The organism is Pseudomonas sp. Pdm06 (genome assembly GCF_014851795.1).
Taxonomy (GTDB): Bacteria; Pseudomonadota; Gammaproteobacteria; order Pseudomonadales; family Pseudomonadaceae; genus Aquipseudomonas; species Aquipseudomonas fluorescens_AA.
Genome location: NZ_JACVAH010000008.1, coordinates 1 through 113305 on the forward strand (window position 1 = coordinate 1; position 113305 = coordinate 113305).

Annotated in this window: 106 protein-coding genes and 1 pseudogene (1 of these 107 cut by a window edge); 50 read left to right on the forward strand and 57 right to left on the reverse strand. The window is 61.2% G+C overall.

Annotated elements, in window-relative coordinates; all coding sequences use genetic code 11:
* Both IB266_RS14355 and IB266_RS14360 read left to right on the forward strand, forming a co-directional pair.
* Positions 1 to 922: RHS repeat domain-containing protein (locus IB266_RS14355; protein WP_192261581.1), on the forward strand; the 922-nt coding region annotated here is incomplete at its 5' end.
* Positions 923 to 933: 11 nt separating this feature from the next.
* Complete coding sequence (locus IB266_RS14360; protein WP_192261582.1) at positions 934 to 1356, forward strand: hypothetical protein; 423 nt, start codon at positions 934 to 936, stop codon at positions 1354 to 1356.
* A 257-nt stretch (positions 1357 to 1613) separates the two neighbouring features.
* Here IB266_RS14360 and IB266_RS14365 read toward each other — a convergent pair whose 3' ends face one another.
* Entirely contained in the window at positions 1614 to 3401 is a 1788-nt protein-coding gene (locus tag IB266_RS14365; RefSeq protein WP_192261583.1) for a bifunctional diguanylate cyclase/phosphodiesterase, read from the reverse strand.
* Between the two features lie 118 nt (positions 3402 to 3519).
* The gene (locus IB266_RS14370) at positions 3520 to 5598 is read right to left on the reverse strand and encodes a carboxy terminal-processing peptidase (RefSeq protein WP_177431744.1); all 2079 of its coding nucleotides are present in this window, start codon (positions 5596 to 5598) and stop codon (positions 3520 to 3522) included.
* Between the two features lie 139 nt (positions 5599 to 5737).
* Between IB266_RS14370 and IB266_RS14375 the strand changes: the two genes are divergently transcribed.
* The 3 genes from IB266_RS14375 (at position 5738) to IB266_RS14385 (ending at position 8443) form a co-directional block, all read left to right on the forward strand.
* Positions 5738 to 6700 (forward strand): zinc-binding dehydrogenase, encoded by a 963-nt coding sequence (locus IB266_RS14375; protein ID WP_192261584.1) that lies wholly within the window; start codon positions 5738 to 5740, stop codon positions 6698 to 6700.
* Between the two features lie 319 nt (positions 6701 to 7019).
* Entirely contained in the window at positions 7020 to 7655 is a 636-nt protein-coding gene (locus IB266_RS14380; RefSeq protein WP_060741104.1) for a DUF1326 domain-containing protein, read from the forward strand.
* Entirely contained in the window at positions 7655 to 8443 is a 789-nt protein-coding gene (locus IB266_RS14385; RefSeq protein ID WP_192261585.1) for a DUF2182 domain-containing protein, read from the forward strand. Before IB266_RS14380 ends, IB266_RS14385 begins: the two co-directional genes overlap by 1 nt.
* 124 nt (positions 8444 to 8567) lie before the next feature.
* On the opposite strand, the gene IB266_RS14390 is transcribed toward IB266_RS14385, so the two are convergent.
* The 6 genes from IB266_RS14390 to IB266_RS14415 form a co-directional block, all read right to left on the reverse strand.
* Positions 8568 to 9221, reverse strand: coding sequence for an HAD family hydrolase (locus tag IB266_RS14390; RefSeq protein WP_060741106.1), 654 nt, complete (start codon positions 9219 to 9221; stop codon positions 8568 to 8570).
* 34 nt (positions 9222 to 9255) lie between these two features.
* Positions 9256 to 10245: an ABC transporter ATP-binding protein gene (locus IB266_RS14395; protein WP_060741107.1), complete on the reverse strand. Its 990-nt coding sequence runs from the start codon at positions 10243 to 10245 to the stop codon at positions 9256 to 9258.
* A complete protein-coding gene (locus IB266_RS14400) occupies positions 10242 to 11042 on the reverse strand; it encodes an ABC transporter permease (RefSeq protein WP_192261586.1) in 801 nt (266 codons plus the stop codon). Before IB266_RS14400 ends, IB266_RS14395 begins: the two co-directional genes overlap by 4 nt.
* Complete coding sequence (locus IB266_RS14405) at positions 11029 to 11865, reverse strand: ABC transporter permease (RefSeq protein WP_161951765.1); 837 nt, start codon at positions 11863 to 11865, stop codon at positions 11029 to 11031. The genes IB266_RS14400 and IB266_RS14405 overlap by 14 nt, the downstream gene beginning before the upstream one ends.
* Before the next feature lie 5 nt (positions 11866 to 11870).
* On the reverse strand, positions 11871 to 12677 hold the full coding sequence (locus IB266_RS14410) for an alkaline phosphatase family protein (RefSeq protein ID WP_192261587.1): 807 nt from the start codon (positions 12675 to 12677) through the stop codon (positions 11871 to 11873).
* A gap of 215 nt (positions 12678 to 12892) precedes the next feature.
* Positions 12893 to 13960, reverse strand: a complete 1068-nt coding sequence (locus tag IB266_RS14415; protein ID WP_192261588.1) for an extracellular solute-binding protein — start codon at positions 13958 to 13960, stop codon at positions 12893 to 12895.
* Positions 13961 to 14309: 349 nt separating this feature from the next.
* Here IB266_RS14415 and IB266_RS14420 point away from each other — a divergent pair, with 349 nt between their 5' ends.
* Positions 14310 to 15038: a UTRA domain-containing protein gene (locus IB266_RS14420; protein ID WP_060741112.1), complete on the forward strand. Its 729-nt coding sequence runs from the start codon at positions 14310 to 14312 to the stop codon at positions 15036 to 15038.
* A 7-nt stretch (positions 15039 to 15045) separates the two neighbouring features.
* Here IB266_RS14420 and IB266_RS14425 read toward each other — a convergent pair whose 3' ends face one another.
* The 7 genes from IB266_RS14425 to minC all read right to left on the reverse strand — a co-directional run bounded on the left by IB266_RS14425 (position 15046) and on the right by minC (position 20796).
* Positions 15046 to 15228, reverse strand: a complete 183-nt coding sequence (locus IB266_RS14425; RefSeq protein WP_060741113.1) for a hypothetical protein — start codon at positions 15226 to 15228, stop codon at positions 15046 to 15048.
* Between the two features lie 212 nt (positions 15229 to 15440).
* Positions 15441 to 16730, reverse strand: a complete 1290-nt coding sequence (locus tag IB266_RS14430; RefSeq protein ID WP_014339686.1) for a M18 family aminopeptidase — start codon at positions 16728 to 16730, stop codon at positions 15441 to 15443.
* A gap of 101 nt (positions 16731 to 16831) precedes the next feature.
* Entirely contained in the window at positions 16832 to 17935 is a 1104-nt protein-coding gene (locus IB266_RS14435; RefSeq protein ID WP_192261589.1) for a hypothetical protein, read from the reverse strand.
* Between the two features lie 37 nt (positions 17936 to 17972).
* The gene (locus IB266_RS14440; RefSeq protein ID WP_018612476.1) at positions 17973 to 18608 is read right to left on the reverse strand and encodes an RluA family pseudouridine synthase; all 636 of its coding nucleotides are present in this window, start codon (positions 18606 to 18608) and stop codon (positions 17973 to 17975) included.
* 182 nt (positions 18609 to 18790) lie between these two features.
* On the reverse strand, positions 18791 to 19045 hold the full coding sequence (minE, locus tag IB266_RS14445; RefSeq protein ID WP_003179111.1) for a cell division topological specificity factor MinE: 255 nt from the start codon (positions 19043 to 19045) through the stop codon (positions 18791 to 18793).
* Positions 19045 to 19857 carry a septum site-determining protein MinD gene (gene minD / locus IB266_RS14450; protein ID WP_003179114.1) on the reverse strand — a complete coding sequence of 271 codons (813 nt, stop codon included), beginning with the start codon at positions 19855 to 19857 and terminating at the stop codon, positions 19045 to 19047. The genes minE and minD overlap by 1 nt, the downstream gene beginning before the upstream one ends.
* 201 nt (positions 19858 to 20058) lie before the next feature.
* Positions 20059 to 20796: a septum site-determining protein MinC gene (gene minC, locus IB266_RS14455; RefSeq protein WP_192261590.1), complete on the reverse strand. Its 738-nt coding sequence runs from the start codon at positions 20794 to 20796 to the stop codon at positions 20059 to 20061.
* Positions 20797 to 20914: 118 nt separating this feature from the next.
* On the opposite strand from minC, the gene IB266_RS14460 reads away from it, so the two are divergent.
* Positions 20915 to 21847, forward strand: coding sequence for a lipid A biosynthesis lauroyl acyltransferase (locus IB266_RS14460; RefSeq protein WP_060741116.1), 933 nt, complete (start codon positions 20915 to 20917; stop codon positions 21845 to 21847).
* 35 nt (positions 21848 to 21882) lie between these two features.
* Positions 21883 to 23037, forward strand: a complete 1155-nt coding sequence (locus IB266_RS14465; RefSeq protein WP_192261591.1) for a patatin-like phospholipase family protein — start codon at positions 21883 to 21885, stop codon at positions 23035 to 23037.
* Positions 23038 to 23216: 179 nt separating this feature from the next.
* Here the strand turns inward: IB266_RS14465 and IB266_RS14470 are convergent, their stop codons facing one another.
* From IB266_RS14470 to puuE, 6 genes are all read right to left on the reverse strand, one after another.
* Positions 23217 to 24002 (reverse strand): outer membrane protein OmpK, encoded by a 786-nt coding sequence (locus IB266_RS14470; protein WP_192261592.1) that lies wholly within the window; start codon positions 24000 to 24002, stop codon positions 23217 to 23219.
* Positions 24003 to 24503: 501 nt separating this feature from the next.
* Positions 24504 to 25805, reverse strand: coding sequence for a urate hydroxylase PuuD (locus tag IB266_RS14475; protein ID WP_192261593.1), 1302 nt, complete (start codon positions 25803 to 25805; stop codon positions 24504 to 24506).
* A gap of 51 nt (positions 25806 to 25856) precedes the next feature.
* Positions 25857 to 26360, reverse strand: a complete 504-nt coding sequence (locus IB266_RS14480) for an ureidoglycolate lyase (RefSeq protein ID WP_192261594.1) — start codon at positions 26358 to 26360, stop codon at positions 25857 to 25859.
* A gap of 147 nt (positions 26361 to 26507) precedes the next feature.
* Positions 26508 to 27503, reverse strand: a complete 996-nt coding sequence (gene alc, locus IB266_RS14485; protein WP_092171116.1) for an allantoicase — start codon at positions 27501 to 27503, stop codon at positions 26508 to 26510.
* A 55-nt stretch (positions 27504 to 27558) separates the two neighbouring features.
* Positions 27559 to 28074, reverse strand: coding sequence for a 2-oxo-4-hydroxy-4-carboxy-5-ureidoimidazoline decarboxylase (uraD, locus tag IB266_RS14490; RefSeq protein WP_192261595.1), 516 nt, complete (start codon positions 28072 to 28074; stop codon positions 27559 to 27561).
* Positions 28071 to 29012, reverse strand: coding sequence for an allantoinase PuuE (gene puuE, locus IB266_RS14495; RefSeq protein WP_060741122.1), 942 nt, complete (start codon positions 29010 to 29012; stop codon positions 28071 to 28073). Before puuE ends, uraD begins: the two co-directional genes overlap by 4 nt.
* A gap of 413 nt (positions 29013 to 29425) precedes the next feature.
* Between puuE and uraH the strand changes: the two genes are divergently transcribed.
* Positions 29426 to 29779 (forward strand): hydroxyisourate hydrolase, encoded by a 354-nt coding sequence (gene uraH, locus IB266_RS14500; protein WP_060741123.1) that lies wholly within the window; start codon positions 29426 to 29428, stop codon positions 29777 to 29779.
* 94 nt (positions 29780 to 29873) lie between these two features.
* Here uraH and IB266_RS14505 read toward each other — a convergent pair whose 3' ends face one another.
* The 5 genes from IB266_RS14505 to IB266_RS14525 all read right to left on the reverse strand — a co-directional run bounded on the left by IB266_RS14505 (position 29874) and on the right by IB266_RS14525 (position 38284).
* The gene (locus IB266_RS14505; RefSeq protein WP_192261596.1) at positions 29874 to 31448 is read right to left on the reverse strand and encodes a hypothetical protein; all 1575 of its coding nucleotides are present in this window, start codon (positions 31446 to 31448) and stop codon (positions 29874 to 29876) included.
* 165 nt (positions 31449 to 31613) lie between these two features.
* A complete protein-coding gene (locus IB266_RS14510; RefSeq protein ID WP_192261597.1) occupies positions 31614 to 35339 on the reverse strand; it encodes a calcium-binding protein in 3726 nt (1241 codons plus the stop codon).
* A gap of 131 nt (positions 35340 to 35470) precedes the next feature.
* Positions 35471 to 36100, reverse strand: coding sequence for a LysE family translocator (locus tag IB266_RS14515; RefSeq protein ID WP_060741126.1), 630 nt, complete (start codon positions 36098 to 36100; stop codon positions 35471 to 35473).
* Positions 36101 to 36163: 63 nt separating this feature from the next.
* Complete coding sequence (locus IB266_RS14520; RefSeq protein WP_192261598.1) at positions 36164 to 37513, reverse strand: NCS2 family permease; 1350 nt, start codon at positions 37511 to 37513, stop codon at positions 36164 to 36166.
* Between the two features lie 333 nt (positions 37514 to 37846).
* Positions 37847 to 38284, reverse strand: a complete 438-nt coding sequence (locus IB266_RS14525; protein WP_060741128.1) for a MarR family winged helix-turn-helix transcriptional regulator — start codon at positions 38282 to 38284, stop codon at positions 37847 to 37849.
* 82 nt (positions 38285 to 38366) lie between these two features.
* Here IB266_RS14525 and IB266_RS14530 point away from each other — a divergent pair, with 82 nt between their 5' ends.
* Positions 38367 to 39533: a PLP-dependent aminotransferase family protein gene (locus tag IB266_RS14530; RefSeq protein ID WP_192261599.1), complete on the forward strand. Its 1167-nt coding sequence runs from the start codon at positions 38367 to 38369 to the stop codon at positions 39531 to 39533.
* A 155-nt stretch (positions 39534 to 39688) separates the two neighbouring features.
* Here IB266_RS14530 and IB266_RS14535 read toward each other — a convergent pair whose 3' ends face one another.
* From IB266_RS14535 to IB266_RS14555, 5 genes are all read right to left on the reverse strand, one after another.
* Positions 39689 to 40060, reverse strand: a complete 372-nt coding sequence (locus IB266_RS14535; protein ID WP_192261729.1) for a glutathione S-transferase N-terminal domain-containing protein — start codon at positions 40058 to 40060, stop codon at positions 39689 to 39691.
* 104 nt (positions 40061 to 40164) lie between these two features.
* Positions 40165 to 40710 (reverse strand): GTP cyclohydrolase I FolE, encoded by a 546-nt coding sequence (folE, locus tag IB266_RS14540; protein ID WP_003204506.1) that lies wholly within the window; start codon positions 40708 to 40710, stop codon positions 40165 to 40167.
* A 77-nt stretch (positions 40711 to 40787) separates the two neighbouring features.
* Entirely contained in the window at positions 40788 to 41345 is a 558-nt protein-coding gene (locus IB266_RS14545; protein WP_003204497.1) for a Smr/MutS family protein, read from the reverse strand.
* 73 nt (positions 41346 to 41418) lie between these two features.
* On the reverse strand, positions 41419 to 41739 hold the full coding sequence (locus tag IB266_RS14550; RefSeq protein ID WP_060741130.1) for a hypothetical protein: 321 nt from the start codon (positions 41737 to 41739) through the stop codon (positions 41419 to 41421).
* Between the two features lie 130 nt (positions 41740 to 41869).
* Positions 41870 to 42460 carry a cysteine hydrolase family protein gene (locus tag IB266_RS14555; protein ID WP_192261600.1) on the reverse strand — a complete coding sequence of 197 codons (591 nt, stop codon included), beginning with the start codon at positions 42458 to 42460 and terminating at the stop codon, positions 41870 to 41872.
* 254 nt (positions 42461 to 42714) lie between these two features.
* On the opposite strand from IB266_RS14555, the gene prmB reads away from it, so the two are divergent.
* Positions 42715 to 43623, forward strand: coding sequence for a 50S ribosomal protein L3 N(5)-glutamine methyltransferase (gene prmB, locus IB266_RS14560; protein WP_192261601.1), 909 nt, complete (start codon positions 42715 to 42717; stop codon positions 43621 to 43623).
* A 140-nt stretch (positions 43624 to 43763) separates the two neighbouring features.
* On the opposite strand, the gene IB266_RS14565 is transcribed toward prmB, so the two are convergent.
* Together IB266_RS14565 and IB266_RS14570 are read right to left on the reverse strand one after the other, a co-directional pair.
* A complete protein-coding gene (locus tag IB266_RS14565; RefSeq protein WP_060741133.1) occupies positions 43764 to 44552 on the reverse strand; it encodes a hypothetical protein in 789 nt (262 codons plus the stop codon).
* A gap of 106 nt (positions 44553 to 44658) precedes the next feature.
* A complete protein-coding gene (locus tag IB266_RS14570; protein WP_060741134.1) occupies positions 44659 to 45624 on the reverse strand; it encodes an alpha/beta hydrolase in 966 nt (321 codons plus the stop codon).
* 143 nt (positions 45625 to 45767) lie between these two features.
* On the opposite strand from IB266_RS14570, the gene aroC reads away from it, so the two are divergent.
* Genes aroC through IB266_RS14585 form a run of 3 tightly spaced genes read left to right on the forward strand, consistent with a single transcriptional unit; the run spans position 45768 to position 48619 of the window.
* Positions 45768 to 46859, forward strand: a complete 1092-nt coding sequence (gene aroC / locus IB266_RS14575) for a chorismate synthase (protein WP_060741135.1) — start codon at positions 45768 to 45770, stop codon at positions 46857 to 46859.
* Between the two features lie 34 nt (positions 46860 to 46893).
* The gene (locus IB266_RS14580) at positions 46894 to 48039 is read left to right on the forward strand and encodes an MFS transporter (protein ID WP_192261602.1); all 1146 of its coding nucleotides are present in this window, start codon (positions 46894 to 46896) and stop codon (positions 48037 to 48039) included.
* Between the two features lie 34 nt (positions 48040 to 48073).
* Positions 48074 to 48619: a 1,2-dihydroxy-3-keto-5-methylthiopentene dioxygenase gene (locus tag IB266_RS14585; protein WP_192261603.1), complete on the forward strand. Its 546-nt coding sequence runs from the start codon at positions 48074 to 48076 to the stop codon at positions 48617 to 48619.
* A gap of 157 nt (positions 48620 to 48776) precedes the next feature.
* On the opposite strand, the gene IB266_RS14590 is transcribed toward IB266_RS14585, so the two are convergent.
* On the reverse strand, positions 48777 to 49055 hold the full coding sequence (locus tag IB266_RS14590; RefSeq protein WP_003204481.1) for a DUF3509 domain-containing protein: 279 nt from the start codon (positions 49053 to 49055) through the stop codon (positions 48777 to 48779).
* Positions 49056 to 49411: 356 nt separating this feature from the next.
* On the opposite strand from IB266_RS14590, the gene IB266_RS14595 reads away from it, so the two are divergent.
* The 4 genes from IB266_RS14595 (at position 49412) to IB266_RS14610 (ending at position 52817) form a co-directional block, all read left to right on the forward strand.
* Positions 49412 to 51238 carry a long-chain-acyl-CoA synthetase gene (locus IB266_RS14595; RefSeq protein ID WP_192261604.1) on the forward strand — a complete coding sequence of 609 codons (1827 nt, stop codon included), beginning with the start codon at positions 49412 to 49414 and terminating at the stop codon, positions 51236 to 51238.
* A gap of 94 nt (positions 51239 to 51332) precedes the next feature.
* Positions 51333 to 51854 (forward strand): ankyrin repeat domain-containing protein, encoded by a 522-nt coding sequence (locus tag IB266_RS14600; protein WP_092201755.1) that lies wholly within the window; start codon positions 51333 to 51335, stop codon positions 51852 to 51854.
* A gap of 169 nt (positions 51855 to 52023) precedes the next feature.
* Entirely contained in the window at positions 52024 to 52554 is a 531-nt protein-coding gene (locus tag IB266_RS14605) for a hypothetical protein (protein ID WP_192261605.1), read from the forward strand.
* A gap of 71 nt (positions 52555 to 52625) precedes the next feature.
* Entirely contained in the window at positions 52626 to 52817 is a 192-nt protein-coding gene (locus tag IB266_RS14610; RefSeq protein ID WP_003204476.1) for a PLDc N-terminal domain-containing protein, read from the forward strand.
* A 59-nt stretch (positions 52818 to 52876) separates the two neighbouring features.
* Here the strand turns inward: IB266_RS14610 and IB266_RS14615 are convergent, their stop codons facing one another.
* The 9 genes from IB266_RS14615 to gcl all read right to left on the reverse strand — a co-directional run bounded on the left by IB266_RS14615 (position 52877) and on the right by gcl (position 63912).
* The gene (locus tag IB266_RS14615; protein WP_192261606.1) at positions 52877 to 54079 is read right to left on the reverse strand and encodes an MFS transporter; all 1203 of its coding nucleotides are present in this window, start codon (positions 54077 to 54079) and stop codon (positions 52877 to 52879) included.
* A 308-nt stretch (positions 54080 to 54387) separates the two neighbouring features.
* A complete protein-coding gene (locus IB266_RS14620; RefSeq protein WP_192261607.1) occupies positions 54388 to 55386 on the reverse strand; it encodes a sulfate ABC transporter substrate-binding protein in 999 nt (332 codons plus the stop codon).
* Between the two features lie 96 nt (positions 55387 to 55482).
* Complete coding sequence (locus IB266_RS14625; protein WP_192261608.1) at positions 55483 to 56307, reverse strand: ion transporter; 825 nt, start codon at positions 56305 to 56307, stop codon at positions 55483 to 55485.
* Positions 56308 to 56327: 20 nt separating this feature from the next.
* Complete coding sequence (locus tag IB266_RS14630) at positions 56328 to 57227, reverse strand: urea transporter (protein ID WP_192261609.1); 900 nt, start codon at positions 57225 to 57227, stop codon at positions 56328 to 56330.
* Between the two features lie 115 nt (positions 57228 to 57342).
* Positions 57343 to 58758 carry a pyruvate kinase gene (gene pyk, locus IB266_RS14635; protein WP_192261610.1) on the reverse strand — a complete coding sequence of 472 codons (1416 nt, stop codon included), beginning with the start codon at positions 58756 to 58758 and terminating at the stop codon, positions 57343 to 57345.
* Positions 58748 to 60028, reverse strand: coding sequence for a glycerate kinase (locus IB266_RS14640; RefSeq protein ID WP_192261611.1), 1281 nt, complete (start codon positions 60026 to 60028; stop codon positions 58748 to 58750). Before IB266_RS14640 ends, pyk begins: the two co-directional genes overlap by 11 nt.
* Positions 60029 to 60171: 143 nt before the next feature.
* Positions 60172 to 61062: a 2-hydroxy-3-oxopropionate reductase gene (locus IB266_RS14645; protein ID WP_192261612.1), complete on the reverse strand. Its 891-nt coding sequence runs from the start codon at positions 61060 to 61062 to the stop codon at positions 60172 to 60174.
* Between the two features lie 155 nt (positions 61063 to 61217).
* Complete coding sequence (gene hyi, locus IB266_RS14650) at positions 61218 to 62000, reverse strand: hydroxypyruvate isomerase (RefSeq protein WP_192261613.1); 783 nt, start codon at positions 61998 to 62000, stop codon at positions 61218 to 61220.
* A gap of 136 nt (positions 62001 to 62136) precedes the next feature.
* A complete protein-coding gene (gene gcl, locus IB266_RS14655; protein ID WP_060741149.1) occupies positions 62137 to 63912 on the reverse strand; it encodes a glyoxylate carboligase in 1776 nt (591 codons plus the stop codon).
* Positions 63913 to 64179: 267 nt separating this feature from the next.
* Here gcl and IB266_RS14660 point away from each other — a divergent pair, with 267 nt between their 5' ends.
* Positions 64180 to 64620 (forward strand): GlcG/HbpS family heme-binding protein, encoded by a 441-nt coding sequence (locus IB266_RS14660; protein WP_192261614.1) that lies wholly within the window; start codon positions 64180 to 64182, stop codon positions 64618 to 64620.
* A gap of 212 nt (positions 64621 to 64832) precedes the next feature.
* A pseudogene (locus IB266_RS14665) lies at positions 64833 to 65288 on the forward strand (REP-associated tyrosine transposase); the annotation flags it as partial.
* A 132-nt stretch (positions 65289 to 65420) separates the two neighbouring features.
* Here the strand turns inward: IB266_RS14665 and IB266_RS14670 are convergent.
* The gene (locus tag IB266_RS14670) at positions 65421 to 66026 is read right to left on the reverse strand and encodes a TetR/AcrR family transcriptional regulator (RefSeq protein WP_014339596.1); all 606 of its coding nucleotides are present in this window, start codon (positions 66024 to 66026) and stop codon (positions 65421 to 65423) included.
* Between the two features lie 132 nt (positions 66027 to 66158).
* Here IB266_RS14670 and IB266_RS14675 point away from each other — a divergent pair, with 132 nt between their 5' ends.
* A complete protein-coding gene (locus IB266_RS14675; protein ID WP_192261615.1) occupies positions 66159 to 67073 on the forward strand; it encodes a DUF808 domain-containing protein in 915 nt (304 codons plus the stop codon).
* Between the two features lie 132 nt (positions 67074 to 67205).
* Here IB266_RS14675 and IB266_RS14680 read toward each other — a convergent pair whose 3' ends face one another.
* Both IB266_RS14680 and IB266_RS14685 read right to left on the reverse strand, forming a co-directional pair.
* Positions 67206 to 67994 (reverse strand): VacJ family lipoprotein, encoded by a 789-nt coding sequence (locus IB266_RS14680; protein ID WP_192261616.1) that lies wholly within the window; start codon positions 67992 to 67994, stop codon positions 67206 to 67208.
* On the reverse strand, positions 67987 to 69285 hold the full coding sequence (locus IB266_RS14685; protein ID WP_060741153.1) for a serine/threonine protein kinase: 1299 nt from the start codon (positions 69283 to 69285) through the stop codon (positions 67987 to 67989). The genes IB266_RS14680 and IB266_RS14685 overlap by 8 nt, the downstream gene beginning before the upstream one ends.
* Before the next feature lie 424 nt (positions 69286 to 69709).
* On the opposite strand from IB266_RS14685, the gene IB266_RS14690 reads away from it, so the two are divergent.
* From IB266_RS14690 to IB266_RS14700, 3 genes are all read left to right on the forward strand, one after another.
* Positions 69710 to 70564 (forward strand): glycine betaine ABC transporter substrate-binding protein, encoded by an 855-nt coding sequence (locus IB266_RS14690; protein WP_072406463.1) that lies wholly within the window; start codon positions 69710 to 69712, stop codon positions 70562 to 70564.
* Positions 70565 to 70893: 329 nt separating this feature from the next.
* Positions 70894 to 71205, forward strand: a complete 312-nt coding sequence (locus IB266_RS14695; RefSeq protein ID WP_072406462.1) for a DUF485 domain-containing protein — start codon at positions 70894 to 70896, stop codon at positions 71203 to 71205.
* Positions 71202 to 72860, forward strand: a complete 1659-nt coding sequence (locus IB266_RS14700) for a cation acetate symporter (protein WP_192261617.1) — start codon at positions 71202 to 71204, stop codon at positions 72858 to 72860. Before IB266_RS14695 ends, IB266_RS14700 begins: the two co-directional genes overlap by 4 nt.
* A gap of 265 nt (positions 72861 to 73125) precedes the next feature.
* Here the strand turns inward: IB266_RS14700 and gltA are convergent, their stop codons facing one another.
* Complete coding sequence (gene gltA, locus IB266_RS14705; RefSeq protein WP_003204440.1) at positions 73126 to 74415, reverse strand: citrate synthase; 1290 nt, start codon at positions 74413 to 74415, stop codon at positions 73126 to 73128.
* 365 nt (positions 74416 to 74780) lie between these two features.
* Between gltA and sdhC the strand changes: the two genes are divergently transcribed.
* The 11 genes from sdhC (at position 74781) to IB266_RS14760 (ending at position 88931) form a co-directional block, all read left to right on the forward strand.
* The gene (gene sdhC / locus IB266_RS14710; RefSeq protein WP_003179220.1) at positions 74781 to 75155 is read left to right on the forward strand and encodes a succinate dehydrogenase, cytochrome b556 subunit; all 375 of its coding nucleotides are present in this window, start codon (positions 74781 to 74783) and stop codon (positions 75153 to 75155) included.
* Positions 75149 to 75517, forward strand: a complete 369-nt coding sequence (gene sdhD, locus IB266_RS14715) for a succinate dehydrogenase, hydrophobic membrane anchor protein (protein WP_003204438.1) — start codon at positions 75149 to 75151, stop codon at positions 75515 to 75517. The genes sdhC and sdhD overlap by 7 nt, the downstream gene beginning before the upstream one ends.
* Before the next feature lie 3 nt (positions 75518 to 75520).
* Positions 75521 to 77293, forward strand: coding sequence for a succinate dehydrogenase flavoprotein subunit (sdhA, locus tag IB266_RS14720; RefSeq protein WP_060741157.1), 1773 nt, complete (start codon positions 75521 to 75523; stop codon positions 77291 to 77293).
* Positions 77294 to 77304: 11 nt separating this feature from the next.
* Positions 77305 to 78009, forward strand: a complete 705-nt coding sequence (locus IB266_RS14725) for a succinate dehydrogenase iron-sulfur subunit (protein ID WP_053123967.1) — start codon at positions 77305 to 77307, stop codon at positions 78007 to 78009.
* A 262-nt stretch (positions 78010 to 78271) separates the two neighbouring features.
* The gene (locus IB266_RS14730) at positions 78272 to 81103 is read left to right on the forward strand and encodes a 2-oxoglutarate dehydrogenase E1 component (protein ID WP_192261618.1); all 2832 of its coding nucleotides are present in this window, start codon (positions 78272 to 78274) and stop codon (positions 81101 to 81103) included.
* A gap of 43 nt (positions 81104 to 81146) precedes the next feature.
* Positions 81147 to 82367, forward strand: coding sequence for a 2-oxoglutarate dehydrogenase complex dihydrolipoyllysine-residue succinyltransferase (odhB, locus tag IB266_RS14735; RefSeq protein ID WP_060741159.1), 1221 nt, complete (start codon positions 81147 to 81149; stop codon positions 82365 to 82367).
* 111 nt (positions 82368 to 82478) lie between these two features.
* Positions 82479 to 83915 (forward strand): dihydrolipoyl dehydrogenase, encoded by a 1437-nt coding sequence (gene lpdA, locus IB266_RS14740; RefSeq protein WP_060741160.1) that lies wholly within the window; start codon positions 82479 to 82481, stop codon positions 83913 to 83915.
* A 196-nt stretch (positions 83916 to 84111) separates the two neighbouring features.
* On the forward strand, positions 84112 to 85278 hold the full coding sequence (gene sucC / locus IB266_RS14745) for an ADP-forming succinate--CoA ligase subunit beta (RefSeq protein ID WP_003179235.1): 1167 nt from the start codon (positions 84112 to 84114) through the stop codon (positions 85276 to 85278).
* A complete protein-coding gene (gene sucD, locus IB266_RS14750; protein WP_014339581.1) occupies positions 85278 to 86162 on the forward strand; it encodes a succinate--CoA ligase subunit alpha in 885 nt (294 codons plus the stop codon). The genes sucC and sucD overlap by 1 nt, the downstream gene beginning before the upstream one ends.
* A gap of 443 nt (positions 86163 to 86605) precedes the next feature.
* Complete coding sequence (gene brnQ / locus IB266_RS14755) at positions 86606 to 87919, forward strand: branched-chain amino acid transport system II carrier protein (RefSeq protein ID WP_060741161.1); 1314 nt, start codon at positions 86606 to 86608, stop codon at positions 87917 to 87919.
* Positions 87920 to 88193: 274 nt separating this feature from the next.
* On the forward strand, positions 88194 to 88931 hold the full coding sequence (locus IB266_RS14760) for a DUF599 domain-containing protein (protein ID WP_060741162.1): 738 nt from the start codon (positions 88194 to 88196) through the stop codon (positions 88929 to 88931).
* Between the two features lie 70 nt (positions 88932 to 89001).
* Here the strand turns inward: IB266_RS14760 and IB266_RS14765 are convergent, their stop codons facing one another.
* A complete protein-coding gene (locus IB266_RS14765; RefSeq protein ID WP_060741163.1) occupies positions 89002 to 89253 on the reverse strand; it encodes a hypothetical protein in 252 nt (83 codons plus the stop codon).
* A 158-nt stretch (positions 89254 to 89411) separates the two neighbouring features.
* Here IB266_RS14765 and IB266_RS14770 point away from each other — a divergent pair, with 158 nt between their 5' ends.
* The 4 genes from IB266_RS14770 to IB266_RS14785 all read left to right on the forward strand — a co-directional run bounded on the left by IB266_RS14770 (position 89412) and on the right by IB266_RS14785 (position 93137).
* A complete protein-coding gene (locus IB266_RS14770) occupies positions 89412 to 89888 on the forward strand; it encodes a PaaI family thioesterase (RefSeq protein WP_192261619.1) in 477 nt (158 codons plus the stop codon).
* The gene (locus IB266_RS14775; protein ID WP_192261620.1) at positions 89885 to 90346 is read left to right on the forward strand and encodes a PaaI family thioesterase; all 462 of its coding nucleotides are present in this window, start codon (positions 89885 to 89887) and stop codon (positions 90344 to 90346) included. Before IB266_RS14770 ends, IB266_RS14775 begins: the two co-directional genes overlap by 4 nt.
* Before the next feature lie 87 nt (positions 90347 to 90433).
* On the forward strand, positions 90434 to 92338 hold the full coding sequence (gene htpG / locus IB266_RS14780) for a molecular chaperone HtpG (RefSeq protein WP_060743152.1): 1905 nt from the start codon (positions 90434 to 90436) through the stop codon (positions 92336 to 92338).
* Between the two features lie 70 nt (positions 92339 to 92408).
* The gene (locus IB266_RS14785) at positions 92409 to 93137 is read left to right on the forward strand and encodes a dienelactone hydrolase family protein (RefSeq protein WP_192261621.1); all 729 of its coding nucleotides are present in this window, start codon (positions 92409 to 92411) and stop codon (positions 93135 to 93137) included.
* 131 nt (positions 93138 to 93268) lie between these two features.
* Here IB266_RS14785 and IB266_RS14790 read toward each other — a convergent pair whose 3' ends face one another.
* Entirely contained in the window at positions 93269 to 94129 is an 861-nt protein-coding gene (locus IB266_RS14790) for a pirin family protein (protein WP_192261622.1), read from the reverse strand.
* Between the two features lie 126 nt (positions 94130 to 94255).
* Here IB266_RS14790 and IB266_RS14795 point away from each other — a divergent pair, with 126 nt between their 5' ends.
* Positions 94256 to 95272 (forward strand): amidohydrolase family protein, encoded by a 1017-nt coding sequence (locus IB266_RS14795; protein ID WP_192261623.1) that lies wholly within the window; start codon positions 94256 to 94258, stop codon positions 95270 to 95272.
* A 136-nt stretch (positions 95273 to 95408) separates the two neighbouring features.
* Positions 95409 to 95873, forward strand: coding sequence for a DUF3859 domain-containing protein (locus tag IB266_RS14800; protein WP_018610122.1), 465 nt, complete (start codon positions 95409 to 95411; stop codon positions 95871 to 95873).
* Positions 95874 to 96054: 181 nt separating this feature from the next.
* Here the strand turns inward: IB266_RS14800 and fabB are convergent, their stop codons facing one another.
* From fabB to IB266_RS14825, 5 genes are all read right to left on the reverse strand, one after another.
* Complete coding sequence (gene fabB / locus IB266_RS14805; RefSeq protein ID WP_060741170.1) at positions 96055 to 97275, reverse strand: beta-ketoacyl-ACP synthase I; 1221 nt, start codon at positions 97273 to 97275, stop codon at positions 96055 to 96057.
* An 11-nt stretch (positions 97276 to 97286) separates the two neighbouring features.
* Positions 97287 to 97802 (reverse strand): 3-hydroxyacyl-[acyl-carrier-protein] dehydratase FabA, encoded by a 516-nt coding sequence (fabA, locus tag IB266_RS14810; protein WP_003204400.1) that lies wholly within the window; start codon positions 97800 to 97802, stop codon positions 97287 to 97289.
* Between the two features lie 248 nt (positions 97803 to 98050).
* Positions 98051 to 99952: an ATP-binding protein gene (locus IB266_RS14815; RefSeq protein WP_192261624.1), complete on the reverse strand. Its 1902-nt coding sequence runs from the start codon at positions 99950 to 99952 to the stop codon at positions 98051 to 98053.
* On the reverse strand, positions 99949 to 100881 hold the full coding sequence (locus tag IB266_RS14820) for an ABC transporter substrate-binding protein (RefSeq protein WP_192261625.1): 933 nt from the start codon (positions 100879 to 100881) through the stop codon (positions 99949 to 99951). The genes IB266_RS14815 and IB266_RS14820 overlap by 4 nt, the downstream gene beginning before the upstream one ends.
* A complete protein-coding gene (locus tag IB266_RS14825) occupies positions 100882 to 103005 on the reverse strand; it encodes a TonB-dependent receptor plug domain-containing protein (RefSeq protein ID WP_060741173.1) in 2124 nt (707 codons plus the stop codon).
* 199 nt (positions 103006 to 103204) lie between these two features.
* Here IB266_RS14825 and IB266_RS14830 point away from each other — a divergent pair, with 199 nt between their 5' ends.
* The 8 genes from IB266_RS14830 to IB266_RS14865 all read left to right on the forward strand — a co-directional run bounded on the left by IB266_RS14830 (position 103205) and on the right by IB266_RS14865 (position 109520).
* Positions 103205 to 104230, forward strand: a complete 1026-nt coding sequence (locus IB266_RS14830) for an NAD(P)H-dependent glycerol-3-phosphate dehydrogenase (RefSeq protein ID WP_060741174.1) — start codon at positions 103205 to 103207, stop codon at positions 104228 to 104230.
* A gap of 30 nt (positions 104231 to 104260) precedes the next feature.
* The gene (locus IB266_RS14835) at positions 104261 to 104608 is read left to right on the forward strand and encodes a DUF4389 domain-containing protein (protein WP_060741175.1); all 348 of its coding nucleotides are present in this window, start codon (positions 104261 to 104263) and stop codon (positions 104606 to 104608) included.
* Positions 104605 to 105057 (forward strand): phosphohistidine phosphatase SixA, encoded by a 453-nt coding sequence (gene sixA, locus IB266_RS14840; RefSeq protein WP_192261626.1) that lies wholly within the window; start codon positions 104605 to 104607, stop codon positions 105055 to 105057. The genes IB266_RS14835 and sixA overlap by 4 nt, the downstream gene beginning before the upstream one ends.
* A 52-nt stretch (positions 105058 to 105109) precedes the next feature.
* Positions 105110 to 105553 (forward strand): hotdog fold thioesterase, encoded by a 444-nt coding sequence (locus IB266_RS14845; RefSeq protein WP_060741177.1) that lies wholly within the window; start codon positions 105110 to 105112, stop codon positions 105551 to 105553.
* 275 nt (positions 105554 to 105828) lie between these two features.
* Entirely contained in the window at positions 105829 to 106623 is a 795-nt protein-coding gene (locus tag IB266_RS14850) for an alpha/beta fold hydrolase (RefSeq protein ID WP_013694026.1), read from the forward strand.
* Positions 106620 to 107471 carry an alpha/beta hydrolase gene (locus IB266_RS14855; RefSeq protein WP_192261627.1) on the forward strand — a complete coding sequence of 284 codons (852 nt, stop codon included), beginning with the start codon at positions 106620 to 106622 and terminating at the stop codon, positions 107469 to 107471. Before IB266_RS14850 ends, IB266_RS14855 begins: the two co-directional genes overlap by 4 nt.
* A 129-nt stretch (positions 107472 to 107600) precedes the next feature.
* Entirely contained in the window at positions 107601 to 108419 is an 819-nt protein-coding gene (locus IB266_RS14860; RefSeq protein WP_192261628.1) for a DUF4892 domain-containing protein, read from the forward strand.
* Positions 108420 to 108482: 63 nt separating this feature from the next.
* Positions 108483 to 109520 (forward strand): AI-2E family transporter, encoded by a 1038-nt coding sequence (locus IB266_RS14865; RefSeq protein ID WP_192261629.1) that lies wholly within the window; start codon positions 108483 to 108485, stop codon positions 109518 to 109520.
* 96 nt (positions 109521 to 109616) lie between these two features.
* Here the strand turns inward: IB266_RS14865 and xopAW are convergent, their stop codons facing one another.
* The 3 genes from xopAW to IB266_RS14880 all read right to left on the reverse strand — a co-directional run bounded on the left by xopAW (position 109617) and on the right by IB266_RS14880 (position 112493).
* Complete coding sequence (xopAW, locus tag IB266_RS14870) at positions 109617 to 110459, reverse strand: XopAW family type III secretion system calcium-binding effector (RefSeq protein ID WP_192261630.1); 843 nt, start codon at positions 110457 to 110459, stop codon at positions 109617 to 109619.
* A 235-nt stretch (positions 110460 to 110694) separates the two neighbouring features.
* Positions 110695 to 111738: a sensor histidine kinase gene (locus tag IB266_RS14875; protein ID WP_192261631.1), complete on the reverse strand. Its 1044-nt coding sequence runs from the start codon at positions 111736 to 111738 to the stop codon at positions 110695 to 110697.
* Entirely contained in the window at positions 111738 to 112493 is a 756-nt protein-coding gene (locus tag IB266_RS14880) for a response regulator (RefSeq protein WP_192261632.1), read from the reverse strand. The genes IB266_RS14875 and IB266_RS14880 overlap by 1 nt, the downstream gene beginning before the upstream one ends.
* A 292-nt stretch (positions 112494 to 112785) precedes the next feature.
* Between IB266_RS14880 and pyrF the strand changes: the two genes are divergently transcribed.
* Positions 112786 to 113305: the 5' portion of an orotidine-5'-phosphate decarboxylase gene (gene pyrF / locus IB266_RS14885; RefSeq protein ID WP_060741184.1), read on the forward strand. 179 nt of this gene lie beyond the right edge of the window; 520 of the gene's 699 nt are visible here — the first part of the coding sequence; it begins with the start codon at positions 112786 to 112788; its stop codon lies off the right edge, out of view.

Below are 113305 nucleotides of genomic sequence, written 5' to 3' on the forward strand. Positions count from 1 at the left end.
CCGCAGCTACGTCTACGAACCGGGCACCTTCCGCCCACTGGCCCTGCTCGACGGCGAAGGCCCCGACGCCCGCCCGTTCTACTACCACCTCGACCACCTGGGCACGCCCCAGGAACTGACCAACCCCGCCGGCCAGATCGTCTGGTCGGCGCGCTACAACGGCTACGGCAAACTCACCGAACTCACCCACGGCAGCGGCGAACAACTGGAACAACCGCTGCGCTTCCAGGGCCAATACTTCGACCCGGAAAGCGGCCTGCACTACAACCGGCACCGCTACTACAATCCCGAGACCGGCCGCTATTTGACGCCTGATCCGAGCAAGTTGGCGGGTGGGCTCAATGGGTATCGCTACACGGTGAACCCGACGGGGTGGGTGGATCCGTTGGGGTTGGTGGATTGTCCGGGGCAGGGTGGGTGTCGGCTGGCGGTTGGGGGGCAGGATCCGGCGGGCAAGGTCCAGGTAGATGAGGGTGAGCCGCGGTTGCCAAAGCCAACCGCTGCTGAGTTGGCTGAAAAAGAGGTCAGGCGTTTAGACAGGGAACAAGGCATGCACATGGTTGGTAAGCATAGCCCTGCGGTCCCAGATCAAGTGTGGAAGCAGCGAGCAATTGATGGTACAGACCCCGTTACTGGGAGGACCCCTTCACATAGGAAAGGGAATCCAAGTTCGAGGTTTTACAGTTGGGAATTACAGTTAAAAGCTTATGAGTTAGCAATTTCAAAGAAAAATAGCGGTCATGTATTGCTAACGGATAAAAGCGGAAGCAAATATCTACGGGCAGACTTTCCGGGGGCGGGAGAGGGATATATTCCAAACTCTAGGGATCCAAATGATCCAAAGCTGGTAAAGATGAATCGTATAGAAATGAAGTTTGATCGAGATACTGAAACCCCATTTACACTGTATCCAATTAAATAGGAGGCATAAAATTGATTGATCCTAGCACTGGGCAGCCTTACGTACCAACACCTGCATATTTTTTAGGTTGTTTCGATATATACGACCGAGAGGAAACTCTAGGTGAAGAGCTTGAGAAATTTGACCCCAATAACCCCGTAGATCGAGAGGTGTTAATTTTAAATTACTCGCTAACAAAGCGCTGGAAAATTACGTACAGACAAAAATTCCTCCTTTACAAAAGCTTAGGAGATGCCCTGCGAGATAGTAGTTATGATTTTCAGGCCCTATTGGAACATGACTCTCAGACCTGTTCATCGCTCCCTAACGGATGGGATACGATGAACAATCCTAGAATTTTCTTTGAAGATATATATAAATTCGCAACTGAAGTATGGGCAGACGACCTCCGCAAAGCTGAAGCTGAAGACAGATCTACTTGGGACTACGTGTAGGTACTCTTTGATGGGGGTTAGGCCAGAGGCAAGTAATTGAGTTTGCTACTGCTTAATCAACCACCACCAAACCGCTTTTGTGGCGAGGGAGCTTGCTCCCGCTGGGCTGCGAAGCGGCCCCAAAACAGCCAGCTCGATCAACCAGACACACCGAGGCGTTGTTCAGAAGGGGGCTGCTACGCAGCCCAGCGGGAGCAAGCTCCCTCGCCACAGGGGGGGCGCCAGGGCGTTCGGGCCGTGGTGAATGGAGAATCCGCTCACACCGACAACCCCACCTCCACCACAGCCTCCCGCTCAGCCAAACCATCTACTAAATACACACTCCCCCCCAAAATCTCCTTGGCGTGGTGCTTGGCCTGGGAAGCCAGTTCCGCCAGCTGGCTGGCATCCAGTTTCTCGCAGGCCTCGGCGCGCAGATGCACCACCCCAATCGACAGTGACAACAACGCGAACTCCTGGCGAACCCCTTGCCGATTCAGGGCGGTAAAGCACCCCGCCTCCAGATGTTCAGGCCGGTAGAAGCGTCGGCAATGGGTCTGGAAGTCGCTCAGCAATTGGTCCAGGCGTTTGCGCCAGTCTTCCGGGCCGAGGACCAGCAGGAAGTCGTCGCCGCCGATGTGGCCGACGAAGTCGCGGCTGGGGTCGATGCGTTCGTTCAGGCATTGGGCCAGGCACAGCAGGACTTCGTCGCCGCGGCCGTAGCCGTAGATGTCGTTGAAGGGTTTGAAACTGTCGATGTCCACGTAACAGATCACCGATTCCTGCCGTTGTTGCAGCAGGCGCGTGAGGCATTGCTGGATCGGGACGTTGCCCGGCAGCAGGGTCAGTGGGTTGGCGTAGCGGGCCTGTTGAATTTTCAGTTCGGTGATGAGCTTGAGCACGTCGATCACCCGGCCCAGGCCCAGGTAGCTGCCGTTGAGGGTGATGATGAAGTCTTCTTCGATGCGTTGTCGGGCGCGGCTGGTGATCAGGCGGCTGACTTGTTGCAGCGATTGGTTCAACTCCACTGCGAGAAAGTCATCGCTCATCAGTCGGCTGATGGGCTTGCGGGCGAACAGGTCGGTGGCGAAGGGTTTGAGCAAGGCGTCGGAGAGTGAATGGCGATGGACGATGCCGCAGGGCTGGTTCTGATTGTCCAGTACCGCCAGGGAGTTGAGGTTGGCCTGGCGCCGAAACGCTTCCAGCACGGTGGCGGTCGGTGTGTTGTGGGCCATCGCCGGTTGTTCGTTGAGCAGCGCACTGAGGTCGTTGATCTCATCGCTCAGCGCCGCCACGCCGCTGTCCTGCCTGGGCATCAGCGCCCTGGCATCGCGTGACGGTTGTTCCTGGGGGCGGGCCAGCAGATACCCCTGGACCAGGTCGACACCCATTTCGATCAGCACCGCCAGTTCTTCCGACAGTTCGATTCCCTCGGCAATCACCTGGGCGCGGGAAGCCCGGGCGATTTTCAGGATCGAGCCCACGAACTCGCGCTTGAGGGCGTCCTGATGGATGCCGTCGATGAAATGCCGGTCGATCTTCACATAGTCGGGTCGCAATTCTGACCACAATCGCAGGCTCGAATAACCGGCACCGAGGTCGTCCAGGGCAATCGAGAAACCCATGGCCCGGTAGTGATGCAGGGCGGTTTGCAGGAGCTGGAAGTCATCGATAGGGGTCTGTTCGGTCAGTTCGATCACCACCTGGCTGGGTGCGATGCCGAAGTCTTGCAGCAATTGCAGGGTGCGCCCCGTCTGGTGCGCGGATTCCAGCAGGGACTCGGGCGAGACGTTGAGAAATAGCTTGCCCGGTAGTTTTTGCTCGTTGAAGCGTTGGCAGGCGCTGCGGCGGCAGGCCAGCTCCAGCTCGCTGAGGCGTCCGGCCTGGCGCGCCACGGAGAGCAGCGCGATGGGCGAGTGCAGTGGGCTGTTGGAAGGGCCGCGGGTCAAGGCTTCATAGCCCACGATGCGCCGTTCGGAAAGGCAGATGATCGGTTGGAACAGACTGTGCAAACCGCTTTGAGCCAGGATCGAACTCAAGGCACTCAGCTGCTCTGTCGTGGTCATGGCAATCTCTGGCGATAAAAAAAGGACCGGGTGCGGGGCACCCAGTCCTGTATTTCACGACAGACTGATGTCAGTTTGATGACACTCCGACGAGCATCACCATTAAATGGCCATCATCTTAGTGCTTGGCGATCGCCGTATTGAGTTTCAGGTAATCCAGCAGGATCCGCCCGGTCTCGCTCAGGTAGGCATCGTCTTCCGGCTTGGTTTTCTCCGGCTCGGTGATCAGGTCTTCGTCTTCTTTCTTCAGCTCTTTGAGGGGTTCTTCGCCCTTGGCCTTGCGACGCAGGTTTTCCATGGCCAGTTGCTTGGCCTCGATGTCGGCATGCTGCGCACGACGGTCGGTTTCGTTGAGGGTGACGGTTTTCTCCATCATCAACTTCTGCGCCAGGGCCAGTTTGTCGCGGATGAACACGAACTCCGCATCCTGGGCCGAGCGCGCGTCGTGGTCGGACTTGAGTTGGGCCAGGAACGGCTTGAACGGGTCCACGGCCGGTTTGATCGCCGGCCGGATGGTGTCCCACGGCATGGCTTCGGGCAGGGCGCTTTCACCGATTTCCTTGGTGTCGATGATCGACGGGTAATCGATGTCAGGCAGTACGCCCTGGTGCTGGGTGCTCTGGCCGGACACCCGGTAGAACTTCGCCAGGGTCAGCTTCAGCTCGCCGTGGTTGAGCGGCTGGATGGTCTGCACGGTGCCTTTGCCGAAGGTCTGGCCGCCGATGATCAGTGCCCGGTGATAGTCCTGCATTGCGCCGGCGAAAATTTCCGAGGCCGATGCCGACAAGCGGTTGACCAGCAAGGCCATCGGCCCCTTGTAGAACGCGCCCGGGTTTTCGTCTTCCAGCACATCCACTCGGCCATCGGCGTTACGCACGAGCACGGTCGGGCCCTTGTCGATGAACAGGCTGGTCAGCTCGGTGGCTTCCTGCAGGGAGCCGCCGCCGTTGTTGCGCAAGTCGATGACCACGCCGTCGACCTTTTCCTTCTGCAGTTCGGTCAGCAGCTTCTTGACGTCACGAGTGGTGCTCTTGTAGTCCGGATCCCCAGCGCGGAAGGCCTTGAAGTCCAGGTAGAAAGCCGGGATCTCAATGATGCCGAGCTTGTAGTCCTTGCCGTCCTGCTTGAGGTTGAGGACCGATTTCTTCGCCGCCTGTTCTTCCAGTTTCACCGCTTCACGGGTGATGGCCACGATTTTGCTGGTCTGGTCGTTCGGCGCGTTGCTGGCCGGGATGACTTCCAGGCGCACCACCGAGCCTTTCGGGCCGCGGATCAGCTTGACCACTTCGTCGAGGCGCCAGCCGACCACGTCGACCATTTCCTTGTTGCCTTGGGCGACACCGATGATCTTGTCCGCCGGGCTGACCTGTTTGGTTTTGTCTGCGGGCCCCGCCGGGACCAGGCGCACGATCTTCACCTGGTCGTTGTCGCTTTGCAGCACGGCACCGATGCCTTCCAGGGACAGGCTCATGTTGATGTCGAAGTTTTCCGCGTTATCCGGCGACAGATAGTTGGTGTGCGGGTCGTAGGACATGGCAAAGGTGTTGATGTACGCCTGGAAAATGTCCTCGGCGCGGGTCTGGTCCAGGCGCGCCAATTGGTTCTTGTAGCGCTTGGTCAGGGTTTCCTGGATCTGCTTGGGATCCTTGCCGGCGATCTTCATGCGCAGCACTTCGTCCTTGACGCGCTTGCGCCACAGGTCATCGAGTTCGGCTGTGCTTTTGAGCCAAGGGGCGTCCTTGCGGTCGACCTGCAAGGTTTCCTTGGTATTGAAATCGATTTTGTCGACGCCCTTGTTCAGCTCGGCAAGGGCGTAGTCCAGACGCGCCTTCACGCGGTCCAGGTAGCGCTTGTAGATGGTGAACCCGGCGTTCAGGTCGCCGCTCTTGAGGAAATCGTCGAACTGGGTTTTCCACTTGTCGAATTCGGCGATGTCGCTGGCCAGGAAATAACTGCGGGACGGATCGAGCAGCTTCAAATAGCTGTCATAGATGATGACCGAGCGCGCGTCATCGAGCGGCGGCTTGCTGTAGTGATGGCGCTTGAGCAATTCGACGACATTAAGGCTGGCAATCACTTCGTCGCGATCGGGCTGAAGCTTGTCCCAGCTGTTGGCCGCGAACGTATCGTTCGACAACGGTAACAGGCCGAGGCCAATGACGAGCGCGAGGGCGGTGCTGGGGAACAGGTGCTTCATGCTGATTCGACGCAGGGACAATTGATAACGCATATTAGGCCGTCTTTGAAGTCGCCGGTTCCATGTGGCCCGGGCGCATAATGCAAGAAAGCCCGGCGTTGAAGCAGCGGGCCCAGTCGAGACTCACTATGGAGGCACCGTGAAAGCATTGCAAGGCGTTGAAGGCCAAGTGGTATGGGCAGATGAGCCGAGCCCGACGTGTGATGTGGGGCAAGTTCGCATCCGTGTGGCGGCCGCCGGCCTGAATCGGGCCGATTTGTTGCAAAAAGCCGGGCTTTACCCGCCGCCACCCGGTGCCAGCCAGATATTGGGGCTGGAGTGTTCCGGGGTGATCAGCGAGGTCGGGCCGGGCTCGTCCTGGCAGGTGGGCGACCGGGTTTGTGCGCTGCTGGCCGGCGGTGGAATGGCCGAGGAAGTGGTGGTCGATGGCCGCCATGTGCTGCCGGTGCCCGAAGGCTTGTCCTTGGCTGAAGCGGCCGCTCTGCCTGAGGTCTACAGCACCGCGTGGCTGAATCTGTTCCAGCTGGCGGCGCTCAAGCCGGGCGAGAAAGTGCTGCTGCACGCCGGGGCAAGCGGCGTCGGTTCGGCTGCGATCCAGCTGTGCAAGGCGTTCGGCAACCCGTGCTGGGTCAGTGTCGGTTCGACCGAACGGCTGTCTTATTGCGAGGCCTTGGGCGCCCAGGGCGGCGTGGTACGCACCGATGGCCTGGAGGGTTTGAACGACCTCGGTCCCTTCGACGTGATCCTCGATCCGGTGGGTGGCAGCTACGCCAAGCTCAACGTGAAACTTTTGTCAGTTGACGGCCGTTGGGTGTTGATCGGCCTGATGGGCGGGCGCTCGACCGAGCTCGATCTGGCCCAGGTGCTGGGCAAGCGTATCCAACTGTTGGGCTCGACCCTGCGCAGCCGTGACGATCAGTTCAAGGCTGACCTGATCAGTGAGCTGGGACAACAGGTGTGGCCGCTGTTTGCCGACAAGCGCCTGAGCCCGCAGTTGGCCCGGACCTTCGCGATCAAGGACGCCGAAGCGGCGTTCGCGGAGCTGGCGACCAATCAGGTGTCGGGCAAGTTGGTGTTGCTGATCGATGAGAGCCTGAGCTGATTTTGCGCAGACTTGTGGGAGCGAGCTTGCTCGCGATAGCGGTGTGACAGTCAACAAAGTTGTTGAGTGTGCGACCGTCATCGCGAGCAAGCTCGCTCCCACAGGTGTCTTTATGTGCAGGAGCATTTGCATGCTTGCACCGACATGACGGGCACCTTCATCCTAATTGACAGTGGCTTGCACCGTTGACCGGCGACCACGGGCAAGCGGACCTTTGGTCGGCAGCCCGTACCCGATGCGCGCCCCCTGCTAGCGTTAATTAAGGAGGGATGGGGATAACCGCAGCTTTCATTTCACCCGCCAGGTGAAGAGGTTGATCATGGCCATCGCCGAATGGCGCATGCAGGGCGTCGAATTCGTAGCCTGCAACTGTAATTGGGGCTGCCCTTGTCAATTCGATGCGCCACCGACCCGGGGCCACTGCCAGGCGGTGGCGTCGATGCGAGTGGAGCACGGGTATTTCAATCAGGTGGCGCTGGGCGGCTTGTGCTGGGCGGCCACCTTCGCTTGGCCGGGTGCCATTCATGAGGGCAACGGCAGTTGTCAGGTGTTCATCGATGAACGCGCCGACGAGGCGCAACGCCAGGCCCTGCTGACCATCCTCTCTGGCTTGGAGAGCGATCCCGGGGCCAACGTGTTTCAGGTGTTCAGCAGCACCATGAGTGAAGCGTTCGAACCGCTGTTCGTGCCCATCACCCTATCCATCGATGTCGATCAGCGCTTGGCGCACCTGGACATTCCAGGCGTGCTGCAGGCCAGCGGCGAGCCGATCCGTAGCCCGATCGACGGCTCACCTCATCGAGTCCGCCTGTCCCTGCCCAACGGCTTCGAGTTCCTTGAGGCCGAAGTCGCCAGCGGCAGCTACCAGACGCATTCAGCCCTCAAGCTACAATCCCAGGGCAGTCATAGCCATCTCGCCCACGTGCACTTCACCGGCCATGGCATAGAGCCGTAATGGCAGGGCCTCGGGCGGTGACGCCGAGCAAGCGACTGACAGGCGAGCAGTTGCTGTTCCTGCTCTGCCTGCTCGCGCTGACCGTCCTGGCCTGGCTGATGCTGCTGCGCATGGCCCGCGATATGAGTGCCCCGGGGGGCATGGCCGATGCGGCAATGGCCGGTATGGTCATGCCCTGGAGTCTGAGCGATGCGCTGCTGATGTTCGTCATGTGGGTGGTGATGATGATCGGCATGATGCTGCCCAGCGCCGTGCCCATGCTGCTGATCTACCAGCAGATGCTGCGCAAGCGCATGCCGGCACCGCAGCGACACCTGGCCCTGCTGCTGTTTTGCAGCGCCTATGGCCTGGTCTGGGCCGGCTTCGCCCTGGGCGCCACGGCGCTGCAATGGGCGCTAGAGCGGCTTGCCCTGCTCAGTCCGGGGATGCGCAGCAGCAGTACCGCCCTGGGCGCTGGCCTGCTGCTGGTCGCAGGCGTCTATCAGTGGCTGCCAAGCAAGGCGGTCTGCCTTGAGCATTGTCGCGGGCCGCTGCATTTTCTTCTCGGCTACTGGCGCCCCGACGTGCTCGGCGGCTGGCGCATGGGCCTGGCCCATGGCGCTTACTGCCTGGGCTGCTGCTGGGCCCTGATGGGCCTGCTGTTCGTGGTCGGCGTGATGAATCTGCTCTGGGTGGCAGTGATCGGTGTCTTCATCCTGCTGGAGAAAAACCTGCCGCAGGGACTCTGGCTCAGTCGTCTCTGCGGATTGTTGTTGCTCGGCTGGAGCCTGTGGCTGCTGCTGGGCTAGGGGCTGAACTTGTGGGCACTGAGCCCGTGGGAGCTGAGCTTGCTCGCGATTGCGGTATGTCAGCTAAATCAATGTCTGCTGATCCACCGCTATCGCGAGCAAACTCGCTCCCACACCGGGCTGCTTACTTCCAGCTATGGATTGGCCACCCGGCCGATTCGGCATGGGCCTTCAACACCGGGTCCGGGTTCACCACGTGCGGGTGATCGACCTTGAGCAACAACGGCAGGTCGTTGCGCGAGTCGGAATAGAAACTCGCGCCTTCCAGGTTCTCCTCCTCGGCATCCAGCCAGTCCAGCAACCGCGCGATCTTGCCTTCGCGGTAGGTCAGGGTGCCCACGGTCTTGCCGCTGTACACGCCATGGGCCACTTCAAGCTCGATCGCCAGGATCTCATCGATACCCAGGCGTTCGGCAATCGGCTTGACCAGATGTGTGCCGGAGGCCGAGATCACCAGGATCCGGTCGCCGGCCTTGCGGTGTTCGGCGATGGTCTTGGTGGCGTCGCTGAAGATGATCGGTTCGATGAAGTCTTCCACCCACGGCGCCACCAGGTGCTCGATTTCTTCCGGTGTGCGGCCGATCATCGGTTCCAGGCTGAAGTCCATGTACTCTTCCATGCTCAGCTTGCCGTGGCTGTAGGCGTCCATCAGTTCGTTGTTGCGCCGCATGAACGACTCGGGATCGACCCAGCCCAGGCGACCCATCTGTTCGCTCCAGAGGGTGGCGCAGTCGCCGTGGATCAGGGTTTCGTCCAGATCAAAAATTGCCAGGGCCATCAGCGTGTTTCCCTTTTCAAAATCAACAAAGCCATCAGGCTACCTCACACAGCGCCGATGGATCGATGGAAAGTGCCAATCGTGCGCCATCGGGGTGCAAATCGGCGGCCGAGCGGTTGAGCACATCCACCACCAATTCCACGCCACGGGCCTCGACCCGGTAGCGGATGACGTTGCCCAGCAGGCTGTGGCTGCGGATCAGCGCATCGGCCTGGCCACTGCGGCTCAGCTCGATGGCCTCCGGGCGGATGGCGATGCGACCGTTCACCGGTCGCTGCAGCAGTTTGCTCGCGCTGTCGGCGTCCAGCAGGTTGTAGTTGCCGATGAAGCCGGCGGCAAAGACATCGACTGGCGCAGTGTAAAGGGTTTCGGCATCGCCGCTTTGTACGATCTTTCCCTGGTTCATCAGGAAAATCCGGTCAGACATGGTCAGGGCTTCTTCCTGGTCGTGTGTGACGAAGATCGTGGTCAGGCCCAGTTCACGCTGGATCTGTCGGATCTGTTCACGCAAGTGCTTGCGAATCCGCGCATCCAGGGCTGACAGCGGCTCGTCCAGCAACAACAGGCGCGGCCGCGTGACCAGGGAGCGGGCGAGGGCGACACGCTGGCATTGGCCGCCGGAGAGTTGATGGGGATAGCGGGCGGCAAAATCGTGCAGCTCCACCAGGCGCAGGATCTCCAGCACGCGCTGGCGACTGTCCGAGGCGTCGACCTTTTGCATGCGCAGGCCGAAGGCGACGTTTTGCTCCACGGTCATGTTCGGGAACAAGGCGTAGCTCTGGAAGACCATGCCGATGCCGCGTTTCTGAGGACTCAGCGGGACGATGTCCTGTCCGTCGAGGATGATCTGGCCGGCATCCACTGCGGTCAGGCCGGCAATGCAGCGCAACAGCGTGGACTTGCCGCAACCGGAAGGGCCGAGCAGGGTGACGAATTCGCCCTTGGCGATCTCGCAGTTGATGTCGCTGAACACCGGGGTGCCGGCATAGCTTTTTTGCAGGTGTTGGACGCTGACGTAGCTCATTGGCTTTTGTCCTTGTTCAAGATATTGGCCGCCCAGGTCAGGACCAGTACGAAGAAGAAATAGGAGATCACCAGCGCACTGGTGAAGTGGCCGCTGCTGTTGCGCATGTTGTTCAGGTAGACCTGCAGGGTTTCATAGCGGGTGCCGACGAGGATGTTGGCAAACACGAATTCGCCGAACAGGAACGAGAAGGACAGCAGCAGCGCCACCATCAGGCCTTTGCGCAAGTTCGGCAGCACCACCAGGAACGCGGCCTGGAAGGTGCTGGCGCCAAGCAGTTGGGCGGCGTCCATCAGGTCGCGCAGGTTGATGGCTTGCAGGTTGTTGGTGATCGCCCGGTACATGAACGGCAGGGCGACGGTGAAGTAGCAACCGATCAGGATCCACGGCGTACCGACCATCGCCAGCGGCCCGGAGCCATAGAGTTGCAACAGCCCCACCGACGACACCACGGGCGGCACCGCGAACGGCAGGAGGATGAGGATGTTCATCAGTGCGTCGAGTTTGGGGAAGTGGTAGTGCACCACGAACAGCAGCGGCAGGATCAACACCACCGAGAGCACCAGCGCACCGACACAGACCAGCAACGATTGACCGAAGGCGTGGAGAAAGCGCGGATCGCTCCACAACTGCACATACCATTTGAAGGTGAAGCCGCTGGGTAGCACGGTGGCCGACCAACTGCTGGCGATGGAGTAGACCAGCGTGCCGGCCAGGGGCAGCAGCAGGATGGCGAACAGCAGGTACACCACCGCCCGATGATAGAGCCCGACGGAGCTCGGTTCAGCGCGAGACATGGTAGCTCCTCTTGAGCAGCAACTGATGGACGATGGTCACCACGGTCATCAACGCCACCAGCACCACGGCCAGGGCACTGGCCAGGTTCGGGTCGAGGGAAATGTCGCCGGAGACCATGGCGGCGATTCGGATCGGCAGCACGTTGAAGTTACCGGTGGTCAGCGCGTAGACCGTGGCATAGGCGCCGAGGGCGTTGGCCAGCAGGATCACGAAGGTGCCCAGCAGTGCCGGGGTCAGCACCGGCAAGCCGATGTGCCGCCAGAACTGCCAGCCGCTGGCGCCGAGCAACTCGGCGGATTCGCGCCAGTCTTCGCGCAGGGCGTCGAAGGCCGGGTAGAGCAGCAGCACGCCGAGGGGAATCTGGAAGTAGGTGTAGAGAATGATCAGCCCGGTTTTCGAATACAGGTTGAAATCCTCGATGATCCCCGCTTGCTTGAGCATGATCGTGATGCTGCCGTTGAACCCCAGCAAAATGATGAAGGCGAAGGCCAGGGGCACGCCGGCGAAGTTGCTGGTCATGTTGGCGAAGGCATTGACGAAGTTGCGCAGCCGCGAATCCACACGGCGCAATGAGTAGCTGCCGAGCACGGCGATGACGATGCCGAACACACTGGACCAGAAGCTGATCTCCAGGCTGTGCTGGATGGCTTGCAGGTAGAACTTGGAACTGAAAATTTTGCTGAAGTTGGCCAGGCCCCAGCCGAACTCTTCCGATTCCAGGCTGTTGACCAGCACCCAGAGCAGCGGGGCGATCTGGAACACGATGAAGAAAATCGCGAAGGGCACCAGGCACAACGCTGCCAGCCATTTGCCGCGCGTCATGGCGTTCACTTGAGTAACTCCTGGCAATAGGGTTTGTCGTGGTCGACGCCGAGCAATTGGCAAATCGTGCCGCACAGCTCGGTCTGCCTCGGTGCGGCAGCGGGATCGAAACTGAAGCTGTCACCCAGGACGAACAGCGGCACTTCCCGTTCTTCGGCCAGCAGGCCGTTGTGGGAGCGGTCGTTGTTCATGCCGTGGTCGGAGGTCACCAGCACCTGGTAACCGGCGTCGAGCCAGGCTTGCAGGTAGACCGCCAGGTTGATGTCGGCCGAGCGGGCACTGTTGCGGTATTGCGGGGTATCGAGGCCGTGCTTGTGGCCGGCGTCGTCGATATTCATCGGGTGCACCAGCAGGAAGTTCGGCAAGTAGCGTTGGCGCAGGTGTTCGGCGTCGGCGAACAGGTGGGAATCGGGGTAGTGGTCGTTCCAGTAGAAATGCCCGTATTGAATCGGCAGGTCGGGATTGTCGGTGTGACGGTCGCGACCGGCCACGAAGGGCGAAGCGTTGTAGAGCTCGCTGACCCAGTGGTACGCCGCAGCCGCTGTGCTCAGGCCGGCCTGGGTGGCGTAGTGGAAAATGCTGCGCTGGTTCGACAGGCGCGTGACGTTGTTGTGCACGATCCCGCTGTCGATGGGCACGACGCCGGTGAGGATGCATTCGTAGAGTGGGCGGGACAGGGCGGGCAACTCACATTCCAGTTTGTAGAGGGCCGCGCGTCCTGCGCCGACGTAAGCCTGCAAATGCCCCATGGCATGCCGGGCGACCTCATGGTTGAGACCGTCGAGCACCACCAGGATGACGTTGTGCTTCATGGATACCAGGACTCCGGATGGACACCAGAAAACTCGGACTCATCTCGGTCCAGTGTGGGAGCAGGCCTGTGGGAGCAAAGCTTGCTCGCGATGCTGGCGACACGGTGCAACTGTGAGACCGTGTCATCGTTTATCGCGAGCAAGCTTTGCTCCCACAAGGGCCTGCTCCCACAATTGGATTGCCAGTGGATATCCGAGCGGGTCTGACTACCGCCTCACTTCATCTCGACGATGACTTGTTCATTCCACGCCTGCGGCAGTGCCTTGGAAGTCTTCTCCCACGCATCCGCATCCTTGATCGGGGTCACGCCTTTGTACTGCTCGTTCGGCAGCAGTTTGGCCTGGACCTCTTCCGGCAGTTTCAGGTGCTCGGCGCGGATCGGACGGGCGTTGCCTTTGGCCAGGTTGATCTGGCCGGCGTCGCTGAAGATGTACTCGCGGGCCAGCTTGGCGGCGTTCGGGTGCTTGGCGTATTTGTTGATGATGGTGGTGTAGCCGGAGATGACCGAGCCGTCGGACGGAATCAGCACGACGTAGTCATCCGGGTTGGCCATCTTGGCCTTGTAGCTCAGGCCGTTGAAATCCCAGACCACACCGACTTCGACTTCACCTTTTTCCATCGTGGCGATGGTCGGGTTGGCCATGGACAGGCGCCCTTGCTTGGCGATTTCGGCAAACATCAACAGGGCCGGCTGAACGTTCTTCTCGTCGCCGCCGTTGGCCAGGGCCGCCGCCAGCACGCCGTTGGCGGCCTGGGCCGCGGTGCTCACGTCACCGATGGAGACTTTGTATTTGCCGGTCTTCAGGTCAGCCCATTTGGTCGGCACTTCGGAACCGTGCAGCAGCTTCTTGTTGACGATGAAGGCGATGGTGCCGGTGTAGGCCAATGCCCAGTTGCCGTCTTTGTCCTTGGCCCAGGCGGGCACTTGTTCCCAGGTGCTTGGCTTGTAGGGCTGGACCACGCCCTGCTTGACCGCGATCGGGCCGAACGCCGCCCCGACGTCGCCGATGTCGGCACTGGCGTTGTCTTTTTCGGCGGCGAACTTGGCGATTTCCTGGGCCGAGCTCATGTCGGTGTCGATATGTTTCAAGCCGTAGACCTTGGCCAGGTCGTCCCAGGTGCCTTTCCAGTTTGCCCAGTCATCGGGCATGCCGACACTGTTGACGGCGCCTTCCGCTTTCGCAGCGGCTTCCAACGTTTTCAGATCGGTGTCAGCGGCCATGGCGGCGGTGCACATGGCAATGGTCGAGCCTAACAGTGATGCCAGGAAAAGCTGTTTCATCCGAAGCTCCTATGGGCGTTTTCAACGCTGCGATTGCGGTTGTGTTGGTCTAGGTCAGCAATACCTGAGCCAATGTAGGCGAGCCCTGTGACATTTTGATGTCGGTGTTGGAGGCTCCAGGAAATACCCGGCTCGTGGAGGTTGGCTGCGAATTAAGCGTAGACCATGGTTAAACAGCTGATATGAAAGGACTTGGCCGTTAATTTGCACGCTGGCACAACGACCGTTCGGCGGCTCTGTCATCTGCCAGTCATGTGCAGTGCCTAGGCTTGCTGGACCCAGAAGTGGATCGATGAACCGTCGATCCTGCCCCGAAACAGTGCTGGCCTAGTCCAGATAGGTAACGTTGATGCGCATCGATGCAACCAAAGCGGTGACAGCCATCGGACAGGTCCTGCAAGAGCAACTCGACCACGGGTTGCTGGCGCCGGGCAGCAAGTTGCCGGCCGAGCGCAAGCTCAGTGAATTGTTCGGGACCACGCGGATTACCGTGCGCGAGGCGTTGTTGCAGCTCGAAGCCCAGGGGCAGATTTATCGGGAGGAGCGCCGGGGCTGGTTCGTCTCGCCGCCGCGCCTGGCCTACAACCTGATGCAGCGTAGCCATTTCCACGCCATGGTTGCGGCCCAGGGGCGTGTGCCTTCTACCCAAGTGATCTCGGCGCGCCTGCAACCGGCTTCGGCGGCCGTGTGTGCCTGGTTACAACTGCCGGCGCTGTCCAGCGTGATCCAGATCTGCCGCGTGCGCCGTATCGACGAGCGCCTGGTGCTGTACGTCGAACACTACCTGAACCCGCAGTATTTTCCGGACATCCTCGAGTTCGATCTCAACCAGTCCATCACCGAGTTGTACGCCCGTCATTACGACCTGCACTACGGCCGGGTGAAGTTCGAAATCGTGCCCACCTCTTTACAGCCGGAAGCGGCAGCGGCGTTGAGGGTTTCGGTGGGCAGCCCCGGGCTTCGCATCGCACGGGTCAACTATGACCAGCACCAGCGGCTGATCGACTGCGACCTGGAGTTCTGGCGACACGACGCGATCCATGTCGGGGTGGATGTGCCCGAGCAACCGCCCGCTTGAGGTGAACTCAGGCTGACTCGTTGAGCTTGGCCAGGATCCTGAATAACACCGTGGCGAGGATCAGCAACATGCCGATCCACATGGCAAAGACCCCGACGTTCTTGTCACGGAAGTTGAAGCCGATGGCCAGCAGGATCATGCCGGCGATGATGGGGACCAGCATGCTGTTGAACGAAGACATGGAAACCATGGAGACGGCCTTGTCAGGGGGGATAAGGCCAGTCTAGTCGGGGTTTTGCCGGGTTGTGATGATGTGTGTCACATCGCCCGCGATCCTGAGGAGAACACTGTGTGGGAGCAAAGCTTGCTCGCGATGAAGGCGACTCGATTTCTGGAAAAGTCGCATCACCTTCATCGCGGGCAAGCCTTGCTCCCACAGGGTTCATCATGCCTTCGGGGCGGTTATGGCAACTCGCGAGAGGCGTAGAACGCGCTCAGCACCTTCACCAGATGCGCCAGGTCATGGCTGCCGCACAGTTCGCGGATCGAATGCATGGCGAAGGTCGGCAAACCGATGTCCACGGTGCGCACGCCCAGCTGGCTGGCGGTGATCGGGCCGATGGTCGAGCCGCAGCCCATGTCGCTGCGTACCACGAAGCTCTGCACCGGCACTTCTTCGGCCATGCACAGGTGACGGAAGAACCCGGCGGTTTCGCTGTTGGTGGCGTAGCGCTGGTTACTGTTGACCTTGATCACCGGACCGGCGTTGAGCTTGGGGCCGTGGTTGGCGTCGTGCTTGTCGGCATAGTTGGGATGCACGCCGTGGGCGTTGTCCGCCGACACCAGCAGGGATTTCTGAATGGTGCGAACGAACTCTTCACCTTCAGGCAGCAGGCGACGCAGGGTTTGTTCCAGCATCGGGCCGTCGGCGCCACAGGCCGAGCACGAGCCAACCTCTTCGTGATCGTTGCACACCAGTACGCACGTTTCTTCGGTGTCGGCGTTCAGCAAGGCTTGCAGGCCGGCGTAGCACGACAGCAGGTTGTCCAGGCGCGCGCCAGCAATGAAGTCGCCGTGCAGGCCAATGACCGCGGCGCTTTGGGTGTCGTAGAAACTCAACTCGTAATCGAGCACCACGTCGGCATTCAGGCCGTGTTCGCGGGCCAGTTGATCGGTGAGCACGGCACGGAAGTCGACGCGCTCGTCACCGGCGAACTGGGCGAGGATCGGCGGCAGTTCGTTCTGCGGGTTGATGGCCCAGCCCTGGTTGGCTTCGCGATTGAGGTGGATGGCCAGGTTCGGAATCGTGGCGATCGGCGCCTTGAAGTCGATCAACTGGCTTTCGACCTTGCCATCGCGGCGGAAGGTCACGCGCCCGGCCAGGGACAGGTCGCGGTCGAACCACGGCGCCAGCAGCGCGCCGCCATAGACTTCCACGCCCAACTGCCAGAACCCGTGGCGTTGCAGCTCCGGCTGTGGCTTGACCCGCAGGCAAGGGCTGTCGGTGTGGGCGCCGACCAGGCGAATGCCGTCGTGCAGCGGTGAGTTGCGGCCGAGCTTGAAGGCGATGATCGAGGAGTCGTTGCGCGTGACGTAGTAGCGACCGTTGGCCTCGGTGGCCCAGGTCTCGCGTTCGTCAAGACGCTGATAGCCGGCCGCCTCCAGGCGCTTGGCCAGGCTGGCGGTGGCATGGAACGGGGTAGGGGAGGCCTTGAGGAAGTCGATCAGGCCTTGGTTCAACTCTGCGCGCATAAGTCACTCCAGACAGCGATGGGCGGGAGTTTACCCCATCGACAGCCTGCGTTGCAGGCCCAATCCCCCGTCGGGGGGTGTTCCGCGGGCCCCGCCATCGATCAGCCCGAGGCCGTGATCCGCTTGCGCAAGTGCGCCATGATCAGGGACTTGTCTTGTGCCTTGGACGGTTCTGGCAGGTGCCGCGGCCAGTGCTCCAGTTGGCCGAACCACTGTTGCTGGCGCTTCGGGTCCAGGCGAAGGATCTCCCGCGATGCCGAATCCCACCAATGGTGCCGGCAGAGGTTGTAGTAAGGATGCTCCGGTGCCGCGCTGCCATACAGCAGGTCGCGACCGATCCTGTGCAAGGGGCCGCTATGATTGCGCAACTGCCATTTGATCTTCAGCCGCCGCCAGGCAGACGGGAAAGGCCGGGTGCGCGGAACGTCATGGCAACGCTCCACCAACTGCGTGTTGAACGCCTCGCCGTGCTGGGCAAAGAAGTGCGCTTGCATGGTGTGGAAGAAGCGCTTCTCGGCGAAGTAGTGATAAACGTGCTTGTTGGTTTCGTTAATGGTCTGGTTGCGCAAGGCGAATGAAATCGCGATCTGTTCGATGGTGTGGATGTCGAAGCCACCTTCGGTCCATTCATCGATCAGCCCGACGGCCTGGGCCAGCAGCGCGCCGTCTTTGTCCGTCACACCGCATAACCCGCTGTTGTAGAGCTTGAAACTGTTGTCCGAGGTAATGCCGTGGGCGCGCAGGTGCGTGCCCAGCTTGAGGTAATCCACGCGCTTACAGACGTAGCTCCAGTGGTATTCGAAGCTGTCCATCAGGTACTGCCCTGGCTGGATTTGCTTGAACAGCAGGTCGGGATCGGACAGGAACAGCGTGTCGGTGTCGACGAACAGGGTCTTTTCCGCCAGCGTCAGGCCGGCCGCGATGGCACAGGCCTTGCGACGGTGAATGTAACCGTTGTTGCCTTGCCACTCGGCCAGCAACTGCGGGCTCAGTGCGAGGGTTTCGACCGGCCAGCCGCGATAATCCTCAGGCCGGTCGGTCAGGATCCTGATGCTGGGCAGGGTCGCTGGATTGCCGTGGGCCAGGGCGGTGAGGATGCTGAACTTGGCTTCGTGGCGATAAGCGTCCTTGTCGCCGTAGATCAGGTAGAGCAATTGGTGGCGGACTTTTTTGACGGGTGTTTCCTGAAAATCAATAACCTGCATGCCAAGCCTTTATCGGATGAAACCATTTTTCACGGATCTAGAACGGTGCCGGGCACTCGAAGCGCAGACGCTCGCCGCTTTGCGGATGGGTGAAGCTCAGCATGCTGGCGTGCAGGCACAGGCGTGGCCAGGCGGCGAGGGCCTGCGGATGGGCGTAGAGCCCGTCGCCCAGCAGCGGGTGACCGATGGACAGCATGTGTACGCGCAATTGGTGCGAGCGCCCAGTGATCGGTGTCAGCTCGACCCGGCACCAGTCGCCGCAACGTTCCAGTACGCGCCAGAAGGTCAGGGCGTGTTTGCCTTGTTCATGGTCCACCACGTGCCGGGGTTTGGTTGGCGGGTCGTAGCGCAAGGGCAGGTCGATGCTGCCACTGTCCAGCTCCGGTTGGCCCCAGCACAACGCCGTGTAGGCTTTTTCGGTTTCGCGATCATGAAATTGCCGGGACAGTTCGCGATGGGTGTCCGGGTCACGGGCCAAGAGGATGATGCCGGAGGTTTCCCAGTCCAGTCGGTGCACGATTCGCGCTTCCGGATAGCCGTTTTCCTGCAAGCGGGTGATCAGGCAATCTTTGTTGTCGTCGGCCCGGCCGGGCACGGAAAGCAACAGGGTCGGCTTGTCGACCACCAGGACAGCGGCGTCCTGATGAATGATGCGGATGTTGGACAGGGGCATTGAAAACAGTCTCGTTACAAACGCCAACGGCGGCTGGGCCCCGACCCTTGGGGGAGCGGGCTTGCTCGCGAAAGCGGTGTTTCAGGCACATTGATACTGAATGTGCCACCGTCTTCGCGAGCAAGCCCGCTCCCACAAAAGGGCTGTGGGGACCCGAGCCGCCGTGGCTCCCGCCGGGGCGATCAGCGATCCGGCAGGGTGATATTGAGTTCCAGGATCGAGCAGCTGCCCTGGCTTTCCAGCGCCACATGCACGTCATCGCTACCGATGTTGACGTATTTGCGGATCACTTCCACCAGTTCCTTCTGCAAGGCTGGCAGGTAGTCAGGGGTGCTGCGTTGGCCGCGTTCGTGCGCCACGATGATCTGTAGACGCTCTTTCGCGACCGAGGCGGTACTGGGCTTTTTGTTGGCACGAAAGAAGTCAAAAAGGTTCATTACCTACCTCCAAACAGGCGCTCGAAGAAACCTTTCTTCGTTACATCGAGGAAACGATGCTCCACGGTCTTGCCCAACAGGCGATCGACGGCATCGCTGTATGCCTGGCCGGCATCGCTCTGGTCGTCGAGAATCACCGGCACGCCGGAGTTGGAAGCCTTGAGTACCGCTTGGGATTCCGGAATGACCCCCAGCAGGGTGACCGCGAGGATTTCCTTGACGTCTTCGACGCCGAGCATTTCGCCGTCGCTGACCCGTTGTGGGTTGTAGCGGGTCAGCAGCAGGTGTTCCTTGATCGGCTCTTCGCCCTTCTCGGCGCGGCGGGATTTGCTCGCCAGCAGGCCCAGCATGCGGTCGGAGTCACGGACCGACGACACTTCCGGGTTGGTCACGACAATCGCTTCGTCGGCGAAGTACATGGCCAGGTGGGCACCTTTCTCGATACCGGCCGGGGAGTCGCAGACCACGAACTCGAAGTCTTCCTTGAGTTGCATCAGGACCTTTTCCACGCCTTCCTGGGTCAGCGCGTCTTTGTCGCGGGTCTGGCTGGCGGCCAGCACGTAGAGGTTTTCAAGGCGCTTGTCCTTGATCAGGGCCTGTTGCAGGTTCGCTTCGCCGTTGACCACGTTGACGAAGTCGTAGACCACGCGGCGCTCGCAACCCATGATCAGGTCCAGGTTGCGCAAGCCGACGTCGAAGTCGACGATGACTGTCTTGTGGCCGCGCAGAGCGAGGCCGGTACCGATAGCGGCGCTGGTGGTGGTCTTACCCACACCACCCTTGCCGGATGTAACCACGAGAATCTTGGCCAAGGTGTTTCACCCCTAAGGAAAAAGGGACTTTGTCAGCCCCTGAAAAACATCTCTGGAAAACCGTTGCAATTGGACAGGCTTGGCTGGAATCGGCTGTCGGGCGGGGTCTACCTCCGGTAAACACTGCCAGATCCTTTTTCCTACGTCGTTTAAGCCGTTTTCGCTCGTTTTAGAGATGCTTGGAAAATGCGGCAGTATCCGTTAAAGCCGAATGATGTTCAACACGTCGCCCGACAGGCTGATCTGAACGCCGGCGCCCCACAACGGGTCGCGACGCAAATCCTCGGAGACCTTGTACTGCCCGGCGATGGAAACCAGCTCAGCGCTCAATTGCTGACAGAAGATCCTGGCTTTGGTATCACCCTTGACGCCGGCCAGTGCTCGACCGCGCATCGGGCCGTATACATGGATGTTGCCATCGGCCAGAAGTTCCGCCCCCGGGCTGACCGACGACACGATGACCAGATCGCCACCCTGGGCATAAATCTGCTGCCCGCCGCGCACTGGCGAGGTGATGACCCGCGTTGGCTTGATGGTGGGCTCCGGTGGTTTTTCCGGGGCTTTCTTCGCTTCGGCCGGGCTCAGTTCCAGCACGCGTTCCCGGGCGCCGGACGGCGGCAGCACGGGAATGTCCACGGCGATTGCGGCGGCGATGTCTTCGATGCGGCTGGCGCGGATCGCCAGGGTGCGCAGACCGTGCTGGCGGCAAATGCGCATCAGGCCTGGCAGATCCACTGAGCCTTCGCCAGCCGGCAGCTTGTCCAGGGCCAGCACCAGGGGGGCATTGCTGAAGAAGTTCGGGGCCTGGGCGACTTTCGCCGCCAGTTGCCGGTCAAGGCTCTTCAGGTCGTTGCGGGCCAGTTCCAGCACCGTAATGGCGAGCATGCTGCCCTTCAGCTGGAACACGGGATCTTGGTCTAGCGGTTCGGTTTGGCTCATGGTCGGCGTACAACGGCTTGTCACTAAAAGTGCCGAGACTTATAACGAGATCGTCCGCCAGCCGCAACCCGGGTCGAACAATGTAGAATGCGCGGCCCATGTCCTAATGGAAGTTGTAATGGATCGCCCGCGTTTTCGAGCTGCATTTTTTCATCCGCGTTTCTGGCTGCTGTGGTGCGGCCTGGGGCTGTTGTGGCTGATCGTGCAATTGCCTTATCCGTTATTGCTGCGGGTCGGTCGTGCATTGGGGGCGCTGATGTACCGGGTGGCTGGCGACCGACGGCGCATTGCCCGTCGCAACCTGGAACTGTGTTTCCCGCAAAAGTCCGCTGCCGAACGCAAGCGTCTGCTCAAGGAAAACTTTGCCTCCACCGGCATCGCTTTTTTCGAAATGGCCATGAGTTGGTGGTGGTCGCGTTCGCGTTTGGCGAAACTGGCCCATGTCGAAGGGTTGGAGCATCTCAAGCAGGCTCAGCGCGAGGGCAAGGGCGTGATCCTGATGGCGCTGCATTTCACCACGCTGGAAATCGGCGCGGCCTTGCTCGGCCAGCAGCACACCATCGATGGCATGTACCGCGAGCACAAGAACCCGTTGTTCGACTACATCCAGCGCCGGGGCCGCGAGCGGCACAACCTCGATTCCCTGGCGGTGGAGCGTGACGACGTGCGGGGCATGCTCAAGCTGCTGCGGGCCGGCCGGGCGATCTGGTATGCGCCGGACCAGGACTACGGCGCCAAGCAAAGCGTGTTCGTGCCGCTGTTCGGCATCCAGGCCGCGACGGTCACCGCCACCACCAAGTTCGCCCGCCTGGGCAAGGCGCTGGTGGTGCCTTTCACCCAGGAGCGCCTGGCCGATGGCAGCGGTTATCGCCTGGTGATCCAGGCTCCGTTGACGGATTTCCCGGGGGAGACCGAGGAAGCCGATTGCATCCGCATCAATCAATGGGTCGAGCAATCGGTGCGCGATTGTCCCGAGCAGTACCTCTGGGCCCACCGGCGCTTCAAGAGCCGTCCACCGGGCGAGCCCAAGCTGTACGACAAACGCGGCTGAGTTTTTTGATATCACCTTGAGCACGGAGCATTGCGATGACCCCAGCTGAACCGGTTACAGGTTTGATTCTTTCCGGCGGCGGGGCTCGGGCGGCGTATCAAGTAGGGGTATTGGCGGCGATTGCCGAATTGTTACCCGACGGGGCGGATAACCCGTTTCCGGTGATCGTCGGCACCTCGGCCGGGGCGATCAACGCGGTCAGCCTGGCGAGCGGGGCGATGGACTTCAAGAGTGCCATCGAGCGGCTGACGGCGTTCTGGCAAGCGGTACGCAGCCACCAGGTCATGCGCAGCGACTGGCGCGGCGTGCTGGCCCAGGCGACGCGTTTCATCACCCACAGCCTGCTGGGCCTGGGGACCAAGTTGCCGGTGGCGTTGATCGACAGTTCGCCATTGCGCGAACTGCTCCAGGCCCAGTTCCACGCCTCGGGCATCGAGCAGTCCATCGCCGAACAGCAACTGCGGGCGGTGGCGGTGACGGCATTCGGTTATGAATCCGGCCAGGCCGTCACTTTCTACCAGGGACGCGGGACCATCGATGCCTGGCTGCGTCATCGACGTATCGGTGTGCCGACGCAGTTGTCGGTGGAGCACCTGCTGGCCAGTTCGGCGATTCCGCTGTTGTTCGCGCCGGTCAAGATCGGTCCGCAGTATTTTGGCGACGGCGCGGTGCGTCAATCGGCGCCCATCAGCCCGGCCTTGCACCTGGGGGCCAATCGCGTGCTGGTGATCGGCGTCAGCGGCAACCCCCGTGGCGCCGGTGGCCAGGATCCTTCCGAGCGCAGCTACACCGGCCTGCAACCGACCCTGGCGCAGATCGGCGGTCATATGCTCAACAGCACCTTCATTGACAGCCTGGAAAGCGACATCGAATTGCTTCAGCGCCTGAACGGTTTCAGCCACTTGCTGCCCGACGATGTGCCGGCCCATGCCCTCGGCGCGGCACCGGTGGAGGTGTTGGTGATTTCGCCGAGCCAGCCGATCGATGAAATCGCCGCTCGCCATCGTCAGGAACTGCCCCGTGCGTTGCGGGTTTTCCTGCGGGGGCCGGGCGCGACCAAGACCAGTGGCGCGGGGGTGCTGAGCTACCTGTTGTTCGAGGCGGGGTATTGCCGCGAGCTGATCGAGTTGGGACGCCAGGATGCGTTGGCGCAGCGCGAGGCGTTGAGTCGGTTCCTGGGGTTGTCCTGACTGATGCAAGCAGGTCCACCGCTATCGCGAGCAAGGGATTTGCGGTGGGCGCTGAATCCTGGCTTTCACGAAACCAATGTGGGAGCGAGCTTGCTCGCGATGACGGCGGCACATCCAACACCTGTTTTGCCTGACCCACCGCCATCGCGAGCAAGCTCGCTCCCACAAGGGTGACGCGATTAGAAGTGATACTTCAGCAAAAAGCTGGTGTTGCTCTGGTTGGTCTTGAACCCTTCGCTGTCTTCGATCCCGTATTTGTTCTTCCAGTAGTCATACTCCACGCCCACATACAGCTGCTTGGCGCCAAGCTTCAAGGCCTTGCCCAGGTCATATTTGATCTGCGGGTTGATGTGCAGGTTGGCGTGGTAGGTGCCCTTCGAGTTGCTGTCGTTGTCCACCACCCAGTCGATGAAACCGTCGATCAGGATGTCGGAAGAACCCACCGGTACGGTGTAGGCCCAGGCCGGGGTGATCTGCCAGACGTTGTCGCCGGCGCGCGGGCCTTCGGTCTGGCGGTTGTAGAAGTTCAGCTGGAAGTAGTCGAAGCCGGGAATCGCCAGGTCGAAGCCCGGGCCGATCAGGTAGGACTCGTTGTCGCCTTCACCGAATTCATAGGTCATGGCCAGCAGCACATCCTTGATCGGCCCCAGCTCCAGCTTCTGGTCGAAGATCTTGCCGAACGACAGGCGCGGGCTGAACTCACCGTAGTAGGTGTTCGGGCCGGACTGGCTGTCGTCCTGGCCGTTGTAGAAGATCCGGTCGAGGAAGAAGAAGTTGTCCCCGTACTTCCAGGCATCGGCGTGTTCGAAGGTCACGGTCTGCTGGATACGCGGGTTGACCTGGAAATCCTTGCCATACAGGTAGGTCAGGCTGTTGTTCTGCCATTGCAACAGGTCGTCGGCCATCGCTTGGCCTGCGACCAGCAAGGATCCTGCGAGTATCAGGCTGGTGCACGTACGTTTCATTCGGTTTGCTCCCAAAGGTAAGTGGTACCGCAATTTTTTAAGGTCAGCGCTCTGGTGTGGCGCCTTTTTCCATGGATTAAAAAACATCCGTTCGGTCAGCTTTTTGAGCGTGGCGAATGCTGATAGCAAGCGTTGAGCCAAGTCCGGAAAAAACCGGAAATGGCGTGGCCTGCGGTTTTTTGATCAGTCGGAAAAGCTGTTTTCAGGGGCGCGTCATGTCCGCCAACGCTGCAACAAGTTGGCGGTCCGGTCAGGATCGGAAGGGATTTTGTTGTAGGCCTGCTTCAAACGGCCGCGCAGGATACGGGCTTGCCTTGAAGGGCTCAAGTGCCCTGCAACAGCGCATGGGCGGCGAATTTGGGGCGTGATGGCGGGGCTTGGTCATCGGGTGCTTTCCTCTTGTTTTTATTGTTGAGGCGCAGGCAGTCGCTGACGGGGGACCGGTGGTGTACCGGTCGACCTGTCAGCGGTATGACGATTAACGGTGTTGGAGCGCGTGGCTCAGTTGGTGTGCGCGCCCTGGTTGATCCACGCGCCGATCAGGTCGCGTTCCTGCTGGGTCATCTGAGTGATGTTGCCCAGCGGCATGATCTGGCTGGTCACGGCTTGGGCCTGGATGCGCGCGGCCTGTTGCTGGATCTGCTGCGGCGTGTCGAACATCACCCCGCCCGGCGCGGCGCTGAACAACGGGCTGGTGGGCTTGGCCGAGTGGCAGACCGAGCAGCGTTCCTGGATCACGCTGTGGACCTTCTCGAACGAGGGGCCCTGGGCGTTGGCGGCCTGGGTGGGTGCCGAGGCCGGTGCGGCGGGGGCGGTCGCCGGTTTCGCGCCGCCGCCCACTGCCGTTTCCGGCAACGGTTGGTACTCGATCACGCCGGGTGCCTTGGCCACGTCCGGTGCGCTGGGCATGGGTTTGGGGCCGGTGACATAAGCCAGGCAGATCATCGCCAGGGCGCCGACCGGCAGCGTCCAGGCAAACCGGTTGCTGTCATGGCGCGTGTTGAAGTAATGCCGCACCAACACCGCCGCCACGGCGATACCGGCCAGGATCAACCAGTTGTACTGGCTGCCGTAGGTACTCGGGAAATGGTTGCTGATCATGATGAACAGCACCGGCAGGGTGAAGTAGTTGTTGTGGCGCGAACGCAACAAGCCCTTGGCCGGCAATGCCGGGTCGGGAGTGCGGTTCTCGGCGATGGCCGCGACCAGGGCACGTTGTGCCGGCATGATGATGCGGAACACATTGCCCACCATGATCGTGCCGATGACCGCCCCGACATGCAGGTAGGCACCGCGACCGCTGAACACCTTGCTGAACCCGTAGGCCGCGGCGATCAACAGCACGAACAGGATCAGGCCGAGCAAGGCAGGGCGCTTGCCCAGGGCCGAGTCGCAGAGGAAGGAATAGACGAACCAACCGACGAACAACGAGCCGATGCCCAAGGCGACGCCTTCGGGGCCGCTCAGGCCGCTGCCGGGGGCCAGCAGGTAGACGGTCGGGTTCCAATAGAACACCACGCACAGCAGGGCGATGCCCGACATCCAGGTGAAGTAGGCTTCCCATTTGAACCAGTGCAGGTTGTCCGGCATGGACGGTGGTGCGAGTTTGTATTTTTCCAGATGGTAGATGCCGCCACCGTGGATCGCCCACAGGTCACCGGCCAGGCCGCTCCTGGGGTTGACGCGGTTGAGGTTGTTTTCCAGCCAGACGAAGTAGAACGACGCGCCGATCCAGGCCACGCCAGTGATCATGTGAACCCAGCGTACGCTCAGGTTCAGCCATTCCAGCATATGTGCTTCCACAGTCTTTACCTCTCGCCCGTCACGCTTGTCTGCGCGTGATCGGACCTTCTCTTATTGGTGGGGGGCGAGGATCAAACACTCATCCTCTTTGAAAAAATGCTCATCGCAGTTATTACCTGTGCCACTGCGATCAACCACCAGGAAGTCATCCCGCTTTTCGATCGTCAGCACCGGGTGGTGCCAGACGCCGCGATGGTAATTAATGCCCTGCCTGCCGTTGGTGACGAAGGCGCGGACCAAGCCTGATACAGGTGCATCGCCAAGTGGCGCGACCACGATCAGAAAGGGGTTGCCGAGCAGCGGAATGAAGGCCTGGCTGCCCAGCGGATGGCGCTCCAGCATGCGCACGGTCAGCGGCATGTCCAGCGCGTCGGCGCGGAAGATGCTGATGATCGCCTGGTCGTCCGGCGTAGCGGTTTGCACCGTCGCCAGGCGATGGAAGCGCATGGTCGAACCGTTGTTGATCATGAAGTGATCGCTGCCGTCGGTTTCGATCACGTCACCGAACGGGGCGAAGGCTTCTTTGGTCAACGGTTCGATCTTGAGTGTGCGCATGCTGGTCTTCTTATCCAAAAAATTCTGTGTCGTTTGTTCAGCTTCTGTGGCGAGGGAGCTTGCTCCCGCTGGGTCGCGAAGCGGCCCTCAAAATGGGACTGCTGCGCAGTCCAGCGGGAGCAAGCTCCCTCGCCACAGGTGCGGTGTTTACTTCGCTACCTTGCCCAACACCCGCAGGCGACTCACGCCACCATCCGGGAACACATTGAGGCGGATGTGGGTGATCGGCCCCAGGGCCTTGATCTGCTCGGCGAAGGTGTGCTCGGCGTGCATCTCCAGCTTCTGGCTCGGCAGCAGTTCGCGCCAGAACAGCGACTGGGTTTCGATCTGGCTGTCGGTGCCGCCCTTGACGAACGCGCCCTGGATCGAGCAGCTATCGGGGTAGTTGCCCTTGAAGTGCAGGGTGTCGACGATGACTTTCTCGACCTCGCCGGCATGGCCCAGGGCGACGATGACCCAGTCATTGCCCGGGGTACGACGACGGGCGGTTTCCCAGCCGTCGCCCATGTTCACGCCACGACCCGGGTTGAGGATATTGCTCATGCGGCCGAAGTGCTCGTCGGAGCAGGCCAGGGCGCGGCCACCATTGAGGGCGGCGGCCAGGTCGATCTGTTCGTTGTCGCCCACGGCCGACCAGTCGCGGTACGGAATGCCGTAGACCCGCAAGCGGGCCACGCCGCCATCGGGGTAGATGTTGAAGCGCAGGTGGCTGAAGGCCTGGTCGTTGCTGATTTCGTGGTAGTGGTGGCTGTTGCCTTGCAGCTCCACGGCCGACAGCACTTCAGTCCACTGGGTGTTTTCGTCCGGCTCGCCTTCGGTCAGGAAGCAGGCTTCGAGGGAGGCCGACGGGGGGTAGTTGCCGGTGAAGAATGAGGTGTCGATGTCCACGCCCTTGATCGAGCCCGCCACACCCAGGCGGATCACCGCACTGTCGTAGCCTTCGAAGCGCTTGCGCCGCGATTCCCAGCCGTCCATCCACTTGCCGTTATCATCGAACACGCCCTCCTTCCACACGGCCGGGGTCGGCTGGAACAGGCGGTTGGCGTCGGCGAACCAGTCGTCGGTGACCGAGATGATCTTGGTGCCCAGGCGGGCGTCGGCCAGGTTGACGAACTTCTCGAAAGGTACGGCGTAAGCTTTCATTCTTCTTGTCTGCCTTTAAATAAGTTGGCTGGGGATGCTTGCAGGAGGCTGCTCGCTAAAGGGTCAGTAATCGGAACAACGCGATCTTGTTGATCTCTGCCAGCGCGCATTTGAATTCGGCGTCTGCCGAATGATGGATGCGCGTTTCGAACGCCGCGAGGATCTGGTGCCGGTTGCTGCCTTTTACCGCCATGATGAAGGGAAACTTGAACTTGGCCTTGTAGGCGTCGTTCAGCTCGGTGAAGCGTTGAAACTCTTCGGCCGTGCATTGGTGAATACCGGCGCCGGCCTGTTCGTTCGTGCTGGCTTCGGTCAGTTGGCCCTGGACGGCGGCTTTGCCGGCCAGGTCCGGGTGGGCGTTGATCAGCGCCAGTTGGCTGGCGTGATCGGCGCTCAACAGGATGTCGCTCATGCGCTGGTGCAGGGTCTCGATCTCGTCGATCGAGGGATCCTGGCCCAGTTCAAACGCCTTTTCGGCGACCCATGGCGAATGTTCGTAGATATCGGCGAAAGCCCGGACGAAGGCTTCACGGCTCAAGGTGGAAGGCTTGAGGGTCTGGAAGGCGGTCATTTCGAGGCTCCTGGATTCGAAGCCCCTTGGTACGGGTGGGCCTGCTGCCAGTGGCGGGCGATGTCGACACGACGGCTGAACCAGACGTGTTCATGGCCTTTGACGTATTCGAGGAAGCGCTTGAGGGATGCCAGGCGTGCAGGGCGGCCGATCAGCCGGCAATGCAGCCCGATGGAGAGCATCTTCGGGGCTTCAGCACCTTCTGCATACAGCACGTCGAAAGCGTCCTTCAGGTACTGGAAGAAATCGTCACCCTTGTTGAAACCCTGCACCTGGGTGAAGCGCATGTCATTGGTGTCGAGGGTGTAGGGAATCACCAGGTGCGGCTTGCCGTTCGGGGTATTCGGTTCCCAGTAGGGCAGGTCGTCGTCGTAGGTGTCGCTGTCATAGAGGAAACCGCCTTCTTCCATCACCAGCCGGCGGGTGTTCGGGCCGGTGCGGCCGGTGTACCAGCCCAGCGGGCGCTCGCCAGTGATTTCGGTGAGGATGCGGATCGCTTCGAGCATGTGCTCGCGCTCCTGGGCCTCATCCATGTATTGGTAGTCGATCCAGCGATAGCCGTGGCTGCAGATTTCGTGACCGGCGGCGACCATGGCGCGAATCACGTCCGGATGGCGCTGGGCGGCCATGGCCACGGCGAAGATGGTCAGCGGGATGTCGAATGCCTTGAACAGCTTGAGGACCCGCCAGACACCGGCACGGCTGCCATACTCGTACAGCGATTCCATGCTCATGTTGCGCTCGCCCTGCAGCGGTTGCGCGGCGACCATCTCCGAGAGGAACGCTTCGGATTCCTTGTCGCCATGCAGGACGTTGCGTTCGCCACCTTCTTCGTAGTTGAGCACGAAGGACAAAGCGATGCGGGCGTTGCCCGGCCACTGGGGATGGGGAGGGTTATTGCCGTAACCGATCAGGTCGCGTGGGTAGTCAGCGCTCACTGCAGTTTTCCTTCTTGTTCGAACCATGTGGGTGGCGCCCTGATGATGAAATATAGGCTGGCGTCACGACGATGGAGTGATTGTATACAACTTTATGCGCGATTTGTAAGCCTGATTTTCTGCATTTTTCACCGCGGTCCCTGGCTTGTCTACACTGCAAGAAACCTGCCCACTTGGTCAATGAATCGTCAGGAGGATCTTGTATTCATTTGGTTTGCTTGAGGCCGGGGCCGGCGTGCCGTTGCACAGTCCATGGGCTGAATGTTTATTTTTTATTGTGTACAATTTTCTTTTAAAGTGTCTTAATTCGTTCATCGCCGTAGCGTTTCGTGCTCCGAAACGGTGCGGCCTGTCTTTCAACTGATTCAGGAGGCGTCGTGCCGGGCTGCCCCGCAGCGAGGCGCGCAGAAGCAATGGGACGTTTGACTACTCACGTTTTGGATGCTGCACATGGCTGCCCGGGCAGCGCGATCAAGGTCGAGTTGTATCGGGTGGAGGGCTCGCAATTGCAGCTGGTCGCCAGCGCGCAGACCAACAGCGATGGTCGCTGCGATGCACCATTGCTGCAAGGGGAGGACTACCGCTCGGGCGTCTATCAATTGCAATTTCACGCTGGCGATTACTACCGCGCCCGTGGCGTGCAACTGCCCGAGCCGGCGTTCCTGGATGTGGTGGTGCTGCGCTTCGGCATTTCGGCCGAGCAGGAGCATTATCACGTGCCCCTGCTGATTTCGCCCTACGCCTATTCCACCTATCGAGGCAGCTGATCCCCCAAGCAGCTGCCTCTTCTGGAAGCGACTGCGCATGGCGCTTCTTTGGTTTTTCGCCCGCTCACACTGCGGGCTTTTTTTTGCCGCCAGCCTACAGCCTGGCGTTGTCATCCCGAATGATAAAGACAGTGTCCGCGTAGCCAGGCCGGATCTGTGAACCGCCCTTTAGCCAGATGATTTTGCCGGCCTGATGGGCGTCCTTGACCGCTTGTGCGGCAGCGTCGCCGACCTGGGTCTCCAGGTTGATGCCGGTGGTGTTGGGATTCATGTGGGTGGGCAGGGAGAGTTTCGGCATGCGAGTGCGATGCAGGCTCATGAAAAATACATAGTCATGTCCGGTGCGCCGAAACACCAGCGCCGGAAAGCTATTGAAACTGTTGGGCTCCATGACCGTGTAGCCATTGCGCGTCAGGATGCCGGCCATGAAGCGCTTGAGGTCCATCGGCGAGTAGGTCGACATGAAGAAATTCCACTCTCGCGGGAACCGTAGGGGGTCGAAATCCAGCCGATCCAGTCTCCCCGTCGAGGTGGAAATGGGCAGGTCTATCGAACGCGAAGCGCTCGTGATCCCTGAAGAGGTCGGGAGCACGGGCAGCATCAGCAAGGGGTCGGTCCATTGCGGATGGGGCGAGGGAACGGCGTTTTTCCAGCTATGGAAAATCTGCCTCAGTGCGGTCAGGCCCGCAGCGTCGGCGATCGAGGAGCTGTTGGCGAGTTCGAACTGCCTCCTGGCGATATTTTCCAGGGTGACTGTGGTGACCTCGGGAAACACTTCCCTGACATAGGCCGTCAGCGGTTTCTCGAAGGGAAGCCTGGCATCGATCTCCCAATGGTTGTCCGGCGGCACGCGGATTACGCTTCGGGGCTGCTCGTCCGGGGTATGCCTGAGGATGGCTTCCAGCAGGTCAAAATCATAGGCGGGATGGCCAGGTTGCTGGATGTAGGCAATGGGGTAGTCCCGTGCGTCGACACGTGTCACCCGCTTATAGTGAACGTCGCCGATGGTGATGAAGGCCGGCAGGGTGAGCTTTGGCTCGACCCCCCATTCCTTGCGAAAAACCGGGGTGGTTTCCACTGCGACTTCGCTGGAGGGTGGCGCCGTGCGCTGGCGCTTGGGCGCGGGCCCTTCCAGAGGATCATCGTCCGGCACGTTGTAGCGGGTAATGGTGAGCGTGGAGTCGCTGCCGTGGGAAACCTGCCGCCACAGCAGGCTGCCTTCGACTTGTTCCAGGCGGGGGCCGGACGCAACGAGCTCAGCGCTTGAGCGCGCCCGGTAGTTTTGGTCGGCATCGCGCCCCAATAGCACCGTTCCACCTTCGGCAAGTTTGACGTAAGTCCGGGTCCTGAATGTCTGGATCCCGGAGGTCGGGTCCGGGTCCGACAGCATGGGGATCAGCTCGGGGGAAAGGTAATAATTGTCCAGCGATAGCGAGGCGGGCACATGGGCGATGGCGGCTTGGGAGGTGAGTTCCGCTACCTGGACCGCCGTGGCCTGGGCGTCAGCGGCTTCGGTTTGTCGCCCAGGCGACGAGCCGGGCGACGAATCGCTGCCATCGACCCTGATGGGGCTCCTGGGCAGGCTTTCGGGTGTGGTATCGCGATTGCCGTGGGGCGTATCGGGAGGCGAAGTTGGAACGTTGGGGCGGGTGTTTTTTCTGGGGCTCATTGACGTTTGTGCTCTTGAATTTGAAAAGTATGAACAATGAATACGTCGCCGCCCGTCGTGTGGATTGACGGGCAACGCGCTGAAAGATGTTCTTGGAAAATCAACGGGCGGGTGCACTACATATGTATTGCATCGGCAAAAGACGTTCGCAGTCACTCCTCAGGACTAGGTCTGTCTGGAGACGATCTCGCCTGGGGAGAGCAGCCAACGCCAATGAGGAAGTTCCAGGCCAAAAGTCGGGCTCAGCGCGATGGCCTGCGCAAGCATCAGTGACTTGTTCAACGTCGTGCCTTCGGCCCATTTCACGCATTGTTCGCGCAACAAGCGCAGCGCCTCGTCGTCCAGGGGTGGGTTCTGGCTGAGCCCTTCGCGAGCCAGGTCCTGATAAAGGCTGAGATGGTGATCGCACAAGTTGGTTTTTCTTAGCCTCGTTGCGACGATGCCCCGCGATTCATCGGTATCGAGGGTCCACCGGCGCGCCTTGAGGTGATAACTCAGTGAGCCGGGCGAGCCATCTTTGAGCGCCATGTTGGACACTCTCAGTTGTGCCGATGCTAACCGTGACAATTCGGGGGGCAGGGCGGCTTCGGGATCGACCGGGGGCGAAAAATACCGGCCGTCCAGTGCCGTTACATAGACGCGCTCGAACAGGCTGTCGACTGCATGGACGACACCCTGGGCCGTGATGACGCGTATCTGGTCGACGAGGTCGTCCTCTGCGTAGACGGGTAGATGAAGGATCGTCGTGCCTATCTGCAGCAGGTTATTGGCCAGTTTGATCTCGACCTCCCCGAGGCGGGTGGCGTCGAGTTCCCAAGTGGATGCCTGGGGCAGTCGGGGATTGGCGCCGGCCAGCGCGCCTGGCGTGGTCAGCCGTAGTGTCATGCCCGGGCTCAGGTGGACAAGGTACGTGGAGCCTTGGCCTGTCAGCACTTCGATACCGGTCTGCTCAACGGCTGGCGTGAGCATCGCGCAGGTGGCCTGGTTGCCCATGGGATGGGGCTTCTTATCCAGGGGCTGGAGAAACGCGTAGTGCTTTCTGGTCGGCGTGAGTGAAAGGGGGGCTTGTGTCTTCCATTGCACCGGATCCTTGTCGATGAATCCCTTATCCAGCAACCGCGCGGGGTCGGGGGTGGGGATGGCCAGGCGGTAGGAGGCGCCGTCGCGCATGATCAGGATAAACGTGTGCTGCGAATCCAATGCGGAAAACGCACGTCGCCCGGTGGTCTTTGTCCGCGCGCTGTAGCGCTCATCGGAACGGGCCAGGTTGTTCAGGACGACACGGCGACTGCCAAAATCCAGGGTGAGACCGCACTCACCATATTTCACCGTGTCCCCTCCGTCTTCCTGGATGACATAGGCGTTGTAGTGAGCTTCGACCCGGGTCAGTTCGCTATGGGCATAGTCCAGGTGAAGCGTGGTGCAATACTCACTTTTCTGTCTCACCTTGAGCGTGGTGAATTCAATCAACCGGGAAACGTAGTAGCTCGTGTCCTTATCGTGGGCCACCCAGCGCTCGCTTCGGTCATTGAGGATGGCCGGGTTCCGGGGGATGCCGTGTTGCACCATGACCGCTTCAATGACGAGGGGGCTGTCGTGCTCCAGCGTCTCCGGCAGGTCTGGCACCCAGTGGAAGCCGTCCTTTGTCGTGAAGGTCAGGCGGTTGATCTGTAAGGCTCTTGGATAGTCCGTATCGGCATAGACATTGTTGAGGGTGACCTTGCGTGACTCCCAGTCATTGCCATCGAAGCACGACGTGATCACCAGGTTGCCCTGCTCGATCACCCAGCTTTCAATCAGGTCGGCGCGCCAGTCCAGGGAAATGACGCTGCTGCCCATGCCGTCCTCGGTGATCGATACGTGGCCGGGTTTGTGGGCGATGACGTAGGCATCGTCCCCAGGCCCGCCGTCGGCGTTGCGGTTGTTGCCGCCGAGAATGAAGATCCGGTCGTCTCCCGCGCCGGCCTCGATGAGATCGTTGCCCCGGGACTTGATGATGTTCGCGCCGGCGCTGCCCTTGATGACATGGGTGCCGCCCTCAAGGATTTCCACATGTTCGATGCCTTCAAGAAGCGCGTGGCGATGCTGTCCACTTTCGCTCTTGGGACCTTCATGAGTGATGATGGACGCCTGCCCCGCCTCCAGGTCGATGTGATAACCCAGTCGCGGCACCTGACCTTGGCCGGGATTGCCGGCCAGTATCAACGTGTCGTTACCCGAGCCACCTACCAGCCGGTTCGGCGCAGGTACTTCGTCTCCTGGGGCAATGGATGTCGAGCCTTCGAAAACGAATACATCGTCTTTCGCGCCGCCCCTCAGTCGCTTGACGCCTGACCCGTAGTGGAAAACGTTCGGCTTGTTTTCTACCCCGAAAACCGTGTCATTGCCGCCGCCGATGTACCAACGGATGCCTTTGTGCTCCGCCGCCGCTTCGATGACTGCGCCAGGTGTTTCGAGCGTGACGCCTTGGCGGGCATCAATCCAGTCATCGCTGTCCTTGATTTTCGGGCGCGCGTTCGTTGCCTGATACTTTTCGCCGGTCCACCAGTTCCAGGTGTTGTAGGTCACTTGCTCGAGTTCCACGGTGAATCGACCGTTCACGATCGCCTCGGTGCTGTCTTTCAACGGGCCCTTGAGCAAGTTCAAGGCGTTGGCCCGCAGTTGCCTGGTGTGTTCGGCGGTCGCCTTGGCGAGGGTGTAGCGCTCCTGGATATCGTCGTCAGGGCTGATTGTCCAGAAGGCGAACCAACCCGTTCGCAGGCGCTCGTGGGCGCTGAGGGTTATGTAGTCGTCGATCTCATCGACCTGGCGAATCGCCCCCCAGACCTGTGACCCGACCACCAGGATAAGTCCGGCGGCGAGGCCCACCGGACCGGCTGAACTGAAGCCCGCCAGCGCGGCCAAGCCGATGGTCAGGGTCATCGCGGCGCTGGTGACACTCAAGGCGGCGCTGACGTAATGATCAGTGGCCGCTTTGCCACTCGCGTTGGCGGCGGCCTTGAAAGCGTCAACTGCAGAGACGATATCGAAAGGCAGGGTCAACACGCTGGCAATCAGCCCACTTCCCCGGGCCAGTCGAGTCGCGAAGGTGGTTTTCGCGAAATCCCCCAGGGAGCGCTGACCGGCCTGGATCATTTGCGTGGCTTGTCGGGTCACCAGCGCTTCGACGCCCAAGGAAGCCACTTCGGCGGCCACGCTGGCGCCGTTGAACAGGGTCTGGTAATCGTCCTTGTTGCGGATGGCGTCTTGCAGGCCACGCAGGCCGCTGTAGATTCCGAAGGCCTGGAGTCCCAGGCCGGTGGGGATGAGGATCTGGCTCTTGGTCTTGTTTACCCAGTTCAGTGACGTCTGGGCAAACTGATGAGGGTCGAGGCCCTGTGCAGACTTCAGGAGTTTTTCCAGGATAATGTGATAACTGCCCGCTTCAGTCTGTACTGCAAGGTTGGCTCTTAATAATGGGCGCGCAGCGCGTGAGCGTTGGCTGGCTATTTCAAAAAGCAATGTCGGCAGGCGATAGTCGTTTGCATCGGCGGTCAGTTTTATATGAGTTTCGACATCCGCTGCATTGAACTGCAGTGAGTCCAGGAAAAAACGACTGGCGATGCGAAAGAAACTGTTTTCACCGTTCAATACCTGACCGTCAGTGGTTGCACCCAGTGCATTCAGGGCGGAGCGGGTCACGGCTACGGAGCCGATCTGGAGCGGGCCGTAAAGTTTGTCGACGACTTCGAGTTGGGCTTGCCGGTGCTTGTGTTCCGGATTGAGTCGCGATTGATCGGCGACTTTGAAGTCGAGCGTCTCGATCGTATGCTCATTGGCCTGAAAGGCAATATCGCTAATGACGACACCCCGGTCGTCAGTAGCGGAAGAGGGCGCTATAAGTTGGGCCATTGTGAACTTCCTTGTTCAACGATGTTTGAATTGGCCCTCTATGTAAGGTGTTTTCCCGAGTGCTGTATATCGATGGGTTGTTGCGATGTTTTGCGAATGCCGCACACAAAGGCATTCGCAACGCCGAGGGCTCAGTGGGTGGACATTAAGGAGGCTGCACCCGCGCCGCCAAACAGGCCAGCGCTGATCCGGTTGAACCAGCTCTGGCCCTTGCCGGTGCGCAGATAGCGCGCCGCGCCGTGGGCGCCGAGGCCGTAGGCCAGCTTGCAGAGCAGGTCGAGTACGGTCCAGGTGGCGATCATGATCAGCAGTTGCGGCAGGAAGGGTTGTTCGGCGCTCAGGAACTGCGGCAGGAACGCGGCAAAGAACAGAATGTCTTTCGGATTGCTGGCACCCAGCACGAACGCCCGGCCGAACAACGCGCGGAAACGTGGCACCGCGGCGGCCTGGGGCACTTCGGCGCCTTGGGCAGGTTGCCGGGATTGTTGCCAGCTCTGCCAGGCCAGGTAGAACAGGTACAGGGCACCGACGATCTTCAGGGCACTGAACAATTGTTCCGACGCCAGCAACAACGCACCGAGCCCCAACGCCGAGGCACTCAGCAGGCAGATCGACGCGATCACCCCGCCGAGAAATGCCGGGTACGAGCGACGCAGGCCGTAGTTCAGGCTGTTGCCGATCATCAACAGCGACAGCGGGCCGGGGATAAGGATCACCACCAAGGCGGCGCCACTGAACAACAGCCAGGTTTCCAGATTCATTGCTTTGCTCCTGATGGACAAAAGCCTCACCCAAGGGGTGAGGCGGGGTGGATACGGTATCGCTTACAAGAAGATGAACTTGGCGATGAAGATCGCGCAGAGCACCCACAGGCTGACGGAAATTTCCTTGTGTTTACCGGTGCCGGCCTTGAGCACCACATAGGTGATGAACCCCAGGGCGATACCGTCGGCGACCGAGAACGTCAGGGGCATCATGATGGCCGTGACGATGGCCGGAATGCTGTCGGTCGGTTCGTCCCATTCGATGTGGGCCATGCCGCCCATCATCAGCATGGCCACGTAGATCAACGCGCCGGCGGTGGCATAGGCCGGGATCATCCCGGCCAGCGGTGCGAAGAACATGGCGGCAATAAATAGCACACCGACGGTCACGGCGGTAAGCCCCGTGCGGCCACCGGCGGCCACACCGGCGGCACTTTCCACGTAGCTGGTCACCGGCGGCACACCGACCATGGCGCCGAATACGCTGGAGGCGCTGTCGGCTTTCAAGGCGCGGGACAGGTTCTCGATCTTGCCATCGGCTTTCACCAGCCCGGCGCGCTGGGCAACGCCCATCAAGGTGCCAGCGGTGTCGAACATGTGCACGAACAGGAAGGCCAGCACCACGCTGATCATGCTGATGTTGAAAACCCCGGCCACGTCCATCGCCATCCAGGTCGGGGCCAGGCTGGGTGGGGTCGACATGACACCGTTGTACTGCACCAACCCCAGGCCCCAACCGGCCAGGGTCACGGCGATGATGCTGATCAGGATCGCCCCGAACACGCGGTGATAACTGAGCACGGCGATCATCAGGAAACACACGGCAGCCAACAGGGGACCGGGCTCACGTAGCGAGCCGAGCTTGATCAGGGTGGCGGGGCTGTCGACGATGATCCCGGCGGTTTTCAGGCCGATCAGCCCGAGGAACAACCCGACCCCCGCACCCATGGCGAACCGCAGGCTCACGGGAATGCTGTTGAGCAGCCACTCGCGCACCCGTGACAGGGTCAGGATCATGAACAGCACACCGGAAATGAACACTGCGCCCAACGCGGTTTCCCAGTTGTAGCCCATGGTCCCGACCACGGTGTAGGTGAAGAACGCGTTCAGGCCCATGCCCGGTGCCAGGCCCACCGGCCAGTTGGCGTACAGGCCCATCAACAGGCAGCCCAGGGCGGCGGCGATGCAGGTGGCGACGAACGCGGCACCGTGATCGATGCCGGCGTCGGCCATGATGTTGGGGTTGACGAAGATGATGTAGGCCATGGTGATGAAGGTCGTCAGGCCGGCAATCAGCTCGGTCTTCACCATGGTGCCATGCAAGCTGAGTTTGAAGAGGCGTTCCAGCCAGCCACTGCGTAGTGGCGGCGAGAGGTCCAGCGTCCGGGCTTCGGGTTTGCGGCTTTCCACAGCGAGTACTCCTCAAGAGTCTTATTGTTATTTCCAGCACCGCAAACGCCCTGGGGTGGTTGCGATGCGCTGAGGCAGGTAAGGCTGGCGAAGTATGTTGACCTGTTGGTCAGGAACTCGCACGAAGCGAATTATGCTTTTGTATACAAATAATGCAAATAATGTTTTCTGTGTTGTCGACGAAATGTCTGGCGATAGGGATATATCGCCCTTGCGGGCGCTATCGCGAGCGAGCTCGCTCCCACAGGGTTCATGGGTGAAGCCAAGTCTTGTCTTCACCACCGTCCCACTGTGGGAGCGAGCTTGCTCGCGATAGCGTCGGATCAGACGCCTTCAGTCGCCAGACTTGCCCAGTGCCAGGTTCACCGCCAACCAGCCATTCACCGCCGCCTCCCCAGCCTCGGCAAACACCCGCTCCAGCAATTTCACCTGCTCACGCCGCAACGCCTGTTCGAACCGCTCGCCCTCGGCCGTCAGTTCCAGCAGCCGCTTGCGCTTGTCAGTCTCGGACGCGACGCTGTTCACCAGGTGCATTTCCATCAACTGCCGCAACGGCATGTTCAGCGCCTGCTTGCTCACCCCGAGCAGGGCCAGCAATTCCTTCACGCTCAAGGACGGGTAGCGGGCGATGAAAAAAACGATGCGCTGGTGCACCCGACTCAACCCGCGACGCTCGAGCATTTCATCGGCCTTGGCAGTGAACGCCTGGTAACCGAAGAAAAACGCTTCCATGGCCATTTGTTGGGAAGTCGGGTTTTTAAGGTCAATCATATTGACGTATCCAGAGAGGTCGGAGTAATTTCAGTCAACCAGTTTGACTCATTTTTCCAGCGACCCGCTACAGGTGACCCCCATGGCTTTTTCCGAACGTGTCTCGCGCCTCAAAAGTTCTTTGATTCGAGAAATCCTCGCGGCGGCGCAGCGCCCTGAAGTGATGTCGTTCGCCGGCGGCCTGCCGGCCGAAGCCATGCTGCCGAAGGTGGAATGGACGGCCATGCCGTTGTCCATGGGCCAGTACGGCATGAGCGAAGGCGAACCGGCCCTGCGCGAAGCCCTGGCGGCCCAGGCGCGGGGGCTGGGTGTGGCCTGTGAGGCGAGTCAGGTGTTGGTGGTCAGCGGCTCCCAGCAAACCCTGGACCTGGCGGCCAAGCTGCACATCGACGTGGGCACTGAAGTGATGCTCGAAGCGCCGACCTACCTGGCGGCGTTGCAGATCTTCCAACTGTTCGGCGCCGACTGCATCACCGTGCCCCTTGAGGCCGACGGCCCAGACCTGCACCAGTTGCGGGCCCGCCTGGAGCAGCATCGGCCAGCGTTCATCTACCTGATCCCGACGTTCCAGAATCCCTCGGCGGTGCGCTACAGCGAAGCCAAGCGCGATGCCGTGGCGGCGCTGCTGGATGAGTTTGGCGTCACCCTGATCGAGGACGAACCCTACCGCGAGCTGACGTTCGATGGCGGCAGTGCCACGCCGATCGTCAGTCGCTTGAAGAAGGCTAGCTGGATCTATACCGGTACCGTGTCGAAAACCCTGTTGCCGGGGCTACGGGTGGGCTACTTGATCGCCAGTCCGGATTTGTTCCCGCACCTGCTGCGGCTCAAGCAGTCGGCGGACCTGCACACCAACCGCATCGGTCAGTGGCAGGCGCTGCAATGGATCGGTACCGAACAGTACCGCAGCCATTTGAGTGAGCTGAGGGATTTCTACCGTGACCGTCGCGATCGGTTCCAGGCGGCGTTGCAAAAGCATTTCTCTGATATCGCGGACTGGAACGTGCCCCAGGGCGGGTTGTTTTTCTGGCTGACCCTCAGACAACCGCTGGACACCCGCACCTTGCTCGCCGCCGCGCTGGCGGCCGACGTTGCGTTCATGCCGGGGGAGCCGTTTTTCCCGGAGCCGGACCAGCATCCGGGGCACTTGCGCTTGAACTTCAGCCACATCGACCCGGCGCGGCTGGATGAAGGGCTCAAGCGGTTGGCGGGGGTGGTGGGGGAGGCGTTGGCTGCAAAAGCGGCTTGATATCAGGGGCTTTGTGGTGGCTGTCCGGGCCCCATCGCGAGCAAGCTCGGCTCCCACAGGGGATGTGTGGATGATTGCAGATTTTCAATCAACACCGGCCCCCTGTGGGAGCCGAGCTTGCTCGCGATGAGGCCAGTAGTCACAGTAGAAAATGCTCAGGCTGCAGAGAACCGCTTATCCAGATACTCAATGATCACCTTGGAGTCATACATCCAGGTGCTCTCGCCATTTTCTTCAATACGCAGGCACGGCACTTTGATCTTGCCGCCTTGTTCCAGCAGCGCCTGGCGATCCTGCGCGTTGTTTTTCGCATCGCGCAGGGCCACCGGCACATTGAGGCGGCGCAAGGTGCGGCGGGTTTTCACGCAGAACGGGCAGGCGTGGAATTGATACAGCGTCAGGCTGCGGGCGGCCTGGTCGACCTGCGCCTGGGCTTCGGCCGGGCGTTGTTTCTTGTTTGGGCGAGTGATGAAGTCGATGAAGATGATGAGCTGGCCCAGGCCAACTCGAAGCGCTTTGACGATCACGGTATTCAGCCTCGCGGCGGGGAAGAAGAGGGCGCGCAGCTTACCTGATTTTTCACCGGCGAAAAAAAACCGGCGATCAACGCCGGTTTTCTTCTTGCGACGGGTTACTTGATGAGGCTGAGGAATTCGCTGCGAGTGGCGGCGTTTTCCCGGAACTCGCCGAGCATCACCGAAGTGATCATCGAAGAGTTCTGCTTTTCCACACCGCGCATCATCATGCACATGTGCTTGGCCTCGATCACCACCGCCACACCCAGGGCACCGGTCACTTGCTGGACCGCGTCGGCGATCTGGCGGCTGAGGTTTTCCTGGATCTGCAGGCGCCGCGCATACATGTCGACGATGCGCGCGACTTTCGACAACCCCAGCACCTTGCCGCTCGGGATGTAGGCCACGTGGGCCTTGCCGATGAAAGGCAGCAGGTGGTGTTCGCACAACGAGTACAACTCGATGTCCTTGACCAGCACCATCTCGCTGTTATCGGAGCTGAACAAGGCACCGTTGGTGACTTCTTCCAGCGTTTGTTCATAACCGCGGCAGAGGTACTGCATGGCCTTGGCAGCGCGCTTGGGCGTGTCGAGCAGGCCCTCGCGGGAAACGTCCTCGCCCAGTTGGCCGAGAATCGCGGTGTAATTCTGTTCCAGAGACATGAAGCTACCTGTGGGATTTTTCGCAAAGGGCAAGGGTACGGTGGCGGACACGGCGCTGCAAGCTCGGCAAGCGAAGGCTATTCGTCGCGGCCTTCCATCATGGTGCGCTTGAGCATTACGTAGACAGCCCCGGCGCCACCGTGTTTCGCCTGGCAGGAGGTGAAGCCCAGCACTTGCGGGTGCTGGCGCAACCAGGTGTTGACGTGGCTCTTGATCATTGGTCGCTTGCCATCCAGGCGTACGGCTTTGCCATGGGTGACGCGCACGCAGCGGATTTCGAATTTGGTGGCTTCGGCGAGGAACGCCCAAAGGGTTTCCCGGGCCTTTTCGACGCTCATGCCGTGCAGGTCGAGGCTGCCTTCGAAGGGGATCTGGCCGACCTTCAGCTTGCGCATCTGGCTTTCCTGGACACCGTCGCGCGCCCACATCAACTCGTCTTCCGGCCCGACGTCGATCACGAACTGATCGGACAGTCCGTCCACGGTCGTGGCGTCGGTGCGCACGGTGGCGGCCTGGCGCAGCTTGGCGATTTGCGCGCGATCGGCCTTGGGCTTGCCGGTCTCGGCACGGTCGTGCTTGATCGGTTTTACGCCCTGGATCGCACTTTTGAACAGGGAAAAGTCGTCGTCTTGCATGTCAGCCTCCGCGAAGCCGACCAGTTTACCCAACTCTGGCGGGATCAGGCGCGACAAAACGTCGGGTGGCGGATCAGTCGTGCTTTTTCATCAGGTGTGGAGCCATGGCCAGCTCCAGGGATTGGCGGGCGCGACGGCGGCAGCGGCGCCAGAGCCAGACGCCCAACAGCAATACGACAAGACCGGCTGCCAGGATGATCGCCGAACCCAGCGGGGTGGCATTCAACTCGCCCAGTGCGGGTGGACGGCCCAGCAGGCTGGCCGCACCGGCCATGGCCAGCAGGACACCGAGTGTTGCCAGGAGCGCAGCGATCGCCGCGCCAAAACGAAAACGCCAGTTGCTCGGGCCCTTGGGCCGCAAGCGACGTGCGTCAAAACCATCGGATAACTTCATTCCGACCTTCCTCAATGGGTATCGGCCCTTCGACCGGAAGATATTCGGGTTGTTCCTGAAGGTAGGGCAATTGCGGCAAATGAGAGGCTTTTGCGGATGAGCGGCAGGACGGGCCGCTCATCGAGGCGCATCAGATGAAGTCGCGGGTCAAGGCCAGGGTGGCGAAGTTGTCGGCCATGATCGCCATTTCGGTCTGCTGCACGTGTTCGGCGCTGAGGACACCGCCCTTGTAAGGCAGGTCGCGCGTGGCGCAGGCGTCTTCCACCAGGGTGCAGCGAAAGCCCAGGTTCTTGGCGGCGCGCACGGTGGTGCTGACACTGGAATGGCTCATGAATCCACACACGATCAGGTCCAGGGGGCCGAAATCTTCCAGGCGCTTTTTCAGTTCGGTGCCGTGGAAGGCGCTGGGTAGCAACTTTTCGACCACGGTTTCGTCGCCCTGGGGTTCGAGGCCGGAAATGAACTCCCCGCGTTCGCCTTGTGGATCGAACAGCCCGCCATGGGTGCCCAGGTGGCGCACATGCACGATCGGGCGACCGGCTGCACGGGCCGCACCGAGCAATTGCTTGATGTTCGCGACGGCTGCATCCATGCCGCTCAGGGCCAGGGGCCCTGCGAGGTATTCCTTCTGGGCATCGATGATGATCAAGGTCGCTTGACTCAGATTGGCCGCTGCATAACCACGGCCGCTGAGTTGAAACATCGTTTTTGGAACGGACATTCTGGGGCTCCTTCGAGTGGGGCTTTTGCGACATTCTCCTCTGGCTGAGCGGTTCTGTGAATCGCTTCCATCGCAAGGGCCGCCGTTGCTGGCCTACAGCCTTGTCAAGATGCTCGTCCTGTTCAATAGATGGTGCAAAAAACGGATAAATCCTACGATTGGTCCGGCGCTTTTCGTTCGTCAACAAGGCGCGTTTGGGTGGGGCCGCGTTTGGCTGGTAGACTCGCCCGTCGATTTTTCTGGAGTTTGCCGCCGTGATCACTTCCCGTCTCCGTACCCTGCGCGACCATATCCGTTGGGCCGTCAGCCGTTTCCATGGGGAGGATCTGTTTTTCGGCCATGGCACCGACAATGCGTGGGACGAAGCCCGGCAACTGGTGTTGGGCGCGTTGCACCTGCCGTGGGAAATTGCCGATAGCTACCTGGACTGCCGTCTTGAAGACGAAGAGTTGGTCCATGTGCAACGTCTGCTGCGTCGGCGTATTGCCGAGCGCATCCCGACGGCTTACCTGTTGGGTGAGGCCTGGTTCTGCGGAATGTCGTTCATCGTCGATGAACGCGTGCTCATTCCACGCTCGCCCATCGGTGAGCTGATCGAAAAGCGTTTCGAACCTTGGCTGGGCCAGGCGCCGGCACGGATTCTCGACCTGTGCACCGGTTCCGGCTGTATCGGCATTGCCTGCGCCTATGAATTCCCGGAGGCCGAGGTGGTGCTGGCCGACCTGTCGTTCGAAGCACTGGAAGTGGCCAACCAGAACATCGAGCGCCATGGTGTCGATGAGCGCGTGTTCACCGTCCAGGGCGATGGTTTCGACGGTTTGCCGGGGCAGCGTTTCGACCTGATCGTGTCGAACCCGCCCTACGTCGATGCAGAAGACTTCGCTGACATGCCGCAGGAATACCAGCACGAACCAGAGCTGGGCCTGGCCTGTGGCGATGATGGCTTGAACCTGGTTCGCCGGATGCTGGCCGAGGCGGCCGATCATCTGACCGAGAAGGGATTGTTGATTGTCGAGGTCGGCAACAGCCAGGTGCACGTCGAGGCGCTGTACCCGGAAGTCGATTTCGCCTGGCTCGACTTCGAGCGCGGCGGCCATGGTGTGTTCATGCTCAGCGCCGAGCAGTGCCGCCAGCACCAGGGGTTGTTCGCTTCGCGGGTTTGATCCCCCTTATCCAGCTGGATACACCCACTGTGGGAGCGAGCCTGCTCGCGATGGCGTCGGATCAGCCACATTGAAGTTGACTGATCCACCGCTATCGCGAGCAAGCTCGCTCCCACAGGGGTACTCACGCGCTGTTGAGTTCAATGGCGCGTCGCAATCCAGATCAGCAACCCCGCCTGGAACATGGCAAAGGCCACCAGGCAAGTGATGGTGAAGCGCAGGCCGGCGTCTTCGCGCTTGAACTTGGTGACCTTTTCTTCCTGCTGCTTGAGTTTGACTTCCTGTTCCGCCAGGTTCTGCTCGGCTTGTTGCAGCATTTGCGCGGCTTCGAGGATGGTCACGAACTGCAGCTTCTCGGTGTTCCAGTCCCCGACCAAATCGCCAACCTGGGCCGGCTTGATGCTGCCCTTGAGGTGCTGGGCGTCGGCGTAGGCCACCTCGAAACCCTGGGCCTTGAGAAAGCGGTCGCGGCGCAGGCGAGTGTCTTCGTTCAGGGCGTCCTTGTTATCCAGGTCGGAGCCCTCGACCCGGTAGGCCGACCAGCGTTTCTTGGCCCAGGTAATCCCTTGGGCCGCGAGGAAACGACCGATGCCACGATTCAACGGCTCGATCTGCAGGTTTTCCGGCGAAAAGAACAGGCGTTTTTCGACGTGGTCGGCCCAGACATCCAAGTGATTCTGTTCCTTGCGCACCCGCTGGTTCGGCAGCTGGATGCTCATGCGCAGCAGGCTGCGTTCCTTGCTGTGGCGCTCGACATAGCTGAACTCGACAAACCGCAGCGGCCGCACACCGGTGGCGCGGTCGGTCTTGAGCGGCGCCAGGCGGAGCATTTTGTGATGCTCGGTATGCACGTCGGCCCACGGCAGCTCCACCGCAGACGAGGCGGGGGCTTCGGCAGCGGTGTCGGGGGAAGCTTGAGTTTCAGTCATAACGGCAAAATCCTGTCCAGGCCGGCGGGTCGGTAGCCATTGCGCTATCCGACACCGGGTTATCGGCTGTTTTTGCCAGTACTGAAGCTAAATCGACTAAAACCGCCTAACGCGCGGCTAACGAGTCAATAAAACGCAAAATCCGCGTACCCAGTTCGGCCGCCAAGGGCAGGTTGGGGTCCTTGTAGGAGGCCAGTTGCCGTTTCACGTCGTTGGGCACGATGCGCATCACGTGGTTCATGCCCTCGATCAGCGCCAGTTCAGCGTCGGGCTTGGCGGCTTTCAACTGCCGGGCATCATCGGCGCCGACCTGGATATCGTTGCTGCCCTGAATGATCAAGGCTGGCATCTGCAACGCGGCGAAGGCTCGGGCCGGGTCCTGGCGGAACAGCGAGATCAGGTAGGGTTGCACGCTGGGGCGGAAAATGACCTGCAGTTGCGCCGGCACGTTGCTGTCGAGCCGACCGGCCTTGAGGCTGTCGAGCAGCTCATTGCTGCGCAGCATCAACGGCGGTGGCAGGCGGTTGCTCAGTTGTTGGCGCAATACCTGGTCGATCGGCCGGGCACTGCCGGACAGCGAAATCACCGCTGCCGCGTTGGCCTGGGGCGCGGCGAGGCTGGCGATCAACGCGCCTTCACTGTGGCCCAGCAAAATCAACGGGCCCAGGCGTGGATCGGCGGCGAGCTTGTGGCTCCAGGCCACGGCATCGGCCACATAGGCCTCGACGCTCAGGTTGCGCTCGTCCGGGGTCGCCGCGAGGCTGGCGGCCACACCACGTTTGTCATAGCGCACGCTGGCAATGTTGTGCCTGGCCAGCACCCAGGCCAGGCGCTTGAGGCTGTCGTTGCGCCCGCCCTCGGGGTTGTTGCCGTCGCGATCCGTAGGACCGGACCCGGAAATGATCAGGACAACCGGCACCGGCGTGTCGGACTTGGGCAGCAGCAACGAGCCGAAAAGCTCACCGCTGCCGGTGTCGAGGCTGATCGGGCGTTGCAGCACCGTGGCCTGGGCCAGGCAGGAAAACAGGCCGGTAAACAAGGTAAGGCTTAGGGCAAGCAGCTTTAACATCATCACGCCATTAGTTGCGAAGGTGCCGGTTGGACTGGTGGCCGCCGATAAGGTTCGAGGATGAACTACGCGGGGAGCCTGCGTATACTGGCGCCCACTACGAATCCAAGGTTGAGTCTCTCAGCGTTTTTCACGGAGCACCCTGCATGTCCGGCAATACCTACGGCAAGCTGTTCACTGTCACCACCGCGGGCGAAAGCCATGGCCCGGCGTTGGTCGCCATTGTCGACGGCTGCCCGCCGGGGCTGGAGATTTCCCTGGACGACCTGCAGCGTGACCTGGACCGCCGCAAACCCGGTACCAGCCGCCATACCACCCAGCGGCAGGAAGCCGATGAAGTCGAAATCCTGTCCGGGGTGTTCGAAGGGCGCACCACCGGCTGCGCCATCGGCCTGCTGATCCGCAACACCGACCAGAAGTCCAAGGACTACTCGGCCATCAAGGACCTGTTCCGCCCGGCCCACGCCGACTACACCTATCACCACAAATACGGCGAGCGCGACTACCGCGGCGGCGGCCGCAGCTCGGCCCGGGAAACCGCCATGCGCGTGGCGGCCGGGGCGATCGCCAAGAAGTACCTGGCCAGCCAGGGCATCGTCATCCGTGGCTACATGAGCCAGTTGGGGCCCATCGAAATCCCGTTCAAGACCTGGGATTCGGTAGAGCAGAACGCTTTCTTCTGCCCCGACCCGGACAAGGTGCCGGAGCTCGAGGCCTACATGGACCAACTGCGCCGGGATCAGGATTCGGTCGGCGCGAAGATCACCGTGGTCGCCGAAGGGGTGATGCCGGGCCTGGGCGAGCCGATTTTCGACCGCCTCGACGCCGAGCTGGCCCACGCGCTGATGAGTATCAATGCGGTGAAAGGCGTGGAGATCGGCGCTGGTTTCGCCTGTGTCGCCCAGCGTGGCACCGAGCACCGTGACGAACTGACTCCGGACGGTTTCCTCAGCAACAATGCCGGCGGTATTCTCGGCGGCATTTCCTCGGGCCAGCCGATCGTGGCACACCTGGCCTTGAAACCGACGTCCAGCATCACCACGCCGGGGCGCTCCATCGACATCCATGGCAACCCTGTCGATGTGATCACCAAGGGCCGTCATGACCCGTGCGTCGGCATCCGGGCCACGCCCATCGCTGAAGCCATGATGGCCATCGTGCTGATGGATCACCTGCTGCGTCATCGCGGCCAGAACGCCGACGTCCGCGTCAGCACGCCGGTGCTGGGGCAACTTTGATGGCCGGCCTGCCAGCCGCCGTGGCCTGACGACCATGGCGGCACTGCCGTACTGGCGGCTCTCCAGCTTCTATCTGTTCTATTTCGCCCTGCTCGGTTCGACGGCGCCGTTCCTGGCACTGTATTTCGATCACTTGGGCTTCAACGCGGCGCGCATCGGTGAGCTGGTGGCGATCCCGATGTTGATGCGCTGCGTGGCGCCGAACATCTGGGGCTGGCTGGGGGATTACACCGGCCGGCGCCTGGCGATCGTGCGGTTTGGCGCGATCTGCACGCTGCTGACCTTCTCGCTGATCTTCATCGATAAAAGCTATGCCTGGCTGGCGATGGTCATGGCGCTGCATGCGTTCTTCTGGCACGCGGTGTTGCCACAGTTCGAAGTCATCACCCTGGCCCATTTGAGCGGGCAGGCCTCGCGCTACAGTCAGGTCCGCCTATGGGGCTCCATCGGTTTCATCATCACTGTGGTCGTGCTCGGTCGCTTGTTCGAATGGCTGAGCCTGGACATCTACCCGGTGGCGCTGGTGTTGATCATGGCCGGCATCGTCCTTGCCAGCTTCTGGGTGCCCAACGCCCAGCCATTGCAGGGGGCGCGAGTCGCGGGGGAGGGCTTCCTGCGGCAACTGCGCAACCCTGGCGTGCTGGCGTTCTACACCTGCGTGGGCCTGATGCAGGTGAGCCACGGGCCGTATTACACCTTCCTGACGTTGCACCTCGAACGCCTGGGCTACAGTCGTGGCTTGATCGGGCTGCTCTGGGCGGTCGGTGTGGTGGCGGAAGTTTTGATCTTCCTGCTGATGAGCCGGATCCTGGCGCGGTTTTCCGTGCGCCGGGTACTGCTGGCGAGTTTCCTGTTGGCGGCGTTGCGCTGGCTGTTGCTGGGCTCGCTGGCCGAGTTCCTCTGGGTGTTGTTGTTCGCCCAGGTGCTGCATGCGGCGACCTTCGGCAGCTTTCACGCCGCGGCCATCCATTTCGTGCAACGCAGCTTCGGTCCTCGCCAGCAAGGCCAGGGGCAGGCGCTGTATGCCGCGCTGGCCGGTACGGGCGGGGCCTTGGGCGCGTTGTACTCCGGCTACAGCTGGAACGCCCTGGGCGCCAGTTGGACGTTCAGCCTCGCCAGCCTCGCCGCCTTCGCGGCAGCCGTTATCATTGCGACACGCATGCAAGAGGACCGGCCATGAGCCTTCGAACCATTAATTTGCTGGAGCCATTGTCATGAGCAGCCTGTCCGTTTATCACGTCTCGAGCCCTGACATTCCGAACAAGGTGTTGACTCATTTCGAGGACATTGCCGCGACCCTGGCGGAACAAGGCGTTCGCTTTGATCGTTGGGAAGCGTCGGCGAAAATTCAGCCGGGGGCCAGCGAGGAGGACATCATTGCGGCTTACCAGGCTCAGATCGATGCGTTGATGACTGAGCGGGGTTACGTTGCGGTCGATGTGGTCAGCGTGAGCAGCGATCACACCGAACAGGTCGAGCCGCAGGCCGAGTGGCTTGATGAATATCGCCATGGCCAGGACGAGGTACGATTTTTCGTCAGCGGTCGGGGGTTGTTTAACCTGCACATTGGCGATTATGTCTATGCGGTGCTGTGTGAAAGGAACGATTTGATAACAGTGCCTGCCGGTACGCCGCATTGGTTTGACAAGGGGGAACGGCCGCATTTTGTTTCGATCCGTTTGTCTGGTGATTCCCAGGGGGGGGCTGCTGAGTTCACCGGCGATGATATCGCTCGCCGGTTTCCTCGCCTGGAAGACTGACCTGCGTTCAAAGTGAGTGGCCGTTACCGCCGAACGGATATGCCCGCCCATCGCCCGGAACACGGCGGGCTTTTTCAAGACGCAAAAAAACGGCGCTTCCCATTTCTGAAAGAAGCGCCGTTTTCCCAGTCAACAGCAACGCGAGTGTCCGGCAGACTCAAGCGCTATGGTAAGTCGGCAGCGCAAACCGATGCTGGCTCTGCAACAGCGTGATCTGTGGCAACTCGCTGGCCTGTTCGGCCAAGTCGCGACGGATCGCGCTGATCGCCCAGGACAACTGATCCCCCGCGTGCAATTGAGCATAGGAAATCGTGCGTTTGAACAGCTTGCCGTCGCTATTGCGCAAGGTCAGCAGAATGCCGCCATCCGGGCGGGGCTGAGTGGTCACTTCGTAGTTGGAAAACAGGGATGCAAACTTTTCTTGAATCATGTTCATAGTTGACTGCTCCATGGTGTGGCAAACCGTGGAGGGGTGGTTGCACTGTCTGTGCCAGCATTTGGCATTTTAAAAATCACTTTAAAAACAACATGTTACGTTTTTTCTTTATTTTCGCTTTCGTGCATCTTGCATGAACGGCCATCGTGCATCCTGCATTTTGCGTGGTCGGGCAACGATATTTGGAACCAAATCGTTTTGCGGCGCTCACGCTTCGCCTACCTCGGGCAGCAGATACAAAACATTGCAAAAACCGCATGTACAGCGCCGCGACCGCCAGCGTACTTTCGAGCCAAAATCACTGCCAGCCCGATAACAAGAACCGAGACCCACGAGGTCGAACGGGGAAGATCACCATGAGTCGTACACCCAGCGACGCCATTACCTGGGGCATGATGCTGCGCAAGCTGCCAGCCATCGCCAGAGCCGTTCCCCGGATCGTCAAGGGCAGGAAGCTGGCCAATGTCCTGGACCCGACCCAACCTTGTGGCCTGGGCTGGTGTTTCGAACAGGCCACCCGACGCAATCCCCAGGGCCCGGCGCTGCTGTATGGCGATACGGTGTTGAGTTATGCACAGGTCAACGCGCAGGCCAATCGCGTCGCCCATTACCTGTTGGCCCAAGGCATCGGCAAGGGCGACTGTGTGGCGATATTCGTCGAGAACCGGCCGCAGTTGTTGATCAGCGTGCTGGCGATGGCCAAGGTTGGCGCGGTCAGTGCCATGCTCAACACCTCGCAAACCGGCGATGCACTGGTGCACAGCCTGGCCCTGGTCAACCCGATCGCGGTGGTGGTCGGGGATGAGCGGGTCGCGGCTTTCAACGATGTGCGAGCGCGCACCGCACTGCCGGGCGACAGGACCTGGTGGCTGGCGGATCAGGACGGCGTCGATGTGCCGTCTGGTTTCGTCGACCTGATGGCCGGTTGCGAGGCTTACCCGGACGATAACCCGGCGTGCAGCCGGGAGGTTTTCTGCAACGATCCGTGTTTTTACCTCTACACCTCGGGCACCACCGGACTGCCCAAGGCCGGGGTGTTTCGCCATGGTCGCTGGATGCGCACCTCCACCAGCTTCGGCCTGATCGCCCTGGACATGCAGCCCGACGATGTCGTCTATTGCACCTTGCCGCTGTACCACGCCACCGGCCTGTGCGTGTGTTGGGGCGCGGCGATCTGTGGCGCATCGGGGTTTGCGATTCGACGCAAGTTCAGCGCCAGCCAGTTCTGGAGCGACGTACGCCGTTACCGGGCGACCACACTGGGTTATGTCGGTGAGTTGTGCCGCTACCTGATCGACCAACCCGTCGTTGCCGATGACCGCCACCACGGTGCGAAGAAAATGATCGGCAACGGCCTGCGGCCCGGGGCCTGGTCGGCCTTCAAGACGCGTTTCGGTATCGATCATATCTGCGAGCTGTATGCGGCCAGCGACGGCAATATCGGCTTCACCAACATCCTGAATTTCGACAACACCGTCGGGTTCTCCCTGATGGGCTGGGAATTGGTGCAGTACGACCATGCCAGTGGCCTGCCGTTGCGCAACCTGCAAGGTCGCATGCAAAAAGTGCCCAAGGGCCAACCGGGCCTGCTGCTGGCGCGGATCGACGAGAAGGCGCCACTGGACGGCTACACCGAGCAAGCCTTGACCGAAAAAACCATCTGCCGGGATGTCTTCATTCCCGGCGACCGCTATTTCAACACCGGAGACCTGCTGCGCAACATCGGCTTCGGGCATGGGCAGTTCGTCGATCGCCTCGGCGACACCTATCGCTGGAAAGGCGAAAACGTCTCCACCACGGAAGTCGAAAACGTCTTGCTGCAACACCCGCAGGTGGCTGAGGCGGTGGCTTATGGCGTGGAGATCAATGGCACCAATGGCCGTGCCGGCATGGCGGCGATCACCCCGGCCGAATCCCTGGCGACCCTGGACTTCAGCGAGCTGCTGCAATTCTTGCAATGCAAGTTGCCCGCCTATGCCGTGCCGCTGTTCCTGCGCATCAAGGTGAAGATGGACACTACCGGCACCTTCAAGTACCGGAAGACGCGCCTCAAGGCTGAAGGGTTCGACCCGTGCGTCGCCGGGGATGAGCCGGTCTATGCCTGGTTGCCGGGTACCGATACGTACGTGCGGGTGGACCGGCAACTCGCGGTGCGGATCCAGGGCGGACAATTGCGTTATTGATTCTGGCTATGGCGGGCACAGTGAAAAAAGGGATGACAGCGCCCGGGTCCCTCGGGAAACTAGCCGCTTTGCGAAGACCCGAGTGGAGTTTCCCATGTCCGATACAAGCCGCCAGATGACCCCGGAAGAGGCTGCCGAGTTTGCCGAGCAGGTGTTCAACGTCGCACGCCAGGGCGACGCGGCCATGATGGCCGCGCTCCTGAGCAAGGGCCTGCCGCCCAACCTGCGCAATCACAAAGGCGACACCCTGTTGATGCTGGCCGCTTACCACGGGCATGTGGAAACGGTGAAAGTGCTGCTGGAGCACAAGGCCGATCCGGAAATCCGCAACGACAACGGCCAGAGCCCGATTGCCGGCGCGGCGTTCAAGGGCGACCTGGCAGTGGTCTCGGCGTTGGTGGACGGCGGCGCGCAAGTGGAAGGCGCGTCCTTCGATGGCCGTACCGCCTTGATGATGGCGGCGATGTTCAACCGGGTGGAAATCGTCGACTACCTGATCGGCAAAGGCGCCGACCCGAAAGCCAAGGACGCCAACGGCGTCTCGGCCCTCGATGCCGCCAGGACCATGGGCGCGGTGGACACCACGGCGCAGTTGGAAAAGATGTTGGCCCTGTAGGAGCTGACGAGCGAAGCGAGGCTGCGATCTTTCGCCTGACTGTTGAATCTCAAGCGAAAGATCAAGATCAAAAGATCGCAGCCTCGCTTCGCTCGGCAGCTCCTACAGACCGATGTGATGCGCTATCCTGCCCGCCCTCAAGACACCCTTCGCCACAGGATTCACCCCCATGAAAGCCGCCCTCATCGAACTCATCGGTAAAATCAGCTCCGGCTGCCTCGGCGAGGCGGACATCGCGAAAATCGCTGACGAAGCGACCCAGGCCTACGCCGATCCGACGGCTTTCCTGACCGCCAACCCCGATATCAACTACGACGACACATTCCCGATCCCGTTGGGTGAGTGGGTGGTGGTGGGCAGCCTGCCGGACACCGTGCTGTTCCAGGCCGACACCTACGTGGACCTGTTCGAACAGATCGTCGCCTCGTTCGGCCCTGGCGTGGCGTTCAATCTCAAGCCCAAGCAGCTGGCGAAAACCGAAGCCCTGACCGCGCTCAACCGCATCCAGATCCAGATGAGCAGCCTGAACAAGGAAAACGGCGGCTACGTGCTGATGAACTTCAGCCAGTTGCTCGACGATGAATTGCAAATGGTGCTGGTGTACGGCAACGACGTGCCGCGGGTGCTGGAACTGTGTGCCGAAGTCGGCATCGCCGCCGCGCCGGCCTTGGAAGCTCTCAAGGTCGCGGTCCACGTCTGAAGCAATAAAACGGAACCCTTGCCTGGGGCCCGCTATCCTAAGGGTGCCTATCACCATTTGGGAGCGACACCATGGGTTCCACCTTCAACGGCCTGGTCGGCCTGATTATCCTGGCGCTCGATATCTGGGCGATCATCAATGTACTCAAGAGTGGCGCGGAAACCGGGATGAAAATTCTCTGGGTGCTGCTGATCCTGCTGCTGCCGGTCCTGGGCCTGATCATCTGGGCGATTGCCGGGCCGCGTGGCAACGTGCGGATTTGACCGCTCCATGAAAATGCCCGGTCGCCTTGAGCGACCGGGCATTTTTTATGGGTGGGGTTTCAGGCCGTGGCCAGGGACGGCTTGCGCGAGGCACTCAAGAAGCGCAGCAAGGCCAACAGCGGGAAGGCGCTGCCGACGATCACCACCCACAACCAGCCGCCGTGCTCGTACACCGCACTGGCAATCGATGAGCCAAAGGCGCCACCAACGAAGATGCTGGTCATATACAGCGCATTCAGCCGGCTGCGACTCTTGGCGTCGAGGGCGTAGATGGTGCGCTGGCCCAGGACCATGTTCATCTGCACGCAGAAGTCCAGGACCACGCCGGTCACCGCCAGGCCGATCACGCTGTAGAGCGGATAGATGAACGCCGGCAGGAAACTCAGGCTGGCGAACAGCATCGCCAGCAGCGAGGCGTTGCGGGTATGGCCGGCATCCGCCAGGCGACCGGCGATGGGCGCGGCGATGGCACCAATGGCGCCGACCAGGGCGAACAAGGCGATTTCAGTCTGGGACAGGCCATGGTTGCGTGACAGTTCCAGCGGCACGGCAGTCCAGAACAGGCTGAACGTGGCGAACATGCAGGCTTGGTAGAACGCCCGTTGGCGCAACAGCGGTTGTTGGCGCAGCAGGGTGCCGAGCGAACCCAGCAGTTGGCCATAAGAGGCGCTATGGTCGGGCTGGCGCTTGGGCACGGTCAGCGCCAGGACGATGCTGATCGCGGCCATCAACGCGGCGGCGATGATGAACATGGCCCGCCAGCCGAAGTGATCGGCCACGACGCTGGAGACCGGCCGCGCCAGCAGGATCCCGAGCAGCAGGCCGCCCATGATCCCACCGACGACCCGCCCCCGGGATTCCTCCGGTGCCAGGTGCGCGGCCAGCGGAATCAGGACTTGCACCGACACCGAACTGAATCCCACCAGCAGCGAGACCAGCAGGAACACATTCGGCTGGTCAGTGAACGCCGCCCCCAACAGGCTGGCAATCGCCACCAGCGTGGTGAGAATCATCAGCCGACGGTTCTCCAGCAAGTCACCCAACGGCACCAGGAAAAACAGGCCCAGGGCATAACCGATCTGGGTCAGCGAGACGATCAGGCTGGCCATGGTGCTGCTCAGGCCGACATCGGGTGCGATCAGTTCGATGATGGGTTGGGCGTAGTAGATGTTGGCGACAATGGCGCCGCAGCAGAAGGCGAAGAGCAGGACCATGCCGCGGGTCAGGGAGCTTCCGGGCGAGGTGGGTGAATGAGCACTCATGGCAATCTCATCGATCAATTGAAAGGATGGCGCGAGGCTAAAGACTTGCAGGGCTCAGGAACAGGCTTTGCGGCTGATATCAGACATGCTTGCGGTTGATGATGGGGCGTACAAGGGCGCTGGGAAGATCCTGTGCCAAGGGGATCTGTGGGAGCAAAGCTTGTTTGGTCGGGGCAAGCCTGTGTGGGAGCAAGGCTTGCCCGCGATACAGGCACCTCGGTTCCAGAGGTACCGCGCTGTTTTCATCGCGAGCAAGCTTTGCTCCCACAGATCCCCTTGCCACAGGATCGCGTACAGCTTGTTCTCTCTTATTGCCCGCTGTAGATCTGGTCGAAAATCCCACCGTCATTGAAGTGAGTCTTCTGCACCGTGCGCCAGTCGCCGAAGGTTTTTTCCACGGACAGGAAGTCCACTTTCGGGAAGCGGTCGGTGTATTTGGCCAGTACTGCCGGGTCCCGTGGGCGCAGGTAGTTGGCGGCGGCGATTTCCTGGCCTTCGGGCGACCACAGGTACTTGAGGTAGGCCTCTGCCGCTTCGCGGGAGCCTTTCTTCTCGACGACTTTGTCGACCACGCTCACCGGTGGCTCGGCTTCGGCGGAAACGCTTGGGTAGATCACTTCGAACTGATCGCGGCCGAACTCGCGGGCGATCATTTCCGCCTCGTTTTCAAAGGTCACCAGCACGTCGCCGATCTGGTTGGTCATGAAGGTGGTCGTCGCGGCGCGACCGCCAGTGTCCAGGACCGGCGCCTGCTTGAACAGTTTGCCGACGAAGGCCTTGGCCTTGTTCTCGTCACCGCCATTTTTCAGCACATAACCCCAGGCCGACAGGTAGGTGTAGCGACCGTTGCCGGAGGTTTTCGGGTTGGGCACGATCACCTGCACACCGTCCTTGAGCAGGTCGGGCCAGTCCTTCAGTGCTTTCGGGTTGCCTTTGCGCACGATGAATACCGTGGCCGAGGTGAACGGCGCGCTGTTGTTCGGCAGGCGGGTGACCCAGTTCTCGGGCACCAGTTTGCCATTGTCCGCCAGGGCGTTGATGTCGGTGGCCATGTTCATGGTGATGACATCCGCCGGCAGCCCGTCGATCACCGAGCGCGCCTGTTTGCTGGAGCCGCCGAATGACATTTGCACGGTGATGTTTTCGTTGTGCTCGGCCTGCCAGTGCTTCTGGAAGGCTGTGTTGTAGTCCTTGTAGAAGTCGCGCATGACGTCGTAGGAAACGTTAAGCAGGGTCGGGGCGGCGTGGGCCAGGCTGCCGAAGGTCAGGCCGGCGGCGAGAAGGGAGGCGCCAAAGAAGTTCTTCACTTACGAATTCCTTTTTATTTGAACGGGGGTTCCGGGCAATTAGCCAGCACACTATCTGCAAGCCTATAGACCTTCAAGCATCAAAAAGTGCTTTGCTTATTCCAACTTCTTAAACAGTGCATTGCCACAACGGGAGCAGAAAGCGGCGCCGTGGTCGTGGTTGTTTTTGCTGCACACCGGGCAATCGTGCTTGAGCTGGTCACCGCGCATGGCCGTGGCCAGTTCAGCCGTGAAAATACCCGTTGGCACGGCGATGATCGAGTAACCGGTGATCATCACCAGGGACGACACCACTTGGCCCAGGGGCGTCTTGGGCACGATGTCGCCGAAGCCTACGGTGGTCAGTGTCACGATAGCCCAATAGATACCCTTGGGGATGCTGGTGAAACCGTGCTCGGGGCCTTCGATGACGTACATCAGCGTGCCGAAGACGGTCACCAGGGTCGAGACGCTGACCAGGAACACGATGATTTTCTGCTTGCTCCCGCGCAGCGCCGCCATCAGGTAGTTGGCTTGCTTGAGGTAAGGGCTGAGCTTGAGCACGCGGAAAATCCGCAGCATGCGGATGATCCGAATGATCAGCAGGTACTGGGCATCGCTGTAGTAGAGCGCCAGGATCCCCGGCACGATCGCCAGCAGATCCACCAGGCCGTAGAAGCTGAAGGCATAGCGCAGCGGCTTGGGCGAGCAGTACAGGCGCAGGCCGTATTCGACGATGAAGATGAACGTGAAGCCCCACTCGATAGCCGCCAGCAGGGCCGCATAGTTCTTGTGCACGCTGTCGATGCTGTCGAGCATCACGATCACCAGGCTGGCGAGGATGATCAACAGCAGGGTGCTGTCGAAGCGCCGGCCGGCCACGGTGTCGGTCTGGAAAATGATCACGTAGAGGCGTTCACGCCAGTTGTCGCTGCTTTGCATAATCTTCGCCTGAACCGGAATCAGCGAAGCCTAGGGTGATTGTCCCGTACAGCGCAAGGCGCGATGTCGAGGCTGGCCTGACGCCACGCCCGGCCGGTGGCCTGGATCAGCCAGCAGGCGAGGATGAACGGCGCTGTCAGGGGAGGCAGGCCTAGGGCGGTAAAGCCTGGCGTGAGCATGACCGCCAGGACGATGCCCATCAGCGGCAGCCATGGGCGGCGCTGTTGGCTGAGGGCCAGCGCCACCAATACCGGGTTGTAGCCGCCCAGCCCGGACAGGGCGGTTGCGTTTTCATGCTGCGATAGGGTGAAGGCCAGGCCGACCGCGGAAGCGAACAATGCCCAAGCGCCGGCGCGCCGGTTGGCCAGCAGCAGACCGACGGCGATCAGCGCGCCGGCCGCTGGGTGGCCGAGAAACATGACCTGGCCCAGTCCGCTCAGAAGCGCGGCCAGCAGGTTGGGCAGGGTCATTTCAATCGAGGTGGCGGCGGGCTGCGGCAGGGTGAAACCCATCAGCAGCCAAGCCAGCCCGACAAAGGGCGCGGTGTAGGCGGGCAGGCAACGAGGGCCTCGGGTGTGCTTGAGCCATTGCTGGGTCAGCATCGCGCTGAGGCCACCCGCGGCGATGATCAACGGTGGCAACAGGACGGACCAGGGCAACGCCAGGCTCAGCAGCAGGCCCAGCAGGATGCCGTTGTAGCTGAACAGCCCGGCTTGCCGGTCGGCCTTGGGGTAACCGCGTCGCTGGGCCGTCAACAACCCGGCCACACCGCCGAGCAACGCGCCGCCGAACAGGGCGGGCGCCGTGAGCAGAATCGCCAACAGGCACAGCAGGCCGCACAGCGGATGGCGCTGGAGAAAGACTTGGCTGAAGCCGTTGAGCAGGGCGGTGGCCCAGTCGGGGCAGTGGGTGTTGGGCATGGTAGGTGTGTGTCAGAGGGACCGAGTCGACTTCATCGCGAGCAAGCTCGCTCCCACAAGGGCACCGCAGCCCCCTGTGGGAGCGAGCTTGCTCGCGATGAGGCCAGTACAGACGCTAGATCAACGTCTCGATGCGCAGCGAATTGGTCGACCCCGGCTGCCCGAACGGTACGCCCGCGGTGATCAGCAAGGTATCGCCACGCTGGGCCATGCCTTGGGCCTGGGCGATTTCCAGGGCGGTGGAACAGACTTCGTCCACCTGCTTCAACCGATCATTGACCACCGAATGCACGCCCCAGGCCACCGTCAGGCGGCGGGCGGCCTGCAGGTTCGGCGTGAGGTTGAGGATCGGCACCGTCGGCCGTTCCCGCGCCGCGCGCAGGCTGGAGCTGCCTGATTCGCTGTAGTTCACCAGCACCGCCACCGGCAGGATGCTGCTGATGCGCCGGATCGCGCAGCTGATGGCATCCGACACCGTGGCCTCGGCTTTCGCTCGGCTGACGTCCAGTTGCGCCTGGTAGTCGGGACCGTTTTCCACCTGGCGGATGATCTTGCTCATCATCTGCACGGCTTCAAGGGGGTAATCCCCTGAAGCGGTTTCCGCCGACAGCATCACCGCATCAGCCCCCTCGGCCACGGCGTTGGCAACGTCAGTGACTTCGGCGCGGGTGGGCGCCGGGGAAAAACGCATCGACTCGAGCATCTGGGTGGCCACCACCACCGGTTTGCCCAGGGCGCGGCAGGTGCCAATGATGTTTTTCTGAATCTGCGGCACGCTTTCGGCCGGGACTTCGACCCCCAGGTCGCCGCGGGCGACCATGATCGCGTCGCTCAATTCGGCGATTTCCCGCAGTTGGGTCACCGCCGACGGTTTCTCGATCTTCGCCATCAGGAACGCCTTGTTGCCGATCAGCGCGCGGGCCTCGCGGATGTCCTCGGGCCGCTGCACGAACGACAACGCTACCCAGTCCACGCCCAGCTCCAGGCCGAAACTCAAGTCGCGCCGGTCCTTGGCGGTCAACGGGCTCAGGTCGAGCACGGCCTGGGGCACGTTCACGCCTTTGCGGTCCGACAGCTCGCCGCCGTTGAGCACTTCGGTGTCGATGGCATCGCGGTGCCTGGCGGTCACGCGCAGGCGCAACTTGCCGTCGTCCAGCAGCAGGTCCATGCCGGGCTCCAGGGCCGCGATGATTTCCGGGTGGGGCAGGTTGACCCGGCGTTGATCACCCGGCGTCGGGTCCAGGTCCAGGCGCAGGGCCTGGCCCCGTTGCAGCAGGACCTTGCCGTCGGCGAATTGGCCAACCCGCAGCTTCGGGCCTTGCAGGTCCATCAGGATGCCCAGGGGGTAATTGAGCTGCTGCTCGACGTCACGAATCCACTGGTAGCGCTGGGCGTGGTCGGCATGGTCGCCGTGGCTGAAGTTCAGGCGGAAGATGTTCACGCCGGCCTGTACCAGCTCGCGGATGTCATCGATGCCACGGGTGGCGGGGCCGAGGGTCGCGAGGATCTTGACCTTTTTATCAGGCGTCATGTTGGGGGTTCTCGAGGATCAGGATGGCGCGAAAGTCGTTGACGTTGGTGCGGGTCGGTTCAGTGACGATCAGCGCATCCAGGGCGGCGAAGTAGCCGTAGCCATTGTTGTTATCCAACTCGTCGCTGGCGCACAGGCCCCGTTCGGTGGCGCGGCGATAGCTGTCCGGGGTCATGAGGGCGCCGGCGTTGTCTTCGGAACCGTCGATGCCGTCGGTGTCGCCAGCCAGTGCATAAATGCCGGGATGGCCCTTGAGGCTGTCCGTCAGGCTCAGCAGGAATTCGGCATTGCGCCCGCCACGGCCATCGCCGCGCACGGTGACGGTGGTTTCGCCGCCGGAGAGAATCACGCACGGCGCCGCCAGCGGCTGGCCGTGCAAGGCGATTTGCCGGGCAATGCCGGCGTGGACTTTCGCCACCTCCCGGGATTCGCCTTCCAGGTCGCCGAGGATCAACGGGCTGAAACCGGCTTGGCGAGTCTTCACGGCTGCGGCTTCCAGGGATTGCTGGGGACGGGCGATCAATTGGAAGTGGCTGCGGGCCAGGCTCGGGTCGCCGGGCTTGACGGTTTCCGACGCTGGGCTGTGCAGCCAGTCGCGCACCGATGCCGGCACATCGATGCGGTAGCGCTGGAGAATCGCTAGGGCTTCGGCCGATGTACTGGGGTCGGCCACCGTGGGGCCGGATGCGATGACCGTGGCCAGGTCGCCCGGCACATCGGAAATCGCGTAGGTGTACACCGTCGCCGGCCAGCAGGCCTTGCCCAGGCGCCCGCCCTTGATTGCCGAGAGGTGCTTGCGCACGCAATTCATCTCGCCGATGGTCGCACCGGACTTGAGCAAGGCTTTGTTGATCGATTGCTTGTCGGCCAGGGTGATGCCTTCGGCTGGCAAGGCGAGCAGGGCGGAGCCGCCGCCGGACAACAGAAAGATCACCCGGTCGTCTTCGCTGAGATTGCTCACCAGCTCCAGTACTCGCTGGGCCACGGCCAGGCCCGCGGCGTCAGGCACCGGGTGGGCGGCTTCCACTACTTCGATTTTCTGGCAGGGCGCGCCATGGCCGTAGCGGGTCACCACCAGGCCGGACACCTCACCCTGCCAGCAGCGCTCGACCACTTGCGCCATGGCCGCCGCGGCCTTGCCGGCGCCAATGACGATCACTCGGCCGCTGCGGTCGCTGGGCAGGTAGTGTTCAAGGACGTGGTGCGGATGGGCCGCATCGATGGCTGTGGCAAACAGCTCGCGCAGCAGTTGTTGCGGATCGACCGACATGGCGGGCTCCCGGTTTTTATTATTAGTGTTGATGCGAACCCTGTGGGAGCGAGCTTGCTCGCGATAGCGGCTTTACATTCAGCAACGATGTTGGCTGGGCCACCGTTATCGCGAGCAAGCTCGCTCCCACAGGGGGGCAGGGTCTATTTGTCGCGAATCGAGAAATTGGCCATATGCTCCAACCCCTTGATCAGCGCCGAGTGATCCCAGTTGCTGCCGCCAATGGCCGCGCAGGTGCTGAACACTTGTTGGGCGTTGGCGGTGTTGGGCAGGTTGATGTTCAGCTCCTTGGCGCCTTGCAGGGCCAGGTTCAGGTCCTTCTGGTGCAGGCTGATGCGGAAGCCCGGGTCGAAGGTGCCCTTGATCATGCGTTCACCGTGCACTTCGAGGATCTTCGACGACGCGAAACCGCCCATCAGTGCTTCACGGACCTTGGCCGGGTCGGCACCGTTTTTCGCGGCGAACAACAACGCTTCGGCCACCGCCTGGATGTTCAGGGCGACGATGATCTGGTTCGCCACTTTGGCGGTCTGGCCATCGCCATTGCCGCCCACCAGGGTGATGTTCTTGCCCATGGCCTGGAACAGCGGCAGGGCACGCTCGAAGGCGGCGTTGTCGCCACCGACCATGATGCTCAGGGTCGCAGCCTTGGCACCGACTTCACCACCGGAGACCGGGGCATCGAGGTACTGCGCGCCTTTTTCATTGATCTTCGCCGCGAACGCCTTGGTGGCGGTGGGGGAGATCGAACTCATGTCGATCACCACCTTGCCCGCGCCCACGCCCGCCGCCACGCCGTCGGCGCGGAACAGCACGTCGTCGACCTGCGGCGTGTCCGGGACCATGACGATGATGAACTCGGCTTCCTGGGCCACTTCCTTCGGGTTGGCCAACGCCACCGCGCCACCGGCCAGCAGGTCGGTCGGAGCCGCGTCGTGGTGCTGGGACAGGAACAGGCTGTGACCGGCCTTTTGCAGGTTCAGTGCCATGGGGTGGCCCATGATGCCGGTGCCAATGAATCCGATTTTAGCCATGGGAAAATCCTCTTGTTTTTGTATTGCTTCAAGCAAATGAGGGAGTGCTTTTCTGTGGGAGCGAGCTTGCTCGCGATGACGGTGTGTCAGCCAGGAAATGAGTGACTGGACTGACGCCATCGCGAGCAAGCTCGCTCCCACAGGGGGAAACTGCGTCAGATCGCGTTATGGGTTTTCAGCCAGCCCAGGCCTGCTTCGGTGGTGGTCAGCGGCTTGTATTCACAGCCGACCCAACCCTGGTAGCCGATGCGGTCCAGGTGTTCGAACAGGAAGCGGTAGTTGATTTCCCCCGTGCCCGGCTCGTTGCGGCCCGGGTTGTCCGCCAGTTGCACATGGTTGATCTCGCCCAGGTGTGCCGATAGGGTCCGGGCCAGGTCACCTTCCATGATCTGCATGTGGTAGATGTCGTATTGCAGGAACAGGTTGGCGCTGCCCACCTGCTCCCGGATCGACAAGGCCTGGGCGGTGTTGTTCAGGTAGAAGCCAGGAATGTCGCGGGTATTGATGGCTTCCATCACCAGCTTGATGCCTTTGGCCTGCAACTTTTCGGCGGCGTATTTCAGGTTGGCGACGAAGGTTTTCTCCACCAGGGTTTCACTGCAGTTCTGCGGACTAATCCCCGAGAGGCAGTTGACCTGCGTGTTGCCCAGCACCTGGGCGTAGGCGATGGCCAGGTCGACACCGGCGCGGAACTCCTCGACCCGATCCGGCAGGCAGGCAATGCCGCGCTCGCCCTTGGCCCAGTCGCCGGCCGGCAGGTTGAACAGCACTTGGGTCAGGCCGTTGGCGTCGAGCAAGGCCTTGAGTTCGGCGGAGCTGTAGTCATAGGGGAACAGGTATTCGACACCACTGAAGCCAGCCTTGGCGGCGGCTTCGAAACGGGCGAGGAAATCCTGCTCGGTGAACAGCATGGACAGGTTGGCGGCGAAACGCGGCATGGTGGTCTCCTGTGAGTATTTATCAGGCCCCCTGTGGGAGCGAGCTTGCTCGCGATAGCGGTGTGTCTGCTTGCATCCAGGTTGAATGTAGCGCCGTCATCGCGAGCAAGCTCGCTCCCACAGGGACGCCGGTCGGTCAATCGAGCAACGAAATGGCGGTCGGTGCATCGTTGCCCACAAGCGCCAAGTCTTCAAACTCATTGACGGCATTGATCTCGGTGCCCATGGAGATGTTGGTCACCCGCTCCAGGATGATCTCGACGATCACCGGCACCTTGAACTCCTCGATCATCGCTTGGGCCTGGCGCAGCGCCGGTTGGATACCAGCCGGTTCGAACACCCGCAGCGCCTTGCACCCCAGGCCCTCGGCCACGGCAACGTGGTCCACGCCATAGCCGTTGAGTTCCGGGGCGTTGAGGTTGTCGAAGGACAGTTGCACGCAATAGTCCATGTCGAACCCGCGCTGGGCCTGGCGAATCAGGCCCAGGTAGGAATTGTTCACCACCACATGGATGTAGGGCAGCTTGAACTGCGCACCCACCGCCAGCTCTTCGATCATGAACTGGAAATCATAGTCGCCCGACAGCGCCACGACCTTGCGGCTCGGATCGGCCTTGACCACCCCCAGCGCCGCCGGAATGGTCCAACCCAAGGGACCGGCCTGGCCGCAGTTGATCCAGTGGCGTGGTTTGTAGACGTGGAGGAACTGCGCCCCGGCGATCTGCGACAGGCCGATGGTGCTGACGTAGCAGGTGTCCTTGCCGAACACCTGGTTCATTTCTTCGTACACCCGCTGTGGCTTGACCGGCACGTTGTCGAAGTGAGTCTTGCGCTGCAGGCTGGCCTTGCGTTGCTGGCAGTCCTGCAGCCAGGCGCTACGGTTTTTCAGCTTGCCGGCGGCTTGCCATTCGCGGGCCACTTCGATGAACACCGTCAAGGCCGAGGCGGCGTCGGAAACGATGCCCAGGTCGGGGGTGAAGACACGGCCGATCTGGGTCGGCTCGATGTCCACATGAATGAACGTGCGGCCTTCGGTGTAGACGTCCACCGAACCGGTGTGACGGTTGGCCCAGCGGTTACCGACGCCCAGCACCACGTCGGACTTGAGCAAGGTCGCATTGCCGTAGCGGTGGGACGTTTGCAGGCCGACCATGCCGACCATCTGCGGATGATCGTCGGGAATGGTGCCCCAGCCCATCAGGGTAGGGATGACCGGGATACCGGTCAGCTCGGCGAACTCCACCAGCAGGTCGCTGGCATCGGCGTTGATGATGCCGCCGCCGGCCACCAGCAATGGACGCTCAGCCTGATTGAGCATGGCCAGGGCTTTCTCGATCTGCACGCGGTTGGCCGCGGGTTTGGCCAGCGGCAGCGGTTGATAGGCGTCGATGTCGAACTCGATCTCGGCCATCTGCACGTCGAACGGCAGGTCGATCAGCACTGGGCCCGGGCGGCCGGAGCGCATCTCGAAGAACGCCTTCTGGAAGGCATACGGCACCTGGCCCGGCTCCAGCACGGTGGTTGCCCACTTGGTCACGGGTTTGACGATGCTGGTGATATCCACAGCCTGAAAGTCTTCCTTGTGCATGCGGGCGCGGGGGGCTTGCCCGGTGATGCACAGAATCGGGATCGAATCGGCCGAAGCGCTGTAGAGCCCGGTCACCATATCGGTGCCGGCCGGGCCCGAAGTGCCGATGCATACACCGATATTGCCGGCCTTGGTCCGGGTGTAACCCTCGGCCATGTGCGAGGCGCCTTCAACGTGGCGAGCGAGGACATGATCGATGCCACCCACCTTCTGCAGGGCGGAGTACAGCGGGTTGATCGCGGCACCCGGGATGCCGAAGGCCGTGTCCACGCCTTCACGGCGCATCACCAGAACGGCGGCTTCGATTGCTCTCATTTTGCTCATGGTTTTGTGCCTCTTACGTTTTGTAATTGTATACAAGTGGCTTTGTGCAGAGTGTATTCATGGCGAACGACGCAGGTCAATCCATTTCCTCAAGCGCCTGTTTCATTCGTCGGAAGACCAGGTTTTGCTGCTGTTCTTCATCAATTCAGGCGATTTGTGAAAATTATTGTATACAAAAATATGTGGTGTTGTGTTCTATTTGTGAGGTTCGGTTTTTCTGAAAGTGAAGCCGCAAGGCTTTTCCATAACAAAAGAAGGACAGCACCCATGAGCGTTCTAACCTTGAAAATCGCCGTCAACCTGGCCGGGCAAGCCCTTGCCGCCGGTCGTGAAATCAGCGCTGCGCCCTTGACCGTCGCGGTCCTGGACAGTGGCGGACACCTGATTGCCTTGCAGCGCGAAGACGGCGCCAGCCTGCTTCGCCCGCAGATCGCCATCGGCAAGGCCTGGGGCGCTATCGCCCTGGGCAAAGGCTCGCGCCTGCTCGCCCAGGACGCCCAACAACGCCCGGCGTTCTTTACCGCTTTGAATGGGTTAGGGCAGGGCAACGTCGTACCGGCCCCGGGTGGGGTATTGATCAGGGATCAGGACGGGAGGGTGCTGGGGGCGATTGGTGTCAGTGGTGATGTTTCGGATGTGGATGAGCAGGTGGCGGTCAGGGCGGTGGAGGCGTTGCGGTTGAGGGCGGATGTGGGGGTGGTTGCTTGATTTTGGGGTGAATGGACTGGCGCTATCGCGAGCAAGCTCGCTCCCACAGGGTTTGATGCCGGACACATAGTGTCTAAATACCGCAAACCCAGGGTGGGAGCGAGCTTGCTCGCGATGACGATCTGTCAGACACATCCAGCCAAGAGTCAGCCCGGCATCCAAAAATCAACGGGCCTAGCCTTTGATGACCTGATTATTGGAGAGGCGAAGGAATGCCTGATCTACCTGCTTCACATCGCTTGCGCATTGGTCGTTACGGTGAGTTGAGTCGAATCTATTTATTGACCACTAACACGGTTGAGCGAAAGCCGATTTTCCAGGACTTCGCTTTAGGCAGATTGGTCGTTGAACAATTTCGGTGTGCCCAGGATAAGAAATGGGCGAAGTCATTGGCTTGGGTGGTTATGCCTGATCACTTCCATTGGTTGATCGAATTGCAGCAAGGCTCGTTGAATGAGTTGATGCAAAAAACTAAGTCCTTGAGTGCTCGGGCGGTGAACCTGTCCACTGGACGACAAGGTAGCCTGTGGCAACAGGGATACCATGACCGAGCGCTGCGGCGCGAGGAGGACTTGGTCAAGCTCGCTCGCTATGTTGTCGCCAACCCGCTGCGGGCAGGTCTGGTGACGCGATTGGGTGACTATCCACTGTGGGATGCAATATGGGTTCAATCTGAAGTCGAGGTGCCTTCAATCGCGAGCAAGCTCGCTCCCACAGGGTTGATGCTGGACACATGATGTCTAGACACCGCAAACCCAGTGTGGGAGCGAGCTTGCTCGCGATTGAAGGCAACTCGGTCTTCAGTCTGGCTCACACCCCTTCAACACCAACCGAATGATCGTCTGCGCCGCCGCTTCGTAATCCGCTTCATCCAGCTTCGCCTTGCCGGTCACGGCGCTGATCTGCCAGTCGAAATCGGCATAGGTCTGGGTGGCGGCCCAGATGCTGAACATCAGGTGGTTGGGGTCGATGGGGGCGATCTGGCCGCGGTCGATCCAGGTCTGGATGCAGTCGATGTTGTGCCGGGCCTGGGCGTTGAGTTGTTCCACCAGATCGGGGCTCAGGTGGGGGGCGCCGTGCATGATTTCGCTGGCGAAGACTTTCGAGGCGAAGGGCAGGTCGCGGGAGATGCGGATCTTGGAGCGGATGTAATGGCTCAGCACCTCGCCGGGCACGCCGTCGGCATTGAACGGTGTCGAGGCCTGGAGAATCGGCTCGATGATGCTTTCCAGCACTTCGCGGTAAAGGTTTTCCTTGGATTTGAAGTAGTAATAGACGTTGGGTTTGGGCAGGCCTGCCTTGGCCGCGATGTCGCTGGTCTTGGTCGCGGCGAAGCCCTTGTCGGCAAATTCTTCGCTGGCGGCACGCAGGATCAATTCTTTGTTGCGCTCGCGGATTGTGCTCATAAACCCAGGGGTTCCTTGCCTGTTCTGGCGGTGGCGCATGGTAGCACCGGCTTCGCGCGGCGCTCAAGAATGCCCCAAGGCGCCGCGGCTCGCGGTATGCTGCGCGGCATTATTATTCAAGGAGCCCCCTCCATGGCTGGAAGCAGTTTGCTGGTACTGATCGACGACATCGCCACCGTGCTCGACGATGTGGCGCTGATGACCAAGATGGCCGCCAAGAAAACCGCCGGCGTGCTCGGCGATGACCTGGCGCTCAACGCCCAGCAAGTGTCGGGTGTGCGTGCCGAGCGGGAGCTGCCAGTGGTGTGGGCGGTGGCCAAGGGGTCGTTCATCAATAAATTGATCCTGGTGCCGTCGGCGCTGGCGATCAGCGCCTTCGTTCCTTGGTTGGTGACGCCCTTGTTGATGGTGGGCGGCGCCTATTTGTGTTTCGAAGGGTTCGAAAAACTCGCCCACAAGTTCCTTCACAGCAAGGCCGAGGACCAGGCCGAACATGCGCAACTGGTCGAGGCGGTGGCGGATCCGGCGGTCGATCTGGTGGCCTTTGAAAAGGACAAGATCAAGGGCGCGGTACGCACTGACTTCATTCTCTCGGCCGAAATCATCGCTATCACCCTCGGCACCGTCGCTGATGCACCGCTGACCCAGCAGGTGATCGTCCTGTCGGGCATCGCCATCGTCATGACCGTTGGCGTCTATGGTCTGGTGGCCGGGATCGTCAAGCTCGATGACCTGGGACTCTGGTTGACGCAGAAGCCAGGCCAGGCCGCCAAAAGCATCGGCGGTGCGATCCTGAGGGCGGCACCCTACATGATGAAAAGCCTGTCGGTGATCGGCACCGCGGCGATGTTCCTGGTGGGCGGTGGCATCCTGACCCATGGTGTGCCAGTGGTGCATCACTGGATCGAAGGCGTGGCAGCCAGTGCCGGTGGTGCCGGGTTTATCGTGCCGACGTTGCTCAATGCCGTGGCCGGGATCGTTGCTGGGGCGGCGGTGTTGGCGGGGGTGATGGTGGTTGGCAAGGTTTGGAAAGCGCTGAAAGGCTAAGACTGGCAACCCATGACAACTGTGGGAGCGAGCTTGCTCGCGATGAGGGCCTGACATTCAACATTTATGTTGTCTGACAGAGCGCTATCGCGAGCAAGCTCGCTCCCACAGTGGGTTTGGGGTGGTCGAAAGTTACTCGGCGATCTGCAACTTGCGCGACTCGGTGTACACGTACCGCACCTTTTCATACTCGAACGGCGTGTTCAGTTGGCCATAGCGGAAGCTGGTCTGGTAGCGCTTGTCGACGCCGCGCAGGAGCAGCAACTCCGGGTGGTTGGAGCTGACTTCGGCGACGTTGAGGAAGTTGATCGCCGATTCGGCCGTGTAGTCCACCAGCAGGCCCGAGGTGTCGCGCAGGTTCGACGGGCCGAAGATCGGCAGTACGAAATACGCGCCGCCTGGCACGCCGTAGAAGCCCAGGGTCTGGCCGAAGTCTTCGCTCTGGCGTGGCAGGCCCATGGCGGTGGCCGGGTCCCACAGGCCGGCGATGCCCACAGTGGTGTTGAGCAGCAGCCGCGCCGTGGTTTCCATTGAACGCTTGCCCTTGAACTGCAGCAGGCTGTTCATCAGGTTCGGCACGTCCCCCAGGTTGTTGAAGAAATTGCTGACCCCGGTGCGCACGAAGCCAGGGGTAATGTAGCGATAGCCATCGACGACGGGCAGGAAGACCCATTGGTCGAAGCGGTAGTTGAAGTGATAGACCCGGCGGTTCCAGGATTCCAGCGGGTCATAGACGTTCAACGCGTTGAGGGTCGAGCGCTCGAACTCGCGCTGGTCCAGCCCCGGGTTGAACTTGAGTTTGGTCAGCGGTTCCTTGAAACCGTCCGAATCCACCACCACAGGCGCGTTGGCTTTGCTGTTGTCGGCGTGGACCATGCCCGCACTCATTAACGCAGCGATAAGCAGCAGATATTTAGCCACGGAAAAACTCCAGCATGGCGTCGCTGTTGACGCGGTAGTTAAGGTTGCCGCAGTGGCCGCCCAGCGGATAAACCGTCAGGCGATCGCCAAAGGTCTTGCGCAGGAAGCCCAGGTCGCCCGGGCCGAGAATGACGTCGTCGGCATTGTGCATGACGGCAATCTTCGGGCTGTCGTGCAGGTAATCCTTCAGCGCGTACAGGCTGACCTGGTCGACCAGTTGCAGCAGGCTGCCGCCGTCGGTGCGCGCGCGCCACATCGGGATCACCTGCTCGGTGAGGTAACAGTCGAAATCGCATTGCAGCGCACGCTTGAGGAACGGCGTCAGGCTGGTGCTTTCGGTGATCGGGAACTTGGGTGGGATGATCAGGCCGCGACGATTGATCAGGTCCGAGGTGAACGCGATGTCGGCCGCCGAGAAACGGAACGAGGTGCCGATCAACATCGCCATCTGTTCATTGCTCAAGTGCTGCTTGGACTGTTGGAAGTCGTAGAGCAGGGCGTCGTTGAGGTCGATGTAGCCTTTTTGCTGGAAGTAGCGGGTCAGCTTGTTCAGCACCAGCTCATAGAAGGTCGTGGTGCTGTTGATGCCCTTGACCTCGGTCTGGACCAGTTTGTCCAGGTTGGTGATCGAGGTATAGAGGTTCACCGGCGGGTTCAGCAGCAGCACTTTCTTGAAATTGAAGCTGCGCCGGGTTTCGTCCAGGTGGGCGACAAAGGCCGCATCCAGGGCGCCGAGGCTGTAGCCGGTCAGGTAGTACTCGGTCACCGGCAGCTTGGGGTTCTGCGCGCGCACGGCCTGCATCACCCGGTACATGTCCTCGGCGTCTTCCTTGGAAATGCCCGGCGTGGCAAAGCGCGAAGCAGCACTCATGAAGTCGAAACTGGTGGGCGAAGACAGCTGCACCACGTGGTAGCCGGCCTTGTAGTAGAGGCGCTTGAGGTATTCGTTGAGGGTGCTGTCGTAGCGCGCACCGGTGCCGGCGATCAGGAAGATCAGCGGCGCGGGCTTGTCCTGGGTAGCCATGCGGTAGGTGAGACTTTTTACCGGCCAGAAGTTGTCCGGCAGGATGAACTCGCGTTCCGGGCGCAGGGTCAGGCTGTGGTCCGCCTGATTGATGTCTTCGATCAGCGGCAGCTCCGGACGCAGGTCCGGCGGCGTGGTGGCGATGGTCGCCTCGAACGGGTTGGTCAAGGGGTAGCCATAGCTGGCGGCGTCAATATCTGCCGCCAGCGCGGACGCACTCAGGATAAGGCCGCCGAGGAGGGCAGCGAAGCGCAAGGAACGGAGCATGACTGGATCCCTTAGAGGAAGGTGCCGAATGAAGTTCGCAGCCTATGACCACCGAAGCGGAGCCAAGTGCCATGATGGGCACAAAACAGGCACGGACGGGGCGCGATAGTAGCGGGACGATACACGGTCATGCGCAGTGGCGGCTAGTTATCTGGCATTTACCGGATTTGGCCTGCAAATCTCACGTGTGAGGAAGCGCCAATTGCCCGGAAACAGTAGCTGGCGTTCTGATGTCGTTTCTCGTTGCTTCGACGTCGCAGACAGAGCAGGTTCAGGAGCGGCACAGGTTGATGATCGATCCTGTCAGTACTCCACTGGCGTTCAGACCGGTTTGAGGGCGAGCGTGATGGGGGCGCTGAGCATCATAACTATACGTTGACGCCGCCCGGCATCCGTCGGGCGCAGCACTTTCGGGGAAGTAACGATGAAGATGCGACGACTCTTGGGCGCAGGTGCCGCACTGGTACTGGCCATCAGTTCCACCTTGGCCAGCGCCGAAACCAAAACCCTGAGCATCGGTTACGTTGACGGCTGGTCCGACAGCGTCGCGACCACCCACGTGGCCGCCGAAGTGATCAAGCAAAAACTCGGTTATGACGTGAAGCTGCAAGCGGTCGCGACCGGGATCATGTGGCAAGGCGTGGCCACCGGCAAACTCGACGCGATGTTGTCGGCCTGGCTGCCGGTGACCCACGGCGACTACTGGACCAAGAACAAGGATCAAGTGGTCGATTACGGCCCCAACTTCAAGGACGCAAAAATCGGCCTGATCGTGCCGGAGTACGTCAAGGCCAAGTCGCTTGAGGATCTCAAGACCGACGACTCCTTCAAGAAGCGCATCGTCGGCATCGACGCCGGTTCAGGCGTGATGCTCAAGACCGAACAGGCAATCAAGGATTACGACCTGACCGGTTATCAACTCAAGGCCAGTTCCGGCGCCGGCATGATCGCCGAGCTGACCCGTGCCGAGAAGAAAAACGAATCCATCGCGGTCACCGGTTGGGTACCGCACTGGATGTTCGCCAAGTGGAAACTGCGCTTCCTGGAAGACCCGAAAGGCGTCTACGGCGCGGCTGAGACTGTAAACAGCATCGGCAGCAAGGAGCTGGGCACCAAGGCCCCGGAAGTGGCCGAGTTCCTGAAGAAATTCCAGTGGGCGTCGAAAGACGAGATCGGCGAAGTCATGCTGGCGATCCAGGAAGGCGCCAAGCCGGACGCCGCTGCCAAGGACTGGGTCGCCAAGCACCCGGACCGCGTGAAGGAGTGGACCGGCAAGTAATCAACCCGATTTAGCTGGTTCGCGAAGCCGCATGACGTTGTGTCATGCGGTTTTTTTGTGCCTGCAATTCCTGGGTTCTACACCGAGCCCTGTGAGAGCAAGGCCTGTGGGAGCAAGGCTTGCCCGCGATGGCATCGCCTAGGTCTCAAGTTCAAGCGAGGTGCCTGCATCGCGGGCAAGCCTTGCTCCCACAGGGGGGATTACGAGTAATGTGCGGAAAACTGGCAAAACCGTCATGTCGTTCTAATACTAAGGTCGTCTGGAACCTGGCCTTGAGCCGCATAGAGTAGAGTCGTTCCAATTAAATCTGTGCTGCGAGGATAAAAACAATGAACGACAGCATTTACCTCTCGATTCAAAACAGCCCGCGCTTCAAGGAGCTGGTGAGAAAAAGGGAAAAGTTCGCCTGGATTCTCTCGGCGATCATGCTTGGGCTGTATTCCGGCTTCATTCTTCTGATCGCCTACGGGCCACACATTCTCGGGGCCAAGATCACGCCTGAGTCCACCATCACCTGGGGTATTCCCATCGGTGTCGGCCTGATTCTCTCGGCCTTCGTCCTGACCGGTATCTACGTGCGACGTGCCAACGGCGAGTTCGACGACCTGAACAATGCGATTCTCAAGGAGGCTCAGCAATGATCCGGCGTCTACTGGCTCTATTGAGCATCGCAGCGTTCGCACCAGGCGCCTGGGCGGCTGACGCCATGACCGGTGCCGTGCAGAAACAACCCCTCAACGTCGCGGCTATCCTGATGTTCGTGGCCTTCGTCGGCGCGACTTTGTATATCACCTACTGGGCGTCCAAGAAAAACAACTCGGCGGCCGATTACTATGCGGCCGGCGGCAAGATCACCGGCTTCCAGAACGGCCTGGCAATCGCGGGCGACTACATGTCGGCGGCGTCCTTCCTGGGTATTTCCGCGCTGGTGTTCACGTCCGGGTATGACGGCCTGATCTACTCCATCGGCTTCCTGGTGGGCTGGCCGATCATCCTGTTCCTGATCGCCGAGCGCCTGCGTAACCTGGGTAAATACACGTTTGCCGATGTGGCGTCCTATCGCCTGGGCCAAACCCAGATCCGTACCTTGTCTGCCAGCGGTTCGTTGGTGGTGGTGGCGTTCTACCTGATCGCGCAAATGGTCGGTGCCGGCAAGCTGATCCAGCTGCTGTTCGGCCTGGACTACCACGTTGCGGTGATCCTGGTGGGTATCCTGATGTGCCTCTACGTGCTGTTCGGCGGCATGCTGGCCACCACTTGGGTGCAGATCATCAAGGCGGTCTTGCTGCTGTCGGGTGCTTCGTTCATGGCGTTGATGGTCATGAAGCACGTCAACTTCGACTTCAACATGCTGTTTGCCGAGGCGGTGAAGGTTCACCCTAAAGGCGAGGCGATCATGAGCCCCGGTGGCTTGGTGAAGGATCCGATCTCGGCCTTCTCCCTGGGCCTGGCGCTGATGTTCGGTACTGCTGGCCTGCCGCACATCCTGATGCGCTTCTTCACCGTGAGCGACGCCAAGGAAGCGCGCAAGAGCGTGCTGTATGCCACCGGCTTCATCGGTTACTTCTACATCCTGACCTTCATCATCGGCTTCGGCGCGATCCTGTTGGTCAGCACCAACCCGGCCTTCAAGGACGCGGCAGGTGCCTTGCTGGGCGGTAACAACATGGCGGCGGTGCACCTGGCCAACGCCGTGGGCGGCAGCATCTTCCTGGGCTTCATCTCGGCGGTAGCCTTTGCCACCATCCTGGCGGTAGTGGCGGGCCTGACCCTGGCCGGTGCCTCGGCGGTGTCCCATGACCTGTATGCCAGCGTGATCAAGAAAGGCAAGGCCAACGAGAAGGACGAGATTCGCGTCTCGAAAATCACCACCATCGCCCTGGCGGTGCTGGCGATCGGCCTGGGTATCCTGTTCGAGAAGCAGAACATCGCGTTCATGGTGGGCCTGGCGTTCTCCATCGCGGCGAGCTGCAACTTCCCGGTACTGCTGCTTTCGATGTACTGGAAGAAACTGACCACTCGTGGCGCCATGATTGGTGGCTGGCTGGGCCTGGTCAGTGCCGTGGGCCTGATGATCCTCGGTCCGACCATCTGGGTACAGATCATGGGTCACGAGAAGGCGATCTTCCCGTATGAATACCCGGCGCTGTTCTCGATGGCCATTGCCTTCGTCGGCATCTGGTTCTTCTCCATCACCGACAAGTCGGCTGAAGGCGCAAACGAACGGGCGCTGTTCTTCCCGCAGTTCGTGCGTTCGCAGACTGGCCTGGGGGCGAGTGGGGCGGTTAACCATTGATGTAGTGATAAGAGCTTGAAGAGATACCCCGGTCGAGAGGCCGGGGTATTTTTTTGTGCCGGGTTTAAGGGGGCCAGGGCTGCCGTCATCGCGAGCAAGCTCGCTCCCACAGGGGATTGGGTTCCAGTGTGGGAGCGAGCTTGCTCGCGATGGCGCCAGTCCGGCCGCCACTGCATAAAAGGAGGCACAAACAAAACAGCCCCCGCTCTTATATAAGAAGCGGGGGCTGTTTCAATGCAGCTTGGGACCTATCGCAAGGCAGGTCTTACTTGCGGTCTTCCAGCTGGGTGATGTCACGCGACTCGTAGCCGGTGTACAGCTGGCGCGGACGGCCGATCTTGTACGGGCTGGAGAGCATTTCCTTCCAGTGGGAGATCCAGCCGACGGTCCGCGCCAGGGCGAAGATCACGGTGAACATGCTGGTTGGAATGCCGATCGCCTTGAGGATGATCCCCGAGTAGAAGTCGACGTTCGGGTACAGCGAGCGCTCGATGAAGTACGGGTCGGTCAGGGCGATCTCTTCCAGGCGCATGGCCAGTTCGAGTTGCGGATCGTTCTTGATCCCCAGTTCCTTGAGCACTTCGTCGCAGGTCTGCTTCATCACGGTGGCGCGCGGGTCGCGGTTCTTGTAGACCCGGTGACCGAAGCCCATCAGCTTGAACGGATCGTTCTTGTCCTTGGCCTTGGCGATGAACTTGTCGATGTTCGAGACATCGCCGATTTCATCGAGCATGGTCAGCACCGCTTCGTTCGCACCGCCGTGGGCAGGGCCCCAGAGTGCGGCGATACCGGCGGCGATACAGGCGAACGGGTTGGCACCCGAGGAGCCGGCCAGGCGCACGGTGGACGTGGAGGCGTTCTGCTCGTGGTCGGCATGGAGGATGAAGATCCGGTCCATGGCCTTGGCGAGCACCGGGCTGATCGGTTTGATCTCGCACGGGGTGTTGAACATCATATGCAGGAAGTTCTCTGCATAGGTCAGGTCGTTGCGCGGGTACATCATGGGCTGGCCCATGGAGTACTTGTAGACCATGGCTGCCAGGGTCGGCATCTTCGCCACCAGGCGGATCGCGGAGATTTCGCGATGCTGGGGGTTATTGATATCCAGGGAGTCGTGGTAGAAGGCCGAGAGAGCGCCGACAACGCCGCACATGACGGCCATCGGGTGGGCATCGCGACGGAAGCCGTTGAAGAAGGTCTTCAACTGCTCGTGAACCATGGTGTGGTTCTTCACGGTGCTGACGAACTGGGCCTTTTGCTCTGCGGTCGGCAGCTCGCCGTTGAGCAGCAGGTAGCAGGTTTCCAGGTAGTCCGATTTTTCAGCCAGTTGCTCGATCGGGTAGCCGCGGTGCAGCAGGATGCCGTTGTCGCCGTCGATGTAGGTGATTTTCGACTCGCACGAGGCGGTCGACATGAAACCTGGGTCAAAGGTGAAACGGCCCGTGGCCGTCAGGCCCCGTACGTCGATTACATCGGGACCAACGGTGCCGGTTAAAATGGGCAGCTCGACGGGGGCTGCGCCCTCGATGATCAACTGCGCTTTTTTGTCAGCCATGTGGCCTCCTATTAATGCTTGAAATCATCAGACAGACCCCCCACGCAGGGCCCGCACCACTATAGTGAGATAAATCCGAAAGTCAATTTGCCTAAAGTCTTGCTCCAGAAGGCTTTAACCGCACTTTTTCCGCGAAATTGCCTGCCGTTTACGCCTTTTGCGCCATATGTGCAATGCGCTATTAGGGGAAGGTGAACGCGTTGTCATTAGTAGCCTAACTGTCTATACTCGGCCACCGACCGCCAGGGGCTTTTGGGCCTGCTTTCTTGGGGGTCGTCACTCCCTGGGTGGTGAGTACCTGACCAGTGCGCGCCCCAACAACTTTGCCCTGATTGTTAGGGGCTCTTCAGTGTGAAAAAAAAGCCGTGAAAAGCCAACGACCTGTAAACCTAGACCTAAGGACCATCAAACTCCCAGTCACTGCTTACACGTCCATTCTTCACCGTATTTCCGGTGTCATCCTCTTCGTCAGCCTGGCCATCATGCTTTATGCATTGGACAAGTCGCTCGATTCGGAAGAAGGCTTCGGTCAGGTGAAAGCGTGTCTGACCAGTCCGCTAGCCAAGCTAGTGATTTGGGGCATCCTGTCCGCCTTGCTGTATCACTTGGTCGCCGGTGTGCGCCACTTGATCATGGACATGGGCATCGGTGAGACGCTGGAAGGCGGCAAGCTGGGCTCGAAAATCATTATCGCCGTGTCTGCGGTGCTGATCGTTCTGGCAGGAGTCTGGATATGGTAACCAACGTCACGAACCTTTCGCGTTCGGGCCTCTACGACTGGATGGCCCAGCGTGTGTCTGCGGTCGTTCTCGCGGCTTACTTCATTTTCCTGATCGGATATGTCGTGGCAAACCCTGGCCTGGGCTATGCCCAATGGCATGAACTGTTCGCAAACAACTGGATGCGTATCTTCAGTCTGCTGGCACTTGTCGCACTGGGCGCTCACGCCTGGGTCGGCATGTGGACCATCGCGACCGACTACCTGACGCCCATGGCGTTCGGCAAGTCGGCGACTGCCGTACGTTTCCTTTTCCAGGCAGTATGCGGCGTTGCGATGTTCGCTTACTTCGTCTGGGGTGTGCAGATTCTCTGGGGTATCTGATCCATGGCTAACATTCCAACGATTTCTTTCGACGCCATCATCATTGGTGGTGGCGGTGCCGGCATGCGCGCAGCGCTGCAACTGGCACAGGGCGGTCACAAGACTGCCGTGATCACCAAGGTTTTCCCGACGCGTTCGCACACTGTTTCCGCCCAGGGTGGCATCACCTGCGCCATCGCTTCGGCCGACCCGAACGATGACTGGCGCTGGCACATGTACGATACCGTCAAGGGTTCCGACTACATCGGTGACCAGGACGCTATCGAATACATGTGTCAGGAAGGCCCGGCCGCGGTGTTCGAGCTGGACCACATGGGCATGCCCTTCTCGCGTACCGAGCAAGGTCGTATCTACCAGCGTCCGTTCGGTGGCCAGTCCAAGGACTACGGCAAGGGCGGCCAGGCTGCGCGTACTTGCGCGGCGTCCGACCGTACCGGTCACGCACTGCTGCACACCCTGTACCAGGGCAACCTGAAAGCCGGTACCACGTTCCTGAACGAGTACTACGCCGTCGACCTGGTGAAGAACCAGGACGGCGCCTTCGTCGGTGTGATCGCGATCTGCATCGAAACCGGCGAAACCACCTACATCCGCGCCAAGGCCACCGTACTGGCGACCGGCGGTGCAGGCCGTATCTACGCATCCACCACCAATGCCCTGATCAACACCGGTGACGGCGTCGGCATGGCCCTGCGTGCTGGCGTGCCGGTACAAGACATCGAAATGTGGCAGTTCCACCCGACCGGCATCGCCGGCGCCGGCGTACTGGTGACCGAAGGTTGCCGTGGTGAAGGTGGTTACCTGATCAACAAGCACGGCGAGCGTTTCATGGAACGTTATGCGCCGAACGCCAAGGACCTTGCCGGTCGTGACGTTGTGGCTCGTTCGATGGTTAAAGAGATCATCGCCGGCAACGGCTGTGGCCCGAATGGCGACCACGTGATGCTCAAGCTCGATCACCTGGGCGAGGAAGTGCTGCACAGCCGCCTGCCAGGTATCTGCGAGCTGTCCAAGACCTTCGCCCACGTCGACCCGGTCGTCGCGCCGGTTCCAGTGGTTCCAACCTGCCACTATATGATGGGCGGCGTTGCCACCAACATCCACGGCCAGGCGATCACCCAGAACGGCGAAGGCGTGGACGAAATCATCCCTGGCCTGTTCGCAGTGGGTGAAGTGGCGTGCGTATCGGTCCACGGTGCCAACCGCCTGGGCGGCAACTCGTTGCTCGACCTGGTGGTCTTCGGTCGCGCTGCCGGCCTGCACCTGGAGAAAGCGCTGACCGACGGTATCGAATATGACGATGCCACCGATGCCAACATCGAAGCTGCCCTGGCGCGTCTGTCCGCTCTGAACGAGCGTACCGAAGGCGAAGACGTGGCAACCCTGCGTCGCGAGCTGCAGAACTGCATGCAGAACTACTTCGGTGTGTTCCGTACCGGCGAATACATGCAGAAGGGTATCGCCCAGCTGGCGCAATTGCGTGAACGAATCGCCAACGTGAAGATCAACGATAAGTCGCAGGCGTTCAACACTGCCCGTATCGAAGCGCTGGAATTGCAGAACCTGCTGGAAGTGGCCGAAGCCACCGCCATCGCCGCAGAAGTGCGTAAAGAGTCCCGTGGTGCCCACGCCCGCGAAGACTTCGAAGACCGTGACGACGAAAACTGGCTGTGCCACACCTTGTACTTCCCGGGTGAAAAACGCGTCGCCAAGCGTGCCGTGAACTTCTCGCCGAAGACTGTTCCGACTTTCGAACCAAAAGTCCGGACTTATTAAGGGTGACCGCTATGTTGCAAGTCAGTGTTTATCGCTACAACCCTGATCAGGACGCTGCGCCGTTCATGCAGGACTTCCAGGTCGATACCGGTGGTAAAGACCTGATGGTGCTGGACGTGCTGGCCCTGATCAAAGAGCAGGACGAGGGTTTTTCCTATCGTCGCTCTTGCCGCGAGGGCGTTTGCGGCTCCGACGGCATGAACATCAATGGCAAGAACGGCCTGGCCTGCATCACGCCGCTGTCGGCCGTGGTCAAGGGCAACAAGCTGGTGGTTCGTCCATTGCCAGGTTTGCCGGTTATCCGTGACCTGGTCGTCGATATGAGCATCTTCTACAAGCAATACGAGAAGGTGAAGCCATTCCTGCAGAACGACACGCCGGCTCCGGCCATCGAGCGTCTGCAGTCTCCGGAAGAGCGTGAAAAGCTCGACGGTCTGTACGAGTGCATCCTGTGCGCTTGCTGCTCGACCTCGTGCCCATCCTTCTGGTGGAACCCGGACAAGTTCCTGGGCCCGGCCGCCCTGCTGCAAGCGTACCGCTTCCTGGCAGACAGCCGTGACACCAAGACGTCCGAGCGTCTGGCTTCGCTGGATGACCCGTTCAGCGTATTCCGCTGCCGCGGGATCATGAACTGCGTCAACGTCTGCCCGAAAGGCCTGAACCCGACTAAGGCCATCGGTCACATTCGTAACATGCTGCTGCAAAGCGGCGTGTGATTCAGCTGCTGTACCCGTAGGACCGTTGTACCCGTAAAGGCCAGGGCGCGGGCTTCAACCCGCGTCTTGGCTATAACCAGAACAGCCGCTCACAAAGCGGTGGTTCTTATTTTGAAGAAATGAGACAAGCAGGGGCATCCGGGCTGGTACCCGGACTATCAGCGTGATCCTAAGTGGCTTGTTTTAGTCGCTGCACTCGGACTTCTGCAAGTTTGCTCGGTGTTTTCGCCGGTGGTGTTCCCCTAATCGAGGGTGACCAAGCATGCAAGAAAGCGTGATGCAGCGCATGTGGAACAGTGCCCACCTCTCCGGTGGTAACGCTGCCTATGTGGAAGAGCTCTACGAGCTCTACCTGCACGACCCTAACGCTGTGCCAGAAGAATGGCGCACCTACTTTCAGAAGCTACCGGCCGACGGTAATTCTGCCACTGATGTTTCGCACTCGACGATTCGCGATCATTTCGTGTTGCTGGCAAAGAACCAGCGCCGCGCCCAACCGGTGTCTGCCGGCAGCGTGAGCTCCGAGCACGAGAAGAAGCAAGTTGAAGTATTGCGACTGATCCAGGCCTACCGGATGCGTGGCCACCAGGCAGCCCAGCTTGACCCGCTGGGGCTGTGGCAGCGTCCTGCACCTGCAGACCTGTCGATCACTCACTACGGCTTGACCAATGCCGACCTTGATACGACCTTCCGTGCCGGCGACCTGTTCATCGGCAAAGAGGAAGCGAGCCTACGCGAAATTCACGAAGCGTTGCAGCAGACATATTGCCGCACCATCGGCGCTGAATTTACGCACATCACCGATTCCGAGCAGCGCCAGTGGTTCCAGCAGCGTCTGGAAAGCGTTCGTGGCCGTCCGACGTACTCCGCCGACATCAAGAGCCACTTGCTCGAGCGCGTCACCGCCGGTGAAGGCCTGGAGAAATACCTGGGCACCAAGTACCCGGGTACCAAGCGTTTCGGCCTGGAAGGCGGCGAAAGCCTGATTCCGATGCTCGACGAGCTGATCCAGCGTTCCGGTTCCTATGGCACCAAGGAAGTCGTCATCGGCATGGCCCACCGTGGCCGCCTGAACGTACTGGTCAACACCTTCGGCAAGAACCCGCGCGAGCTGTTCGACGAGTTCGAAGGCAAGAAGAAGGTCGAGCTGGGTTCCGGTGACGTGAAATACCACCAGGGCTTCTCGTCCAACGTGATGACCAGCGGCGGCGAAGTCCACCTGGCCATGGCGTTCAACCCGTCTCACCTGGAAATCGTTTCCCCGGTGGTCGAGGGTTCGGTCCGCGCCCGCCAGGATCGTCGCAACGATCCGACCGGCGAGAAGGTGCTGCCGATTTCCATCCACGGTGACGCGGCATTCGCCGGTCAGGGCGTGGTCATGGAAACCTTCCAGATGTCGCAGACCCGCGGTTTCAAGACCGGCGGCACCGTGCACATCGTGATCAACAACCAGGTTGGCTTCACCATCAGCAACCCGGAAGACTCGCGTTCCACCGAGTACGCGACCGACGTCGCGAAAATGATCCAGGCGCCGATTCTCCATGTGAATGGCGATGATCCGGAAGCCGTGTTGTTCGTGACCCAGTTGGCCATCGACTACCGCATGCAGTACAAGCGCGACGTGGTGATCGACCTGGTCTGCTACCGTCGTCGCGGCCACAACGAGGCCGACGAGCCAAGCGGCACCCAGCCCCTGATGTACCAGCAGATCGCCAAGCAGCGCACCACCCGTGAGCTGTATGCCGAGCGCCTGACCCTGGGCGGTGTTCTGGATGCCGCCCGCGTCCAGGAAAAAGTCGATGAATATCGCAATGCCCTGGACAACGGCCTGCACGTGGTAAAAAGCCTGGTCAAGGAACCGAACAAAGAGTTGTTCGTGGACTGGCGTCCATACCTGGGCCACGCCTGGACCGCGCGTCACGACACGCGTTTCGACCTCAAGACCCTGCAGGAACTGTCCGCCAAGCTGCTGGAAATCCCGGAAGGCTTCGTGGTCCAGCGCCAGGTCGCGAAGATCTACGAAGACCGGCAGAAGATGCAAGCCGGCGGCCTGCCGATCAACTGGGGTTACGCCGAAACCATGGCGTACGCGACCCTGGCGTTCGAAGGTCACCCGATTCGCATCACCGGCCAGGACGTAGGCCGCGGCACTTTCTCGCACCGTCACGCGGCGTTGCACAACCAGAAAGACGCCAGCACCTACATCCCGCTGCAACACCTGTACAAGGGCCAGCCACGTTTCGACCTGTACGATTCGCTGCTGTCCGAAGAAGCCGTCCTGGCGTTCGAATATGGCTACTCCACCACCGAGCCCAATGCGCTGGTGATCTGGGAAGCCCAGTTCGGCGACTTCGCCAACGGTGCCCAGGTGGTTGTCGACCAGTTCATCACCAGCGGCGAGCACAAGTGGGGCCGTCTCTGCGGTCTGACCATGCTGTTGCCACACGGTTATGAAGGGCAGGGGCCGGAGCACTCCTCGGCACGTCTGGAGCGTTACCTGCAACTGTGTGCCGAGCACAACGTCCAGGTTTGCGTACCGACGACACCGGCACAGATCTACCACCTGCTGCGTCGTCAGGTCATCCGTCCGCTGCGCAAGCCGCTGATCGTGCTGACACCGAAGTCGCTGCTGCGTCACAAACTGGCGATCTCCACGCTCGAAGACCTGGCCGAAGGCTCGTTCCAGACCGTTATTTCGGAAATCGACACGCTGGACGCGGCGAAGGTGACTCGCCTGGTCCTGTGCAGCGGCAAGGTCTACTACGACCTGCTGGAAAAACGTCGTGCCGAAGGCCGCGAAGACATCGCCATCGTGCGTATCGAGCAGCTCTACCCGTTCCCGGAAGAAGACCTGATGGAGGCCATTGCGCCTTACACCAACCTCACCCACGTGGTGTGGTGTCAGGAAGAACCGATGAACCAGGGCGCCTGGTACAGCAGCCAGCATCACCTGCGTCGCAGTATCGGCAACCATAACAAGGCCCTGGGCCTGGAATACGCCGGCCGTGATGCTTCCGCTGCACCTGCGTGTGGTTATGCGTCGATGCACGCCGAGCAGCAGGAAAAACTGCTGCAAGATGCTTTCACTGTTTAAGCCTTCGTGCTGACTGAAACCGAATTTTAAGGACCCACAGATAATGGCTATCGAAATCAAAGCCCCGTCATTCCCGGAATCGGTTGCCGATGGCACCGTTGCCACCTGGCACAAGAAACCGGGCGAAGCAGTCAAGCGTGACGACCTGATCGTCGACATCGAGACCGACAAAGTCGTTCTGGAAGTGTTGGCCGAAGCTGACGGCGTGCTCGGCGCAATCGTTGCCGAAGAGGGCGCGACCGTCCTGTCCAACCAGGTACTGGGCTCGATCGAAGAGGGCGGCGCCGCTGCCGCCGCTCCGGCCGCTGCTGCTCCTGCCGCAGCCCAGGCCGCAGCGCCTGCTGCCGATGGCGAAGACGATCCAGTCGCCGCCCCGGCCGCGCGCAAGATCGCCGAAGAGAACGGCATCAACATCGCTTCCGTTGCCGGCACCGGCAAGGGCGGTCGTGTGACCAAGGAAGACGTGGTGGCAGCCGTTGCCGCCAAGAAAGCCGCGCCAGCCGCCGCACCGGCCAAGCCAGCCGCACCTGCCGCCGCCGCTCCGGTGTTCGCTGCCGGTGATCGCGTTGAAAAACGCGTTCCGATGACCCGCCTGCGTGCCAAGGTTGCCGAGCGTCTGGTCGAAGCACAGTCGAACATGGCGATGCTGACCACCTTCAACGAAGTCGACATGACCGAAGTCATGGCCCTGCGTTCGAAGTACAAGGATCTGTTCGAGAAGTCCCACAATGGCGTACGCCTGGGCTTCATGTCGTTCTTCGTCAAGGCTGCCACCGAAGCGCTGAAACGCTTCCCGGCGGTCAACGCGTCGATCGACGGTTCCGACATCGTCTACCACGGTTATGCCGACATCGGCGTCGCGGTTTCCAGCGACCGTGGCCTGGTGGTTCCGGTCCTGCGCAACGCCGAACTGATGAGCCTGGCCGAAATCGAAGGCGGCATCGCCACCTTCGGCAAGAAGGCCCGTGACGGCAAGCTGTCCATCGAAGAGATGACCGGCGGTACGTTCACCATCACCAACGGTGGTACATTCGGTTCGATGATGTCGACCCCGATCGTCAACCCGCCACAGGCGGCTATCCTGGGCATGCACAACATCCTGCAGCGTCCGATGGCGATCAACGGTCAAGTCGTGATTCGTCCGATGATGTACCTGGCACTGTCCTACGATCACCGCCTGATCGACGGCAAAGAAGCCGTGACGTTCCTGGTCACCATCAAGAACCTGCTTGAAGATCCAGCTCGTCTGCTGCTGGATATCTGATTTTCGCCGCGAGGGCCGGTCTGTCGACCGGCCTCTTGCTGAAACAACCGGTTTCGTCCCTCGACGGTCATCACAAGTGATCGTCCGGTTTGATTCGAAAAGGAATGACTCATGACTCAGAAATTCGACGTGGTAGTGATTGGTGCGGGCCCTGGCGGCTACGTAGCGGCCATCAAGGCTGCGCAACTGGGCCTTACCACTGCCTGCATCGAGAAATACACCGATGGCGAGGGCAAGCAGGCCCTCGGCGGTACTTGCCTGAACGTCGGTTGCATTCCTTCCAAGGCGCTGCTGGACAGCTCCTGGAAATACAAGGAAGCGAAAGAAAGCTTCAACGTTCACGGTATCTCTACCGGTGAAGTGAAAATGGACGTCGCCGCGATGGTTGGCCGCAAGGCTGGCATCGTCAAGAACCTGACCAGCGGTGTTGCCACCCTGTTCAAGGCCAACGGTGTGACCTCGATCCAGGGCCACGGCAAGCTGCTGCTGGGCAAGAAAGTCGAAGTGACCAAGCCCGACGGCTCGGTTGAAGTGATCGAAGCCGAAAACGTCATCCTGGCGCCAGGCTCGCGTCCGATCGACATTCCGCCGGCTCCGGTCGACCAGAACGTGATCGTCGATTCCACCGGTGCCCTGGAATTCCAGTCCGTGCCTAAGCGCCTGGGCGTGATCGGCGCCGGCGTGATCGGTCTCGAGCTGGGTTCGGTCTGGTCGCGCCTGGGCGCGCAAGTGACCGTGCTCGAAGCCCTCGACACCTTCCTGATGGCCGCTGACGCTGCGGTTTCCAAGGAAGCGCTGAAAACCCTGACCAAACAGGGCCTGGACATCAAGCTGGGCGCTCGCGTGACCGGTTCGAAGGTCAACGGCGAAGAAGTCGTGGTCAACTACACCGACGCCAATGGCGAACAGACCATCACTTTCGACAAGCTGATCGTTGCGGTCGGCCGTCGTCCGGTGACCACCGATCTGCTGGCTGCCGATAGCGGCGTGGACCTCGACGAACGCGGTTTCATCAAAGTTGATGATTTCTGCGCCACCACCGTACCGGGCGTCTTCGCCATCGGTGACGTGGTCCGCGGCATGATGCTGGCGCACAAGGCGTCCGAGGAAGGCATCATGGTCGTCGAGCGCATCAAGGGCCACAAAGCCCAGATGAACTATGACCTGATCCCATCGGTTATCTACACCCACCCGGAAATCGCATGGGTTGGCAAGACCGAGCAGGCCTTGAAAGCCGAAGGCGTTGAAGTTAACGTCGGCACCTTCCCGTTCGCCGCCAGTGGCCGTGCCATGGCAGCCAACGATACCGGTGGTTTCGTGAAAGTCATCGCCGATGCCAAGACGGATCGCGTATTGGGCGTTCACGTGATTGGCCCAAGCGCTGCCGAGCTGGTACAGCAAGGCGCGATCGGTATGGAATTCGGCACCAGCGCTGAAGACCTGGGCATGATGGTCTTCTCCCATCCGACCCTGTCCGAAGCCTTGCACGAAGCGGCCCTGGCCGTAAATGGCGGCGCCATCCACGTGGCTAACCGCAAGAAGCGTTAATAGACAATAAGAAACCACGGCGGTATGGCCCGTCGTGAGCCTTGCGAGCAAGACTCACCGCGGAATATCCGCTGGACGCAGCCTTGCGTAGCGGCACCGGTTCACCGGAACGCTGCGCAAGCAGCAGTCACAGGTGGTGCGGCACCAGAACGGTGCAGCACCGAATGCGCAGTACCTAACGAAGACGGTAATAAGCATGAATCTTCACGAGTATCAGGGTAAGCAGCTGTTCGCTGAGTACGGCCTGCCAGTATCCACCGGCTACGCGGTAGACACCCCGGAAGCGGCAGCAGAAGCTTGCGACAAAATCGGCGGCAGCGAATGGGTTGTCAAAGCCCAGGTTCACGCCGGTGGTCGCGGTAAAGCGGGCGGCGTCAAGCTGGTTCGCAGCAAAGAAGACGCCAAAGCCTTCGCACAGCAGTGGCTGGGCAAGCGTCTGGTGACTTACCAGACTGACGCCAACGGTCAGCCAGTCACCAAGATCCTGGTTGAATCGTGCACTGATATCGCTAAAGAGCTGTACCTGGGCGCTGTCGTTGACCGTTCGAGCCGCCGCATCGTGTTCATGGCTTCCACCGAAGGTGGCGTGGACATCGAGAAAATCGCTCACGATACCCCTGAGAAAATCCTCAAGGCCACTATCGATCCACTGGTTGGCGCTCAGCCATTCCAGGGTCGCGAGCTGGCATTCCAGCTGGGTCTGGAAGGCAAGCAGGTCACTCAATTCGCCAAGATCTTCGTAGGTCTGGCCAAGCTGTTCCAGGACCACGACCTGGCACTGCTGGAAGTGAACCCGCTGGTGATCAAGGCCGACGGCGACCTGCACTGCCTCGATGCCAAGATCAACATCGACGCCAACGCCATGTACCGTCAGCCTAAGCTGAAGACTTTCCACGATCCGTCGCAAGACGATCCGCGCGAAGCGCACGCTGCCAAGTTCGAACTGAACTACGTAGCCCTGGAAGGCAACATCGGCTGCATGGTCAACGGTGCCGGCCTGGCCATGGGTACCATGGACATCGTCAACCTGCACGGCGGCAAGCCAGCCAACTTCCTCGACGTGGGCGGCGGTGCTACCAAGGAACGTGTTACCGAAGCGTTCAAGATCATCCTGTCCGACACCAACGTCGCCGCAGTACTGGTCAACATCTTCGGCGGCATCGTTCGCTGCGACATGATTGCCGAAGGCATCATCGGCGCTGTGAAAGAAGTCGGCGTGAAAATCCCGGTTGTTGTTCGCCTCGAAGGCAACAACGCTGAGCTGGGCGCTAAAGTACTGGCAGAAAGCGGTTTGAACATCATCGCTGCTACCAGCCTGACCGACGCTGCTCAACAAGTCGTTAAAGCTGCGGAGGGCAAATAATGAGCGTCCTGATCAATAAAGACACCAAGGTTATCTGCCAGGGCATTACCGGTTCGCAAGGTAGTTTCCACACCCAGCAAGCCCTGGAATACGGCACCAAGATGGTTGGCGGCGTAACACCAGGCAAAGGCGGCACCGAGCACCTGGGCCTGCCCGTGTTCAACACCGTGAAAGACGCTGTAGCTGCCACTGGCGCCACCGCCAGCGTGATCTACGTTCCGGCTCCTTTCTGCAAGGACTCCATCCTTGAAGCAGCGTTCGGCGGCATCAAGCTGATCGTCTGCATCACCGAAGGCATCCCGACCATCGACATGCTGGAAGCCAAGGTCAAGTGCGACGAGCTGGGTATCACCCTGATCGGCCCTAACTGCCCAGGCGTGATCACCCCAGGCGAATGCAAGATCGGCATCATGCCAGGTCACATTCACTTGCCAGGCAAGGTCGGTATCGTTTCCCGTTCCGGCACCCTGACCTACGAAGCTGTGAAGCAGACCACTGACGCCGGTTTCGGTCAGTCGACTTGCGTCGGCATCGGCGGTGACCCGATCCCGGGCTCGAACTTCATCGACATCCTGAAGCTGTTCCAGGAAGACCCGAAGACCGAAGCGATCGTCATGATCGGTGAGATCGGCGGTTCGGCTGAAGAAGAAGCCGCTGCCTACATCAAGGCCAACGTGACCAAGCCGGTTGTGTCCTACATCGCGGGTGTGACTGCTCCTCCGGGCAAGCGCATGGGCCATGCTGGCGCAATCATCTCTGGCGGCAAAGGCACTGCAGACGAGAAATTCGCTGCGCTGCAAGACGCAGGCGTGAAAACCGTGCGTTCGCTGGCAGACATCGGCAAGGCCCTGGCCGAGCTGACTGGCTGGGAAATGAAGAAGTAAGCTTCGGCTGACCTTTTCGTTCCAGCAACAAAGGCCACCTTCGGGTGGCCTTTGTCGTTTCTGGCACTGTGGAAACAAGGCTTTGTGGAAAAGGCTTTGTGGGAGCAAGGCTTGCCCGCGATGCAGGCGACTCAGTTCTATCGGTCAGATCATGTCGATGCCATCGCGGGCAAGCCTTGCTCCCACAGATAAATCCCCTTGCCACAGGGCCTCGCAGAAAAATAGATACGTAAACGCGACACTAGGCTGTCGTGCATCGGATAGTTTGCCCCTTTACAGTGCGTTTTATCGCCAAATTCGTTAGGCTAGCAGCCATTTTTGCGGCCGCTGCCCACAAGGAAGCACCGCGCTAAACGGGTCGGTCCCATACGGATCGGCAGCATTTCCCTCACCCATAAGGGAAATCCCTCTCTAAATTCCGATTCAGTAGTGTGGTTTCCTTAATGAAAGTGTTGAAAGGCCAGGACATCCTGGCGCTTGGTTTCATGACATTTGCCCTGTTCGTCGGGGCCGGCAACATCATCTTCCCGCCTATCGTCGGTTTGCAGTCCGGGCCTCATGTCTGGATGGCGGCGCTGGGCTTTTTGATCACGGCGGTCGGGCTGCCGGTCATCACGGTCGTGGCACTGGCCAAGGTGGGCGGGGCGATGGACGCCTTGAGCAGCCCCATCGGCAAGGTCGCCGGCGGGTTGCTGGCGGCGGTGTGCTACCTGGCCGTTGGCCCGTTGTTCGCCACGCCGCGTACCGCTACCGTTTCGTTCGAAGTCGGCCTGGCGCCATTGACGGGCGAAAGCCCGCTGGCACTGTTCCTGTATAGCGCCGCGTATTTCCTGCTGGTGTTCTTCATCTCGCTCTACCCGGGCCGGCTGCTGGATACCGTCGGACGTTTCCTCGCTCCCCTGAAGATCATCGCCCTGGCCGTGCTCGGCATCGCCGCGTTTGCCTTGCCGGCCGGCGATATCGGCGTGGCGACCCCCGAATACGTGGCGGCGCCGTTTTCCCAGGGCTTCATCAATGGCTACCTGACCATGGATACCCTGGGCGCATTGGTGTTCGGGATCGTCATCGTCAACGCAATCCGTTCCCGAGGCGTCGAGTCGCCGGCCTTGATCACCCGCTACGCGATCATCGCCGGGCTGATTGCCGGGGTGGGCCTGGCGCTGGTCTACGTCAGCCTGTTCCGTCTCGGTTCGGGCAGTCATGAAGTGGCCATGGGTGCGACCAACGGCGCGGCGGTGCTGCATGCCTATGTGCAACACACCTTCGGCAGCCTGGGCAGCGGTTTCCTGGCGGTGCTGATCTCCCTGGCGTGCCTGGTGACCGCGGTCGGCCTGACTTGCGCCTGTGCCGAGTACTTCAGCCGCGTTTTGCCGCTGTCCTACAAGACCCTGGTGGTGATCCTGGCGGCCTTTTCGCTGCTGGTGTCCAACCTGGGCCTGACCAAGCTGATCGCGTTCTCGATTCCGGTCCTCACCGCGATCTACCCGCCGTGCATCGCCCTGGTGGCCTTGAGCTTCTGCAAGGACTTCTGGCACGAGCAAGGGCGCATCGTTGGCCCGGTGATGTTGGTGTCGTTCCTGTTTGGCCTGATCGATGCGCTCAAGGGCGCCGGGCTGGCGGACTGGATGCCGACGCAACTGGCCCACTTGCCGCTGAGCGAACAAGGCCTGGCCTGGCTGGTGCCTTCGGTGATGACCTTGGTGGTCGCGGTGGTGTGTGATCGCCTGCTGGGCAAGCGCAGCGAAGCCTTGGCTTAAACAGCTTCAGGCAGATTCATCGGCCACAACCGAAATGCCCCGTATCAATCGATACGGGGCATTTTTTTTGAGTGCCGTGTCTTTTTTCGTGGGCTAACGTCGAAGCAGTGTCTCGAAAGGCTTGCACACAACCTTGTGGGAGCGAGCTTGCTCGCGATAGCGCCAGATCAGCCAGCATCGATGTGTCTGATGGATCGCAATCGCGAGCAAGCCCGCTCCCACAGGGTTCCACCGCGACTATTGCTCCAGATTTTGTTTCGTCACAGGAAATCGAATGTCATTCATCCAAGCCAACTTGATCCATCTGCTTGCCGCCGCCTGGTTCATCATCTGCTGGGCGGGCTACACCCGTTACGCGACCTGGAAGGCCCGCGATACGGCCTGCCTGGCCAGTGTCATGCACCTGTACCGCGAAGACTGGATGCGCCGCATGCTGCTGCGCGAGAACCGCATCGCCGATGCCAGCGTGATCGGCAACCTGGAGCGCAACGCCTCATTCTTCGCCTCCAGTACGCTGATCATCCTGGCTGGCATCCTGACGGTGCTCGGGGCATCGGATCGGGCGGTGTCGTTGCTGGCGGACATCCCCATGGTGCAACAGGCTTCCCAGGGCATGGCGGAGGTCAAGTTGCTGTGCCTGGCACTGGTGTTCGTGTATGCGTTCTTCACCTTCAGTTGGTGCATGCGCCAGTACAACTTCGCGGCGGTGCTGATTGGCTCGGCGCCGATGATCGGTGAGCGGCATGTGTCGGAGCAGGAGCGCAAGGCCTTTGCGCTAAGGGCGGCGCGAGTCATTTCCATGGCGGCCAACCAATTCAACTTCGGCCTGCGTTCCTATTATTTCGGCATGACCATGTTGGCGTGGTTCGTCAGCCCCTGGTTATTCATGCTGATGAGTGCCGGCGTGGTGTTCGTGCTGTATCAGCGCGAGTTTCACTCCGATGTGCTGGACGTGATGGTCTATACCCCCACGGAAGCACCGGTGCCCGAGGTTGGCAAGGAAGCGGCCTGACAGGCGCCTCCAAATCACAGGCAAAAGAAAACCCGCACCAGGCGGGTTTTCTTTTACAGCTAAAACCGTATCAGTTGGTTTTAGGCGCGGTGGCAGGGGCTTGTTCCTGCTGAGCAGCGCTGTTCGATTCAGACTGAGCTTTGGCGGCTTCGGCGTTTTCTTTAGCCGCGTCGTTCACTTTATCCTGTGCTTTGTTCATGTCTTGCTGAGCTTGCTCAGCGTGTTGTGCGGCATCTTGAGCTTTGTCCTCGGATTTTTTATCGCAGGCAGCGAGACCGAGGGAGGCGGCCAACATCAAGGCAATAGCAAAAGTCTTACGCATGGGGTGTTTCTCCTTATGGAAATAACTACTGGCCTTTTGAGCGACCCCCCTCGGGTTAAGTTCCTCTTTTGCTACAGATATATAACTTTGCACGGTCGCGGAACTTTAGCGAACTCGCCTGTTGCCAGGCCTCTAAATAAACAAGGGCATTGATGGACATGGCTGAAGATCCCATTTTTGAGCGTGCCACCCGCTTTTTATCCGCTCTGCGGCATTGCCAGGTGTTGGGCTTGAAGTTGCACAGCGCCAGTCGTGATGGGCTGACGCTCATCCTGCCGTTCAGCCCGCAAATCGTCGGCAACCCCCTGACGGGCATCATCCATGGTGGCGCGTTGACCTCATTGATGGACAGCGCGTGCGGCATGTCGACTTTGTGTGTGCTGCCGCAATTCGAAGTCTGTCCCACCCTCGACCTGCGCATCGACTACATGCACGCCGCCGAGCCCCACAAGGACGTCTACGGTTTCGCTCAATGCTATCGGGTGACCCCGGACGTGATCTTCACCCGCGGTTTCGCCTATCAGGACGACCCCGAGCAACCCATCGCCCATGTGGTGGGCACGTTCATGCGCTTGGGCCAGCATGCCAGGGGCATGGGGAAGGCCAGTCCGTTGACTGTCGTGGGCCAGCCATGACCGATACCACCGAGGAACAACTGCGCCGGGCCTGTGAGCAGGGCGACTACGCGCTGCTGCTCGCCTCGATTCCCTATGCCCAACTCATCGGCGTCGAATGCACGCGCCAGGGCGACGATTTGGTGTTTCGCCTGCCGGCCAACAAGGACAACATTGGTAACCCTTTACTGCCGGCCATCCACGGCGGGGTCATCGCCGGCTTCATGGAATTGGTGGCCGCCGTTCATCTGTTGATCGCCACCGGCACGCCGGGGGTGCCAAAGATCATCGACTTTTCCCTGGATTACCTGCGCACCGGGCAGTTTCGCGACACCTATGCCAAATGCCAGGTCTGGCGCCAGGGCCGGCGGGTCGCCAATGTCGCGATCACCGCCTGGCAAGATGTCGAGGCCGAGCCCATCGCCACCGCCCGGGCGCATTTCAAGATCCAGGAGCCTTCAAAACCGGAACGCCCTTGAAATCATCAGCGTTGCCCCCACCTTGAGGACATCCCGCCGCCAATCTCAGCGAGGCGGACACCACCATCCACTTGGAGTTTGATGACCATGAGCGTGGAAACTCAAAAGGAAACCCTGGGCTTCCAGACCGAGGTGAAGCAACTGCTGCACCTGATGATTCACTCGCTGTATTCGAATAAGGAAATTTTCCTTCGCGAGCTGATTTCGAACGCCTCTGACGCTGTCGATAAATTACGTTTCGAAGCCCTTTCCAAGCCTGAACTGCTGGAAGGCGGCGCCGAGCTGAAAATCCGTGTGAGCTTCGACAAGGACGCGAAAACCGTCACCCTCGAAGACAACGGCATCGGCATGAGCCGCGAAGAAGTGATCACTCACCTGGGCACCATCGCCAAGTCTGGCACTGCCGACTTCATGAAGAACCTGTCCGGCGACCAGAAGAAAGATTCCCACCTGATCGGTCAGTTCGGCGTCGGCTTCTATTCCGCGTTCATCGTGGCCGACCAGGTCGAAGTGTTCAGCCGCCGTGCCGGCCTCGCTGCGAGCGAAGGCGTGCACTGGTCGTCCAAGGGCGAGGGCGAATTCGAAGTCGCCACCGTCGACAAGGCTGATCGCGGCACCCGCATCGTGCTGCACCTCAAGTCCGGTGAAGACGAATTCGCCGATGGCTGGCGCCTGCGCAACATCATCAAGAAGTACTCCGACCATATCGCGCTGCCCATCGAGCTGCCGAAGGAAGTCACCGCTGCCGAAGGCGAAGAAAAGCCTGAAGTGGAATGGGAAACCGTCAACCGCGCCAGTGCCCTGTGGACCCGTCCGCGCACCGAAGTGAAAGACGAGGAATACCAGGAGTTCTACAAGCATATCGCCCACGACTACGAGAACCCGCTGAGCTGGAGCCATAACAAGGTCGAAGGCAAGCTGGAATACAACTCGCTGCTGTACGTGCCGGCCCGTGCGCCGTTCGACCTGTACCAGCGCGAAGCACCACGTGGCCTGAAGCTGTACGTGCAACGTGTGTTCGTGATGGACCAGGCCGAGTCGTTCCTGCCGCTGTACCTGCGTTTCATCAAGGGCGTGGTGGATTCCAACGATTTGTCGCTGAACGTTTCGCGGGAAATCCTGCAGAAAGATCCGATCATCGACTCCATGAAGTCGGCACTGACCAAGCGCGTGCTGGACATGCTGGAAAAACTGGCGAAGAACGAGCCCGAGCAGTACAAGAGCTTCTGGAAAAACTTCGGCCAGGTCATGAAAGAAGGCCCGGCCGAGGACTTCGCCAACAAAGAGAAAATCGCCGGCCTGCTGCGCTTTGCGTCGACCCAGGGTGACGATGGCGAACAGATCGTTGGCCTAGCCGATTACCTGGCCCGCGCCAAGGAAGGCCAGGACAAGATCTACTACCTGACCGGTGAAACGTATGCACAGGTCAAGAACAGCCCGCACCTGGAAGTCTTCCGCAAGAAAGGCATCGAAGTGCTGCTGCTGACCGACCGTATCGACGAGTGGCTGATGAGCTATCTCAACGAGTTCGACGGCAAGAGCTTCGTCGACGTGGCCCGTGGCGACCTGGACCTCGGCAACCTGGATTCGGAAGAAGACAAGAAAGCCGCCGAAGAAGTCGCCAAGAGCAAGGAAGGCCTGGTCGAGCGGATCAAGACGGCCCTGGGCGATGCTGTCAGCGAAGTGCGTGTTTCGCACCGCCTGACCGATTCTCCGGCGATCCTGGCCATCGGTGAGCAGGACCTGGGCCTGCAGATGCGCCAGATCCTCGAAGCCAGCGGCCAGAAAGTCCCGGACTCCAAGCCGATCTTCGAATTCAACCCGGCCCACCCGCTGGTGGAAAAACTCGACAACGAGCAGAGCGAAGAGCGTTTCGGCGATCTGTCGCACATCCTGTTCGACCAGGCGGCCCTGGCGGCCGGCGACAGCCTGAAGGATCCGGCGGCGTATGTGCGTCGCCTGAACAAGCTGTTGGTTGAACTGTCAGCTTAATCAAGTGCAGGAAAAACCCGCTTCGGCGGGTTTTTTCATTTCTGGTGTTCCGATTGAAGAGGAGTCCGTCATGAGTCAGGTTACGGTTCGTTCGCTGGTCTATCAGATCGATGGTCAAAGTTATGAAGGTCGCCTGGCCTTCGACGTCAACCAGCAGGGCCCGCGCCCGGGTTTGCTGATGGCGCCGAACTGGATGGGTGTAGGGGCAGGTGCCGAGGAGATCGCCAAGTCGGTGGCGGCCAACGGTTATGTGGTGTTGATCGCCGACTTGTACGGGCAGACGGTGCGCCCGAGCAATGCCGATGAAGCGGGGGCGGCGATGATGCCCCTCAAGAACGACCGGGCCTTGTTGCGCAAGCGCATGCAGGCGGCGTTCGAACAACTGCAGAGCCAGGGGGATGCACAGGTCGATACGGCGAGACTGGCCACGTTCGGCTTCTGCTTCGGGGGTTGCTGCGCCCTGGAGCTGGCTCGCAGTGGCGCCCCGTTGAAGGCGGCGATCTCCTTCCACGGCACCCTGGATACACCGAACCCGGTCGATGCGCAGAACATCAAGGGCGCGGTGTTGGTGCTGCATGGCGCCTCCGACCCGCTGGTGCCGAAAGAGCAGCTACCGGCCTTCGAAGATGAAATGAACGCGGCTGGGGTGGATTGGCAATTGCTGAGCTATGGCGGTGCGGTGCACTCCTTCACCGACCCGCAGGCCAATATGCCGGGCAAGATGATGTACAACGCCAAGGTCGCCGGACGCGCGTTCCGGTCGATGCATAACTTGCTGGATGAAGTGTTCAAGGGCTGAAGTCGGGTTGACGCAGAACCCTGTGGGAGCCGAGCTTGCTCGCGATAGCGGTGTATCAATCAGCATTAATGCCGACTGACACACCGCTATCGCGAGCAAGCTCGGCTCCCACAGGTTCAATGGCATCCAATCTAGGGCAATTCGATCCGCTCGCTTTCCCCAGGCACGGTCGGCCAGTCTCCGGCTGCCCAGCGCCGGCGGGCTTCGTCGATCCGGGCCGGGTCGCTGGCGACGAAATTCCAGTTCATCCGTCGCGGTCCATCCAGTGGTGCGCCGCCGAACAGCACGGCATGGCAATCGCTGTCGGCAAACAGCGTCATCTCCTCCCCTGTTGGCAATATCACCAGGGAATGGGCTTCTACCGGCTCGCCATCCAGTAACGCCTCGCCGCTCAACACATACAGGGCCCGCTCTTCATGCTCGGTGGGAATCAGCAACGTCGTCGCGGTCTGCAGGTGCAATTCGGCATACAGCGTGGGCGAGAGCACCGGCACCGGCGATTCCAGGCAAAAACCTGATCCGGCGATCATGCGGATGCTGACCCCCAGGTTCTCACTGACCGGCAGGCTCTGTGCCGGATGATGGCTGTAGTGCCCCGGACCTTGTTCGTAGGCTTTGGGCGAGGCCAGCCAGACTTGCAACCCGTGCATGACGAAAGGGCTGCCCAGCAGAGACTCGGGGGTGCGTTCGACGTGGGCGATGGCGCTGCCGGCGGTCATCCAGCTGACATCCCCGGCGTCCACCACCTGGTCGGAACCCAGGCTGTCCTTGTGCTGGAGTTTGCCTTCGAACAGGTAGGTGAGGGTGGACAGGCCGATGTGCGGGTGCTGGCGGATGTTCATGCCTTTGCCGGCCGGGTAGGTGGTTTGCAGCATGTGATCGAAAAACACGAAAGGTCCGACGCTGCGGCATTTGGCGGACGGCAGCGGGCGAAGAATCGGCTGGCCTTCGACGTCTTCGGCGCGGGGGCGAACGGTCAGGGGAGTGGTCATGTTGTCTTCCAGGTTGAACAACGGTTGCGCGAAGCATAACCTGCCGCCGGCAGACGCGGCAGATGCGCCTTGAACCCCAGCGGGACGGCGAGGGTCTATGTTGCTCATGGCTTCTGGAGACTGCCCGTGCCTTTGTCCCGTTTGATCTTTGCCTGGCTACTGGTTGTTTCGAGTGGCGGCGCCGCGGCCCGCGAATATGCCTACAGCGATGCGCACCTGCATTACGTCGATTTCTTTCAGGAAACCGCCGGCATGCCCAAGCTGCTCCAGGCGATGGCGGACAATCGCATCGAGCATGTGATGATTTCCGGTGTTCCGGTGGCCAAGAAATGGCATGAAGACGAGCCCAAGCGCCCGCGTTACTACGCCGGTGACGATGCAGACGCCTATTGGTACAGCGCCACCGATGTGATCGTTGCGGCGGCAGTGAGCAAGCTGACCGAGGAGCAACGTCGGCACTTCCATCCTTTTCTGTCGGGCTTCAATCCCAACGACAAGAACTCCGCCGCCCACATCCAGCGCATGCTCGATCTCTACCCGGGGTTGTGGCAAGGCATCGGCGAAGTCTTCACTCGCCATGACGACCTGACGGCGCTGACCTCGGGCGATACCCCGCGGGCCAACAACGAAGCCATGACCCGGATCTATCATCTGGCGGCCGAGAATGACCTGCCGGTGATGCTGCATTCCAACATCACGTCCAAGCGTGAAAGAAATCCCCTGTACCTGGCGGAGATCGAGGAGCCGTTGCGCAACCACCCGCATACGCGTTTCATCTGGGCCCATGCCGGCACCAGCATGGAAATCCATCGCCACCAGACCCAACTGGATTTTCTGTTGCCGACCCTGACCCGCATGCTTGAGGCCTATCCCAATCTGTACATCGACTTGTCCTGGAGCCTGCTCACGCCGTACTTGCTGGACGAGGCGGGCAAGCCCCGGGACGAGTGGGTAAAGCTGGTGGAGCGCTTTCCTGAGCGCTTCATGGTGGGATCGGATGTGGTCGGGCGCTTCAACAAGTTAGGCAAGGCGTTGCACGGCTTCGATCCGTTCCTCGATGCCTTGCCGGAAGAGGTGGCCAGGAAGGTCGCGCGGGATAATTTCCTGGCGGTGTTGTGTGGGAGCAAGGCTTGCCCGCGATGAAGACGACGCCGGTTTCCGGGGAAACGAGGTGCCTGCATCGCGAGCAAGCTCTGCTCCCACAGACCAACATCGCTATGTCATCAGCCTGTCACTCCCACGTCATACCCTCGCGCTCATCTCAATCAAGGAGCGCACTATGCACCTCACCCGTTCAAGCGCACTGGTCGCGCTGTTGTTGACCTGCGGCCTGGCACAGGCCGAAGTCCGTGTCGAAGGACCGGTGGAATACGGCGTCTTCGAAGGGCCGCAAGCCGAGCTGCAATCGGGGGAGCGGGTCCTGCGGCGCAGCAACGAGCAGATCCGCCAGACCGAGAGCGTCCCGGCGAAGCTGGGCACCAAGTTCGGCATGCGTTATCAATTGGCGGGCAAGGTCGCAGACGACCAGCCGTTGACCCTGTTGTACTTCACACCTGGCATCCGTACCCCTGACGGCGTGCGTCACGATAAATTCGAAGTCATCCAGAAACTGGTGCCCGGCGCGCCTCAGGATGTCATGGCCTACGAATTCACCGAAAGCCACGAAGTGGTGCCGGGGGAGTGGCGGTTCATGGTGTTCCAGGGCGATCGGTTGCTGACGCAGCAGCGGTTTGTGGTGCGCTGAGTTCTAGCCACCACAGACCTGATGTGGGAGCGAGCTTGCTCGCGATTGCGGTAGGCCAGTCAACTTATCTGGTGCATGACACACTGCAATCGCGAGCAAGCTCGCTCCCACAGGGGAATAGGCGCAAAAAAAACGCCCCGAACCAGTCGGGGCGTTTTTGTGTGTGGCGTAGCGGCGGGGCTTACTTGCCCTGCCAGCGCTTCATCACCAGGGTGGCGTTGGTGCCACCGAAGCCGAAGCTGTTGCTCATCACGGTATTGATGGTGGCGTTTTCGCGAGTCTTGGTCAGGATGGGCAGGTCGGCCACTTCCGGGTCCAGTTCGTCGATGTTGGCGGAACCGGCCATGAAGTTGCCTTCCATCATCAGCATGCAGTAGATCGCTTCGTGAACGCCGGCGGCGCCCAGGGAGTGACCCGACAGGCTCTTGGTGGAGCTGATGGCCGGAGCCTTGTCGCCGAACACTTCACGTACGCCTTTCATTTCCATCACGTCGCCCACTGGGGTCGAGGTGCCGTGGGTGTTCAGGTAGTCGATAGGTGCATCAACGGTGGACATGGCCATCTGCATGCAACGCACGGCACCTTCACCGCTTGGCGCGACCATGTCGTAGCCGTCGGAAGTCGCGCCGTAGCCGACGATTTCCGCGTAGATCTTCGCGCCACGGGCCAAGGCGTGTTCCAGCTCCTCGACCACGACCATGCCGCCACCGCCAGCGATGACGAAGCCGTCACGGTCGGCGTCGTAGGCACGGGAAGCTTTTTCCGGCGTGTCGTTGCGCTTGCTGGACAGGGCGCCCATGGCGTCGAACAGGAACGACTGGCTCCAATGTTCTTCTTCACCGCCACCGGCGAACACGATGTCCTGCTTGCCCATCTGGATCTGTTCCATGGCGGTACCGATGCAATGGGCACTGGTGGCGCAGGCAGAAGCGATGGAGTAGTTCAGGCCCTTGATCTTGAACGGCGTGGCCAGGCAGGCGGAAACGGTGCTGCTCATGGTCCGCGTGACGCGGTAGGGGCCAACGCGCTTGACGCCTTTTTCGCGCAGGATGTCCAGCGCTTCCATCTGGTTCAAGGTGGAGGCGCCGCCGGAGCCGGCAATCAGGCCGGTGCGCGGGTTGGAAACCTGCTCTTCGGTCAGGCCGGAGTCAGCGACGGCGTCCTTCATGGCCAGGTAGGCGTAGGCCGCCGCATGGCCGACGAAACGGTAGATCTTGCGATCGATCAGTTCTTCGAGATTGAGGTCAATGGAGCCGGAAACCTGGCTACGCAGACCCATTTCAGCATATTCCGGGTTGAACCGGATGCCAGGGCGACTTGCACGCAGGTTAGCGGAGACGGTCTCTTTGTCATTGCCCAGGCACGAAACGATGCCCAGACCAGTGATAACGACGCGGCGCATGCGGATAACCCTTAGAAGTTGTCAGTGGAGGTGAAAACGCCGACCCGGAGGCCTTCGGCGGTGTAGATCTCGCGACCGTCCACGGCAACCGAACCATCGGCAATGGCCATGTTCAGCTTGCCCTTGAGGACGCGTTTGATATGAATGTTATAGGTGATTTTCTTGGCGGTCGGCAGGACCTGACCAAAGAACTTCACTTCGCCCGAACCCAGGGCGCGACCGCGACCGGGCAGGCCTTGCCAGCCGAGGAAAAAACCGACCAGTTGCCACATGGCGTCCAGGCCCAGGCAGCCCGGCATTACCGGATCACCTTCGAAGTGGCAGGCGAAGAACCACAGGTCCGGAGTGATATCCAGCTCGGCGACCAATTCACCTTTGCCGTACTTGCCACCCTCTTCGCTGATATGGGTGATGCGATCCACCATCAGCATGTTCGGGGCGGGCAGTTGCGCGTTACCTGGGCCGAACAGCTCACCGCGACTGCAGCGCAGCAGGTCTTCCCGGGTAAAGGCGTTTTGTTTGGTCATGCGAGCTCCTCAATAGTCCCATGCGGCAGGGTGGGGCAAATCTTCCCGGCCGATCGAAGCGTTCATGCCTCGAATCGACAGCCTACTCATAGACTATTGCGTTGTAGTGAAAGTCACAGCACACGGGAAATGAATGTACACCTGTGCACTGAAATTTTTATTCAAGCCCCAATCGAGGCTTGTTCGGGTGCCTAAGACTGCCGCACTTTCGCCTTTCACGCCAGTCACAGATGGTCCGGTGAGCGGTTCTAGTTCACCCAGCGCTGCAGAATCTGCTGCAGGTCGTTCCTTTTGAACGGCTTGGCCAGGTAATCGTTCATGCCCGCCGCGAGGCAGGCTTCGCGATCGCCCTGCAAGGCGTTGGCCGTCAGGGCGATAATCGGCACCTCGTCGCAGCCCGGCAACTGACGGATCTGCCGGGTAGCTTCGTAGCCATCGATGATGGGCAAGCGGCAATCCATGAGGATCGCTTCGAAGATCAGGCTTTCGGCGCTGCGTACGGCCTGGGCGCCATCGGTGGCGACGCTGACGGTGAAACCCAGGCTGCGCAGCATGGCTTCGATCACCGTCTGGTTGACCGGGTTATCTTCCACCAGCAACACGTTGCGGCCTTCGCCATCGCCGCTACCGGTGGGCAGGCGCGGTGCCAGGGTCGGTGGCGCCTGGCGCGACAGGGCCAGCGGGATCTCGAGGGTGAACACCGAGCCCTGGCCTTCTTCGCTCTGGGCCCGCAGCGTCCCGCCCATGCGTTCGGCCAGGGTGCGGGCGATCGGCAGGCCCAGGCCAGTGCCGCCGTAGCGCCGGGAAATCGAACTGTCGGCCTGCTGGAAGGCGTCGAACATGCGTTCCAGGCTTTCGGCGGGGATACCAATGCCACTGTCGCGCACCGTGCAGGTGAACCACAGCAGTTCGTGGTCCAGGGCCTGCCACTGGCATTGCACGGTGACACGGCCTTGCTCGGTGAATTTCAGCGCGTTGCCGATCAGGTTCACCAGGATCTGCCGTATCCGCGTCGGATCGCCCTGCACCTGCAAGGCCTGCATGTCGTCCGGGACCAGCAGGTCCAGGCCCAGCTTGCGCTGCGCGGCGCTGTGCTGGAACGACTGCGCGCAACTGCCCACCAGTTCGGCCAGGTTGAACGGGATGTGCTCCAGTTCCAAGGCCGAGCGTTCGATGCGCGAGAAGTCGAGGATGTCGTTGATCACCTTCAGCAGGTGCTCGGTGGATTCCGACGCCAGCGCTGTGTACTCGTGCTGTTCGTCGGTCATGCGAGTGGTTTCCAGCAACTGCAGCATGCCCAGTACGCCGTTCATGGGCGTGCGCAGTTCATGGCTCATCATCGCCAGGAACTCGGACTTGGCGCTGTTGGCTTTTTCCGCCTCCTCGCGGGTCTTGATCAACTGTGCCATGGCCTGGTGCTGTTCGCGGCTGGCTTGTTCCAGGCCGTCGGCCAGGTTGTTGATGTGCCGCGACAAGGCCCCCAATTCGGCATCATCGACGACGGGAAGCGGGGTGCTGTAGTCGCCTTGCTGGATGGCCTTGACCGCGTTGCCGATGTCGCGGATCGGCCGGGACAGGTTGGTCGCCAGCCGGCGCGCCACCAGGAAGGTGAACAGCAGGGCGAACAGCGCCAGGATCGCCGCCTTGAACAGGATCTCCTGCTGCCGCTGGCTGAAGGCGTCACTGGACATGCCGACGATCACGCGGCCCAGGTAATCTTCGCCGGGCGCCTCGACGGCGGTGCTGTTGCCTTGCAGGAAATCATTGTTCAGGGCAATGCGCTGCAGGCGCACCGGGGCCTGGAAGACTTCGATCTGTTGGGCGCGGCTGTGGACTTGCTCGGGTTGTTCGACGTACACCAGGACCTTGTCGGTGCTGTCCTGGACCTCCAGGAAGCGTACGTGAGGGGTCGCCAGGGTCGCGGTGAGCAGGCTTTCCAGCACTTCGTTGTTGCCGGAAATCACCCCGTACTCCGTGGCGGGGGCCAGTTGGTTGGCGATCAGTTGCCCGGTGTGATTGAGCTCCTGGCGCAAGTCCTGGATCCGCACGAAGGTAAAGAAGCTGATCAGCAGCACGGTCAGTAGCAACGCTGGGCCGAGGGCGATGAGCTGGGTGCGGGTATTGATGTCCCAACGACGACGCAAGGTCATGGGCGGTGTTCTCCTTCGGCCAACGTTGCCGCGACGGATTCGGCGTCAATCGGTTCGATCCCCAGCGAGCGGGAGACCTGCCGGTTGCCCAGGACTTTGAAGCGGTCCGGATACAGCGTGCGCGGCCAGGTCGTGGCGGGGCGGTCGAGCAGGTCGTCGAGAATCGCCAGCCAGTCTTGCTGGTCGCTGTAGGTGCTGGCCAGGCTGCCGGCCTTGACGAATGCCGCGCTGGGCCCGATCAGCGCACGTTGCCGGGCATAGCTGCTGAGCAACAGGTTCTTCACGGTCTTGGGGTTGTACAAGTCGGGGTCATCGAGGCCCAGCAGCACGTCGCTCTGGCCCAGCAGGTTTTGCAGGGGACGGCTGTCGCTGGTGTCGTCCCAGCGTTCGCTGACGATCACCAGGCCCAGCGGTGCCGCGGCCTGGCGGATGTCCTTGAGCAGGAATTCACTGTGGGCGTCGTACAGCACGCCGACCTGGCGCACTTGCGGCAGGATGGTACGGATCAGCCGCAATTGCCGGGCCATCGGTGGATCGCTCCACAACAGGCTCAGATGCGCGGGCGTGGCCTCGCCCAGGCGCTCGCGGGCTTGCTGGCGGCTGATGCGCAGGACCAGGGTGGCCGGGCCCCGGGCGTCTTGCAGGCGCCACTCCAGGCTGGGCAGGTCAAGCAGAACCAGGCGGACATTATCCGGCAGCTTGTCCGGCGCCGGCAGGTTGGCCAGTGGTGTGAACCGCACGCTGTCTTCGGGGCGCAGGGCCTTCAGGGCCTGGGTGAAAGACTGCACGCCAGGGCTGTCCTCGGCGCCGGTCAACAGGATTTCGGCGGCCCGGGCCTGGAGGGTTGTCAGCCACCCGGCAAACACCAGGCACAGGGCCAGCGTCAGGCGGCCATGAAATGGCATCTTGCGGGGGGCGTTCCCGGACATCTAGAACGACAACTCCGCACTGAAGTACACGACATGGCGAGCGTCGTAGCGGTTGTCGACGAAGGTCATGGGCTGGTTGTCCAGGCGCTGTTGCAGGACGCCCGCCAGTTCCAGGCTGGCCTTGCCCAGGGGAATGCGCCGGGCGATGCGGGTGTCCACCCGTTCGAAGCGATAGCCATTGAGATCGTCGGCGGCGTAATAGAACAGCGCGCTGTTCCAGCCTTGGCCCCAGTCCCTTAGCCAGCCGGCCGAGCCGCTGTTGCGGGCGGTCAGTTGTTCGTCGAGGGGGTTGCTGGCCTGGGCGTCGACATAGGCATAGGTCAGGCGCAGGCGGTCGGCGCTGGTCATGCGCCAGTCGAACTGGGTCTCGACCCCGGAGAACTGTGATTCGTTGGAGTTGCTGGCAATGTACTGATTGTTGCGCAGCGGCTCGCTGATCATGCCGGTGATTTCGTCATGGAACAGTTTCACATCGACCGCCAGGCCCAGGTCCACGAAGTAACCGTTGTAGCCCAGTTCCCGGGAGCGCATGTGTTCCTGTTCCAGGTTGCCCGGGCCGCGGGTCTGGACGAAGTAACGGGCACTGTTCTGGCCGAAGGCGGCGGGTTGCAGGTTGGTGACCTGATAGCTCCAGTTGACGTTGTTCTCGAACATGTCCGGCGAGCGCACGGCTTCGGAGTACACCGCCCGCAGGCCGTGGCGTGGAGTGATCAGGTAATTGACGGCGATCCGCGGAGTCAGCGAGCTGCCGGTCAGGCGGGTGTCTTCGAACATCGCGCCGCCCTGCAACAGCCAATGCTCGGTGGCCCGCCATTCGAGCTGGCCGAACAGGCGCCAGGTGGTGTCGTCCAGGGTGCCGTTGAAGTACGTCTCCGAGTCGGCCCGGTCGTAGCGATAGTTGGCCCCGGTGACCAGTCGCAGGCTGTCGGACAGGCTCAGGGTGTCCTGGATCTCCAGGTCGTAGCGCGATTCCCGGGCGCTCTGGTCGATATCGCCGCACAGGGTTTGCGAGGCGCCGTTGCGCCACTGGTCGAGCACCTGATTGGCCAGCGCCTGTTCCTGTGGCGTGCCGGGTGGCGCGCCGGTGCTGGTGTAGCTGGGGATATTGCGCGCCAGCTTCTCGGCATAGTTGGGGTTGAGCTGCCACAGGTCGGTCAGTTGCGGGCTGAAGGACACCTCGGCGTCACAGGCGCGCCAGGTCTGCTGGCGATCCCAGTGCTGGATCGAGCCCTGTACATAAAGGCTGTGATCGGGGTCCAGATCCAGGTTCCAGCGCAGGGAGCCGGCGTAGTCCTTGGCGATGACGTCGGAGTTATCCCCAGCGGCGGTAATCCCGGCAAACACGGGATGGTAGGTATAAGGCCGCTGGTTGGTCCCATCCTTGGCGTTCAATTGCCAGTCGATGCTCTGCCGTTCGTCCAGGGTCTGGCTGACGGACAGGTTGAAGCGGTTCAGGCGGCGGCTGTCGCGGTAGTCGGCACCGTTGCGGTCGCTGTCAAAGCCATCGTCTTCCTGGCCGGACAGCGACAGCCGCAGGTCGCCGCCGTCCCAGCCGCTGCCCTGGCTGGCGTACCAGTCACTGATGCCACGCTGGCCCCGGGTGATTTTCAGCCGGGTGCCGTGGCTGTCGGCTGGGGCGCGGGTGATGATGTTGACCACCGCCATCAGCGCGTTGGCGCCATAACTGACGGTGTTGGGGCCGCGGAAGACTTCGATCCGCTCGATGTCTTCCATGGCCACCGGAATATCGCTCCAGTCCACCGTGGCCAGGCCGGCGCGGTACACCGAGCGGCCGTCGATCAGCACTTGCATGCGGCGGGCTTCGCTGGCGTTGGTGCCATGGTAGTTCACGGCCGCTTGGTTGCCTGTGATGTTGCCGACCATCATGCCCGGTACCAGGCGCAGCAGTTCGCTGATGTCCCGGGCGCCGCTGGCCTTGATCAACTCGCTGTCGAGCACGGTCATGCTGCCCGGCACCGCCGCTGGCGATTGCTTCAGACGCGTGGCCGTCAGTACCTGGGGCAGGGGCTGGCTGTCCACGAACAAGTCGTCGGCCAGCACTGGCGGGCTGATGATCAGTGCCAATAGCAGGGACGAACCTGAGCGGGAAGGACCAACGGACACGGCACAGCCTATGGGAATGGGTGGGTGACGGGCATGTTAACTGAGCTGAACGACTTTTCCATTCACGTTGACAGCATTTTCCTAGGAATTAATGGTCAGCTTCCTACAGCTGGCGGTAATTGTTGCCGGGGCTGGTCGCCATCCGGCCGCTCCGTATAATGCCCCGCATTGCCACTTGGTATGGATGAACGGATTGCATATGACTGAACAGCGCCCGATTGCGGTCCTGGGGGGCGGGAGTTTCGGTACCGCCGTGGCTAACCTGCTGGCCGAGAATGGTCACCCGGTGCGCCAGTGGATGCGTGACCCGGAACAGGCCGAGGCCATCCGGGTCAACCGCGAGAACCCGCGTTACCTCAAGGGCATCAAGATCCGCCCGGAAGTGGTACCGGTGACTGACTTGCAGGCCACCCTGGAGGGCAGCGACCTGTTCTTCGTCGCCTTGCCGTCCAGTGCCTTGCGCTCGGTGCTGGCGCCCCATGCCGAGCGCTTGAGCGGCAAGTTGTTGGTGAGCCTGACCAAGGGCATCGAAGCCCAGACCTTCAAGCTGATGAGCGAGATTCTCGAAGAAATCGCCCCCAAGGCGCGGATCGGTGTGATTTCCGGGCCGAACCTGGCGCGGGAAATCGCCGAGCACGCCTTGACCGCCACAGTGGTCGCCAGCGAGGACGAAGCGCTGTGCCAACGGGTCCAGGCCGCACTCCATGGCCGTACCTTTCGGGTCTACGCCAGCGCCGACCGTTTCGGGGTGGAGCTGGGCGGGGCGCTGAAGAACGTCTATGCCATCATCGCCGGCATGGCGGTGGCGCTGGGCATGGGGGAGAACACCAAGAGCATGCTGATCACTCGCGCGCTGGCGGAAATGACCCGCTTCGCCGTCAGCCAAGGTGCCAATCCGATGACCTTCCTGGGATTGGCCGGGGTGGGGGACCTGATCGTTACCTGTTCCTCGCCCAAGAGCCGCAACTACCAGGTCGGTTTTGCCCTCGGCCAAGGCTTGAGCCTTGACGAGGCCGTGTCGCGCCTGGGTGAGGTGGCCGAAGGGGTCAATACCCTCAAGGTGCTCAAGGCCAAGTCCCAGGAGGCAGGGGTGTACATGCCGCTGGTCGCCGGGCTGCACGCGATTCTGTTTGAAGGGCGCACGCTTGAGCAGGTGATCGAGTTGTTGATGCGTGGCGAACCGAAGACCGACGTCGATTTCATTTCCACCAGCGGTTTCAACTGAACCGCTATTGACCGCAAGCAGGAGCGAGCCATGAACGATCCGCAAGGGCAACCCCAATACGAATCCATCCTGCTGCGTGTGCTGTGGATGGTGGTCTATCTGCTGGTCTGGCAGGTGGCGCAATTCATCCTCGGCGCCGTGGTGTTGGTGCAATTGATTTACCGGCTGATCTACGGCGCGCCCAGCGCCAGCCTGATGAATTTCGGCGACAGCCTGAGCCAGTTCCTGGCGCAGATCGGCCGCTTCGGCACCTTCCACAGCGATCAGAAGCCTTGGCCGTTCGCCGACTGGCCAGCGCCCCGTACGCCGGAAGGCGAAGCGCCACACGCCGTGGCACCGGCACCGCATCCCGTCCGGGACGAGGAGCCGAAGCTATGAAACTGTGGGTATTGCGTCACGGTGAGGCAGAGCCCCATGGTGTCCGTCCCGATCCGGAACGGGTCTTGACGGTGCACGGCCGCGAGGAGGTGTTGCTCAGCGCCGGCCGGTTGATGGGCGAGCCGTTGCGGGCCATCTACGCCAGCCCTTATGTGCGTGCCCAACAGACCGCGCAACTGGTGCGCGAAGCACTGGGGTTCGCCCCCGAACTGATCACCGTCGATTGGCTCACGCCGGAGACCCGCCCGACGGAGGTGCTAAGGCATCTGGAGGACCAGGACGATGTGCTGCTGGTCAGCCATAACCCATTGGTGGGCAGCCTGCTGGGCTTACTGCAGAACGGCCATCTGCAACAACCCGAGCAAGTGCAAACCGCTGGCCTGGCCGAGCTGGAAGGCGATCTGCCGCTGGCCGGGGCGATGGTGCTCAAGGGCATCAGGCACCCCTGAATAGAGCGGTTGCAGGACTGGGCAAGACAACAATCACACAGGAAGGGCAACGATGAGTCTGTGGCGCACCACCCCCGACATCGAGAAACTGAACGCCGCCGGTAAAAACACCATCAGCGAAGTGCTGGACATTCGGTTCGAGTCCTTCGACGACGAATCCCTGACTGCCAGCATGGTGGTCGATCAGCGCACCCATCAGCCGTTCGGCCTGCTGCATGGCGGTGCTTCGGTGGTGCTGGCCGAAACGGTCGGCTCCATGGCCGCCTATCTCTGTGTGGACGCCAGCAAATTCTATTGCGTGGGCCTGGAGATCAACGCCAACCACCTGCGCGGCGTGCGCAGTGGGCGGGTGACGGCCACGGCCCGGGTGGTCCACCTGGGGCGCACGACCCAGGTCTGGGACATCCGCCTGGTCAATGACGAGGGCAAGGTCAACTGCGTGTCGCGCCTGACCATGGCGGTGGTGCCGTTGGGTGAGCAGCCGCCGGCGCGTTGACGCTCTAGCTGGATGCAATCCTGTGGTTAGGGGATCCTCTGTGGGAGCAAGGCTTGCCCGCGATGGCGGCGATGCGGTCTTTCAAAAAACGAGTCGCCTGCGTCGCGGGCAAGCCTTGCTCCCACATAACTCCCTCGCCACATCGGGCAGTATTTACAGTTCCATAACCCCCATAGCCCAAGCCCGACTGTCATCATTCCTGTCAGTTACGGTCATTGCCGCGCCGTCGGGTTCTGCGGACAATCTGCCGCAGTTCCCCCAATGGATCGGCTGTCATGTCGCAACAGATTTTTTTCGCCCACGCCAATGGTTTTCCCTCGGCCACTTACGGCAAGCTGTTCGCCGCATTGGCGCCGCAGTACCAGGTCGCGCATCTGGAACTGCACGGCCATGACCCGCGTTTTCCGGTGGACGATAACTGGCACAACCTGGTGGACGAATTGATCCATCACCTGGAGCAGCAACCGGCGCCGGTGTGGGGCGTTGGCCACTCCCTGGGTGGCGTGCTGCACCTGCACGCGGCGTTGCGCTGCCCGCAGTTGTATCGCGGCGTGGTCATGCTCGATTCGCCGGTGCTGACCCGTACCGACCAGTGGGTGATCCTGGCCGCCAAGCGCCTGGGGTTCATCGATCGCCTGACCCCGGCGGGCCGGACGCTGGGGCGGCGTGAGGAGTTCGCTGACCTGGAATCCGCCCGGCAGTATTTTGCCGGCAAGACACTGTTCCGCGGCTTTGACCCGGATTGCTTCGACGCCTACCTGCAACACGGCCTGCAACAAGTCGGCGACCGGTTGCGCCTGCGCTTCGACCCGGCCACGGAGATCAGTATCTACCGCGGCGTGCCGCACACCAGCCCAGGACGGCCCCGTAAGCTCAAGGTGCCGCTGGCGGTGGTGCGCGGCCGGCAGAGTCGCGTGGTGATGCGGCATCACACCCGTTCGGTGGGGCGTATGCTCCATGGCGAATCCCTGAGCATGCCCGGCGGCCATATGTTTCCCCTCGAACGCCCACAAGACACGGCCAACCTGCTCAAGAACCTGTTCCAGCGGTGGGAAGGGCGCAGCGCATGAGCGTGGTCGAGGAGGTCCGCCTGAGCCTGCCTCACATCGAGCTGGCGGCTCACTTGTTCGGCCCGGAAGACGGGGTGCCGGTGATTGCCCTGCACGGTTGGCTGGACAACGCCAACAGCTTCGCCCGCCTGGCGCCCAGGCTCGCGGGGCTGCGGGTGATCGCCCTGGACATGGCCGGTCACGGTCATTCCGGGCATCGACCGCCGGGCGCCAGCTATGCCTTGTGGGACTACGTCCATGATGTGTTGCAAGTGGCCGAACAACTGGGCTTGAAGCGCTTCGCCCTGCTGGGGCATTCCATGGGCGCCATTGTCTCGCTGGTGCTGGCCGGTTCCCTGCCGGAACGGGTGACGCACCTGGGGTTGATCGACGGGGTGATTCCTCCTACAGCCAAAGGCGATAACGCGGCCGAACGCATGGGCATGGCCCTGCAAGCCCAGTTGGATTTGCAGCAAAAACGCAAGCCGGTCTACAAAACCCTCGACCGGGCCATCGAAGCGCGTATGAAGGGGCTGGTAGCGGTCAGCCGCGAGGCCGCCGAGTTGTTGGCCCAGCGCGGCCTGATGCCGGTGCCCGGGGGCTACACCTGGCGCACCGACAACCGCCTGACCCTGCCATCGCCCCTGCGCCTGACCGAGGAGCAGGCCATGGCGTTCGTTGCGCGGGTCGCTTGTCCGGCGCATCTGGTGGTGGCGGCCGATGGCATGCTGGCCCAGCACCCGGAGCTGCTGGAGCGTCTACCCTTCAGTCATGAGCAGTTGCCTGGCGGCCATCATCTGCACCTTAACGATGAGGTCGGTGCCGGGCTTGTAGCAGACTGTTTCAATCGGTTCTTCACTGTTCCTTGACTTGCGCCGGGCAACTGTCGAGGCTGAGCGGGTTGAAAGGGAGACAACCATGACAGACCTCTGTTTGCCAGCCTCGCGGTGCATCGGCGACGCCCGTCGCGTCCAAGCGTCCCAGGCCAAGCCGATCCGATGAAATTATCCGTTCACTTACTCGTCCTGCTGGTGCTGGCCTGCTTCAGCCCAGCGTCGTTCGCCGTCGATGTGCCGGGCAGTCGCGACCTGGATCGCGTGCCACGCATGCCCGATGCACAGATCGTCGATTATCGGCAAACCAGCGACCTGGAACGTGTCTACCCCATGGGCTCGATCCGCAAGATCAGCGGCCAGTTGCGCTTTGACGGCCAAGTCGATGCCCGTGGGAATGTCACGTCGGTCACCTATGAGCTGCCGCCGGAACATTCCGCGACCCAGGCCTTTACCGCGGCGCGCGAAGCGTTGCAGAAACAGGGCGCCGAGCTGTTGTTCTGGTGCCAGGCCCGCGATTGCGGCGAAAGCAGCCTGTGGGCCAACGACGTCTTCGGCAACGCCAAGCTCTATGGCGCCGACAACGGCCAGGCCTTCCTGTTGCTGCGCCTGGCGCCGCCCGCGGACAACACGCTGATTGCGCTGTATGCCATCACCCGCGGCAATCGCAAGGCCTACCTGCATGTCGAGCAGTTCGAGGCGAGTGCTGTGTTGGGGGACTTGCTGCCGACATCGGCCACCCTGTTGCGCCAGCTCAAGGACACCGGGGTCCTGGACTTGCCGCGGCTTGCCGGTGAGCCGGACGACACCTGGTTGCGGCTGTTGTCCCGGGCGCTGAACCTGGACACCGGCCTGCGGGTCAGTATCGCCGGGCCCCGGGCCGAGGACTGGCTTGAGGCGCTGGCGGGCCAGGGCGTCCGGGCGGCGCGCATGGAGGCCGCCAGCGGCGAAGCAGCGGGATTGCACCTGGAGTTGCTGCGCTAAGCTGTCTCGGGGCAGTGGTTTCGCACCCGTGCCCCGGTCCTGTTCATTTTTTCGAGACCCTACATGCTCAATAACGATCGGCTGTTGGTGCAGATCCTGCTCCTGGTGTTGTTCGGCGCAAGCCTCTGGGTCATGGCGCCGTTCTGGTCGGCGCTGTTCTGGGGCGCGGTGCTGGCGTTCGCCAGCTGGCCGTTGATGCGCCTGCTGACCCGCTGGGTCAATGGTCGCGAATCCCTGGCGGCGGCATTACTGACGGTGGGCTGGATGCTGTTGGTGGCGGTGCCACTGGTGTGGTTGGGTTTCAACCTGGCCGACCATGTGCGCGATGCCACCGCGTTCATCAGGGACGTCCAAGTCGATGGCTTGCCCGAAGCCCCAGAATGGCTTGCCGCTATCCCCTTGGTGGGCGGTCGGCTGGTGGGCATCTGGAACAGCATCGATCAGCAGGGTGCGGCCATGATGGTGTCCATCAAGCCGTACCTGGGGCAGGTCGGCAACTGGCTGTTGGCGCGCAGTGCGCAGATTGGCGGCGGCATACTCGAACTGACCCTGAGTATTGTGTTCGTGTTCTTTTTCTATCGCGACGGCCCGCGCCTGGCGGCGTTCGTCCATGGCTTGCTGGAACGTCTGATCGGCGACCGTGCCGGTTACTACATCGAACTGGTGGCCGGTACAGTGCAGCGGGTGGTCAACGGCGTGATCGGCACCGCGGCGGCCCAGGCCGTGCTGGCGCTGATCGGCTTCCTGATCGCCGGGGTGCCGGGGGCGCTGGTACTGGGGATCGTCACGTTCCTGCTGAGCCTGATTCCCATGGGACCGCCTCTGGTCTGGATCCCGGCCACGGCATGGCTGGTGTGGAAGGGTGAATACGGGATGGCGGTGTTCCTCGGCATCTGGGGCACATTCATCATCAGTGGCGTGGACAACGTGCTCAAACCCTACCTGATCAGCCGTGGCGGAAACCTGCCCCTGGTCATCGTGTTGCTGGGGGTGTTTGGTGGGTTGATCGCCTTCGGTTTCATCGGCCTGTTCATCGGCCCGACCCTGTTGGCGGTGGCGTACAGCCTGTTGACGGACTGGAGCAAGAGCCAGGCGCGATAGCTTGAATACCAAGCACCTGTGGCGGGGGGGGATTGCCGTGGCGAGGGGATAAATCCCCTCGCCACGAGTGAGTTTCAATCCAGGCTTACCGGTGAATCAGGTCGCCACGTTCAGGTGTTTCCCCACCGTCGCGACGTTATCCAGCGAGTATTGCCGGCTGAGGTTGGCGATCATTCTGTTCAACGCTTCGCTGCCATTGGCCTGCCCGCTGGTGCTGTCGCTACGGCGGCCGGCCTGCAAGGCGTCGTTGAACTCGTCGCTGTCGACCCCGCCGCTGCTGTCGCTGTCGAGGGCTTCCATCAGCATCGCGCTGGTGTCGGTGCTCGTGGACGTACCGTTGCTGGCCTGCAAGGCGCTGCTCAGTTCGCTGGCGGTGACAGTGGCGTCACCATCGGTGTCGAGCTGGCTGAACAGTTCGTCACTGGACGCCTGTTGCGGTGGGGGAGGCGGTGGCGCGAGGCTGGCGGCCAGTTCATCAAGGCTGACGGTGCCGTCCTCGTTCTTGTCCAGGGCCGAGAACACTTGCTGGCTGTCGGCACTGCTGCCGGCGCTGGCCAGGCCGCTGCTCAACTCGTCGCTGCTGACCACGCCATCACCGTCGGCGTCCAGGGCGCTGAGCAGCGCGTCGGCCAGTTCGGTATTCGGCGCCTGGTCCCGTGGCGGTGGAGGTGGCGGCGCCATCGCGGCCATTTCCTCGCTGCTCAGGTCACCGCTGCCATCACTGTCCAGGTCGCCAAAATTGTCGCTCAGGCTGACCAGGATGCCGTCGTCGCTTTTTTGCGACAGGGCGCTGCTCAACTCTTCCTGATTGACCGAGCCGTCGCCGTCACTGTCGAGCTTGCTGAGCAGTTCCTTTTGAAACTGCTGGCTGCGGGCACTGCTGGTTGCGGTACTGCTGGTGCTGGTATAGGTCGAGTAACTGCTGACGCTACCGATCATGGGCGCTCTCCTTGGGCTGGAATAGCCGGTGGGTGCACCGGCTTATGCAGCCTCGGCGGGGCAGTTGTCGTGGGTGTGTGGAGTTTGTACCGACGGGTGTACAAACTCAGTCCCGGCGCAGTGTCGAGTGTGGGAGCGGGCTTGCTCGCGAATGCGGTATGTCATCCAAGCTTGTATCGACTGAACCACCGCATTCGCGAGCAAGCCCGCTCCCACAGGGGGACATCGGTGGGATTCAGGTGCGAGGCAGGCTGATCACCGCCGTCAACCCACCCCCCGGCGTTTCTTCCAGGCTCAACTGCCCGCCCAGGCGTTCGGTGGCTTCCCGGGCGATGGTCATGCCCAGGCCGACACCGCCAGAGTTGCGATTGCGCGAGCCTTCCAGGCGGAAAAAGGGCTCGAACACCGCTTCGCGTTTGTCCGCCGCAATCCCCGGGCCGTGGTCGATGACCCGGATCAATACCTGGTGTTGCTGGTCTTGCAGGGCAATCAAGGCGTGGCCGGCGTAGCGCAGGGCGTTGTCGATGAGGTTGTTGAGGCTCGAGCGCAGTGCCATGGGTTGCACCTGCAGTGGGGCGCAGGCGCCGCTGACCTGCACATCGGCGCCCTGGTCCTGGGCGTTTTCGCTCAATGATTCCACCAGGGCCTGCACGTCCATCCATTGCAGCGCTTCGCTGGTGCGTTGTTCGTGCAAGTACGTCAGGGTGGCATCGAGCATGTCGATCATGTCGTCCAGGTCCTGGCGCATCTGGCCTTGCAGCTTGATGTCATCGATCTGTTCCAGGCGCAGCTTGAGCCGCGAGAGCGGCGTGCGCAGATCATGGGACACCGCGCCGAGCATGCGCGAACGCTGCTGCACCTGCTCGCGGATCCGTTGCTGCATCAGGTTGAACGTATGGGCTGCCTGCCGTGCCTCACGGGGGCCGTTTTCATCCAGCGGCGGGCTGTCGAGGTTTTCGCTCAGGCGCTCGGCGGCATCGCTCAGGCGTTGGATCGGTCGGGTCAGGAGCTTGGCGCCGTACCAGGCCGCGATGATCAGGAACACGAATTGAAAGGTCAGTGGCACCACCGGGCCGCCGAACCAGGGACGCGGACGGCGGTTGGGGGGCGGGCCGAAGCGCTGGGGCCCTTCGCCTTGTTGGCTCATTCCTGGCGGTGGCCCGGGGGGCGGCTGGTCGTAATGGAAAAACCAGGCAAAGGCCAAGAGATGCGCCAGGACAATCGCCAGTAGCAGCACGCCAAACAGGCGGCCAAACAGAGAGTCCAGGCGCAGTCGCATCAACCGATGTCCCGGGCGTCGAACAAGTAGCCCTCACCGCGTACGGTCTTGATCAGTTGGGGGGCCTTGGGATCGTCGCCCAGCTTCTGGCGCAGGCGCGATACCAGCAAGTCGATGCTGCGGTCGAACGCTTCGATGGAGCGGCCGCGAGCCGCGTCCAGCAGTTGTTCGCGGCTGAGCACCCGGCGCGGTCGTTCGATGAAGACCCACAACAGGCGAAACTCGGCATTGGACAGTGGCACCACCAGCCCGTCGACCGAGATCAGTTGGCGCAGCACGCTGTTGAGCCGCCAGTTGTCAAAACGGATATTGGCCCGCTGCTCGGTACGGTCGTCACGTACCCGGCGCAGGATTGTCTGGATACGCGCCACCAGTTCCCTGGGTTCGAACGGCTTGGCCATGTAGTCATCGGCGCCCAGTTCCAGGCCGATGATGCGGTCGGTGGGCTCGCAGCGGGCGGTGAGCATCAGGATCGGAATGTCCGATTCGGCGCGCAACCAGCGACACAACTGCAAACCGTCTTCACCCGGCAGCATCAGGTCGAGCACGACCACGTCGAAGTGCTCGGCCTGCATCGCCTGGCGCATGGCCGCGCCATCGGTGACGCCGCTGGCCCGTATGCTGAAACGGGCCAGGTAATCGATCAGCAGCTCGCGGATCGGCACGTCGTCGTCGACGATCAGCGCGCGGGTACTCCAGCGCTTGTCGTCGCACACTTTTGGATCGTCAGAATTTGCAACAGGGGTGTTCTGCATGGATGCATCATCTGCCAGGTAGGCTGCCAACCGCAAAAGAAGGCGGCGAGGTAGAGGCTTCAGCATAGGCGTCGTGCCGCAAGGCGTGAAGCGCTGAAAGAGCGGGTTGCGGCGGCGGACGGTAGCGTGTCGACGTGTTGTACGCATGTCATGAGTGTATCGGCTTCGACACAAAGGCCGCTATTGTCCATGCTGCTGGGGGGGGCGATGAGATTTACCGATCATCGGGTCCCGCACGGGCGCTCGTTCCGCTACAATGCGCGCCGATTTCGACTTGCCTGAGAGCCCGCTCATGTCCGCCTGCCAGACGCCCATTATCGTCGCCCTGGATTTCCCCACCCGTGACGCCGCCCTGAAGCTGGCCGACCAGTTGGACCCCACGCTTTGCCGGGTCAAAGTCGGCAAGGAACTGTTCACCAGTTGCGCTTCGGAAATTGTCGGGACCCTGCGTGACAAGGGTTTCGAAGTGTTCCTGGACCTGAAGTTCCACGACATTCCCAACACCACCGCCATGGCGGTCAAGGCGGCTGCGGAGATGGGCGTATGGATGGTCAACGTGCATTGCTCCGGTGGCCTGCGCATGATGGCGGCCTGCCGTGAAGTGCTGGATCAGCGCAGCGGCCCGAAACCGTTGCTGATCGGCGTGACCGTGCTGACCAGCATGGAGCGCGAGGACCTGGCCGGGATCGGCCTGGACATCGAGCCTCAGGAGCAGGTGCTGCGGTTGGCGGCGCTGGCGCAGAAGGCCGGCCTGGACGGTCTGGTCTGTTCGGCCCTGGAAGCTGGCGCCCTGAAAGCGGCCCACCCGTCGT

What these genes read in the sequence shown, in the direction of transcription:
- IB266_RS14425 (WP_060741113.1), bottom strand. Translation starts at nt 15,228, where the DNA reads ATGGTTTCCATGTCTTCGTTCAACAGCATGCTGGTCCCCATCATCGCC.
- IB266_RS14530 (WP_192261599.1), top strand. Translation starts at nt 38,367, where the DNA reads ATGGCTTTTTCCGAACGTGTCTCGCGCCTCAAAAGTTCTTTGATTCGA.
- IB266_RS14775 (WP_192261620.1), top strand. Translation starts at nt 89,885, where the DNA reads ATGACCGATACCACCGAGGAACAACTGCGCCGGGCCTGTGAGCAGGGC.
- IB266_RS14770 (WP_192261619.1), top strand. Translation starts at nt 89,412, where the DNA reads ATGGCTGAAGATCCCATTTTTGAGCGTGCCACCCGCTTTTTATCCGCT.
- IB266_RS14510 (WP_192261597.1), bottom strand. Translation starts at nt 35,339, where the DNA reads ATGGCCCAACTTATAGCGCCCTCTTCCGCTACTGACGACCGGGGTGTC.
- IB266_RS14395 (WP_060741107.1), bottom strand. Translation starts at nt 10,245, where the DNA reads ATGAGCTACGTCAGCGTCCAACACCTGCAAAAAAGCTATGCCGGCACC.
- IB266_RS14645 (WP_192261612.1), bottom strand. Translation starts at nt 61,062, where the DNA reads ATGGCTAAAATCGGATTCATTGGCACCGGCATCATGGGCCACCCCATG.
- hyi (WP_192261613.1), bottom strand. Translation starts at nt 62,000, where the DNA reads ATGCCGCGTTTCGCCGCCAACCTGTCCATGCTGTTCACCGAGCAGGAT.
- IB266_RS14760 (WP_060741162.1), top strand. Translation starts at nt 88,194, where the DNA reads ATGTCATTCATCCAAGCCAACTTGATCCATCTGCTTGCCGCCGCCTGG.
- IB266_RS14385 (WP_192261585.1), top strand. Translation starts at nt 7,655, where the DNA reads ATGGCAGGGCCTCGGGCGGTGACGCCGAGCAAGCGACTGACAGGCGAG.
- IB266_RS14845 (WP_060741177.1), top strand. Translation starts at nt 105,110, where the DNA reads ATGAGTCTGTGGCGCACCACCCCCGACATCGAGAAACTGAACGCCGCC.
- IB266_RS14865 (WP_192261629.1), top strand. Translation starts at nt 108,483, where the DNA reads ATGCTCAATAACGATCGGCTGTTGGTGCAGATCCTGCTCCTGGTGTTG.
- IB266_RS14370 (WP_177431744.1), bottom strand. Translation starts at nt 5,598, where the DNA reads ATGAAGCACCTGTTCCCCAGCACCGCCCTCGCGCTCGTCATTGGCCTC.
- alc (WP_092171116.1), bottom strand. Translation starts at nt 27,503, where the DNA reads ATGAAAGCTTACGCCGTACCTTTCGAGAAGTTCGTCAACCTGGCCGAC.
- IB266_RS14380 (WP_060741104.1), top strand. Translation starts at nt 7,020, where the DNA reads ATGGCCATCGCCGAATGGCGCATGCAGGGCGTCGAATTCGTAGCCTGC.
- IB266_RS14660 (WP_192261614.1), top strand. Translation starts at nt 64,180, where the DNA reads ATGAGCGTTCTAACCTTGAAAATCGCCGTCAACCTGGCCGGGCAAGCC.
- fabA (WP_003204400.1), bottom strand. Translation starts at nt 97,802, where the DNA reads ATGACCAAACAAAACGCCTTTACCCGGGAAGACCTGCTGCGCTGCAGT.
- IB266_RS14410 (WP_192261587.1), bottom strand. Translation starts at nt 12,677, where the DNA reads ATGAAGCACAACGTCATCCTGGTGGTGCTCGACGGTCTCAACCATGAG.
- IB266_RS14815 (WP_192261624.1), bottom strand. Translation starts at nt 99,952, where the DNA reads ATGACCTTGCGTCGTCGTTGGGACATCAATACCCGCACCCAGCTCATC.
- xopAW (WP_192261630.1), bottom strand. Translation starts at nt 110,459, where the DNA reads ATGATCGGTAGCGTCAGCAGTTACTCGACCTATACCAGCACCAGCAGT.
- IB266_RS14480 (WP_192261594.1), bottom strand. Translation starts at nt 26,360, where the DNA reads ATGCGCACACTCAAGATCGAACCGTTGACCAAAGAAGCCTTCGCCCCG.
- IB266_RS14685 (WP_060741153.1), bottom strand. Translation starts at nt 69,285, where the DNA reads ATGCTCCGTTCCTTGCGCTTCGCTGCCCTCCTCGGCGGCCTTATCCTG.
- IB266_RS14855 (WP_192261627.1), top strand. Translation starts at nt 106,620, where the DNA reads ATGAGCGTGGTCGAGGAGGTCCGCCTGAGCCTGCCTCACATCGAGCTG.
- IB266_RS14600 (WP_092201755.1), top strand. Translation starts at nt 51,333, where the DNA reads ATGTCCGATACAAGCCGCCAGATGACCCCGGAAGAGGCTGCCGAGTTT.
- IB266_RS14725 (WP_053123967.1), top strand. Translation starts at nt 77,305, where the DNA reads ATGTTGCAAGTCAGTGTTTATCGCTACAACCCTGATCAGGACGCTGCG.
- IB266_RS14515 (WP_060741126.1), bottom strand. Translation starts at nt 36,100, where the DNA reads ATGAATCTGGAAACCTGGCTGTTGTTCAGTGGCGCCGCCTTGGTGGTG.
- IB266_RS14850 (WP_013694026.1), top strand. Translation starts at nt 105,829, where the DNA reads ATGTCGCAACAGATTTTTTTCGCCCACGCCAATGGTTTTCCCTCGGCC.
- IB266_RS14430 (WP_014339686.1), bottom strand. Translation starts at nt 16,730, where the DNA reads ATGCGCGCAGAGTTGAACCAAGGCCTGATCGACTTCCTCAAGGCCTCC.
- brnQ (WP_060741161.1), top strand. Translation starts at nt 86,606, where the DNA reads ATGAAAGTGTTGAAAGGCCAGGACATCCTGGCGCTTGGTTTCATGACA.
- IB266_RS14435 (WP_192261589.1), bottom strand. Translation starts at nt 17,935, where the DNA reads ATGCAGGTTATTGATTTTCAGGAAACACCCGTCAAAAAAGTCCGCCAC.
- IB266_RS14820 (WP_192261625.1), bottom strand. Translation starts at nt 100,881, where the DNA reads ATGTCCGGGAACGCCCCCCGCAAGATGCCATTTCATGGCCGCCTGACG.
- aroC (WP_060741135.1), top strand. Translation starts at nt 45,768, where the DNA reads ATGTCCGGCAATACCTACGGCAAGCTGTTCACTGTCACCACCGCGGGC.
- IB266_RS14400 (WP_192261586.1), bottom strand. Translation starts at nt 11,042, where the DNA reads ATGTCTCGCGCTGAACCGAGCTCCGTCGGGCTCTATCATCGGGCGGTG.
- gcl (WP_060741149.1), bottom strand. Translation starts at nt 63,912, where the DNA reads ATGAGCAAAATGAGAGCAATCGAAGCCGCCGTTCTGGTGATGCGCCGT.
- IB266_RS14565 (WP_060741133.1), bottom strand. Translation starts at nt 44,552, where the DNA reads ATGACTGAAACTCAAGCTTCCCCCGACACCGCTGCCGAAGCCCCCGCC.
- IB266_RS14415 (WP_192261588.1), bottom strand. Translation starts at nt 13,960, where the DNA reads ATGAAACAGCTTTTCCTGGCATCACTGTTAGGCTCGACCATTGCCATG.
- IB266_RS14605 (WP_192261605.1), top strand. Translation starts at nt 52,024, where the DNA reads ATGAAAGCCGCCCTCATCGAACTCATCGGTAAAATCAGCTCCGGCTGC.
- IB266_RS14420 (WP_060741112.1), top strand. Translation starts at nt 14,310, where the DNA reads ATGCGCATCGATGCAACCAAAGCGGTGACAGCCATCGGACAGGTCCTG.
- IB266_RS14630 (WP_192261609.1), bottom strand. Translation starts at nt 57,227, where the DNA reads ATGCCCAACACCCACTGCCCCGACTGGGCCACCGCCCTGCTCAACGGC.
- IB266_RS14765 (WP_060741163.1), bottom strand. Translation starts at nt 89,253, where the DNA reads ATGCGTAAGACTTTTGCTATTGCCTTGATGTTGGCCGCCTCCCTCGGT.
- IB266_RS14390 (WP_060741106.1), bottom strand. Translation starts at nt 9,221, where the DNA reads ATGGCCCTGGCAATTTTTGATCTGGACGAAACCCTGATCCACGGCGAC.
- IB266_RS14610 (WP_003204476.1), top strand. Translation starts at nt 52,626, where the DNA reads ATGGGTTCCACCTTCAACGGCCTGGTCGGCCTGATTATCCTGGCGCTC.
- sixA (WP_192261626.1), top strand. Translation starts at nt 104,605, where the DNA reads ATGAAACTGTGGGTATTGCGTCACGGTGAGGCAGAGCCCCATGGTGTC.
- sdhA (WP_060741157.1), top strand. Translation starts at nt 75,521, where the DNA reads ATGGCTAACATTCCAACGATTTCTTTCGACGCCATCATCATTGGTGGT.
- IB266_RS14580 (WP_192261602.1), top strand. Translation starts at nt 46,894, where the DNA reads ATGGCGGCACTGCCGTACTGGCGGCTCTCCAGCTTCTATCTGTTCTAT.
- IB266_RS14470 (WP_192261592.1), bottom strand. Translation starts at nt 24,002, where the DNA reads ATGAAACGTACGTGCACCAGCCTGATACTCGCAGGATCCTTGCTGGTC.
- IB266_RS14460 (WP_060741116.1), top strand. Translation starts at nt 20,915, where the DNA reads ATGGATCGCCCGCGTTTTCGAGCTGCATTTTTTCATCCGCGTTTCTGG.
- IB266_RS14570 (WP_060741134.1), bottom strand. Translation starts at nt 45,624, where the DNA reads ATGATGTTAAAGCTGCTTGCCCTAAGCCTTACCTTGTTTACCGGCCTG.
- IB266_RS14730 (WP_192261618.1), top strand. Translation starts at nt 78,272, where the DNA reads ATGCAAGAAAGCGTGATGCAGCGCATGTGGAACAGTGCCCACCTCTCC.
- IB266_RS14625 (WP_192261608.1), bottom strand. Translation starts at nt 56,307, where the DNA reads ATGCAAAGCAGCGACAACTGGCGTGAACGCCTCTACGTGATCATTTTC.
- IB266_RS14875 (WP_192261631.1), bottom strand. Translation starts at nt 111,738, where the DNA reads ATGCGACTGCGCCTGGACTCTCTGTTTGGCCGCCTGTTTGGCGTGCTG.
- IB266_RS14525 (WP_060741128.1), bottom strand. Translation starts at nt 38,284, where the DNA reads ATGATTGACCTTAAAAACCCGACTTCCCAACAAATGGCCATGGAAGCG.
- IB266_RS14785 (WP_192261621.1), top strand. Translation starts at nt 92,409, where the DNA reads ATGAGTCAGGTTACGGTTCGTTCGCTGGTCTATCAGATCGATGGTCAA.
- IB266_RS14675 (WP_192261615.1), top strand. Translation starts at nt 66,159, where the DNA reads ATGGCTGGAAGCAGTTTGCTGGTACTGATCGACGACATCGCCACCGTG.
- folE (WP_003204506.1), bottom strand. Translation starts at nt 40,710, where the DNA reads ATGTCTCTGGAACAGAATTACACCGCGATTCTCGGCCAACTGGGCGAG.
- gltA (WP_003204440.1), bottom strand. Translation starts at nt 74,415, where the DNA reads ATGGCTGACAAAAAAGCGCAGTTGATCATCGAGGGCGCAGCCCCCGTC.
- sdhD (WP_003204438.1), top strand. Translation starts at nt 75,149, where the DNA reads ATGGTAACCAACGTCACGAACCTTTCGCGTTCGGGCCTCTACGACTGG.
- htpG (WP_060743152.1), top strand. Translation starts at nt 90,434, where the DNA reads ATGAGCGTGGAAACTCAAAAGGAAACCCTGGGCTTCCAGACCGAGGTG.
- IB266_RS14700 (WP_192261617.1), top strand. Translation starts at nt 71,202, where the DNA reads ATGATCCGGCGTCTACTGGCTCTATTGAGCATCGCAGCGTTCGCACCA.
- sucD (WP_014339581.1), top strand. Translation starts at nt 85,278, where the DNA reads ATGAGCGTCCTGATCAATAAAGACACCAAGGTTATCTGCCAGGGCATT.
- IB266_RS14615 (WP_192261606.1), bottom strand. Translation starts at nt 54,079, where the DNA reads ATGAGTGCTCATTCACCCACCTCGCCCGGAAGCTCCCTGACCCGCGGC.
- IB266_RS14505 (WP_192261596.1), bottom strand. Translation starts at nt 31,448, where the DNA reads ATGAGCCCCAGAAAAAACACCCGCCCCAACGTTCCAACTTCGCCTCCC.
- IB266_RS14465 (WP_192261591.1), top strand. Translation starts at nt 21,883, where the DNA reads ATGACCCCAGCTGAACCGGTTACAGGTTTGATTCTTTCCGGCGGCGGG.
- IB266_RS14640 (WP_192261611.1), bottom strand. Translation starts at nt 60,028, where the DNA reads ATGTCGGTCGATCCGCAACAACTGCTGCGCGAGCTGTTTGCCACAGCC.
- IB266_RS14595 (WP_192261604.1), top strand. Translation starts at nt 49,412, where the DNA reads ATGAGTCGTACACCCAGCGACGCCATTACCTGGGGCATGATGCTGCGC.
- IB266_RS14800 (WP_018610122.1), top strand. Translation starts at nt 95,409, where the DNA reads ATGCACCTCACCCGTTCAAGCGCACTGGTCGCGCTGTTGTTGACCTGC.
- minE (WP_003179111.1), bottom strand. Translation starts at nt 19,045, where the DNA reads ATGAACCTTTTTGACTTCTTTCGTGCCAACAAAAAGCCCAGTACCGCC.
- minC (WP_192261590.1), bottom strand. Translation starts at nt 20,796, where the DNA reads ATGAGCCAAACCGAACCGCTAGACCAAGATCCCGTGTTCCAGCTGAAG.
- IB266_RS14830 (WP_060741174.1), top strand. Translation starts at nt 103,205, where the DNA reads ATGACTGAACAGCGCCCGATTGCGGTCCTGGGGGGCGGGAGTTTCGGT.
- IB266_RS14545 (WP_003204497.1), bottom strand. Translation starts at nt 41,345, where the DNA reads ATGCAAGACGACGACTTTTCCCTGTTCAAAAGTGCGATCCAGGGCGTA.
- IB266_RS14835 (WP_060741175.1), top strand. Translation starts at nt 104,261, where the DNA reads ATGAACGATCCGCAAGGGCAACCCCAATACGAATCCATCCTGCTGCGT.
- IB266_RS14365 (WP_192261583.1), bottom strand. Translation starts at nt 3,401, where the DNA reads ATGACCACGACAGAGCAGCTGAGTGCCTTGAGTTCGATCCTGGCTCAA.
- IB266_RS14440 (WP_018612476.1), bottom strand. Translation starts at nt 18,608, where the DNA reads ATGCCCCTGTCCAACATCCGCATCATTCATCAGGACGCCGCTGTCCTG.
- IB266_RS14405 (WP_161951765.1), bottom strand. Translation starts at nt 11,865, where the DNA reads ATGACGCGCGGCAAATGGCTGGCAGCGTTGTGCCTGGTGCCCTTCGCG.
- IB266_RS14585 (WP_192261603.1), top strand. Translation starts at nt 48,074, where the DNA reads ATGAGCAGCCTGTCCGTTTATCACGTCTCGAGCCCTGACATTCCGAAC.
- IB266_RS14590 (WP_003204481.1), bottom strand. Translation starts at nt 49,055, where the DNA reads ATGAACATGATTCAAGAAAAGTTTGCATCCCTGTTTTCCAACTACGAA.
- uraH (WP_060741123.1), top strand. Translation starts at nt 29,426, where the DNA reads ATGGGACGTTTGACTACTCACGTTTTGGATGCTGCACATGGCTGCCCG.
- IB266_RS14690 (WP_072406463.1), top strand. Translation starts at nt 69,710, where the DNA reads ATGAAGATGCGACGACTCTTGGGCGCAGGTGCCGCACTGGTACTGGCC.
- pyk (WP_192261610.1), bottom strand. Translation starts at nt 58,758, where the DNA reads ATGACGCCTGATAAAAAGGTCAAGATCCTCGCGACCCTCGGCCCCGCC.
- IB266_RS14790 (WP_192261622.1), bottom strand. Translation starts at nt 94,129, where the DNA reads ATGACCACTCCCCTGACCGTTCGCCCCCGCGCCGAAGACGTCGAAGGC.
- sucC (WP_003179235.1), top strand. Translation starts at nt 84,112, where the DNA reads ATGAATCTTCACGAGTATCAGGGTAAGCAGCTGTTCGCTGAGTACGGC.
- fabB (WP_060741170.1), bottom strand. Translation starts at nt 97,275, where the DNA reads ATGCGCCGCGTCGTTATCACTGGTCTGGGCATCGTTTCGTGCCTGGGC.
- odhB (WP_060741159.1), top strand. Translation starts at nt 81,147, where the DNA reads ATGGCTATCGAAATCAAAGCCCCGTCATTCCCGGAATCGGTTGCCGAT.
- lpdA (WP_060741160.1), top strand. Translation starts at nt 82,479, where the DNA reads ATGACTCAGAAATTCGACGTGGTAGTGATTGGTGCGGGCCCTGGCGGC.
- IB266_RS14695 (WP_072406462.1), top strand. Translation starts at nt 70,894, where the DNA reads ATGAACGACAGCATTTACCTCTCGATTCAAAACAGCCCGCGCTTCAAG.
- IB266_RS14860 (WP_192261628.1), top strand. Translation starts at nt 107,601, where the DNA reads ATGAAATTATCCGTTCACTTACTCGTCCTGCTGGTGCTGGCCTGCTTC.
- IB266_RS14670 (WP_014339596.1), bottom strand. Translation starts at nt 66,026, where the DNA reads ATGAGCACAATCCGCGAGCGCAACAAAGAATTGATCCTGCGTGCCGCC.
- IB266_RS14550 (WP_060741130.1), bottom strand. Translation starts at nt 41,739, where the DNA reads ATGAAGTTATCCGATGGTTTTGACGCACGTCGCTTGCGGCCCAAGGGC.
- IB266_RS14555 (WP_192261600.1), bottom strand. Translation starts at nt 42,460, where the DNA reads ATGTCCGTTCCAAAAACGATGTTTCAACTCAGCGGCCGTGGTTATGCA.
- uraD (WP_192261595.1), bottom strand. Translation starts at nt 28,074, where the DNA reads ATGACCGCCTTCCAGACCCTCAAGCCTTCCACCTTGAGCCGTGAAGCC.
- IB266_RS14880 (WP_192261632.1), bottom strand. Translation starts at nt 112,493, where the DNA reads ATGCAGAACACCCCTGTTGCAAATTCTGACGATCCAAAAGTGTGCGAC.